A 114,263-nucleotide genomic window follows, 5' to 3' on the forward strand; every position below is an offset into this window, starting at 1 on the left:
TTGCGGGCGGTGGGCAGCAGGTTGTCCTGGCCGAGCAGGCAGGGGGTGCGGCCGCCGACGAGTTCCTTGCGGTAGTCGAAGGGCAGCGGGTCGAGATCGCTGAAGCCGGTGTTGGTACGCCAGTTGGTGACGAAGGACATCGCCTGGTCTATCTCGGACTGCCACTGGGCGGGGGTCCAGTGCGCGACCGAGCCCGAGCCGGTGCCGCAGAAGTGGCCGTTGAAGTGGGTGCCGATCTCGTGGCCCTCCAGCCACGCCGCGCGCACGTTCTTCAGCGTTGCCCTGATGTGGTCGTCGTTGAGGTAGCCGATGTCGGAGGCGCCGACGCGGTTGTTCGGCGGGCGGTACATGCGCTTCTTCTCCTCGGGCAGCAGATACAGCCCGGAGAGGAAGAACGTCATCGCCGCGCCATGGTCCTCGGCGAGCTTGCGGAACCGCGGGAAGAGGCCGTTGCCCACCTCGCCCGCCCCGTCCCAGGAGAAGACGACGAACTGCGGCGGCTTCTGGCCCGGTTCCAGCTTCTGCGGCCTGGGCGGCTGGTTGGGCTGCCTTCCGGTGAACGCGGTCGAGCCGTCGCCGATCGGCTTGCCCGGCGTCTTCGCCCCGGAACTGGCCGCGACCTTGTCGGAGGTCGTCGACCCCCCGGAGAGCGAGCAGCCGGCCACGGAGAGCGCGGCCGCCGCTCCTATCCCGAGTCCGAATACGCCCCGGCGACTGATTTCACGCATAGCTTTTCCCAAGCATTCGATCGAAGTTCTGGTGGGTGGGACGGCCCGGGGTGTCTGTCAAACCCCTGGCCGACTGCGAGGTACCGGATGGCTACGGCCTACGCGCTAACCCCTGGGCCGCGTCCGCAGTCTTCGTCTCCCCTGCGCAACCGTCGCTCACTGAATTCCGCATACCGTGCTCCCCGTGCCGATGGGCGACAGGACCATGAAAGCCCCAGCGGCCCTCGATCAACGCCCTTGGACGCCCATGACTCTGCGGGAGATCGCTACCGCGCCGGTAACGCCTCACTAACGGCCGCCTGGCAGGGCATCCGAGCACCGCCACTCCACCTCAACCCCAGGTGCGGTGGAGTGGCGATTCCCCTCGGTACGAGGAGAAGCCTGGCGCGGGCCGCTCGCCGTCTGTTTGGATGCGCACTGGACGGCGGATACGGAGGGATGGGGCAGACATGGTGTCCACGGAGAGCCTGTTGGCATTCGCGGCGATGTCGCTGCTGGTGATCGCGATTCCGGGGCCGAGCGTGCTGTTCGTCGTCGGCCGGGCCCTGGCACACGGCCGGCGCACGGCGCTGGCGACAGTTCTCGGCAACCTGCTCGGCTCCTACGTCCTGGTGCTGGCCGTGGCATGGGGCCTCGGAGCGCTGGTGGAGACCTCGGCGGCCGTGTTCACAGGCGTGAAACTGGCCGGTGCGGCGTATCTGGTCTACCTGGGCGTGCAGGCGTTCCGGCACCGCAAGGAGATGCGCGCGGCGGACATGGACGCGCCGGCGGGTGAGCGGCGCGGCGATCTGCGCACGATCCTGGACGGGGCCTTCGTGGGCGCCACCAACCCGAAGGGCATCGTCTTCTTCGCGGCGGTGCTCCCCCAGTTCGTGAACCACTCGGCCGGCCAAGTGCCCCTCCAGATGATGGAGTTGGGGCTGATCCCGGTGGCCATCGGTCTGGTCACGGACACCCTCTGGGGCCTGGGCGCCTCGGCGGCCCGTTCCTGGTTCGCCCGCTCGGACCGCCGCCTGTCGAAGGTCGGCGGAGCGGGCGGCCTGGCCATGATCGGCCTGGGCGTGACGGTGGCGGCGACGGGCCGCGCCGATTAGGGCCTTGCCGAGGGCGAGGGTGAGGACAAGAGCGGCCCTGCGGGGCCTTGTGGGCGCCGGTCGACTGCCTGGGACGCCCATTACAGATACCCCTGTTCACCGGATCCACACGCCCCGTTCACGGTGAAATCGATCATGGGCAACTCGCGCCCGGCCTCATACCATTGCCCGCTGCTCCGGACGGGGCGGCACGCAGCTCTCAAGGGAACGGACAGCATGGCAGTACGAGCAAAAGGCAAGCTTGCGATCTTCGGCACCGTGGGGGCGCTGGCCGCCGCGGTCTTCGCGGGCGGTGCCCTGTGGCCGGGCGGCAGCGAGGCCGAAGCCGCCGGGTCGTCGTCGCGGGTCGCGTCGGTGGAACTGAAGCACTGGCCCGAGCCCGTGGCCGAGAAGCTCGGCAAGGTCATCACGGACCACGGCCACCAGGGCGCGTACGCGGTCTTCGACGCGGACAACACCACGTACCGCAATGACTTGGAGGAGGCCCTGCTCCCCTTCCTGGAGCAGAAGGGCGTCCTGACCCGCAAGACCATGAACCCGTCCCTGAAGGTCATCCCCTTCAAGGACACCGCGACCCACAAGGAGAGCCTCTACAGCTACTACAACCGCCTGTGCGAGGTGGACGACCAGGTCTGCTACCCCTGGGCGGCGCAGATCTTCTCGGGCTTCACCCTGAAGCAGCTCAAGGGGTACGTCGACGAGCTGATGGCGTACGGCAAGCCGATACCCGCCGAGTACTACCAGGGCGGGAAGCTGACCAAGACCGAGGTGCAGCCGCCGCGCCCCACTCCGGGCATGCAGGAGCTCTACAAGTCGCTGCGCAGGCACGGCATCGAGGTGTACGTGGTGAGCGCGGCCTCCGAGGACCTGGTGCGGATGGTCCTGAGCGATCCCAAATACGGCTACGACGTGAAGCCGCAGAACGTCCTCGGTGTCTCCATGCTGCTCAAGGACCGCAAGACGGGCGAGGTGACCAGTTCCCGCAAGGAGATCGCGGCCGGCCGCTTCGACCCGGCCAAGCTCGCCGGCCATGAGCTGACGCCGACCCTGTGGGCGCCGCTGACCTGGTACGAAGGCAAGCCGGCGGCGATCAGCACCTACATCGACCAGTGGAAGAAGCCGATCCTCGCGGCGGGCGACACGCCCAAGAGCGACGGCCCGATGCTCTTCCACTCCACCGATGTGGAGCACGGTGGGGTCCGTGTCTGGGTGAACCGCAAGGCCAGCTCCATGAAGGAGCTCGACGAGATGAAGCGTTCCAACGCCGCGCGGCAGAAGGAACTGGGGCAGCAGGTCACCGCCGACAAGCGCTGGCTGACCGTGACTCCGGAGCAGATCAGCTGAGCAGGTCGACCGGGCGGATCGGCTGGGCATCGACTGAGCGGATCTGCTGAACCGCTGCCTTGATGCGGCCGGCGCGGACGGTGCACCGGGACCAGGCTGTCCACCTTGCCTGTTTCCGGTGTCCGGCCGTTGCCCGCCGCCTGGCCGTGGCATCGTAGGCACCATGTGCGGTCGATTCGTGGCCACCCGCAGCCCGCAGGACCTGGCCGGCCTCTTCCACGTCACGCAGTGGGATCCGGCGGACCTCGTCGCGCCGAGTTGGAACGTGGCGCCCACCGACGACGTGTGGACGGTGCTGGAACGCCTGGACCGCGACACCGGAGCCGTGGAACGGCAGCTGCGGTCGCTGCGGTGGGGGCTGGTGCCGTCATGGGCGAAGAGCCTGAGCGTCGGCGCGAAGATGATCAATGCGCGGGTGGAGACGGTGCACGAGAAGCCCGCCTACCGCCGCGCGTTCACCAGGCGACGCTGTCTGCTGCCCGCGGACGGCTTCTACGAGTGGCAGGCACTGCCGCCCGCCGAGGGCTCCAAGGCGAAGCCCCGGAAGCAGCCGTACTTCATCAGTCCCGAGGGCGGGCAGGTCATGGCGCTGGCGGGTCTGTACGAGTTCTGGCGCGATCCTGGCGTGGCAGCGGACGACGACCCGGCGGCGTGGCTGGCCACCTGCACCCTCATCACCACCGAGGCCGCCGACGCCGCCGGCCGCATCCACCCGCGCATGCCGCTGGCCATCGCACCCGATCACTACGACGAGTGGCTGGACCCGGCACATCACGACGGCGACGAGCTGCGGGCCCTGCTGACGACACCCGCCAACGGGAACCTCGACGCCCTGGCCGTCGGCACCGCGGTCAACAGCGTCCGCAACAACGGCCCCCACCTGCTGGACCCGGCCCTCCCCCAGGGCTGAATGCCTGACCGCCCCGGTGCCCCGGGATTCCTTCCTCCAGGCTGCCGGTCGTCAACTCCACCTGGACGTCCGGTAGTTCGTGGCCGCCCTCCGGTGGGCCGTTCAGGAGGGCGCAGCGCTCCGGGGAGAAGAGCTGGTACCAGCACGGGCGGGGCTCGTCGATCGGGACACCGCCGCGGGGCGCCGAGCTGTGCTACGGTTTCAGGGTTGCAGTTGTGGTACCCATGAACCTATGTGCGCCTGACGGGAATGTTTCTCCTTCAGGCGCGCTATTTGTTTCCGGCATCTCCGGATGGGGCCTCTGCCTACAGAAGGAGAAAGTCATGACGCAGGGAACTGTGAAGTGGTTCAACGCCGAAAAGGGTTTCGGCTTCATTCAGCAGGACGGCGGCGGCCCCGACGTCTTCGCCCACTACTCGAACATCGCGACCCAGGGCTTCCGTGAGCTCCAGGAGGGCCAGCGGGTCTCCTTCGACGTGACCCAGGGCCAGAAGGGCCCGCAGGCGGAGAACATCGTCCCCGCCTGATAACCGGCCCGATATCCGGGCTGATATCCGGCCCGACAACCGGTCGCTTATCCGCTCACCGGGGTCTGCACTGTGATGGTGCGGACCCCGGTTTGCGCTGTTCCAGGAAGCCAGGAAGGCAGATCACTGCATGGCCCGTAGGTCCCAGAACCAGAAGTCGAACCGACGCACCGCGTCCGCACCGTCCGCCGCATCGTCTCCGAGGGAATTCCGGCTGCCGGAAAGCACGACGCCCGCACTTCCCGCCGTCGAGGACTTCGCCGGTCTGGACATGCCTCCGGCGCTGCTCAAGACCCTCACCGCACAGGGTGTGACCACCCCGTTCCCCATCCAGGCCGCCACGCTGCCCAACTCGCTCGCCGGCCGTGACCTGCTGGGACGGGGCCGCACCGGTTCCGGCAAGACCCTGGCGTTCGGACTGGCACTGCTGGCCCGCACGGCCGGACTGCGCGCGGAGTCCAAGGCCCCCCTCGCCCTCGTTCTGGTGCCCACCCGTGAGCTCGCCCAGCAGGTGACGGACGCGCTGACCCCCTACGCGACGGCGGTGAACCTCCGGCTGACCACCGTGGTCGGCGGACTGTCGATCACCAAGCAGGCCGCCACGCTCCGCCGCGGCGCCGAGGTGCTCGTGGCGACGCCGGGCAGGCTCAACGACCTGGTGGAACGCGGGGACTGTGAGCTGGACGACGTCCGCATCACGGTGCTGGACGAAGCCGACCAGATGACCGACATGGGCTTCCTGCCGCAGATCACCAAGCTGATCCAGCAGGTACGGGCCGACGGGCAGCGGATGCTGTTCTCCGCCACGCTCGACGGCAACATCGACCGCCTGGTGCAGCGGTTCCTGACCGACCCCGTGGTGCACTCCGTGGACCCGTCGGCGGGAGCGGTGAGCACCATGGAGCACCACGTGTTCCACGTCCTGGACGAGACCGACAAGAAGGCCGTCGTCACGCGCATCGCGGCCCGTGACGGCCGGCTCATCCTCTTCCTCGACACCAAGAGGTCCGCGGACCGGCTCGCCAAGCGGCTGCTGGCCGTCGGTGTCCGAGCGGCGGCGCTGCACGGAGGACGTTCCCAGCCGCAGCGCACCCGCACCCTGGAACAGTTCAAGAACGGCCAGGTCACCGCGCTGGTCGCGACGAACGTCGCGGCCCGGGGCATTCATATCGACGATCTCGACCTCGTCGTGAACGTCGATCCCCCCACCGATCACAAGGACTACCTCCACCGCGGCGGCCGCACGGCCCGGGCCGGCGGTTCCGGCAGCGTGATCACGCTGGTCCTGCCCGAGCAGAAGAGGGACGTCACCCGGCTCATGTCCCATGCGGGCATCCGTCCGCGGACGGCCCGCATCAGGTCGGGCGACGCGGAGCTGGCCACCCTCACCGGTGCGCGCGAGCCGTCCGGCGTGGCCGTCACCATCGAGGTCCCCCAGCAGGCGGCACCGGCGGCGTCCCGTCCGCAGCGGAAGGCCGGCGCCGAGCCCGGTAGGCGGCAGGCCCGCCGACGCCGCAGCGGCGGCGGGGCCGCGGCGGCGACAACCGCCGGCACCGGGCAGGGGCAGGGGGGCCAGCGCTCGGAGCGCCGAGCAGCGGCCGGGACCGCCACCGGCGGCGGCGCTGCCCCGGGCGGGCGCGGAGCCAGCCGCCGGGCGAGGGCCGGCAAGGCCGCGGGCGGAGCCGGCCGCGCGGGCGGCCGCAACCCCGACCGCCGGGGCGGCCGCCGCAGCTCCGCGGCCTAGTACACCGGCCCTGGCACGTCGGCGCTAGTACACCGGCAACGCCAGCAGAGTCGCGTGGTTGAGGACGAAGAGGCGGTTGCCGTCGGCGGCGATGGAGCGGGGCCGGCCGCCGGAGAGGGCGTAGGTCTGGGGCTGGCCCTCTCCGGAGCGGGGGAGGCCGCTGACCCCGGTGTCCTCGCTCTCCACGATCCAGACGCCGTTGCCCTGGACGACCGGCGGCTGCCACGGAGGGGCGACGCCGGCGATCATCATCGCGCCGACGGCCTGGCTGCCGTCGGTGCGCACCCGCCGCAGTGCCTCGCAGTCCAGTGCGTAGACGACTCCGCCGGCCACGGCGGGCGGGCCCCAGCCGGCGGTGCCCCGCTGGGGCGGTCGCATCGGGTTCAGGGCCCACAGTTGGCGGCCGCCGGTGACCTCCACGGCCGCCAGGGTGCGCCCGCCGAGATAGACGGTGCCGCCGTCGACGGCGGGCCGGAGCGCCCCGGCGGCCTGGCCCTTGCGGACCCAGGCACGGGCGCCGTCCTGGGCGCGGACCGCCGCCACGTCGCCGGTCTCGGTGCAGAGCACCAGATGGCCGGCGCCGAGGGCCGCGACGGGGTGGCCGCCGGACAGCGGCAGCGGTGGCTGCCGGGTCCACCGCACCTTCCCGTCGGTCCCCACGCAGCGCAGCCGGCCGTCGGTCGTCAGCAGGTAGACGGCGTGGGCGTCGGCGGCCAGCAGAGCGCCCACCTGCGCGTCCACCGTCCATCGGGGCGATCCGGTGGCGGCGACCCAGGTACGCAGCATGCCCTCGCCGTCGGCAGTGGCCACCAGGCGGTCGCCGATCGAGAGGTAGCCGGCGTCCGCCTTCGCGTCGCCGACCCGCCACCGTTCCCGGCCGTCGGTGACCTCGCGGGCCGCGATGCCGCCGCCGGAGGCCGCGAACACCACCACGTCGCGCACCGGCAGCGGAGCCGGCGATCCGGCGTCGGCGACGTCCTGGACGGGTCCCCACAGCGGCTTCGGGGTGCCGTCGGCGGAGCCGAGGGGCGCCACCCGCACCTGGGCGGCCGGCGGGATGTCGAAGGGGTCGGCCGGGGCGTCACCGCGGCCGAGCCACCAGGCGGTACCGCCGCCCGCCGCGGCCAGCACTGCCCCACCTCCGGCGGCCGCGACCAGCAGCCGCCGCCGGGTGAGGCCGGCGTTGCCGCCGGTCGCTCCGGACCCGTTGGTGGGCACGGAACCGGCCTGACGTTCCGTCAGGCGGCGTGCGGCGGCTTCGCGTTGCCGGATCTCGTCCCCCAACGGGCCGGACTTCCACAGCTTTTCCGGCCGGCGCGGTGCCGCCGCGGCCTCGGCCACCTGGCCGGGCAGCGGGCGGGCCGCCGGGTCCTTGGCGAAGCAGGGCGTGAGGAGGTGGCGCAGGGCCTCGGGCACGGCTCCCAGGTCCGGGTCGCCGTGCACGACCTCGTAGAGGACGGCGGTGATCTCGGCGCCGGTGTATGCTGGCCGGCCGCCCGCGGCGAAGGCGAGGACGGCACCGAGGGAGAAGACGTCGGCCGCCGGTCCGACGCGCCGGCCGAGGACCTGTTCCGGCGCGCCGTAGCCGGGGGTGACCGGGATCTGTCCGGTGCGGGTGAGGGTCAGGCCGTGTTCGGGGCGGGCGATACCGAAGTCGATCAGGCGGGGGCCGCGCGAGGTGAGGACGACGTTGGGCGGCTTCACGTCGCGGTGGACGAGGCCGGTGGTGTGCACATCCTGGAGCGTGCGGGCCAGGGACCGTGCCAGTTCCCGCACGGCGGCGTCGTCGAGCGGGCCGAAGCGCGTGACGGCGTCGTCCAGTGTCGGGCCGGCCAGGAACTCGGTGGCGATCCACGGCCTGCCGCCCGCCAACTCGGCGGCCAGTACGCGTGCCACGCCCTCGCTGGTGACGGCCTGCGCGGTGCGCGCCTCGCGGAGGAAGCGGTCGGCCAGGTGCCCGTCGTGGGCGAGTTCCGGCAGCAGGACCTTCACCGCCGCGGGGCGGCCGGCGGCGTCCGCGCCGAAGTACACCTTGCCCATGCCGCCCTCGCCGAGGACGCCGTGGAGGCGGTAGGGGCCCAGGCGGAGCGGGTCTCCCTGGCCGAGGGGTTTCACGGGCGGTCGTCTCCTGGATGGCTGGTGAAGGGCGGAGTGGTCAGGCGAGCGGGAGGGCGAGGGTGCGCTTCTCCTGGCGGACGTACAGACGGCCTGCCGTGGCGTCGCCGGTGAGGACGAGGGGCGTGGTCTCGTAGGTCCACACAGCCGTGCGGGCCTGGAGGTCGACGGCGCGTACGCCCTTGTCGTCGGCGCAGTAGGCGTACCGCTTGCCGACCGCCGGGGCCACGTCCCGCAGGCTCTTCCTGCCGGACAGTCCCTTCTCCCGCCAGTTCAGGGTGCCGGAGAGGGCGTCGACGGCGATCAGTCCCTGGTCGGCCTCGGTGCAGTAGACGACGCCGTCCTGGACGAGGGGCGTGCCGTACTTCCGCTCCTCCCCCGCACTGTCGCCGACGTCGCGCTGCATGCCGAAGACCCATGCCAGCTGCCCGTCGGACAGCCGCCGGGCGGTGAGGCCGTCCGCGCCCATGTAGACGTTGTGGTCGTCGAGGACCAGGCGGGACGGCGGGGCGCCCGCGAACGTCACGGAGGAGTCCCACAGTTGGCGGCCGCTGGCCTTGTCGTGCACGGACAGGCCGATGAACTTTGAACCCTCCGAGGGACTGCCGCACAGCACCACGCGGGACCCCGCGACGGCGCCGCACAGCGCGGGCGGAGCGCTCGCGGTCTGCGGCCCGTCCACCGGGCTGCGCCAGCGCTCCTTGGCCGTGCCCAGGTCGGCCGCGACGAGGTACCAGTGCCCGCCGGAGGCGGCCTTGGCCACCATGTACGCGACGCCGTCGACGACGCACAGCAGTTGGTTGAGCTGCTCCTTGCCGGCGAACGCGGACAGCTCCACCAGGGGCTTGCCCAGTGAGCCGTCGGTCTGCGCGACCTCGCACACCGCCAGCGACGCCGCGTCCCGGTACCCCCGCAGAGCGTACATCCGCGTACCGTCACCGGCCGACCGCCAGGTCTCCTCGATGCTCGCCTGCCAGGTCGAGCTGCCCGACTCGGCGTTGATGCCGCACAGGACGATTCCCGCGCGCATGGCCAGGTTGCGGCCGACCCGCATCACCTCGCCGCCGGTGGACGGGCACCACAGGGCCGTGGTCCACAGCGCCGTCGGCGGCTTCGGCCGGTCGATGGCGTCCTTCTTGGTGGCGCCGCCCCTGTCGTCGTCGGAGGACGCGAACAGTGCCCAGCCACCGCCGCCGAGGAGCCCGGCGCCCAGGAGGGCGCCCCCGGCCACGGTCAGCAGCCGCCGCCTGGAGACGCCCGCGGCGGCGGCCGGTTCGGTGCGCGGCGGCTCGGCGGGCGCCGGCGGCGGCAGGCGGTGCGGCGGCTCGCGCCACACCTCGTCGCTGCGCCGGGATATCTCCCGCAGCACCGCGTCGGGCAGCAGCTCCGCGAAGCCGCCGCGGTCGGCCGGAGCCTGTCCGGCACCGCCCAGTGCGGTCCGCAGCTCGGTGGTGGACGGGCGCTGCGCGGGATCCTTGGCCAGGCAGCGGACGAGCAGGGGGCGCAGCGCCTCGGGGACCCGGCCCAGTTCCGGCTCGCCGAACCGCACTCGGTACAGCAGGTCGGTGGGGGCCCCGCCGCCGAACGGGCCGACGCCGGTGGCGGCGAACACCAGCACGCCGGCCAGCGCGAACACATCGCCGGCCGCCGCGTGTTCCAGTCCCGCGGCCTGCTCCGGAGACATGAACGCCGGCGTTCCCACGGCGCTGCCCAGGTTCGTGAGGTGCTCGTCGCCGAAGGCGCGGGCGATACCGAAGTCGATGATCCGCGGGCCCCGGGCCGTCACCAGGACGTTGGACGGCTTCAGGTCGCGGTGCACCACCTCGGACCGGTGGAGCTGCGCCAGTCCGGCGGCGAGCGACGCGCCGAGGGCACGCACGGCCGGCTCCGGCAGCGGCCCGCCCGTCTCGACGGCCGTGTCCAGCGGCGGGCCGAGGACGTACTCCGTCGCCAGCCACGGGGTCGGTGCCTGGGGGTCGGCGTCGACGACCGTCGCGCCGTGCTCGGGCCCGATGACGCGGGCCGCGTCCGCCTCCAGCCGGAAACGCGTCCGCAGCGTGGCGTCCCCGGCGAGGCGGGTGTGCAGCGTCTTCACCGCCACCGTGCAGCCGGCCGCCGAACGGGCCAGGTAGACGGTTCCCATACCGCCTCCGCCGAGGCGCGCCAGGATCCGGAACGGGCCGACGGTGTGCGGATCGTCGTGCAGAAGTGGGGAGATCATGGCCTCAGCGCTCGTGGGTGGGGAGTGCGGCGGCGAGGACCTCCGCCGACTGACGGGACAACGCCTCGACGACGCGGCCGGGCAGCGACATCGGCTCGGACGCACCGGCCAGCCCGCCGTACGCCGCGCCGGGCAGCAACTCCGCTAGCACCCTTGCCGGTTCGGGCCGCCCCTGGGGGTCGCGCGAGCGGCAGGCGGTGACGATGTCGCGCAGGCCGGCGGGGATCTCGTCCCGTTCCGGCACGGTGTGACCGGTCGCCGCGTAGGCCAGCACGGCGCCCAGGGCGTAGACGTCGCCGGCCCGGTCCACGGGGCCGCCCGTGGCCAGTTCGGGAGCCAGGCAGCCGGTTTCCAGGCCGGTTGGCTGCGTGGCGGTGGTCTGCGTGGCGGTGGTCTCGTTCAGCGGGTGCGCGCGGGCCGCGCCGAAGCACCCCAGCAGTGGCCCGCAAGCGGTCAGCAGTACGCCCGCCGGGCACACTCCGCCATGCACGATGCCCAGGACGTGGGCCGAGGCCAGCGCTTCGGCCAGCGCGCCGCCGAGCGTGCGGACCAACGCCTCCGGCAGCGGGCCGCCGTACGCGGCGAGGACGGCCGGCAGCGGCAGCGCGGGCCGGTAGGGCGTGGCGTACCAGGGGAAGGCCGGCGTGCCGCCGAGCTGGGCGACCGGCCAGAACCCGGGCTGGGTCAGCCGGGCCGCCTGCTGCGCCTCGGCGGCCCACCGCGCCGGATCGCCGCCGGGCGGCGGCAGACAGGCCACGACGGTGTGCCCGCCGTCGGCGCTGCGCGCCAGATAGCGGCGTTCGGGCACGCCCCGGCCGGCGTCGGCGTCCAGTCGCGCCAACGTCACCAAATCCCCGATCCGCGGTGGATCGTCCTGCCGCAGCTGCTCCACTCTTCTGTTCTCCCCGTCGGTCTCACTTCGGCCGTGAGCCTATATACGACCCACCTGCGGCCAACACGCGGGGCCGCTTCCCGAGGTGACGTCCCGGCTACGCGTTTCTGCGGCGCCTGCGCACCCACCGGCCCGGACATGACCCCCGAACGCTCGGGTACGCGCATTGCCAGCACGCTTTGCCGTCAACCGAGAGAGAGGCAGATGCCATGGGTGTCGGTGGGTGCATCATTCTGCTCGCTGTGGGGGCCGTCCTCACCTTCGCCGTGGACTGGCACATGCCCGGAATCGACATCCACCTGGTGGGTGTCATCCTGATGATCGTCGGCTTCATCGGCATCGCCACCTACGTGAGCATCCTGAAGCGTCGGCGCACTCAACCGCCGTCGCCGGGCGCCCCGGTGGTCGATGTGGAGGAGACCCGGCGCTACCGCTAGTGACGACGCCCGGCGCACCGAGGGCGGCCCCGGTGGGACCCAGGGCCGGCGGTGGCCGTCCGCCGACCCTTCGTGCGGTCGTGCCGTTCGCGCCGTTCGCGCCGTTCGCGCCGTGCCGTCACGTGCCGGCTGTCAGTAGACGGGTGCCTGGCGCCACGAGTCATCCGTCGGGGACCACCGGACGGGTGCCTGGCACCACCACCAGACGGGTGCCTGTGCTCAGAAGACGAAGGGGCCGGGGGACTGCGGCGAGGTGGCCTTGCAGGTCGCGGTGATGCCGAACACCACCACCTGGAGCGAGGAGGCGGCCAGCTGGTCGCCCGTGGCGACGGTGCCGGTGAGCGGTCCGGTGGAGACCGCGCCACCGGCCGGGATCGCCGGGTTGGAGCTGCCGCTGAAAACCGTCGTATCCGAGCCGTTCTTGGTCAGTGTGAGCTTCGACGAGACCGAGTTCGCCCCGATGTCGATGGGCGAAGTGATCGCCGACGTGGACAGGTTGATGGTCGCGTTCGTTCCGCTCTGGGTGGCGGTGAGCGTGGCCGTTCCGGAGCCGTAGCTTCCGCAGTCGAACGAGAGGGTCGCGGTGTCCGGTGTCACCGCGACCGAGGCCGGTGCCATCGCGAGGGTGCCCGCGAGCGCGACGCCGACGCCGACTAACGCACCGGTGCCGAGCCTGCTGTGTCTCATGGGAGACCGCCTTTGTGAGGGGGTGCCAATTGAGGCACGCGCCCCTGAAGAGAACAAGGCAGATGCTTCATGATTTTTGACGTGACTATGCCAAGTCGACCGCAGGGGCCCGGTCCGTGGCTCTGAACGTCGGTTTCACAGCTCGGCTCACTGCTCTCCGGCGAGGCGTCGTTGTTCGAGGTAGATGCCTGTGAAGACGGCGACCTTGGCTCGCAGGACCCATGGATCGAAGGGCTTTCCGATGTAGTCGACCGCGCCGGCGGCATAGCCGCGTGCGGAGTGTTCGGGGTCGGCGCCCATGGCGGTCAGGAAGACGATGGGCACATCGTGGGTGCGCGGGCGCCGCTTGATGTGGGCAGCGGTTTCGTAGCCGTCCATGTCAGGCATCTGGACGTCCATGATGATCACGGCGAAGTCGTCGTGGTCGAGAAGCGCCTTGAGGGCGTCGCGGCCCGAGGAGACCGCGACCAGCTCCTGGTCGAGGGTGGACAGGACGGCGGTCATGGCCAGCAGGTTGTCCGGCTGATCGTCGACGATGAGAATCCTGGGCATGGCCCGCGGCGCCGTGGGTGGCACGGCCACGGCGGCCCGCTGCACCTGCTCGACCGCCTCCAACTGCCGTTCCAGCAGGGCGCATCGCGCCTCGGCCTCGTCACGCCGCACCTGCGCCTCCTGCAACTGGGCCGACAGTCGGGCGACTTCAGCCCGCAGCCGATCCCGTTCGTACAACAACTCCGTGACGTCGGGGTCGGCCGTGGCTGCCAGACGTTCGGCTCGTTCGCGTTCCGCGCCCCATGCGGCTTCCAACTGGTTGAGGCGCACTTCCAAGTCCGCGATGCGGTGCTTGCGGTCCAGCAGGGCGTCCCCCAGTGCGTCCCCGCGGGCGGTCGAGCGACGCGAAACGCGGTCGGCTTCGGCGAGTTGCTGCTCCAGCACCTCGACCGCATGGCGAGGTGAGGCGCTGGTTTCCACCGCTGTCCGGTGCAGTCGCCGTACCAGCTCGATGGCCTCCGGGGTGGCTGCCATGCCACGGTGTTCGGCGACGTCGGTGAAGAGATCCATCACCACTTCCCACGGAGGGACGCGGGTACCGTTGAGGTAGCGGGAGAAGGTGCCGGCGTCTCTCACGCGCCGGGCCGCGTAGCGGCGCACCGACACTTCCAGGCCCTCGAACAACTCCCGCAGTGCCACGGCCAGCGCACGGGACTCCGGTGTCAGGTTCTGCCCCAGGGGGCGCAGTTCACCCACGGATGCTGCCGCCCTTCGCCCGCCCCTTGCGCGCGACGGGCCTCTCGGCGGCCGCTTCCGGGGCGATGACCTGGTTGAACACCGGCACGGCCGCGCCGGCGGCGGCAAGCCCGGAGAGGACACCGGCCACCAGGCCGTTGCCGGTCGCCGCCGACAGCAGCCCGACGCCCACGCCGGTCAGCGCCGCCAGTAACAGCACCAACGCCGCCCGCACCGACACCAGCGAACGATCCACCATTGAACGATCATCCATCGCACCCGCCTCCTTCGCCCCACCGCAGACCGGTCGGGACGGCACGCCCCGGTTGGGCCCGCCCTGCCATGCGCCACACAATGGCGGCAGGCGAACCCGTTGCGCCAGACAACCGGCAAACCGGCAACACCCGCCGGCTGTTGCGATATCGGCCGGCCTCCCGCAACGCGCCAGAGGCGCAGCTCAGCGCCGTGCTGCCGGTGACGGTGTTGCGCCAACACCCCCGCATGCCCACGGGCACGATGTTGACGTTCCGTTCGACCCGAGGAGCAACGGCGGAGAGGGTGGAGAGGGCTGGCCGGCCCCGGACCGCCCACAGCGATGCCGTACATGCGGTGATGCGGCGACAGGCCGTGACGTGACAGCGCGGCGATACCGTACGTGATCACGCCTGCACCCACAGACATCTCCACGACTGGCAGTCGCCATCCGGCCCGAGGATGCTTGAGGTGTGTTACTGCGCGACAGAGCGGGAGCGGGGACGTGAGGACGCGGAGTGCCCGACGCACCAGCGTCGGTCGATGGTGTCTGCGCCACCTCCAGCTCGTCCCCGTCATCCTGCTCGTCGGAGGCGCCCTCCTCGACTACTGCACTCCCCCGCATGTCAGCGCGGAAGCCTTCTACACGGCGGCGCCGATGACGGCGGCCGCGCTGCTGTCGCTCCGCGCGACGATCCTGGCGGGCATCGGTGCCTGTGCCGCCGATGTCGCCCTGCTCACCCACTTCGGCTTGATCGGGGACTTCGGCGGGTGGAGCGAACTGGCGGCGGTGGCGACCGTCTCCGCTCTCGCCATCGTCGTCAACCGCCTCATGTACTACAGCCATGTGCGCCTGCAGTCCGCTCGCAGAGTCGCACTGGCCGCGCAGCGTGCGGTCCTCCCACAACCGCCGGGCTCGATAGGGGCCCTGCAGATCGCGGTGCGCTACCAGGCAGCGGCGAAAGAGGCACAGATCGGGGGCGACCTGTACGGCGCACAAGACACTCCGTACGGCGTGCGCTGTCTGGTCGCCGACGTACGGGGCAAGGGCCTGGACGCGGTCAAGGTGGTGGCTGTGGCCATGGGGGCGTTCCGGGAGGCGGCGGAGGAGGAGCCCTCGCTCGCCGGGGTGGCGGTCAGACTGGAACGGGCGCTGCTACGGGAGAAGGCGCGGCGGACGGGGCCCGAGCGGAGCGAGGGGTTCGTCACCGGCGTTCTCGTGGAGATTCCGTACGGCGGTGACGAGGTGCGGCTGATCAACCGGGGGCACCCGGCGCCGCTGTTGCTGCACACCGGCCAGGTCCACGGCGTGGAACCCGCCGAGCCGGCCCTCCCCCTGGGACTGGCGGAGCTGGGCGGCGACCTGAACCGCATCGACACAGTGCCCTTTCCCACGGGAGCCACGCTGCTGCTCTACACCGACGGCCTCTACGAGGCCCGAAACCGCGCCGGGGACTTCTACGACCCGGCAGCAGGCTTGACCGGCCTGGTCTTCACCGGGCCGGACGCACTGCTCGACATCCTCCTCACCGAGGTGAACCACCACACCGACGGCCGGATCGCCGACGACATGGCACTGCTCGCGGTCACCCGAACACCGTCCGTACCGACGCCGACCGACGAGCCACCTGGCCTTGGGTGAGTGAGGACGATGCGGTGATGGAGACGATGCGGTGATGGAGACGATGCGGCGATGGGGCAGCCGCCGCCGACCGACGTCCAAGGTGGGGAGGTGCTCCCGCTGGATCTGGTCAGCCACGTACATCGACTCAGCCGCATCCGTCGACGTGCTCCGCGACCAAACGCGCGAAAAGCCGCCAAGTCGCCGATGACCTCTTCCCTTCGGTTTCGGGTGCCGGTACAGCCGGTGCAGCTCGTCGTAGAAGGGACGGTCGTGGCGTCGGGTGATGTGGTTGGCTACGGCCCATGGGAAACAGGCGAATGTGCTCCGGGCGGGTGTCTGTGGGTTCGAGGCGGGTCGGAGTCGGGAGCGGCCGGTGTGCTGCCGTAGCGCTGTGGGGTGGGGCATGAGTGACATGAGTGGCGGGCGCGAGTCGTCGGAGGTCGGGTGGATCTCGGCATCGAGGGTGGCGCCGCCCTTTGACCCCGAACTGGGCGTGGTGCTGGCGGCGTTGGAGGAGGAATCCAGGGCGCCGATCACGCCGGAGAATCTGGCGGACCGTCAAGAGCGGGATGCTGCACGCCGGCCCAGACCAACGGCCGAGGAGTTGCGTGCCGACGGCCGTTTCGAGGTGACGGAGTACCACGTGCCGGGGCCGCCGGGCCGCGGGCCGGAGGTCACGCTTGTCAGCGCGCGGCCTGCCGGGCTCGTGGGGCCGCTGCCGCTGCTGTACTACATGCACGGGGGCGCCATGGTCATGGGCAACGCCTGGTCCGTGCTGCCGCGGATCCTTCGCGAGTGGGCCCTTCCGCTGGGACTGGCCGTCATCTCGGTCGAGTACCGGTTGGCGCCGCAGGCGCGGTATCCGGAGCCGCTGGAGGACTGCTACGCCGGGCTCGTCTGGGCGGCCGAGCATGCGGCTGAACTGGGCATCGACGCGGACCGGATCGTCATCGGGGGGAAGAGCGCCGGGGGTGGGCTCGCGGCAGCCCTGGCGCTGCTGGTCCGTGACCGCGGCGGTCCGCGGGCGCTGGGGCAACTGCTGCTGTGCCCGATGCTCGACGATCGCTGCGGCACCTTCTCCAGTCATCAGATGTCCGGGCTCGGCGTGTGGGACCTCACCTCCCACGCGACGGTGTGGCAGGCGCTGTTGGGCGACCGCTACGGCGCCGTGGACCTTCCGCCCTACGCGGCCCCGGCCCGTGCCACGAACCTCTCCGGGCTGCCCCCGGCCTATATCGACGTCGGGTCGGCCGAGATGTTCCGGGACGAGGACGTGGCGTACGCGAACGCGATCTGGCAGGCCGGCGGCCAGGCCGAGCTGCATGTCTGGCCCGGTGGCTATCACGGCTTCGACGGAATGGCGCCGAAGGCGGCCGTCAGCCAGGACGCACGTGACGCCCGTACGCGCTGGCTCCGGCGGCTGCTCGCCCAGTCGGGCGCCAGGCAGGGCCAGGGGCGGGAGTAGGAGCAGGGGCACGTGCCACAGGATCAGCGCGCCCTGCCCCACCGGAGCCGATCCGGCGGGGCAGCGTGCAGTCCGTTGGCTCAGTGACTGAGTGACTCAGCAACCCAGGTCCCTCAACACCGCCTGGGACATGGCGCGTTCACCGGTGGCGTCAGGGTGCAGTGGGGCGGCGGGCGAGGTCGGCAGGAGACCTTCGATCCAGGGGGATGCGGAACAGCTCGCGGTCGGCCCACAGGCATCGCTCGCTTCGGCAACTGTCCGGCCGCCCTGCTGGTGGCCGCGGCCCCGGACGAGGCCGGGCGAATCGCCCGGGTCACCCTCGACGGCGTGCGGCGGCTGCCGGCCGACGAGCGGGACCGTCTGCTGGAGACCCTGGCGTGCTGGTTCGCGGCGGCCGGCTCGACGGCCGAAGCGGCGGAACGCCTGTACTGCCACCGCAACACCGTCCGCTACCGGCTGCGCAGACTGGAGAGTCTGACGGGGCGTTCGCTGCGCGACCCCCGTGCGGTGGCCGACCTGGCCGTGGCGCTGCATGCCTTGCGATTGACGCCCGGGGAGTAGGCGGAACAGCGTGCGGCCAGGCAGGCGTGGGCCGCCGGAACGCCCGGCGGTCCCAGTCGCCTATGCCCGGACGTTCACCAAGGTCAGGACGCCGTACCGATCCGCGCGCGCAGCCCTTCGGCGAAGGTGCACGCCGCCGCCAGGTCGGTGCCGTCGGGCCGCTGGTTGTTGATCCCGCCGACGAGTTTGAACGGAAGCCAGGTGTCCCTCGCCCGGCACGAGAAGATGTCGTCCACCACGAAGCCCTTCTGCCTGAGATCCCGTACCAGGGGGCGGGTGAAGGGCCGGAACGGCAGCTCGGGCAGCCCACTGGTGGCGTAGACGAACGCCCTGCGCCCGTTCCCCGCCGGGAGCGACCGGACGAACTCGCTCAGGCGCGGATGGAACTTCTGCAGGAAGATCCCCGAGCCGAATCCCACCAGGTCGCAGGCGGCCAGTTCCGCCACATCAACCTCTTCCGGCGCGACAACCGGGGCCTCCAGTACCTGGCCCATGGCGTCGGCGATCCTCTTGGTGTTGCCATGGGACACGGACGTGCAGACGAGGATGGTCTTCATGATGCTGCTCCCTTCACTTCCACGATCCATTTGCGCGATCCACTGACTCGATCGATCGAGTCGATCGAGCGACCTGCGCGATGCACTTGGGCGAGATGAGTCCGGTGCCTGTCGGCCGGGTGCGTCGGGTCATGATCTCGCCTTCCCCTTCCCAGCGGAACGCGTTTCGCTCATCGGGGTACGCCCACCCGCTCATCGGGGTACGACCGCGGCCGGAGCCGACATGGACTCCTTCGGCTCTTTCAGCCCCTTCGACTCCTTCGAAGTCGGCCCCGGAAGCCACCGGTAGGCGCGCGGGAACCGCATCGAGCGGACGGTGAAACGGCACACCCGCTCCTTGAGCACCGCCGCCACCCGCCCGGACAGCGCGAAGTCCCGAGGGGTGTCATCCCGGTCCGTGGCCTGGACGAACCCATCGCGCCGCCCCAGGCTGATGCCCTGCCCCACCATGCCGACGGACAGCGGCGACGGTCGCTCGCCCCGTATCAACGCGAGCACCGTATCGGCACCGTGGGCTCCCATGGGCAGCGCTGCCTGGCAACTCATCCGCAGGTGCGCCCCGACCTCCCCGGGCGGCGCAACGGCGTCGCCGACGCCCACGATCCGCCGGTTCCGCACGCACACCAGGGCCTCATCGGTGCACAGGCGCCCGTCGAAGGCCACCGGAAGACCACTGCGCCGCGCCAGGTCCGGCACATCGAACGAGCCGGCCCACACCGTGCAGTCACTCGCCAGCCGGCCCGCGTCCGTCTCGACCGCGTCCACACGGACCGCCACCGCCCGCAGTCCGGTGCGCAGCACCACCCCGGCGGCCACGAGCTTGCGCTCCACCGTCGCGCGGCTGGACGCGGGCAGCCACGCGGCAACCGACGGAGCGATCAACTCGACCTGCAACGCGGGGTATCGATGGGCGATCTCGGCGGACGTTTCGATCCCGGTGAGTCCGCCGCCGATCACCACCACCCGCGCCCCCGCGGACAGATCCCGCAGCCGCGTGCGCAGCGCCTCGGCGCCCTCAAGGTCCGCAACGCCCCAGGCATGCTCGGCTCCAGGCAGGCCGCGGCCGGCCGTACTGCCCACCGCATAGACCAGATAGTCGAATTCGAGCGCAGCACCGTCATCGAGCCGCACCGACCGCTCGGCGATCGAGTCCACCGTGGCCACCCGCAGCCCCACGTCGCGGTGCAGCAGCCCACTCAACGGCCGTACCGCGCTCGACACCCCCGCCGCGTGCTCGTGCAACCGGACGCGTTCCACAAAGTCCGGCCGGGGATTGACCACCGTCACGCGGACCTGCGACCGCCCCACGGCCGCCAGCCGATTCGCGGCCAGCACACCCGCATATCCCGCCCCGACCACCACTACCCGTGCCAACAGGACCGCCTCCCGACGGATCGACGACTTCACGTCCTGTGGACACCGCAGGGGCCCCGACTGTGACAGCGAGGCGGCGTGACGCCAGTCACATCGCGACGTCGACGGGTTCGGCGGGGTCGGTGGGTTCGGCCGGTTCGGTGGGTTCGATGGATGGGGCGGGGTTGGCGGAGTTGGCGGGGCTTTGTCCGCCCTCTGTCAGGAGGCGCCGGCGGAGGCGTGTGAAGGCGTTGGGGTCGGGCCGGTACGGGAGGAACTCCTTGATCTGCTGCGCACATTCACGTGCGCCGAGCGCGCCGGTGTCGCACTCCAGGTCGTAGTCGCCGTGGCGGTGCACCAGGTCGTACTGGTGCTCCGCCAGGCCCGGCGGACGATCGCCCCGGGCCTGCTCACGGCGGGCCAGTTCATCCAACGGGCAGTGCACACCGACGAACAGCACATCCTCCGGCGGCAACACCGTCAGACAGTCGAGCAGCCGCCAGGGCTCGCTCAGCACATGGTCGACGACGATGTCGTTACCCACTTCGGCCATGGCCGCGATCGAGCGGTGGAAGCCCATCCTGGTCCGCCGCAGAGCGGCGTCGAGCTCCGCACCGTCCAGTTCCCGCCGGGTGCGCATCGCGCCGAAGCCGTCGACCGCCATATGGAAGAAGACACCCTCGTCCAGGATGTCCAGAAGCTCCCGGGCGATGCTCGACTTGCCTGAACTGGAAGTGCCATTGAGGAAGATGATCCGGCCAGATGTCATGGCCGCATGATCACATGCCCGCCGGCCCCGCGCGCCCGGCAACCCTCACCGGACCTCGGCGGACCGTCCGCGCACCCGACAGCCCTCGCTCCGCGGCGCCACATCCACCCCACCCACCCCCAAAGACGTGACGCACATCACGTCCGATTTGCCGGATTACCGGGTCTCTCCGCCCCGCCATGATGCCTGCCTGCAGGAAAGCAACTCAGAGACAGGGATGGGCACATAAGTGGATGGCAGGCAAGTGGACGACAGGCAATCCGAAACGCAAGACGACAGACGAGACGACAAGCAGCAAGAGGACGGGCGGAACGTCGGGTCATGGCGGGAGCTCGGAAGCCATGCCGGCACGGCCGTGGTGCTGGCCGGGGGCGTGCTCATCGGCGCGGTCAACATCTACCTGGCCGCAAGTCTGCTGCCGACGGCGGTCGCCGACATCGGCGGTGAACGCCTCTACGCCTGGAACATGACGGTTTTCCTGACCGCGCAGGTCATGGCGACCATGCTGGTGAACCGAACCCTTTCCCGCCACGGCAACATCGGCTCCTACCTGCTCGGCTTCGGCGTCTTCGCCGTCGGCTCGGTGGTCTGCGCGGCCAGTCCGACCATGCCGGTACTGCTGGTCGGCCGCGCCGGGCAGGGACTGGGAGCGGGGTTGCTGACCGGACTGGGGTTCACCCTGATCTACTCGGCACTGCCACGCCATCTATGGGTACGGGGCAGCGCGTTGATCTCCGCCATGTTCGGCCTCGGCAACTTCGTCGGCCCGACGCTGGGCGGCCTCTTCGCCCAGTTCGGCTCCTGGCGCCTGGCTTTCCTCGTACTGGCTCTCGCCTCGGCGCTGATGGCGGCGTTCGTCCCCCGAGTACTTCCGGCCGGCGACAGGACCGATACGGAAACGGAAGCAGGTATCCCGCTGGGTTCCCTGCTGCCGATCATCGGCGCCGCCGGTGCCGTGAGCATTGCGGGAATTCTCTCCGACGTGCTCATGCGGATGGTGCTCATCGGTCTGGCACTGGCGTCGATCCTGGTCTTCGTGGTGACGGAGCAGCGTAGCCGCATCCGAGTCCTGCCGCGCCGGACCTACCAGCCCGGCTCCGCCCTGCGATGGATCTACCTGACCATCGTGTTCCTCGCGGCGGGTGTCGCCGTGGAGACGTTCCTGCCCTTGTTCGGCCAGCGCCTGGGCGGACTGCCGCCGATCGCCGCGGGATTCTTCGGAGCGGCACTGTCGCTCGGCTGGTCGGCAAGCCAGATCGCAAGCTCCTCGGCACGCAGGGAGCGGACGACTCGATGGCTGCGAGTGGCCGGCCCCGGTCTCCTGGCGACCGGGTTGGCCGTGCTCGCCCTGATGCAGCGCCGCGACGCACCACAGCCTCTGGTCCTCGCGTGGTTGCCCGTTCTTCTCCTCGCCGGTGCGGGAATCGGACTGGCCATGCCCCATCTGTCCGTTGCCGCGATGACCGGCGCACCGGACAAGGAGGAAGGAGAGAAGGCTGCCGCGGCAATCGCAACGGTGCTCACGCTGTCGATCGCATGCGGTGCGGCCGTCTCCGGCCTCCTGGTCAACCTCGGCGGCGCATCGATGGTCGCCTCCGCCCGCTACCTTCTGCTCGGCTTCGCCGTCATCTCCGCCCTCGGAACGCTCACCGCCCTCCGCGCCAACCGCCTTGCCCGACCGGCCGAGCTACGACGCAAGCCGGAGCCGGCGTCCAAGTACGAGCCCAAGTCCGAGTCAGGCCCAGGGTCCAGTTCCGGTTCCGGCAAGTCCGCGGGGAATCTGCGGTGAGGGCCTGAGAAGACGGGCCGGCAGAAAAGAAACGGAGGAAGAGAAACGGAGGAAAAGAAGCAGCGGCAAGGAAGGGCCGGCCGACGACACCTGTCGGCCGGCCCGGTCCGGCTCCATGCGTTCCTGGCGCGCACCCACCGGCACATCAGCCGGCGAACACGTCAGCCAAGGCCGCCCAGACCGCCCATCATCGATCCGTGGCCACCCTCGCCGCCCTCGCCGCCCTCGTCGCCGTGGTCGCCGTGGTCGTGGTCGAGGAGCCCTGAGCCCAACCCGTTCATGCCGGAGAGACCCCCGCCCATGGAGTCGTCATCGTGGCCGTCCTTGGGCTGGTGGTGCGCGGGGGTCGGCGCGTCGGCATGGGCGGGAGCGGCCGTTACCGCGAATCCCACAGCGGGAAGCGCGGCGAGCACCGCGGCCGCAGCGATACGAGACGGATGGAAGTTGAACACGTGGTTTTCCCTTCGTCGTCAGCGGTGACAGTGGAAGCCTGTCCACCTGTGACCATGGTTTTCGGTGCCAGGCCGCCAAATCACCTGATAAGCCGTCACCCCACCGCTGCCCCAGGCTCTGGCGACTTCGTCTCGTGGCGGGCACGCGTTCGAGGAAGGCACCAGTGGTGATCGGGGGCGCGTCTCACCTGACAGGGGTGTCGTCGGGTTCCAGCACTGCCTTGGCGGAGTGGCGGATGCGGGAGCGCAGCCACCGGTGGGCCGGGTCCGCGTCGTCGCGTGGGTGCCAGGCCATGGACAGCTGTAGTGGCGGCAGGGGGATGGGCAGTTCTCTGGTGACCAGGCCGAGGGTGCGCACATTGGTGCGGTACTGGCGCCAGGGGAAGAGGCCGACCACATCGTGCCGGTTGGCCAGCATCAGCAGCGTGGCGGCGAACGTCGGGGCGACGACGACGGCGCGGCGGCCGAGTCCCCGTGCGGCCAGGGCGTCGTCCACCGGGCCGCTGAGCCGGCCACGACGGGAGGTGACGATGTGTCTGGCGGCGGCCACCCGTTCGGCGGTGAGTTCGCCCTCGGCCAGGGGGTGGTCGGGGCGCATGACCATGACGGTGTGGTCGGTGGCGAGGAGTTCGGTGTGAACCTCGGGAGCGAGCGGGCCCAGGACTCCCATCTGGAGATCGACGTTGCCGTCGCGCAGTCCGGCGTGGTCGCCGGGCGGTTCGGCCAGGAACCGCAGCGTCACCTTGGGTGCCTGTTGTTCGACGCAGGTGAGCAGGTGGTCGCCGACGGAGGTGACCATGGCGTCGTTGGCGGAGATCGTGAAGGTGCGGGTGAGGGAGACGGGGTCCGGTTCGCCGGCCGGGGCGAGCACCGCGCGGGCGCGTTGCACCAGGGCGCGCACTTCGCTGCGCATGGCCACCGCACGGGGCGTCGGCTGCATGGTGTGACCCGCACGGACCAGGACCGGGTCCTCGACGACCTTGCGTATGCGCCCCAGGGTGCGGCTCATCGCCGGCTCGGACACCGCCAGTCGGTCGGCGGCCGCGGTGACCGAACACTCCTCCAGCAGTACGTCGAGGGCGATGAGCAGGTTGAAATCCAGCTTCGTATGCACGGGACGCATTTTATGCATCACTCCCATGCATTTGAAGTTAACTTGACGCGTTTCTACGGTCGTTGACGCACCTTTCGAGAGCACCATTTGAGAAGGGAAGGATCATGACCGCCAACCGCGCAGCAGCGAGCGCCGCATCCGCCAACAACCTTGCGAGCGAGGGAAGTTCACTCCATCGCCCCGGCCAGTCTCCCCACTCCGCGGGGCACCCCATGGCACACAGGCGCACGGTTCCGCGCCTCATGAACGCCGCCGTCATCGCGATCCAGGCAATGGTCTCCGGCGTCAATCTGGCCATTCCCCAGCTGTCCGGGAGCGCCCTACACCCGTCGGCAACACAGTTGGTGTGGATCGTCGACAGCTATCTTCTGGTCTTCGCCGGACTTCTCATCCCGGCAGGGGCGTTGGGCGACCGCCTGGGCCGAAAGCCGGTCCTCATCGCCGGCCTCGCCCTCTTCGGCCTCGGCTGTCTGGGCTGCGCGCTCTCCCCGAACGTCACCGTGCTGCTCGTCGGGCGGGCCGTCGCAGGACTGGGCGCGGCGCTGGTCATGCCCGCCACCCTCGCCCTCTCGTTGGCGGTGACACCGCACAGCGAGCGCGGCAGGGCAGTGGGAGCCTGGTCCGGCGCGACCGGACTGGGCGGCATGCTCGGCAACCTCCTCGCCGGCACCACCCTGCAGTTCTTCTCCTGGCCGGTGTTCTTCGCGCTCTTCGTCCCGGCCGCCGCCGTGCTCGCGGGGCTGGCCGGCCGCTGGGCCCCGCGCACCGAACGTCACTCGGCCCCCTCCGATGTCCCAGGCACCGTTCTGCTGGTCGCGACCCTCACCGCCCTGCTGTTCGGCCTGATCGAAGGGCGGGAGCTGGGCTGGGGATCGACGTCCGTCCTGGCGGCGTTCGCCGCGGCCGTCGTCTTCGGCGTGCTGTTCGTCCTGCACTCCCTGTCCAGCGACCATCCGCTGGTGGATCTGCGCCTGCTGAGCAAGCCCGCGGTCGGTTCCGGCGCCCTGGGAGTCGCAGCCGCCTTCCTCGGGATGTTCAGCCTCTTCTTCCTCAACGCCCAGTATCTGCACTACGCCAAGGGGTTCAGCGCCGTGGAGACGGGCCTGGCCATCCTGCCGCAGGGCCTGTGCATGAAACTGGTCTCGCCCCGCGCCACCCGGCTCGCCGGTCGGTGGGGCGCGCGTCGGGTGGTGGCCGCCGGCATGGCGCTGATCGTGGCCGGGTTGGCGCTGCTCTCCCTGGCGACCTCCGCGACGCCGTACTGGCTTTACGCGCTCGACCTGCTGATCATGGCAACCGGCATGGGACTGGCCACCCCACCCCTCTCCGGCGGCATCGTCGCCTCCCTGCCCAGGAACCAAAGCGGTCTGGGGTCCGCACTCAACAGCACCGCCCGTGAGATCGGCAGCGCCATCGGTATCGCCGTCGTCGCCACCGTCGTGACCACCCAGTTCCTCGCCCACCTGCCGTCAGCCATCGCCGGCGGCGCGCACTCGACCTCCGACGCAATGACCGTCGCAAGCCACCTGACCCCCGCTCAACACGCCTACGTGATAAGGGCGTTCACCGACGCCCTGGCCACCGGCTACCGCACCATCGCCGTCCTGGTCGCCCTCGCCGCCGTGGCGATACTCGTCTGGCAGCGCCACGCCGGCCGCAGCGAGACCGCCCACCCACAGACACCGTCGTGACCACCTCGGCCGACGGCCTTCCCCCGGTTTCCGACCTGGCGGGTCTGGTCGTGATGGGCGGCCCCGTGAACGCCGACGACCTGGCCGGCCATCCGGCCCCGAAGCTGGAGCGGAACCTCCTGGCCGACGCCCACCGAGGCGGAGGAAGCTCTCGGCTCCCAGGCCATCGACACACTACGAGCCGACGCCCGCGCCGCAGCCCCGGACCTGCGCCCGCTGGCCGAGCAGAGCCTGTCCCCTCTCCGGACCCTCTTCCAGTCACACACTGATCGCTGACCCGGGCGCCCGGGCGCCTGGTCGAGGACTGCATCCGCCATGGCGCGAGCCATGGCGGATGGAATTTCCACCGGAAGGGATCGACTGCCGCGTTGCCTGGAGTTCGGAGCAAGTACCCAGTCACCCGACGCGGTACCGGACCTCCTCGAACGGCCAGTGCGACGACAGCCAGGCAGCCACGGCATCGTGCAGCGGGCCGTCCAGCTCGGCCCGGTCCGCCCGGTCCGCCCGCACCCACGAACGCACCTCCGCAACGCTCTGTTCCGCCTGTCTTTCCAACTGCCCCGAGGGCGGCGGGTAGATGTACACGCAGCCGATCACCCGATCGTCGTGATCGAGAACCGTGTACGTGAAGCCTGCCCGCTGCGCGAAGTCGTCGGCATGGCGCTGCACGTCACAAAGATTGTCCGCAAGGCTCATACCGGCAGGTGGCGGCCAGCCGCGGCCCCGGAAGCCCGGGGTGGCACGGATGTGCTCGATGCTCGACATCCACGCCTCGTGATCGGCTCCGTTGTGCTGCGGCCCCAGGGGCTCCAACCGGAAGCCCTCACCTGTGAGGCCCAGTGGCACTACGAACGTGTCGGGGAGAAAAGCTCGCATGGCCATGCCGGGAGACTACCGGGCCGGTGACGCGGTTCTCTCCTCATGGACAGGTTCTCTTGGCCCCGATCAAGACCCGGCAGGCAAGTCCAGAAGCCCGACGAGTTCGCCCAGAAGCCGGGCCGCAGGCACCGGGTCCATCAGCCACTTCAGGTGACTGCTCCGCAACGTGCGAACGTCGTAGGGGTTGTCCGGCGTCAGTGCGTTGCCCTCGCGGATCAACCGGTCCTGAAGGGCGAGCGGCAGGCTCACGTCGTCGGCCAGGCGGACGAAGGTCTTCGGAATCCGGCCCCAGGTCGCGGCTTGCGCCCGGTCGGCGGAGGTGCCTGCGTCCAGGTTCTCGTCGGGCTGGAAGGTGTTCAGGAACGTCAGGAACTCCTCGTCCGTAGCGTCGGCGAGGAAGGCTGCCTTGAGCGCGGCCAGCGCGTCCGGATCCGCGGTGCGGAAGTTCGTGCGGAGCAGGCCGAGTTCGGCCGGGTTCCCGGCCATCGCCGGAGCCAGGGAGGCGACGTCGACCGTGGCCATCTCCGGCTCGGCGTAGTAGTCGTTGACGTCGAGCTCGACCGGGCACCAGGCCGAGACGTACACGAGGCGGTCGATCAGGTCCGGTCGTGCGTTGGCCGCGGCCGTGGCCGTCATGCCGCCGCGGCTGTGCGAGACGAGGATCACCGGGCCGTTCCGCTTGGCCCGCTCCAGGACCTCGATCAGATACGCGACGTTGTCGGCGAGCGTGACGTCCTTGATCGAGCCTGGCTCGGTGGCAAGCCCCTCAAGATCCTGCGGCGCCTGGTAGGCGCGCGGGAAGGTCGCCGCGAACCCGTGGCCAGGCAGGTCGACGGCGACCGAACGGTGCCCGAGCAGGCCGAGTTCGGCCTGGAGTGGCGCGAAGGAGAAGGAGTTCGCGAAGGCTCCGTGAACGAGAACGAACGTCGGTTGCATCTGTCTACCCACTTTCTGAACCTCGGCGGCGTCGGCAGCACGCGGGGCGCCGATCCCCAGGGCGTCGTGCGGACAGTTGCCGGTGCCCAGTCGCTCACCTTACTCAGTGAAAGATCGTCCGCACCACCCTGACAAGTCCCTTCCACTTCACTGCCGACATGCCATCGCCCCCCGGTGCCGGCCGTAGAGTGAAGCGATGGGTAGTCGCCTGGAAGAGAGTTCGTCGCAGGACTTCGGCGGGGTCGTAGTACGGCCCGTGCCGACCCACGTTGTGGGGGTGTCCCCGGTTTTCACCGACCCGTTGTGGCGGGTGTCCGTCCGCCTGAACCCCGCGGAAGTCGACCTGTTGCGCACCGAACCGCTGCGGCGCCTGCACTTCGTCGCACACGGCGGAGCGTCGACGCTGAGCACCTTGCAGTCGTACTCCAGGCTGGAACACACTCTCGGAGTCTTCGCCCTGGTCGCACACTTCCTGCCGGACGACGAACTCCTGCGGGTCGCGGCGCTGTTGCACGACATCGGCCATCTGCCCATGAGTCACACCCTGGAAGGTGTTTCCGGCCTCGACCATCACGCCATCGGGTTGCAGCTGCTGCGGACCGACCACGTTCTCCCGGTGTTGGAGAAGCACGGGTTCAGCGCCGAAGCCGTCACCGCCGCCCTCGCCCCGCAGCCGCCCTCGCCCCTGACCAACCGCTCCGGCTTGCTCAATCTCGACCATCTGGACTCCTACGTCCGCAGTGGGCGCGCCGCCGGACGTCTCGGCGTCGATCCAGTCGTCATGCTGGGCCGACTCGGCCTCACGGAAGCGGCGGTGTCGGCCGACCGTGAGACCGCCGCCTCGCTCGTCGACTTGATCTGTGCCGAGGCACGGCTGCACACCTCGTGGGACAACGTTGGCCCGGTCTCGGCGGTCCGGCGCCTGGCCTGCCGGCTGCTCGACAACACGAACCTCGCCCCGGAACGGCTCGCCCGGATGGCTGATGCGCAACTGTGGTCCGCATTCGACTCCTGTACCGCCACACGACGCGAGAGCGCCATGATTCGGTACGAGCTGCATCGGTTGCGGGTCGTGACCGGGCATGCCCCGTCTGGGGGTCGTCCAGGCTGGGACTTCTCACTGCGCAAGATCTACAGCTCGGCGCCGCTGGTGGAGGGACGGCGAATCGACCGGTCTGCGCCCGAACTGGCAGCCGAGTTGGGCAGGTTGAAGGCATTGCCCACCGCGTTCCACGTCTGGTGGAGCTGAGCGGGTTGTGAGCCGGGAAACGGAACGTGCGTCAGGAACAGGCAGGGTCGTCCTGGGCGGAAGGGGTGGCGTCCGCGCGGGCCGCGCGGCCACCGGCTGTCCGCAGTGTCACGGCGGCCGCGATGCCTGCCACCAGTCCGCAGGTCAGGGCCGCTGGGGTACCGACGCCCAAGCCGGTGACCAGGCGCAGCGGGTCCCCGCCCAGGCTCTCAGCGTTGATCAGCATTCGCAGCAGCTGGCTGACCAGCAGCCCGAGGACGGTCGCGCAGACCGTGGTCACGGCCATCGCGGGGACAGTGGCGCGGGTGAGCAGGCCAGGCAGTCGCCGCAGTGACCACCACACCACGGCGAGCAGCACCGCATCGATGGCGCGGTAGAGGAGCCATTCGCCGAGCGGTCCGCCCCCCGGCCAGTCCCAGCCGCCGAGCAGCAGCCACTGACGCAGCAGGTCACCTGGTTCGGAGACCAACCCGGTGCGCGGGGAGATGCTCTGGATGACGGCGGCGACCGGCGTGTAGGAGAGGACGAACAGGGACAGCGCGATCACCACGGTCCCAACGGTGGCGGCCAGGCGGGCAGCACGCGCCGGAACAGCCGTCGACGGCAACTGCCCCTGCTCCTCCGCCCACTGCTCCTGTTCCCGCTTGTGCTCCCGCTCCTGACCGTGCCCGCGCCGGCGTACCGGCCCCGCGCCGGCGATCCGGGCCAGCAGTACGGTCGCCACCGCCGCGACCAGTGCGGCCATCAGCACGACTTCGCGTCCGGTGGTGATGATGTTCGACAACTCGGGCAGAAAGCGGAAACTGCCGTGTCCCCCCGAGGCGATCATCCACGGCGCGGAGACGGTCACCGCCAGCATCCCGGCCACCAGACCCCAGGTCCACACCGCGAGAAGGGCGGCCGTCGTCCGGCCCTTGGCCGGCGGCAGCCGGCGGATCAGCAACAGTGCCCCCACCACGAAGAAGACAAAGAGCGCGACATACCGAATCTGCTGCGCGGTGGTGTGCAACTTGACGTAGTTCAAACCGTCGAGGGAGGCAGTGGCCCCGGCTCCGCCGAACGCCTCGTTGCCGAGCTGAGCCGAGACCGGCACGTCGTACGACCAGGGGGTCAGCCACCTCGTAAGCTCACCGACGGCCGGACTGCTGATGACGTTGGTGGTCCCCGGGAGATCCAGCGCAGGTGCGCTCGCCCCCGCCCACCACACAAGCGCCAAGAGCAGCAGTCCCCCGACCAGTACCGGTATCGCCGCGCGCCGGTATGTCATCTACTCCCCCGACTTGTCGTGCATCCAATGAACTTCATGACCAGTTGGACATTACGGGAGCTTGATCACATAAATGTCACAGACGTATGCCGGGTTGACCAGGCGTCAGACTGGCTCACGCTCACGCCGCAGCGCGTCATGCAGCTGCCCCAAGCCTTCGGCGATGGAGATCGGTGGAGAGAAGCCCAGGTTCCTCCTGGCAGCGGTGAGGTTGAACCAGTGGGAGCTGGTGAGTTCGGCGACCAGGAAGTGGCTCAATTCGCGGGTGCCCGAGGTGCCGGTGAGAAGGACGGCGGTTTCGCGGGCCGTGGGCGAGCCGACACGGCGCGGCGGGCCGTGCCCCTCAGAAAACCGCCGTTCAGAAAGCCCCCATGTCGGCGGAGATCCAGTGTTCCGGCCGCATGTAAAAGGCGATGTGCTCACCGAGGTGCGCCTTGTCGTACTCGACGAAGCCGGCGACCTTGTCCTCGGGGAGGTACCGTGCGGCCATCTCCCAGGACAGCTCGTGACTGTCGGGTTCCGTCCTGATCAGCGGCCCTTCCACGGACACGTAGCGCACGGTCGGCTCGGTCCGCTGCACCATCAGGCTGAAGCGCCCCGCCTGCCGAATGGCGCGCGCCTTACGTGAGTCGGGCCCCGTACGCACCCAGAGTTCACCGCCCGGTGTGTAGTGGTACCAGATGGGGACCGTCAGCGGCGCACGGTCCGGCCGCTCGACCACCGACAGCGCACCGACATGAGGTTCGGCCAGAAACAGCTCTCGTTCTTGCTTCGACAGACTCATGCGGCCGACCCTAACGGCGACCGACGGCGTCAGCCATGCCGATGGCCCGAAGGTGTACGGGAGCGGACTCCGGCGCCCGGCCCCACCAGGCAGCTCATCGGCGAGTCATCGTCATTTCATCGGTCGTGGTTACGGTCGAGCACCTCCGACGAGGAGAGCGCTCGGGGGCCCTCGCCCAGGCCGATGGCACCGGGGGCGTCTCCTCGTACGACTGGGCCGGCTCGGAAAGGCATCGACACAATGACACGTCCATCGGACGAGAAGGACGCGACGGCCGGCGGGCACTCCCGCCGCAAGCTCCTCAAGCTGGGGATCGGCGCCGCCGTGGGGGCGGGAGTCATCGGTACGACTGCGGGGATCGCGAGGGCCGGCGGGCCGAACGACCCGTCCAGTCCGACGATTGCGTACAAGGTGAAGAACCTGAGCGGCCCGGCCGAGACCGGCCCGTTCGCCTCGCCCTGGACCGACCTCGGCATCCCCGTGCGGTGCCCCGACGGCACCATGCTGTTCGTCGGCGGCGACACCTTCAACGGCGACCACGTACCGCGGCCCGGCGAGCCCGCCGACGACTGGCGCGCCCCGGTCGGTCTGCGCTCCAACAGCTCGGACCTGAACAATCTGCGCATCGACGGCAGCGTCGGCGGCGGACACGCCAACAGCCTGGTCGACGAACCGCACAACCCGGTCGGCGACAAGGCCACCACGGCGATCCCCTCCGATGTGTTCGTCGTCGACGGTGTGATGTACATGCACCTCATGCGCGGTGTCATCTACGACACCCACCACACGGACTTCTGGCGCTCCACCGACAACGGTGAGACCTGGGAGTACCTGTGCCAGTGGCCGGGGGACCTGCACGGCGGCCAGTTCCAGCAGAAGACCTACGCGGTGGCCGACGACGGCTACTGCTACGTCCTGTCCTCGGTCTTCAACCGCGAGGTGGAATCGGGGATGTTGCTGCACCGGGTGCGGAAGGAGAGCCTCGGCAACCCGGACGCCTACGAGCCGTGGGGCTACGCCGACGGTGGCTGGCGGTGGGGCGCGCCCCCGACGACCGTCTTCGGCACCCGCAAGTGGGGCGAGATCTGCTTCCGCGCCATGGACGGCAAGTACGTCCTCACCTGGCTGAACATGAACCCGCTGTCGATCCGGGCGATGGTCTTCCCCCTGCCGACGTCGGACCTGACCAGGACGCTGGAGCAGACCATGATCGTGCCTGGCGCACCGGGGCAGGAGGTGGGCAACCTCGTCGCCAGTCCGTACGGCGGGTTCGTCGTCCCCGGTTCGACGTTCGGCAACTTCCACATCGTCGTCAGTCAGTGGTACGACCCGTGGAACTACCGGTTCATGCAGTACAAGGTCCATATGCTGTCCTGAGCCGGCTGTCCTGAGCCAGGAGCAAGCGGTGCAGCCCGTGCGGGCGCGGTCCGGGGACTGCGCCCGCACGGTGCGTTCCTGACGTTGCATCAACCTCCAGGGGAGGCGGCATGCTACTGGACGTGGGACCCGGCGTGGGACCGCAGTGCGGCGATCAGCCACTCGAACGCCGGGACGTGCGAGGGGACCGGCGGCCGGCCGTTCAGCACCGCCAGCAGCTGCCAGTACCGCTCCACCCTGCGGTCGGTGAAGGTGGCCAACTGATCGGCCAGCCGGGCTCGTTCGACCGCAGGCAGGTGGGGGTCGACGATCCGGTGCAGGATCTCCGTTCCCGCCGCCGAGGCCGGCGCGATACCGTCGCGTACCGCCTGGCCGGCGTGCTCGGCGACCTTCGCCGGGTCGGGTCCCTCCGGCTGCGGGCCGCCCCGCCCTCCGGCCACCGCCATCTCGCGTACCCGCTTGCGGAACGACTCGTCGCTCACCAGCTCGGCCAACTCCACCCAGGCATCCACCTGTTCGGGAGTCGGGTCGGCGGGCAGGTGGGTCGGCATGGTGCGCATGGCCTGGGCGATATGCGCGCCAGGCGCCTGGGGATCGACACCGTCGAAGGTCTCGCGGACGAAGTCGTCGGTGATCCGCTGCCGCTCGTCGGCAGACATCCGGGCCAGCTCGTGCATCAGTCTCATCTCCTCGGTCGTGCTGTCCTGTCGAGCGACCCGGTCCAGCACCGCGCGCCGCACTCGCAGTGTGCGGATCTCCGCATCCAGTGCCCGCACATGGGCGCTGGCCACATCGCGCACCGTCATCTGCCTGTCCACCACCTGGCGTACCGTGTCCAGGTCCAGTCCCAGCTCGCGCAGGGTGCGGACCAGTTGGACGCGGGCGACGGCACCGGCGTCGTAGAGCCGGAAGCCTCCTGCCGTGCGGTCGCTCGGCGCGATGACGCCGCTGTCGGACCAGAAGCGAATCGTGCGCACGGCGACTCCGGTACGCCGGGCAAGCTCGCCGATGGTCAGCATCTCGGTGGGATCGCTCACGGGAACAACTCTCAACCCTCCAGTAGATGGAGAAGCAAGCCGCTTTTTCCGGAACCCCTTTTCCCGAAGGCTCCTCATGGTGAGTGGCCGGGCGGCCGACCGGCCGTCAGGAGCCCGGTCACCACTTCGGGCTGAGGGCGATCTTCCGTAGCTGCTCGACGGTCAGGGCGGGAGCCGTGCGGGTCGCGGCGCTCTGCTGCGTGGCGGCGTTGAAGGCGCTGATGACGACGCGCCTGCCGTCGGGCCGCAAGGTGTCCACGGTCCACATCACCACGCCGTCGACACCCTTTTCGCCGGGACCCTGGTGGACGGCGAGGCGAGTGCCGTCGGCCAGGGTCTCGTCGCCCGGGTGGAAGAGGTCGTCGGCGACGTCCTGCATGCCTGGCTGGACGTTGACCTCGACGAATCTGCGGCCCCGTCCGTCGTCCACGACGACATAGGCGAATTCATGGCCGCCGTCGCCGCCCTTCCCGACCACCTTCAGGCCCTTGAGGACCAGGCCGGAGAGTGTGTCCACGACCGGGCCGCCGGTACGTTGCCCGGGATCGACCGGCTTCTTCGCCCGCCGCCGGGGGCTCTCCGGGATCGCGTCGACGATCCGCCGCCACTCCCGCGCCGACACCAATTCCTTCAACTGCGGCTGAGAGAGGGGCGGTTGTGGCCGCGTGACCGGTGCGTCCTTCTCTGCGGCAGCGTTCCACTCCCGTACGGAGACGTTCTGGCCGCTGGGTGTGACCAGGTTCGCCGTCCACAGCTTGGTGGCCACCCTGCGGTCGGGGTATTCGTAGCCTTGGAGGACCATGAACGCCGAGCCGTCGGGCAGTCGCTCGGTGGCACAGGCGTCGTACGGAACGAACGCCTTGTCCGGGCATCCGGTCTGCTCCCGCGCCTCAGGGGCGCGGGGAGGTCCCGTTGCTGTCAGGATCACCGCGAAAGGTGGTTTATCGCCTACTTTTCGGCGCCCCGGAAAGCCTGACATGGTTGCCACTCGGCACGTTGCCCACCGCATGGTGCGAAGCAGGTGGCCCGATGTCCGAGAGCCCCCTACTGACTGTGACGAAGCCGAACCGCCCTGCCCCGCAAACAGAGTCCACGAAAGTCCACGACCAAGGACGAGTGATCCGTTGATGTCACGCCTGCCGTTGCACTCCGTGTCGACCCTCGTCGCCGCGGTCGCCCTGCTGTCCAGCGCCGCCGTTCCCTCCTCCGGCGCCCGTGCCGCACCCGACGCCCGACCCGCGGTCGCCCCGTCCCGCGACCGCGCGCACACGGACGTGCTGTTCATCGGTGCGCACCCGGACGACGAGTACCAGTCACTGGCGACGTTCGGACAGTGGCGGCAGCGCCGCGGACTGTCGACCGGCGTGGCCACCATCACCCGCGGCGAAGGCGGCGGGAACGCCGTCGGCCCGGAGGAAGGGGCCGAGCTCGGCCTCATCCGGGAACGCGAGGAACGCAAGGCGGTCGGCCTGGTGGGCATCCGCAACGTCTACTACCTCGACAAGCCGGACTTCTGGTACACACTGTCGGCGCCGCTCACCGACAAGGTCTGGAACCGGCCGCCGCAACGGCGCACCGACACCCTGGAACGCATCGTCCGGCTGATCCGCGCGACCACGCCGAAGACGGTGGTCACGATGGATCCACGGCCCTTCAACCAACACGGCGCACACCAACAGGCCGCACGACTGGCCACCGAGGCGTTCCGACTGGCCGCCGACCCCACGGCCTTCCCGGAACAGATCCGCAAGGAGAAGTACCGCCCCTGGCAGCCGTCGGAACTGCTCACCCAGAGCTGGGGGTTCAAGGGGCCCGTGGGTCCGGGCTGCGCCAGGCACCGGGCCGTCGACCCGCCCACCGGCCTCCCCGTCGTCGGCCACTGGACCGGAGTGCGGGCGCCCAACGGCAAGACGTGGGCCCAGGTCGAACGGGATGCCGCACGGACCTATGTCACCCAGGGCTTCGGCTCACTGCCGCGCAAGGTCACCACCCCACGCAGCCAACTTCCGTGCGAGTGGTTCACCGTCCTGGCCAGGAACGGCGAGATCGTGCGGGCGAAGGTCCGGAATCAGTCCGGTCTGCGGCCTCTTTACGCCGAGTTCCGGGAGTGGGCGGAACGGGCAGGGCTGCCCTGGCTGGCCAACGACGCCCAACCCGACTATCCCGCCAACCCCCGCACCACCGCCCCTGCCGTCGCCAAGGCCCCCGTCGTGGACGGCAAGGCAGGCCCCGGCGAGTACCCCGGCCAGAAGCTGACGTTGCGTCAGTGGGAAGGAAAGCAGTGCACGCCGGCGGACTGCTCGGCAACCGCCCGGATCTCCCGCCACGGCGCGGCCCTCTACGTCCTGGTGCAGGTCCGCGACGACATCAAGGGCACGGCCCTGGACGCCCGGACCGACTGCAAGCGGCACTGGCGCACCGACTCCGTGGAGATCGACCTCGACCCGCGCGGTGACTCCGACGACACCTCGACCACCTTCAAGACCGGCATCCTGCCGTTCACCGCGCACAACGGCGGCCCGTGCGCCGAACGCGACGGCGACAACCACCAGGGGCCGGCGGCAACCACCTCGCCCGGCATGGCCGTCGCGGCCACGGTGACCAAGCCGTACACCGGCTACACCGTCGAGGCGAAGATCCCCTTCAGCGTGCTGCCGGCCGCCGTCGACCCGAACCGCCTCACCGCCAACGTCCTCCTCTACGACTCCGACGCCCAGGACAAGACCGGTAAGAGCCGGCTCGCCTGGTCCCCGTTCGGCAGCGCCCAAGCCGATCCCTATGTCTGGGGCCACTTGCGCCTGCCCGGATACCGCCCGCCGGTCGGGCGTCCGCCGCGCCCTGCCGACATCCCGTTGGAGGCCGCCCGCAGCAAGGACTCGCCCGCCGCCGTCGCCCAGGCGCGCCGCACCGGCGTTCCCCTGGCAGCCGGGCCCCGTCACCGGCACCGGCAGTGACCCCTCTGCTACCGAACCAGGTTACGCAGGTGCATGCGCTCTCCTGATCCAGCCCTGCGCCGACCGGCTACCAGAGGTCGCCCCGGCCGCCGTGGTCGTATGCCCGGCCGTCGGCGCCGACGGCCGGGTCGGCCGCCCGGCCGCCCGGCCGTCCAGGGTCCATCATTGACTTGGACGCCCGAGAGGGCCCCTGCAGCAGGATGAATGGGAGTGGAACGTGACACGCATACTGGTCATCGGTGGCGGGATCGCCGGTACGGCGACGGCGTTGGCCCTGCACAAGGCAGGTCTGGACGTCGCCGTGCACGAGGCGCACCCCGACACCGCCGAGGACATCGGGGCCTTCCTGACCCTGGCGAGCAACGGTATGCGTGCCCTGGCGCAGCTCGACGCCTCGGACGCGGTCACCGCGATCGGCTTTCCGCTGCCCTCGATGCGGGTTCTCGACGACCAGGGCGGCGAGGTGGCCCGTGTTCCGCTCGGCGAGGCCGACGACGCGCGGCTGCGGTACCGGTGCATCCGCCGCGGTGAGTTGAACGCGGCGCTGCAGGCCGAGGCGATCCGCCGCGGCATCCGTATGACGCACGGATCGCGGCTGCTGGCCGTCGAGGACGGCCCGGATCAGGTGACCGCGCGTTTCGCCGACGGCAGCGTCGCGACCGGTGATCTGCTCGTCGGCGCGGACGGCCTGAACTCGACCATCCGGCAGTCGATCGCGCCGGGCACCGAGCCCGTCTACGCGGGACAGTCCGTCTTCTACGGCTACACACGCAGTGCGCCGGTGGCGGAGGACACGGGCCAGATCACCATGGTGCGGGGCAGCACCGTCGCCTTCGGTTACGCGGTCTCGCCGGACCGGGAGACGTACTGGTTCGCCCGCGTCGCGGGTCAGGCGCTCAGCGCCGCGGAACTCGCCGGCCCGGCCCCCGCCCACCGGCGTGCGCAACTGGTCGCGTCGCTGCGCAAGGACGCCACCCCGGCCGCGGACATCGTCGCGGCCTCCACCGACGGCATCATGGCCACCAACGCCACCGAGATTCCTCCGGGCACGCCCTGGCGCGCCGGCCGGATGCTGCTCGTCGGCGACGCCGCACACGCGGCCTCACCGGCGACCGGCCAAGGCGCCTCGATGGCCTTGGAAGACGCCGTCATCCTCGCCAAGTCCCTCCGGGACACGCCCGATCCGCAGAGCGCGCTCGCCCTCTACGAGTCCTGCCGCCGGCCACGCGTGGAGCACAACATCACCGTCAGCGGACAGCTGTCCCGCGGCACCCGCACCCCTCCGGCACGCACCGGCCAGGCGCCCTCCGCCGCGCGCCCCGGCGACGACAAGCTGCTCGCCCAACTGGACTGGGACGTCGATCTGCGCACCGTCTCCGGCAGCGCGGACTGACCTCGGCCGCTCAGCGCGGCCACTTCTCCGGTGTGCTGCTGGTGGTGACCTGACAGACGGCGGGGCGGCCGGGAGCCGGAGACCTGCCCTCGGCGACGACCCGGACGTCGTCGAGAAGGATGCGGCAGGTCGCGACCGTGTGCGCGTCCGGCGCCACCTCGACCCGGGCCACCTCGCCGGTGTTGACCAGCGCATGCGCGCTCCACGGGAGTGGTGTGCGGCCGAGCCGGGCGATGTGGTGGACCGGTTGGAAGCTGTCCGGGTTGAACCGGTAGCGGACGGCGGTGGCCTGGCCCTGTCCGCCGACGGCACCGCCCTGGTAGGTCAGGAACCAGGCGTTTCCGCCCCGCAACCGCTTGAACCAGACGGTGTGGTCCTTGGCCCACAGCCCGCCGCCGAACCCGAGGCAGGCCACGGCGAGCCCGCCCAGCGCGAGATAGAGGGTGCCACGGGAGCGGCGACGGGTCTGCAAGGACATGACTGCCGGGCTTTCTGTCGTGCGGACGGCGAACCACTGCCGTCGGTAGGACGCGGGCGACGGCTGTTTGGTTGACGCGGGTCAGCTCGGCTTGACCGCGGAGACGACCGTGGTCGGCATCCAGGGGCCGCTCCACCACATGCGAGCCCCCGCACCACGGCGGGTGATGTCGCGCATTCCGAGCCGTTGCAGGTCGGCGCCGTACTCACGGGTGTGGCGGATATCGGCGACCACCAGACGGCCGCCCGGCCTGAGCACGCGTACCGCCTCCTCGATGGCCGAGGTGCGCCCGGCGGCGTCGGGGATGTTGTGGATCGCGAGGCTGCTGACGATGACGTCGAACTTGCCGTCTTCGAAGGGCAGTTGGGTCATGTCGGCGGTGTGGAGTTCGATGCGGTCGGCCACGTCCTCTGCCTGTGCGTTGCGTCGGGTGACGGCCGGGTCGTTCCCGCTCTGGTCCTGGCTGCGCCAGAGGTCGACGCCGTGCACCCGGCCTCGGGGCAGGCGCTGGGCCGCCGCCAGCAGCACCGCTCCCCGTCCGCAGCCCAGGTCGAGTACGTGCTCGTCACCGCGTAGCGCCAGTCCGTCGAGAAGCCCCTCCCAGACGACGAACTTGCCGCGGCGGGTGACGTACAGATACAGGCCCGCGGACAGCAGCATCAGACAGCCGAAGACGAGCGCCCCGAGGGCAGAGGTCAGGCCGTGCCCGGTCAGCCACACTATGCCCCACGCCAGCAGCGCGATGCCCATGGCACCGTACAGCGCCGGAATATAGGGTGCGTCCACTCCGTACGTCCCCTGCCGCCGGGCGATCGGGCGTGGTGATAGGCGGTCAGTCAAGGTGATCTCCCCCTGTTCGTAGTTGCTGAGCCGACTGTGCCACGGCCAGGCATCGATACGACGATCGACGTGCCGGAGGCGGCGAATTCCGACACGACAATGGCGTGTTCAGCGAATTTCGGCTCTGGTCCGGTTGCTCCCCCCGGTCGGCTTGATCAGGGTGTTTGCGGGGTGCGGCCGAAGAGTCGGCCGGCGAGGTCGATGCCCACGACGGTGCCGGTGTCGTCGCGGGTGAAGAACCCGCGCTGACCCTTCAGGCCGCCCTCGGTGATGAGGTACTCGTCGCCGTCGCCGGGCAGCAGGCCCATGGCGGCGGCCGGGTGGTCCGGGGGCAGGTCCGTCGGCGATGCCGCGCGGATCTCCGGCTTGAGCCCGACGGCGAGGGTGAGTTGGGAACCGTCGGAGGCGATGTCGAGATCCATCACGTCGATCTCGTAGCGGCCGACGATCTCGTCCGCCCGGGCCGCGTCGTAAGGGACGGGCTCCGGGTCGCGTTCCACCACTCCGAGGTGGTGTTCGAGCGCCCAGCGCAGGACGGCTCGGTTGAACTGGTAGCCGCCCGGGCCCGAGTTGGCCAGGGACACCAGGGCGAAGTCCCGGTCGGGCACGACGAGCAGTTCGGCGAACTGGCCGTTGCCCGAACCGCCGTGGCCGATCGTGCGGACACCGTCCACCTCGCGCAGGAACCAGCCGATGCCGAAGGCGTCGCCCAGGGTGCTGCCGCGCAGCTCGGCGGTCGGCTGCCGCATGCGGTGCAGATCCTCGGCGGGCAGGACGCCGGCGCCGTCGCCGAGGTGGAAACGGGCCCAGCGCAGCAGGTCACTCACCGAGGAGACGGCGCCCCCGCCGGGGTTGTTGCCGCGGGTGCCGGCCCGGAACGCCTTCCATGGCCGGGCCGGCCGCAGCGTCCCGTCCTCCGTGCGGTGGTAGCCCACGGCGAAGCGCCGGGTGATCACGTCGTCCACGTCGAAGAAGGTGTTCGCCAGGCCCACCGGCTCCAGGACGAGGGCGGCCACCGCCTTCTCGAAGGCCAGGCCGGTGACGTTCTCGATGATGCGGCCGGCGAGGTTGTAGCCTGCCTGGCTGTACGAGGCCCGGGTGCCGGGCGGCGCGATGATCGGCAGTTCGGCCATCTTCGCCACGAACGCGGCCAGGGAGACATCGTCCTCGTCGGCGTCGATGAGGTTCCATTCGAGCCCGGACGTGTGGTTGAGCAGGTGCAGCACGGTGATCTGTGCGGCGGCCCGTTCGTCGGCGAGCCGGAGCTCGGGGACGTAGCGGCGCACCGGTGCGGTGAGGTCCACCTTGCCCTCGGCGGCCAGGCGCATCAGGGCGGTCGCCGTGAAGGACTTGGTCACCGACGCGATCGGGAAGAGCGTCCGCTCGTCGATCGGCAGCGGGTTGTCGATGCTGGTCACGCCGTGGGAGGCGTGGATCTCCCGGCCGTCCACCAGCAACCCGACCGAGACACCGGGTACTTCGAACTCCTCGGCCGCCGCCTCGACGAATGCGGACAGCGCCTGTTCCTGCGACATGGGATTCCCCCCTGGAAGTACTTGAACTGACTTGTGATTGACTTGAGACCGACTTGAACTAAGTGCAAGTGGAGCTTAGGAGTACTTCCGATCGCCATGCAAGGGGATTCGTGAACTAAGTTCAAGTAGGGTGGCGGGCATGCCCAGAGAGACGCTGACCGCAGACCAGATCATCCGTGCCGGCATCACGTTGCTCGACGAGGAGGGACTGGACGGCCTCAACATGCGCAGCCTGGGGGCCCGGCTCGGCTCGGCCGCCACCGCGATCTACTGGCACATCAAGACCAAGGACGAACTGGTCCGACTGGCCGGCGACGCGATCTGGGAGGAGGTGGAACTGCCCGACCTGGAAGCCACCGACTGGCGGACCGCCGCCACCGCCATGGCCACCGGACTGCACACGATGCTCGGCCGGCACCCCTGGCTCGGCCAGGCATTTGGCAGCCACCTGCTCTACGGCCCCGGCAAGGCGCGCTACGACGAGCACAGCCTCGCCCTCTACGAGAAGGCCGGGTTCGCCCCGGCCGACGCGGACCGCGCCGCCGCCACCGTGTTGCTCTTCGTGCTCGGCAGCGCCCTCGGGCCCGCCGCGCAGGTGTCACTGACCCGGCGCCTGAGCAAGAACGGCAAGGACGCCGAGCAGCAACTGACCGACACCATGGCCCGTGCCGCCGAGATCGCACAGCCGTACCCCCGGCTGCGGGAGCGCCTGGGCACACCCGCCGCCTCCGACTACTCCGCGGCGCCCGACGGCACCTTCGAGTTCGGCCTCCAGGCCGTTCTGGACGGCTTCCAGGCGCGCCTCGGCCACAGCCACAGTCAAGACGGCCTTCGCGCATAGGCCCTTCGGGGATTCAGCCGACGGTCGGCCAGTCCCAGCCGAGTTGGAGGAAGAGACCCAGGCGGTCGGAGACGCCGCGGATTTCGGTGATCCGGCCGTCGGCGACGGTGAAGACGAAGATGGCCTCGTTCTCGAAGCGGCGGCCGGTGGGTATGGGCATGCGGGGGTGGGCGCCGGAGCTGACGCCGCTCTGGGTGATCCGGGCGACGACCTTGTCGCCCTCGGCGATCAGCTCGTCGATCCGGGCCCGGTAGGGGGCGAGTGCGGTGAGCTGGGTGGCGAGGGCGTCGAAGGCCGCGCCGGGTTCGTCCGGCTCGCCGTGGATGACCTTGTTGTGGTCCACGACATCCGCCGCGAGGTAGCTGCCGAGGTCGCCGATGCGGGCCTCGTTGAGTGCGGTGAAGAAGTCGGTGACGAGCTGCTTGTGCTGATCGATGTCCATTCAGGACCTCCCTTTGACGCCCTTACGCCGTAAGGATCTGCTGGGCAGTACCATGAGCCTTACGGCGTAAGGAAGTCAAGGGAGGCGGGCGTGGGGATGACCGGCAAGCGGGCGGGGCTGAGCCTTGCGAAGGTGTTGGACACGGCCCTGGCAGTGGTCGACCGGGACGGCATCGAGAAGCTGTCCATGCGGCGGCTGGGGGCCGAACTCGGCGTCGAGGCCATGACGCTGTACCACTATCTGCCCAACAAGGCCGCCCTGTTGGACGGTCTGGTCGAGCGGGTGGTCTCGGCCGTCCGACCGTCCTTCGGCGGCACGGCGGAGGACTGGCCGCGAGAGCTGCGGGCCTTCGCGGTCGCCTTCCGGGACGAACTGCTGCGGCACCCCGGCGTGATCGTGCTGATCGCCACTCGGCCCGTCCAGTCGCCCGCCGCCCTCCAGGCAGTCGAGGACACCGCCGCCGCGCTCGGGCGCGCCGGCATCGCACCGGTCGTCGCGATGCGCATCGTCAACTCCGTCAGCACTTTGGTGATCGGGCACTGCCTGGCCGAGGCCGCCACCACCCCCGGTCATCCCGAACCGGACCCGGGCCCGGACCACGCCCTCGATGTCACGGCCTTCCCGACCCTCGCGGCCGCCGTCGAGGGCGGACTGGGTACGCCCGCCGACCACCAGGCACGCTTCGACCTCGCGCTGGACGCCCTGCTGGCCGGGTTGTGTCCCTGAGCGACGGAGCTACAGCGGCGTCCGGGGATTCGGGCGCGCGTCGTGGCCCTGCCCGGTACGGGCGCTGCCGAGAGCGTAGGACGCGCCCACCGGCCGCAACACCGCGAGTTCCGGGGAGCGGAACAGGCCCGCCCGCACCTCTCCCCCGCCGGATCGGGATGGTTCCGCGCAGTGGAACCGGGGTTGCCCCGGCCCCCCTCGCCCGCCGACGCTGCCCCCACCCGGTGTCTGCGGGCGGCACAAGCCGCCTCCGTCCAGGCACGGTTGGGAAGCACCAGACAGAGCAGCCCAAGGCGACGAGAGAAGGGACGTGCCGTGTCCACTCGGTTTGACCTCGACGGCAGGAAGGCCCTGGTGACCGGGGCGTCACGTGGTATCGGACGAGCCGTCGCACGGGCCTTCGCACAGGCCGGCGCCGATGTGGCCGTCGTCGCACGCAGCACCGACGAACTTCAGGAACTGGCCGCCGAGGTCGAGCGGGCCGGCCGCCGGGCCGTGGTCCTGACCTGCGATGTCACCGAGGAAGAACAGATCCGCGACGCGGTGTCCGAAGCGATCGACGCACTCGGCTGCCTGGACGTCCTCGCCAACGTCGCGGGCGGCACCCCCACCGCGGGCCCGTTCGTCGAGCTCCCCATGGTCGCCTGGCAGCGCGACATGCGGCTCAACTTCGAGTCGGTACTGCACTTCTGCCGCGCCGCGGGCCCGCACCTTCTGCAACGGGGCACCGGCTCGGTGATCAGCGTGTCCTCGGTGGCCGGCATGGCCGGGGCCCCCTCCCGGTCCACGATCGCGGTGTCGAAGGCAGCGGTGATCGCCCTGACCCGGACCCTGGGCGCGGAGTGGGCGGCGGCCGGCGTCCGGGTCAACGCGATCCTCCCGGGCTGGACCACCACCGCCGAAACCGCGGTGGTCCGCGCGAACGAACAGGTGTCGGCGGGGCTGATCCACGCCGTGCCGATGCGCCGGTGGGGCACTCCCGAGGAGATCGCGGACTCCGCCGTCTACCTGGCCGGGGACGCCTCGTCGATGGTCACCGGCAGCTGCCTGACCATCGACGCCGGTGTCTCCGCCTACGTCGGCGGCCCCACACTGCTCGACCTCCTCGCCTACGGGCGCCTCGGCTAGGGCGCTTCTGACGGATCTCCGTGGAGGAAGGAGCGGTGCCTGGTGCGTGCTCTCGCAAGGCGCCGGGATGGCTTCATAGCGGAGCTATGGAGGCATTTCGGCAACGCCGCGAGAGTGCGTGCCAGGCACCGCGACGCCGCGGAGATCCGTCAGAAGCGCCCTAAGCGCGGGCACCCCGCCGGCTCCGCGTCACCCGCCTCGGCACCGCGCCGGGCGGAACGCCGTCACCGGATCCAGGGGTTGGCGCTGGCGGCCCGCTTGGGGGTGCGCTTGACGGGCGCGAGGTGGGCGGCCGCCACGGCAGCGGTGAGCCGGGCGGCCCGGGTCGCATGGAACGGCGCCGTGCCCGCCCGTTCCTTCCCTGACGCTCCGTCGGCGTCGTTGTCCTCTGGTGCCGTATCGCGTTCCGCCATGAGCCTCGACCTTTCTGACGACCCGTTGCCGTCAGCGACATGGTGCAGCCCGCGGCAGTACGGTGACCGGGAAATCAGTTAAATTCCCCCGCACGCGCGGGTGTTGGCCAGAGATCCATCTCAGCCCATACCGGGCAGCGGCCCCCAACACCGGCCCTTCGCCTCCTCTTTCGCCCCTTTTTTCCACCCTCTTCTTCGCCCCTTCTTTCGTCTCTTGCTTCACACCTCTTCCGTCCGCGCCTTCCGTGCAGCAAAATCCCGGCGGCGAACACCCACCGAGACCCACCGGCACCGACCGCCGCGGCCAACGGGAGGCCACCATGCGACTGCGCCTCGCCGCCCTCGCCCTCGGCGCGGCCCTGCTCTGTGCCGTCCCGGCCACGAGTCCCGCCGCGCAGGCGGACCCGCGCACACCGACGGCCGCCCGATCCCAGCGGCCGCCCGCCCGGCCCGGACAGGCCACGGCCTGGACCTTCCCCACCGGCACCGTCACCTCGCCCGACGGCCGTACGCTCTTCACCGACCGGTACGGACGCGTCCTGCAACCGCGCGGGCTCAACATCGGCAAGACCGACACGGTGACCGAGGAGCACCTCGCCCAGCTGGCGCGCGACGGCTTCACCCTGATGCGGCTCAACATCCAGTGGGAGAAGGCCGAACCACACCGCGGACGCTACGACGCCGGTTATCTGCGCTATCTCGACCGCGTCCTGGACTGGGCCGACCGCTACCGGATCCTGGTCCTGATCGACTGGCACCAGGACGTCTTCGGCCCGGAGTTCGGCCACAACGGCATCCCCGTCTGGGCCACCCGGACCGACGGCCTGCCGTTTGAACCCAACCCGGACGACTGGTTCGCGGACTACTTCCAGCCCGCCGTACAGGCCGCTTTCGCGCACCTCTACGACGACCCCGATCTGCGGGCCGCCCAGGGGGCCGCGTACGCCAAGGTCGCGTCCGTGCTGCGCGGCCACCGCTCCCTGCTCGGCTACGACCTGTTCAACGAGCCGTTCGGGCCGGTGCCGGGCGATCCGACCGACCCCCAGGACCAGATCGCCGCCTCGGCAAGGCTGGAACGCGGCCGGTTGGCGGCCATGTACCGGCGGCTGATCGGCGCCGTCCGCTCCGCCGACCCCGATGCCTGGCTCTTCGTCGAACCCACCGTCCTGGTCGGCCAGGGCGTCCCCACCAGCCTGCCCGGCTTCGCCGACCCCCGGCCCGGCACCGACCGCATCGGCTACGCCCCGCACTACTACGACACCGCCGTCGAATCGGGCGCCGACTGGAACCCGTCGGACCGCTTCATCGAGCGCTACGAAGCGGCCATCGGCCGCTACCCCGCCGCGCACCGGCTGCCGGTGCTGGTCGGCGAATGGGGCCCGCCCCAGGCCACCACCCCCGGAAACGCAGAACTGATGCGTCGTCAAGTAGGTTCCATGGGAGGCTTCGCCGCCGGCTGGACGGCGTGGTACGACTGCCGCGCGGACCGGGGCAGCGGCTATTGCGTCTACGACCGCGGCGGCAACCCCGCCCCCGGCAAGGAGCCGGCCTTCGCCCCCTACGCGCCGGAGGTCGCCGGCCTCCCCGGCACCGAGTCCTACACCCCGGCCACCCGCACCTACAGCCTCACGCTGAAGGCCAACCGCACCACCCGCCGCGCCTGGACGGTCATCTCCCTCCCCACCACCGCCTTCCCCCACGGCGCCCGGCTGTCCGTCACCGGCGGCGGCCCGGCCTCGAAGGTGGTCCGCCCCGGCCAGGCCGCACTGCTCCTCCCGTCCGCGCGGCCCGGGGCTTCGGTACACGTAACGGTGACCGACGGCCGCTGAGGCAACAGTTCGGCGCGCCCCTGCTCAGCTCAGACCTGGACCACGGCCTTCCCCGTGTTGCGTCCGTCCAGCAGGCCGAGGAAGGCGTCCACCGCACCGGCGATGCCGTGCTCCACGGTCTCCCGGAAACTGATCTTCCCCTGAGCCAGCCAGGTGCCCATGTCCTGGACGAAGCGCGGACGCAGGTCCATATGGTCGCCGACCTCGAAGCCGCGGAGGGTGAGCCGCTTCTTCACCAACTCAATCATGTTGCGCGGACCGGGCGGAGGTTCGCTGAGGTCGTACCCGGAGATGGCACCGCACAGTGCGGCCCGGCCGTCCGGGTTGAGGACATCGATGGCGGCTTCCAGGTGGTCGCCGCCGACGTTGTCGAAGTACACCTCGATACCGTCCGGGGCAGCGTCGGCGAGTTGCCGGTGTACGGTGCCGTCCTTGTAGTTGAAGGCGCTGGTGAAGCCCAGTTCGGCCGTCAGGTACTCCACCTTCTCCGCCGATCCGGCGCTGCCGATGACCGCCTTCGCGCCGCACAGCCGCGCGATCTGCCCCGCCAGACTGCCCACCGCGCCGGCCGCCCCGGAGACGAACACCGTCTCTCCCGGCTGCAGTTGGGCGATCCGGGTCAGTCCGACGTAGGCGCTCAACCCGGTCATTCCCAGCACGCCCAGGAACGCCGAGTCGGGCACGCCCGGCACCCGTTCCAACCTCCTGAAGTGCCGGTGCGGGGCGACCGCCGCGGTGCGCCAGCCCAGGTCGCTGAGCACCAGATCCCCCGGGGTCAGGCCGGCGGCCCGCGACTCCACGACCACACCGACCGCCCCACCCGTCATCGGTCGCCCCAACGGGTAGACGGGAACGCCGGGTTGGGCCGTGCCCATCAGCACCCGCATGTACGGGTCCACGGAGAGAAAGCGATTGCGGACGACCACCTCATCATCCTCCGGTGGCCGCAACTCCCGCTCGACGAGCCGGAAGTCCGCGGGCTTCGGACGCCCCACCGGCCGCGCGACCAGGTGCCATTCCTGTGCGGGAAGTGTCATGCTGCGCCACCGCCCTCTCCGTGCTGCTCGTCGTGTGCCGCGTCCCGGGCCTTCCCCGATCATCGCACCCGCGGGGTGGTCACGGCACCGTGATCACCAACTTGCCCGTGGTGCGGCCGGCTTCTCCGACTTCGTGCGCCTTGGCCGCCTCGGCGAGCGGGAACGTGCCGGCGATGTGCGCCACCAGCCGGCCCGACGCGGCGAGATCGGCAATCGCCTGCATGCCCGCGCGGTCGGCCTCGACCACGAGCGCCTCGACCCGCACGCCGCGCCGCGCCGCCTCGGCACGCAGCTCCTGGGCGTCCTTCCCCCAGAACTTGATGGTGACCAACAGGCCGCCGGGACGGAGGGTGGCCATGGAGCGGGGGCCGTATTCGCCGCCCAGGGCGTCGAGTGCGACGTCGACGTCGCGCACGGCCTCGGCGAAGTCCACCGAGCGGTAGTCGATCAGTTCGTCGGCTCCCAGGCCACGCAGGAAGTCGTGCTTGGCCGCGCTGGCGGTGCCGATGACATACGCGCCCCGGGCCTTCGCGATCTGGACGGCGAGATGGCCGACCCCGCCCGCGGCGGCGTGGATCAGAACCCGTTGCCCGGCCTGGATGTCGGCGGTGTCGACCAGCGCCTGCCACGCGGTGAGCGCGGCCAGCGGGAGGGCCCCGGCCTGGACGTGGTCGATACCGGCCGGCTTGTGGGTGAAGGACCTCGCGGGCCCGGTGACGTAGGTGGCGAGGGAGCCGTGTCCGTGCGGGTAGGGCAGCATGCCGAAGACCTCGTCGCCCGGTTTGAACAGCGTGACGCCCGGGCCGGCTTCCTCGACCACTCCGGAGACGTCCCAGCCCAGGACGAACGGGGGCTCGGGCAGGTGCAGGCCGGGGGTGGCGCGGTGGATCCAGTCGGTCGGATTGATGCCGGCCGCGTGGACGCGGATGAGCAGCTGGCTCGTACCGGGCTCGGGGCGGGGAAGTTCGACCTCCCGCAGGACCTCCGGCCCGCCCAGGACGTCCTGCCTGATCGCACGCATGGTGGAAGCCGTGGCGCCTGTCGTGTCTGTGGTGGCAGTGGTGTCTGCCGTGTCTGTCGTCATACTCCCAGGCTGCCGCCATCGACCCGCGAGCGAAATGGCACGATAGCCAATATCCGATAGAATCATGCCATGCATCGTGTGGTGGTCCTGGCACTGGACGGCGTCTACCCCTTCGAACTCGGCATCCCCAAGCGGATCTTCGACAACGCCGGGAGCCGTTATGAGGTGTTGACGTGCTCGGCGGACGGCGGCCCGGTGCGGACGTGCGCCGACTTCACGATCACGGTCGAGCACGGCCCCGAGGCGTTGCGCACCGCGGACACGGTGGTGATCCCGCCGTACGACCTGGCGCTGACCACGCCGGCGCTCCCCCGGTCGGTCGCCGACGCGCTGGCGCTGATCCGGCCGGGCACCCGGATCGTGTCGATCTGCACGGGTGCGTTCGTGCTGGCCGCGGCCGGTCTGCTGGACGGCCGCCCGGCGACCACCCACTGGCAGCTCGCCGAACAGTTCCGTGCACTGTTCCCCCGGGTGCGGCTCGATCCGGATGTGCTGTTCGTCGACGACGGGGACATCCTGACCTCGGCCGGCGCCGCATCGGGGGTGGACGTCTGCCTGCACGTCGTCCGGACGGATCACGGCAGCGCGGCGGCGAACCACGTGGCCCGGCTCTGCGTGGTGCCGCCGTGGCGCGACGGCGGCCAGGCACAGTACATCGAACAGCCGGTCCCCGACCCGGCGACGACAGGCACCGCCCTCACCAGGCACTGGGCGCTGGAGAACCTCCATCTGCCGCTGACCCTGGACACCCTCGCCGAGCACGCCCGGATGAGTCGCCGCACCTTCGCCCGCAGGTTCGGCAACGAGGTGGGCGTGAGCCCCGGCCGATGGCTCATCGCCCAGCGGGTGGAGCGTGCCAGGCAGTTGCTGGAGTCCAGTGAGCTGTCCGTCGACCACATCGCGGGCCAGGTCGGCTTCGCGACGGGGACGTCCCTTCGGCAGCATTTCCATGCCGCCCTCGGCGTCGCCCCGTTGGCCTATCGGCGCACCTTCCGCATGGGCACGGACGACCGGACGTACGCCTGACGACGAGCCACGTCAGGCGAGGGCACGGCCCCGAACGAGTCACGGGCCCAACTCGCCTTCCCGTGGCTTCGACTGCCGCCCAGGCCGTTTCCTCCCGTCGGCTCGGCCGTTGGTCCTGGTGTCATTCATCACCTCTGCTCATGAAAGGCACATGATGCGTCTGTTCCGCCCGATTACCATCGGTCTCAGCAGTCTTGCGCTGGCCTTGGCGCTGCCCGCCGGCACGGCACTCGCCTCGAACGGGAAGTTCGCGTGGAGGGGACCCAAGGGCCAGTCGTACTTCCTCCAGAACCCGCCGAACAGCAAGTGCCTCAACATGAGCCAGGAGGCACGCGGCCCGCGCAACAACACCAAGCAGCCCCTGGTCGTCTACACCGGCAAGCGCTGCACGGGAAAGGCGACGCGCCTGGCCCCGGGGAAGTCCGCACCGTCCGGCACCCGCTTCGCCAGCGTCGTGTTCAACCCGCACTAGGAAGCCCACCACCTGCGGCGCCGCCCAAGGCATCGCCCGCACCTCTCCGCACGCCCCGTTCAGATCGCCTGGCACGGGACCGGCCTGCCCCAGAGGACCAGCACCGTTCTGCACGACGTGAACGGACCGGTGGGGTAGGCCCAGCAGATCCTCACCGTCCGTCCGCTGCCGCGTGGCGAGGAGTGAACGGCGATGGCCGCCGGGCCACCCCCCGGCCACCCCGCATTCACGTCCGGCCAAAATGATGCGTCCATGAGACGTATCGCAGCTGTCGCCCTGGTCGCTTCATGGTCGCTGTTCGCCGCCGCCATGCCCGCCGCCCATCCCGCGCACGGCGCGGACGACACCCACCACTACAGCTACAGCACCAAGGCGCCGTACGAGCCCGCGCAGCATCCGCGGGACTATCAGCGGGCGCCCAGGGGCTTTGTGCCCGTGTTCACGGAGAACGTCTCCCGGCACGGCTCCCGGACCGCCACCGACGGCGCGGACGGCGATCTCGCCCTGCGGTTGTGGGAGCGGGCGCGTCGGGACGGTCAACTCACTTCGCAGGGGCGGGACTTCGGGCCGGATGTGCGTGCACTGCTCGCCGCCATGGCGAAGGTCGGCTACGGCAAACTGAGCGGGCGCGGTGCGCAGGAGCTGCACGGCACGGCGGTGCGGATGGCGCAGCGGCTGCCGCAGCTGCTCAGGACGATCGTCGACGATGGCGAGTCGATCGACGTCGTCAGCTCCGGACAGGGCCGGGCCGTCGACAGCGGAACGGTCTTCACCAGCGCCCTCACCCAGGCCGACCCGGCACTGAAACCCCGCATCGGGCCGGCCCGGACCGACAAGGACCTGCTCTACTTCCACAAGTCGGCCGGCGGCGCCGCCTACCGGGACTGGCTCGCCCACGACCAGCGCCTGGCGAGCACCCTGAAGAACCTCACCGATCAGCCCGCCACCCACAGTGCCGCCCGCCGGGTGCTGGCGAGGATCTTCCAACCGGCGTTCGTACAGCGCATCGTGGACGGGGAGTTCTCCTCCCTCGCCGACGACGTCACCGCCGCCGGGGCCGTCTACAGCCTGTACAGCATCGCACCGGCCATGAAGGCGGAGAGCCCGCACGGCCGCGGCTGGCACCTCGACCGGTACCTCGCGCCGCGCGACGCCGACTGGTTCGGGTATCTCAACGATGCCGAGGAGTTCTACGAGAAGGGCCCGAGCTTCGCCGGCAGCGACATCACCTACAAGATGGCCGATGTCCTCCTCGACGACTTCTTCAAGCAGGTCGAGGCCAAGCGCAACGGCACCAGCACACTGGGCGCCGAACTGCGCTTCACCCACGCCGAGGAGATCATCCCGCTCGCCGCGCTGATGGGACTGCCCGGCAGCACCCGGGCGGCCGCACCCGGGCATCCCTACACCTACGGCGACAACCCCTGGCGCGGCACGTCCGTGGCTCCCCTGGCCGCGAACATCCAGTGGGACGTGTTCCGCAGGGGCGGCACCTACCTCGTGCGCATGCTCTACAACGAGAAGGAGACCTCGTTCAAGGCAGGCTGCCGGCCCATCGCCGAGGGCAGTCACTTCTACGACCTGGAGGAGTTGGAACGCTGCTTCGGGCGGAGTGACGGCTAGTCAGTGGTGGTGGCCTCGCGGATCGTTCGGGCCGTGGAAGCCGGGTCGTAGTCGGCGGGGACGCCGTCGACCAGGATGATGTCGCCGTCGATGTGCCGCGAGCGCAGCGGGGCGATCTCCTGGTACGCGGGTGAGTCCCACCAGGCACGTGCCTCGGCGATCCCGGGGAAGCCGATCACCACGACGTGTCCGGGCCAGGCTCCCTCCTTCACCTCATGCTGGGTGGCGTGCACCAGGAAGTGGCCGCCGAACGGCTCGAAGGTGTCGGTGATGCGCTCGATGTACTCGGCGATCTCCGGGTGCGGGGCGGCCTCCTGGAGATGGGCGATGGCGTAGGCGGGCATGCGTCGTCCTCCGGGTTCTGCTGCGTGTCGACTGGTTCTCGACTGGTTTTCGGCCTCGCTTGCGTGGCAATGATCCTGACATGCGGAGGCCGGTGGTGGCGATGACTTGCGAGATTACGCGGGACAGGAAATGCGTTTGACGCCCGTGGTGTTGGGCGGTCGGATGGCGCGTATGAGCAGCGGGCAGATGCATCCGGACATGCACCCCATCGACGCCGGTCTCGTACGGCGACTGGTCGGCGGGCGGTTTCCGCAGTGGGCCGGGCTGCCGGTGGTTCGGATTGCGTCCGGCGGCACCGTCAACGCCATGTACCGGTTGGGCGACGAGATGGTGGTGCGGCTGCCGCTGGTGGCGGGCGGCGCCGGGGACGTGCTGAAGGAGCGGGAGTGGCTGCCGCGTCTGGCACCCCTGCTCCCCCAGGCGGTTCCCGAGGTGCTGGGGACCGGGGAGCCGGCGGAGGGGTATCCGTGGCCGTGGTCGGTGTGCCGGTGGTTGCCCGGGGAGAATCCGCGGGCCGGGGCGCTGGACGAACCCATGGCGCTGGCCCGGGACCTGGCCGGCTTCGTGGCCGCGATGCGCAGCGTCACCCTGCCCGGCGCACCGGTGGCGCACCGTGGAGGGGCGCTTGGCACGCTTGATGCGTCGACCCGGACGGCGATCGAGGCGCTGCGCGCCACCCCGGAGGAGGGTGTGGACTGTGCCGCCGTGGCCGCGGTATGGGAGGACGCGCTGCAGGCTCCGGGCTGGGACGGGCCGGCGGTGTGGCTGCATGCCGATCTGATGCCGGGCAATCTGCTGGTGGCGGACGGCAGGCTGACGTCGGTGATCGACTTCGGGTGCCTGGGCGTGGGCGATCCGGCCTGCGATCTGTTCCCGGCGTGGAATCTGCTGCCGGCCGATGCCAGGGAGGTCTTCCGCAGGGCGCTCGGCGTGGACGATGCGACCTGGCGCCGCGGCCGGGCGCGGGCGCTCTCGCAGGCGCTGATCGCACTGCCGTACTACCGGACGACGAACCCGGCGATGGCCGACAACACCCGGCAGGTGATCCGGGCGGTGCTGGCGGACGACTGAGTGACCGGCCGACGGATGCGTGATGAGTGGCCGGTGTCCGGGTGACTGGCAGGTGGACAGGTGACTCGCACGTGACGGGCAGGCGGCCGGGTGCTACCCGGCGAAGGGGCCGTTGGCGGTGAAGGCCGCCTTGGCGAAGCGTTCGCCGATGCGGCGGTGGGTGGCGGTGTCGGGGTGGAGTTCGTCGGGCAGGGGAAGTTCGGCGGCGTCGGCGGCACCGTAGAGGTCACGGCCGTCGAGGTAGTGCAGATGGGGGTCGTCGGCCGCCCGCTGCTGGACGATGCGGTGGAGTTCGTCCCGGATGACGTTGAGGGTCAGTTTGCCGCCGGCACGCTCCGCCGGATCGCCCGCGGCCCGGAACCGCAGCCGGCCGGTGCCGAGGGCGGTGAGGTCGGGGGCACTGGGGCCGGGGGTGTCTTCGTGGATGGGGCACAGGATCGGCGAGACGACCAGCAGCGGTGCGGTGGGGTGGCCTTCCCGGATGGTGTCGAGGAAGCCGTGGACGGCGGGGGTGAAGGCGCGCAGGCGCATCAGGTCGGCGTTGACCAGATTGATGCCGATCTTGATGCTGATCAGGTCGGCCGGGGTATCGCGCAGGGTGCGGGCGGTGAACGGGTCGAGCAGGGCGCTGCCGCCCAGGCCCAGGTTGATCAGTTCCACGCCGCCGAGGGAGGCGGCGAGCGCGGGCCAGGTGGTGGTGGGACCGGCCGCGTCGGTGCCGTGGCTGATCGAACTCCCGTGGTGCAGCCAGACCTTGCGGCCCTGGTTCGGCACGGGCTCGACGGGGGCGTCGGTGCGCAGGGCGACGAGTTCGGTGGTCTCGTTGTGCGGCAGCCAGATCTCGATGTGCTTGAGGCGGTCGGGCAGGTCGGTGAAGCGGAGGATGCCGGTCGGCCCGGGCTGGTGCCGGGCGCTGCCGGTGATCATGTCGAGGGTCAGGGTGTTGCCGCCGGGCACGCTTGCCTGGCCGGCCGGGCGGCCGTCGACGAGCAGGTCGTAGCGGCCGTCCGGGCGGGGTGGGGCGCCGACGTAGACCCGCTTGGTGGGGAGGGTCTCCAGCTCGACGGCGGTGGCGCGGGTGCGGAACACCAGGCGTACGCCGGAGGGTTGGGACTCGGCCATGGCGAGTTGCCCGTCGGTGCACTGGGCGCGGGCCCATGCGGGCAGCCGGTGTGGCAGCAGTCCGTGCTCGGTGCGCTCCAGGTCGAGGGCGCCGCGCAGGATGTCGGCGGTGATGGGAGTGGTGAGAGGGGTGGTGATCCGGTCGTGGTGCTCGGTGTTCATCGCCTCAGCCTGTTGATCGAGGGGTGGGAAGTGCGGGAGGCGTGGGCCAGTTCCGCAGGAGGGCGTCCAGGGCGTCCACGATGCGCGACCACGTCTCCTGGCTGTCGGGGGCACTGTGGCTGAACCCGCCGCCCATCTCCAGGCTCACGTAACCGTGGAAGACGCTGCCCAGCAGCCGGACCGCATGGGTCTGGTCCGGTTCGGTCAGGTCGTAGCCGCGCAGGATCGCCCGCGTCATCTGGGCGTGCCGGCCGCCGGCGCTGGCGGCCGCGGTCTCCGGGTCGAGCCGGAACTGCGCGGCGGCGTAGCGGCCCGGGTGCTCGCGGGCGTAGTCGCGGTAGACGTTCGCGAAGGCGGCGAGGGCGTCCTTGCCGGCCCGGCCGGCCAGGGCGTCCGCCGCCCGGTCGGCCAGCTCCTCCAGGGCCAGCAGGGCGATCCGGGTCTTGAGGTCATGGGAGTTCTTCAGGTGCGAGTAGAGGCTCGCGACCTTGACGTCGAACCGCCTGGCCAGCGCCGAGACGGTCACCTGCTCGAAGCCCACCTCGTCGGCCAGCTCCGCCGCCGCCCGGGTCAGGCGCTCGACGGTCAGCCCTACACGCGCTGCCATAACTTTCCCTCCACTTACCTGAAACGATTATGCACTTGCCTAAAGCCTTTAGGCAATCCCAAGCCGCTCCCGCATCCGCAATCAGGCGTAACGAACCAGGCCGGATGAGCCCACAGGATGACGTCGGACGCGACCACGGTCTGACGACTGGCGTCAACTCCCGCACTACGTTCGGTGGTTGAGAAGAGACCGGTGGCCGGATGCGGTCGATCCGATACATCCGGTCGATCTGGTCGATCCGGCATACGAGAGGTACGGGAGCGGAATGAGTAGCGGAGCAGCGCGTGCAGAGGGCGCGGCGGGACGGCGGCGGAGGGCCAGACATGGCCGTCGGGCGCGGGCGGGAGTGGCGGTCGGTGCCGCCGTGGTGAGCGTGGCGACGGCGCTGGGCGCGGCCGGTCCGGCCCAGGCGATGTCGGGTGGGACACAGCTGCCGCAGCGCGGCGCGGCACCGTGGCTGGCCACGCTGGCCGTCAAGGGGGACGGCCCGTTGCCGAACCGTGCCTCGTGCGGCGGGGCGCTCATCGCCCCGGACCGGGTGCTCACGGCCGCCCACTGCCTGGACGGCGCGGACTTCCACAAGGCCGAGGTGCACATCGGCTCCTCGGTGCTCTCGAAGGACCCGGGCACCGTACGCGAGATCCGTGCAGTCAGCCTGCACCCGCGGTACAAGCTGCTGCCCTCCCCCGTGGACCCGCACGCCCCCGAGCTGTCCTCGGCGGCCTACGACCTCGCGGAGATCCGCCTCGCCGCGCCCGTGCGCGGCGTCCGGCCGCTGCCCCTCGCCAACCACCGGCCGGCCCCGGGGACCCATGTCTCCCTCTTCAGTCACGGCACCACGGCCGCACCGGACCCGTCCCACCCCGGGCGGGACATCCGCGGCGATGTGCTGCGCCGCGGTGACCTCACCGTCCGGACCCACGCCCAGTGCGCGGCGCAGACACCCGCGGTCGTGGACGACGCGTCGGTCTTCTGCGCCCGCGACGTACCCAGCGGCCGCACCACCATGTGCTTCGGGGACAGCGGCAGCCCGCTGGTCGTCTGGGGGCGTCGCGGCCCGGAGCTGGCCGGCGTGTTCAGCTTCGCCGGTGAGACGGCGGGCAAGGTCTGCGGCCGGCCGGCCGATGCCGCGTTCGCCGATGTCCCGGCCTTGGTAGGGGCGTTGACGTAGCAGAGAGCGACCGGGCACGGCGAAGGGCGGGGGCCGCGACGATGCGTCGCGGCCCCCGCCGCCTTCTCCGCTGTCCTGCGGTGGTCCGGTGGCGCGTCAGGCCGTTGGCTTACGGCGGTCGATGACCGTACGGAGTTTGCCGCTGGTCGGGGTGCGTTCGAAGCCGGCACCGGGGACCGTTTCGACGGTGCAGGTCAGGAGGGCTTCCGGGCCCACGGCCGAGCCGAGTTCGGGGATGTGGGCCAGCAGCGCCGTGCGGGCCGTGTCCGGATCGGGTGCGTAGTGCTCGTCGAGGCGGACGGTGAGGTGTTCGCGGTCGGCGGAGCTGGTCAGGACGAGTTGCAACTCGCCGCGGTAGTCGAGGTGTTCCTCAGCGATCCCGGTGAAGCGGCGGTAGTTGAAGTGGTAGGTGCCCATGCGGAACACGTCGCCGTAGCGTCCGAGGAGTTCGATGCGCGGGGTGTGGCTGCCACAGGGGCACACCCCGTCCACGGCCCGGCCCAGGTCGCCGATCTCGTAGCGCTCCAGGTGCTGACCGGTCCGGGTGCGGGTGGTGAAGACCAGCCTGCCGGGCTGCCCCGGGGCTACCGGTCGGTCTTCCCGGGGGTCGAGGATCTCCAGGGTGTGCAGGTCGGTCAGGACGTGGTGCACCGTGCCCTGGGCCTGGGCGCACTGGTAGCCCAGCGGGCCGAGGTCGGTGCTGCCGTAGGCGGCGGAGCGGATGACCTCCACACCGAAGGTGTCGGTGAGGATGCGGCGCTGTTCGGCGGTGAAGTGCTCGCCACCGTAGTAGATCTTGCGGATGCCGCCGTAGGCGCGCAGCCGCTCGGACTGGCTGTGGAGCAGTTGCCACAGGTAGGACGGCATCCCGAAGAGGGTGTCCACACGGTCGGTGACCAGGGCCTCGGCTATCGCCTCGTGGTCGGGCCCGGCGGCCATCGGGATCTGGGTGGCGCCCAGGCGTTCGAGGATGGAGAAGAAACTGATGAAGCTGCCGTACATCTCCCCGCAGAAGAAGAGGTTGGCGGCACGGTCGTGGGCCGGGTCGAAGCCGGCCGCCAGCAGGCCGTGTGCCGCGGCGCGCATCTGGGTGTCGTAGTCGTCGCAGGTGAAGACGGACAGGGCGGGGGTGCCGGTGGTTCCTCCGCTGCGGAAGTACAGCTGGGCGTGTTCGGGGGCGAGGGAACGCAGTTGGGCCTGGGCCGCCGCCTTGTCCATCAGCGGGCCGGTCGGGGTGGCCGGTGGTGCGGCCGGGGCGATCAGGTCGTCCAGGCACGGGACGGTGGTGAACGCGGTGCCGGTGGTCTGGACGTCGACCCGACGGCTGTAGCGCTGGAGGGCGTAGACGCCGTCGTGCGGCTCGCCGTGGTAGCTGTCGAGCATGGCGCCGAGCGGGGTGATCCGCTGGACGCCCGCGGTGATCAGCGTGCGGGAGAGCTGGGCGAGGTCGGCGCGGCTGCCGCCCACCGCGGCCGTCTGGAGGTAGCGGCGCATGGGCCGCAGGGTCGCGACGATCTCCTGGCGGGGCAGCGGTTTGATCCAGATGGTGCGGTGGAGGGGGGAGGCGGTGAGGGCGGGGCGGGTGTCGGCGAAGACCCGCCAGCTGCCGTCGGCCGCGGCGATGACCTTGGTCAGGCCGAGGTGCTGCTCGGCTCGGGCGACCAGTTCGGTGGTGGTGAGTTCGGCCTGTTCGGCCGCGGCGGTGAGGTCGGTCCCGCCGGTCCCGTCGCTCTCCTCCGTCCCGTCGTCGGTCGCGCTCCACGGGCCGGGGGTCTTCGCGGAGACCTCGTCCAGGACAGCGGCGAACTGCTCGGCGAAGGCGAAGAGTTCGCCCCGAGCATCGGCACCGTCATCGGCGTCGCTGTGGGTTTCGACGTCGAGGTCGAGGTAGACGACCTGCGGGCTGGAGCACGCCTGTTGCTCGACTCGGCAGACATCGGTGGCGAGCGCGGTGAGGGCGGTGCGGTCCGTCCAGGTCTCGCGGGTCAGATAGGCGAACGAGATCTTGTGGCCCCATTCGACGAGCCGGCACCCGGGCGGGAGGAGGGCGGCGACACCTTCCACCGCGGCCTCGCCGCCCCATACGGCCACGGCGTCGGCCGGTGCGCACATCGCCCGCATCAGGTCCTGGCGGCTGGACGGGAAGCGCAGGGCGACGATCCGGCGGCCGAGGGCGCCCGTCGGGTCGGCGGCGGCGAGTTCGGCGAGCAGGTGCTGGGGCAGTGCGGTGTCGCCGCTGCTGGTCTTGAGCACGTTGACGTTGCCCGCGAGCAGGCCCTCGACCACGCTCAGGGGGGCGACGCCGGCGGCGTTGCCGGGGGCGATGTGGACGAGCAGGCCGACCGGGGCCCATGCCTCGTAGATCGTCTCGCGTGCGTCGGGGCGGGTGAACCGTTCCGGGCGCGGTCCGCCGAGTTCGCGGCGGAGTTTGCGTTCCAGGGCCGGCCGGGCCAGGGCGTCGGCGAGTTCGGCGAGCAGGGCGGTGGCTTCGGCGCGTTCGGGTCCGTCCGCGGTGCCGGTCAGGTGGTCCATGAGGCGGGCGTGGACCTCGCCGTGCGGCTGGTGCAGGGCACGGCTGAGGGTGTCGCAGGCGACCAGGACCGTTTCGGTGGAGAGCGGCTCGGCCAGGGTGCGTGCGACGAGGTCCGGCAGCTGGGCGAGGCGTTCGGCCGCTTCGGCGTCGTCGATGAACTCGCCCTGCCAGAAGTGGAGTTGAGTGGACATCAGATTCCCTTCAGGAGTTCGGCGGCGGCCACCGCGCAGCTGCGGTTGCGGCTCACCCCGGCGCGGCCGTGGAGGGTGAACCACGGTGTGGACAGGGCGCAGGCACACGCGTCCCCGGGGTGCAGGGAGGCGAGGTCGCCCATGACGACGCTGTGGGCCGGGACGGAGGTGATGTACGGGGAGACGAGGTGGAGGTAGCCGGGTCGGCCGTACGGCAGGGGCCGCAGGGTGCGGGTGTCCCGTACGGCGGCGCGGGACCAGACCGGGAGGTGCAGTCGGTGGTGGGTGCACTCGACGTACGGCACGCAGTGTTCGACGGAGCCGTAGGTGTCGCGGATGCGGTCCGAGGGGATGCCGAGCTGTTGGGTGACCTCGTCGTAGAAGTCCTCCTTGGCGATCTGCCGGTCGGCGTGGCCCTTCCAGCCGCCGCCGAGGACGACCAGGGAGCCCGGCGGGAGTTGGAGGGGCGGGACGCCGGTGGCGCGCATGCGCTCCAGGGTGAAGTGGAGGAACGCCGGGAAGCCGAGGATGCGGACCGGGCGGTCGTCCTCGGCGTAGCGGCGCAGGGCGTCGATGCAGCCGTGCACGTCGAAGGCGTGGCCGGTTCCGGTGTGCCGCAGGGCGTGGGTGGTGTGGTGGGCCGGTGCGAAGTCGCACAGGTAGTTGTCGGTGAACGAGGTGCCCAGGCGGAGCTGCGGGGCGGGCTCGTAGCTGTAGAGGAGGTAGTTGACGGGCTGGTCGGGGGTGATCCAGCCGTAGTGGTCGAAGATGCGGGCGACCATGCGCTGTGCGGAGCGGATGGTCCACCGGTCGAAGAACATCTGCGACTTCTGGCCGGTGGTGCCGGAGGAGGTCAGGTGCAGGAAGACCTCGTCGCGGGGGATGGAGAGCACCTCGTGGCGCTTGAAGAAGTTGGCGTGAAGGAGCGGGGTGCGGGTGTGCGGGCCGACGGTGGGGGCCGGGGCCTCCGGAGGGTCGGCGAGGAGGGCGCGGAAGAGCGGGGAGCGCTCGGCGTGCCAGGCATTGGCCTCGGCCATCGCGGCCTCGAACAGGGCGTCGGCGTCGGCGCCTGTGGTGTAGGGCGACGGGAGATCGCAGAGGCGCTGGACGTGGGCCAGCGCGGTCGGGGCGGGGACCTCGACGGGGGCGAGATGCGGGTTCATCGGACAACCTCGTGCGGGGGCAGGTAGATCGACGACCAGGCGGTCAGGTAGGCGCTCAGGTACGGCCGGACCAGTGGGCCGACGGCCGTGCTGCGGAAGTCGATCTGGCGGTCGGTGCGGGAGAGGACGACGTAGTCGTGGAAGCGGTCGCCGACCCGGCGCATGGCCGGGTAGCCGGCGCTGGGGACGAAACCGGAGGACAGGAAGGCGTACAGCCCGGCGGTGTCGGAGAGCGGCAGCAGCGTCTCGACGTAGTCGGCGCCGGCCCGGCCGAGCACGGTCATCAGCGAGTCGAGTGCGCCGGTGGCGGCCCACGGGTGCGGGTGCACCGCGACCAGGGCGCAGCTGCCGGCCGCCGGGTCGAGGTCCGCGTAGATCTCGAACTCGCCGTCCGGCGACGCCAGCACCGTGTTCGGGGTGCGCAGCGGCGAGTAGGCGCCCGCGGGGTCCGGGAAGAGTTCACGGAACCGCCGGCGGACGAAGCCGGGGGCGGTGATGACTTCCATGGGGGTCTGCGTACGCGGGCGGGTGCGGGTCCCGGCGTGGGTGACCGCGGGTGCGGTCAGCAGCGTGCCCGGGGGTGCCTCGGCCACCGCGGTGCCGCCGGTACCGCCGGTACCGCCCAGGTGGGACAGCGGGTGGTCGGTGTCGGGGACGGGAGCGGGGAGGGCGAGCGTCCCGGTGCACGGGATGCCGATGCTCTCCTCGGCCGCTCCCAGCAGCGGCAGCAGTGCCTGGGGCACGGCGGTGACCTGTTCACGGCGTTCGAGGACGCCCTCGGCGTAGCAGGCGAACAGGGCCAGCGTCTCGCAGCCGGAGACGTCGGCCGCGTTGGGCAGCAGACCGAGCGGCCGGTAGCCGTTGCGGGCGACGACGCGTTGCGGGGCCTGGGTGACCAGGCGGACGGTGGTGTGGATGGAGTCCAGGGCGCCGGTGGCGAAGGCGTCCGCGGTGACCGCGCCGGTCAGCCGGCCGGCCAGGCCGCCGCCCCGGTGGTCCGGGTGGACGGCCAGGCCGACGAGTTTGCCCAGGCGATTGCCCGGATCGGTCTGGACGACCACGGAACCGGCCAGTTCACCGGTGTCCGCGCGGTGCGCGACGAGCCAGTGACTGTGCGGGTCGGTGATCAGCCGGTGCATCTCGGTGGGGTCGCTGCCCAGGGCGACCGGATAGCCGTGGCCGTACACCTCGAAGTACAACTGCCGGAGTTCGGCGATGTCCTGGGGCGCGGCGGGGCGGAGGGTGGTGGTCATCGGGCCTTCTCCAGGGGCGGGTTGCCGGCGGTCGACGCCCTGGCCGGGGCGGCGTCGGAGGTGGCCGGACCGGTCTCGTCGGCGGCGCCGGTCGGTGCGTCCGGGTGGCGTCCGGCCCACCACAGCGCCACGGCGAGCGGTGCCAGTCCGACGGCCTGGAGGACGCACAGGACGCGCGGTGACAGGTGGTCGCCGAGCGCGCCGAAGAGCAGCGAGGACAGCGGGAAGGTGGCGCCGAGCAGTGCCTGCATCATGGCGAAGAAGCCGGGCTTGTCCGCGGCCGGGACCAGTCGTTGGAAGAGTGCGACGAACCGCACCCCGATGGTGCCCACGCACCAGCCCGCGACGATCAGCGCGCCGACGATCGCGGCCCGGTCCGCGAGCAGACCCGGCATCGCGAGGGCCGCGGCCATCACTGCCAGGCAGGCGCCGCCGACGGCCGTGGGCGAGCCCGGCACCCGGGCGCCGGTGAAGGACCCGAGGAGGGTGCCGATGCCCAGGGCCGTCTCCAGCGCGGCCGCCGTGGAGCCGTTCGCGTGCAGCACCGACCGTGTGTAGAGGGGCATGACGACATAGAGCGCGGTGCTGAAGAGGTTCACCGCGGCGAAGCAGAGCAGTACCCGCCGGATGAAGGGGTGGTCGGCGAGGATCTGACGCAGCGTCCGCCGGGGCGGGGCGTCACCGGACGCTGCCGCGGCCTCGTCCCCCGCCGCCGCGCCGCCACGGGGGAAGCGGGTGACGGACACCAGCAGGGCGGCGACGAGGTACGCGCCGGCGCATCCGGCGACGATGCCCGTCAGATCCCAGGCATCCACCACCAGCGGTCCGAGCAGTCCGCCGGCCAGGCCGGCGAGGGACTGGGTGGCGAGTTCGAAGCCGGTCGCGGCCTCGATGTCGGCGTCGTCGACGAGTTCGGGGACGGAGGTGGTCAGGCAGGGGTCGAACAGCGCCTGGCAGCCCGCCAGCAGCAGCGCGGCCGCGTAGGCCACGACGGTGGGCGGCGAGGCGAGCGAAGTCCATCCGGCGGTGACGGCGGCGACCAGGCCCGCCACGGCGGCGGTGGACGCCAGCACCGTACGGTGCGAGCAGCGGGCGATGACGGTGGCCACCAGCGGGGCGAGCGCCACCGCGGGCAGCGTGCTGACCGCGAGGAACACGCCCGAGGCGAGGCCGCGGTCGCCGTCGCCCTCGCCGCCGAGGGCGTGGCCGATCAGCCACCACACCACGCCCACCTGGAACATCCGGCCCGCTGCCTGGGTGAGCACCTGGGCGGCCCAGACGGCGCCGAAGGCCGGGTTGCGCAGGACGACGGGGAGGCGGCGCGGGGCCGAGGTCGCGGTCATGAGTGCGGCCGTTCGTCGATGACCCGCAGCAGCTTGCCGGTGCGCGGGTTGACGGTCAGTTCGCCGTGCCGGACCCACTCCACGCGGAGCGGGTGGATGCGTGCGGCCCCGACCTCCGCGGCGTACATCGGCCGGGCCGCGTCGATCTCCTTGGCGATGGCGGACGCGAGGTGCCCGAGCCCGCTCGTATCCACCTCGTCGGCGTCGACGCTGCGCGGGTCCCGGCCGGGGGACGGCTGCCCGTCCGCCGGGTCCCCGGCCACGGCCAGTCGCAGTACCAGTCCGTCCCGGCCGTCCCAGCGGCGGACGACGAGCTGCACTCCGATCACCCGGTCGGTCGGGTCGGCGGCCCGCACCAGATCGTGCACGTCCTGGGTGTAGAGCGACACCGCGCCTATCCGCACGCCTTCTTCGGCCCGGCCGAGGATGCGGAAGTGCCCCTGTGCCACATCGGTCCACTCGGCCCGGTCGCCCACGGGGTAGCGGATGATCGGCATCAACCGCCGGCGCAGGTCCGTGACGACGACCCGGCCCGCGACGCCCTCGCGGGTCAGCGGCTCACCGGTGTGCTCGTCGAGGATCTCGACGACGGTGTACGGGGTGAACGCGCGGTGGACGCGGGGGTCGGCGCCCGGTACGGCCTCGCCGAGGAGCCCGGAGTCGACACCGGCGTAGCCGATGGAGCGGACCTCTGCCTGCGGGAACGCCTTGCGCAACAGCGGCCGCTGGTCCTCGAACAGTCCCTCGCCGCCGAAGAACAGGATCTGCACGCCGGGGAGTTGACGGCCCTCCCGCACGAGGTGGTCCGCGAGGCCGCAGAGCGTCGTGGTGGTGCCGGCGACCACGTCGACGTCGAATTCCTCCAGGGTGTGCACGGTCGACGCGAGCGGCGCGCCGCCGCCGATCGGCAGCCGGACGTTGCCGACGGGTGCCCGGTGGAGGGAGTCCAGGACGAAGGTGAAGCTGGCATAGAGTTCGCCGGCGTAGAAGAGGTCCGCGACCCGGTGTCCGGGGCGGAGTCCGGCGGCGACGAGTCCACTGCCGAACGCGGAGGTGAATTCCCGCCATTCCTCACGGGTATAGACGGAGAACTTCGGTGCGCCGGTCGTGCCGCCGCTCTTGAAAACCACCGCCTCGTCGAGCGGTCCGGTCAAAAGGCTGTTCCGGCGGGGAGTGTTGGCGCGCCAGAATGCGTCGTGCGGGACGACCGGCAAGGCCGTCAGCTCGTCCACCTGATCGGGAAGACCGGCGTAGAGGTCCCGATAGAAGGGTGAGTTGTGACGCACGAAGCGTATGAGATCCGTCAATAGTTGAACGGGCATTGTTTTCCTGTTTTTTGGCACTCTGAAGGACCGGTACCGCGGGGTGTGCGGCACCAGTTCTCGATGTAGGGGTCAGCGGCTGTCGACTCGGGAAAGCCCGATCAGGGTCTTTCCCGAGGACGTCACCGCGCTGGGCACTTCGATCGGTGATGGTATGTCATGGACGAAGCGCCGGGTTACCAGCATAGCGTCCGCAAAAACCTTTTTCGGCCATCACCGGCACAGTAGATGGCCTACGCATCCACTCAGTTCCTTTTGTTAGTGGTGACTTGGCTCACCACTCGGTTTTCCGGCACGGAACACGACACGATTACGCGGCCCCGCCGGCCTCTTCGAGACCTTCGCGCTGCGCCGGTAATGGGCGGACCGGGCGGCGCTCCCATGGCCGGATACCCTCGCCCCATGACGATGCACAAGCCCCCCTGCCCGACCGTCGAAGCGATGCTCGACGACCTCAGGACGCTCGTGGAAGTCGAGTCCCCCTCGCGCGATGTGGCCGCCCTGACGGCCTCGGCCGAGGCCGTCGCCGGTGTCATCGAGAACCGCCTCGGTGGGCGGGCCGAGTTGGTCGAGAGCGAGGCCGGGCCGCATGTCCGCTGGTCCGGCGGCGGCACTCCCCGGGTGCTGATCCTCGGTCACCATGACACGGTGTTCCCGCTCGGTACGCTTGCCCGCCGTCCGTTCAGGGTGGCGGACGGCCGGGCGACCGGCCCCGGGGTCTTCGACATGCTCGGCGGACTGGTTCAGGCCATTCACGGTCTGGCGTCGCTTCCGGACCGCTCGGGCGTCGAGCTCCTGGTGACCGCCGACGAGGAGGTGGGCTCCGGCTCCTCCCGGACCCTCATCGAGGAACGTGCCCGTGCGTGCGGTGCGGTGCTGGTGTTCGAGGGCGCCGCGGACGGCGGAGGGCTCAAGACCGGCCGCAAGGGCTGCGGTACGTTCGTGGTCTCCGTCGCGGGCCGGGCCTCGCACGCCGGCCTGGAGCCCGCGGCTGGCATCAACGCGCTGGTCGAGGCGGCACACCAGGTGCTGGCCATCGCCGCGCTGGGACGGCCGGAGATCGGCACGACGGTCACGCCGACCGTCGCGTCCGCGGGCACCCTGGACAATGTCGTGCCGGCCGAGGCCACCGTCGTCGTCGACGTCCGGGTCGAGTCGGCCGACGAGAAGGCACGCATCGAGTCCGCCTTCGCGGCGCTGACTCCGCATCTCGACGGGGCGCGGATCACGGTGCAGGGCGCCGTCGGCCGCCCGCCGATGCCCGAGTCGGCGTCCGGCGAACTGTTCGCCATGGCGCAGCGGCTGCTGCCCGGCGTCGAGGGCAAGGCGGTCGGCGGCGGCAGCGACGGCAACTTCACGGCCGCACTGGGCGTGCCCACGCTCGACGGCCTGGGTGCGGTCGGCGGCGGCGCCCACGCCGACCACGAGTACCTGCTCGTCGACACCATGGCCGAACGGGCGGCCCTGGTCGCCGGACTGGTGGACGCGATCCGCAAGGCAGGGAACGCGTAAGGGGGGGCCGGGCCGGCCGGGGCGGGAGTGCCCCGGCCGGCGCGCCCGTCCGCCGGCCGACGCACGGGTCCGGTCAGATGTCGCCCTGTACGAGCGCGTGCAGATGCTCGTCGTGCCAGCCGTCCGCGTGCAACAGGGCGCTGCGCATGGTGCCTTCGAGGGAGAAGCCGGCCTTGGCCGCGACCCGGCAGGACGCCGGATTGGCCACCGAGTGGCACAGTCGCAGCCGATGCAGCCCCAGGTCGTCCAGGGCCCACCGGCTCACGCGCCGGATGGCCTCGACGGCGACCCCACCGCCGCGGGCCGCGGGCAGAACCCAGTAGAGGATCTCGGCGCTGCCGCCGCCGAGATCGATGTCGCCCCAGCCGATGAGTCCCACGGCCTCGCCGCCCGGCCGGGCGATCGCCCAGAGCGCGCTCCGTTCGTCCTGCCACCGGCGGTGCATGCGCTCGATGCGCTGGTGGGCCTCTTCGGTCGTCGCCACCAGCAGGCGGTTCCAGTGGCGAATCGCCGGATCCTGGGCGGCAGTCAGCAGCACCTCGGCGTCGGAGCGGCGCCAGGGGCGCAGTTCCCCTCCGCCAGGCAGGTCGAGCACCGGCTGGGCGCTCCGGGCCATCCGGCCTGCGGTCACGACGGCCGGTACGACGCCTGGCACGGTGACCGGCTCGGCTGCCGCCGCAGTGACTGGCTCAGTGACTGACGCAGCGACTGACGCGGCGGCTGGTTGGGACGAGTGGGATGTCATCGCGGCATCGTGCCACAGCCCTGCTGCGACGCATCGTGTCATTTCCCGGTCAGGCGCGCCCGGTTGGCGTGATGCGCCACCGGCTCGCGGCCTCGTCTGGACATCGTCTGGCCGACCGGCTAAATTTTTGGCCATGCGGTCAGAAAATGGGTCAGGCGGCCGGCACGGCAGCACCGGCGGCGAACAGAAGGCATCGGAGCCCGGACGCTCGCTCATCGAGAAGGTGCGCCGGGCCCAGATCATCGAAGCCGCCATCGAGGTCATTGCGGAACGGGGGTTCGCGAAGGCTTCGATGGCCCAGATCGCCGAACGGGCGGGCATCAGCAAGGGCGTGATCTCGTATCACTTCGCCGGCAAGAACGAGTTGATCGAGCGGACCGTCGAGCAGGTCTACGACGCGCTCGGCACCTTCATCGCGTCCCGCCTCGCAGGACAGGCCGGCACGGACGTCTGGTTGCGAGTCTACATCGGGTCGCTCGCGGAGTACATGGCCGACCACCGGACCCAACTCGCCGCGCTCGGCGAGATCTTCACGCACTTCCGCACCGAGGACGGCGACCTCCGCTACGGCATCGCCTCCAGCGAGCCGATCTACGCCCACGTGGAGGGCGTCTTCCGCGCGGGCCAGGAGAGCGGCGAACTCCGTCCGTTCGACGTGCGGGTGATGGCCGTCAGCCTCCAGGCCGCGATCGACAACATGTTCGCGTACTGGAGCGTCCACCCCGAGCACGACCTCATGGCACACGCCCGGGAGATCACCGCTCTCTTCTGGCAAGCCACCCGGGCCGACCAGCGCGCCGATTCCTGAACCACACCGAAGACGGGGGAACTTCATGGCACACGACACCGGGCGCACGACGGCGCCCGCCGGCACCGACGGACCCGGGCGCCCACGCCTGCACTACGTCGACAACCTGCGCATCACCCTGACGGTACTGGTGGTGCTGCACCACACGGCCGTCACCTACGGCGACATCCCGCTCTGGTACTACACCGAGCCCGCCAAGGACGGCAGCGGGCTGCTCCTGGACGCCTTCGTCATGCTCAACCAGGCGTTCTTCATGGGCTTCTTCTTCATGATCGCCGGCTACTTCACACCGCCGTCCTACGACCGCAAGGGGCCGGGACCGTTCCTCCGGGACCGCCTGAGGCGACTGGGCATCCCCCTGCTCGCCTTCCTGCTCGTGCTGCGACCCCTCGCCGGCATCGACGGCTTCCTCCAGCTCAAGTCGACCATGGCGGCTCACGGCCAGGCGCTCCCCTACTGGATCTACTACCTGATGAGCTGGGACCCGGGCCCGCTGTGGTTCGTGGAAGTGCTGCTGGCGTTCGCCCTGGTCTATGCCCTCGTCCGGCGTCGTGCCGCGCGCCGCGCGACGGCCGCGGCCGGTGCGGCGGTGCCTGTCCGGCCGACGCCGCGGCCGCTGCGACCGCGCACCCTCGTCGTCTTCACCGTCTGCCTGGCCCTCGCCACCTACGCATGGCGCATCGTCGTCCCGGGCACCGTGTACGTTCCGGTGCTCGGGCTGCCCACCCCCAACTTCCTGCCGCAGTACGCGAGTTTCTTCGTGCTGGGCGTCCTCGCGCACCGCCGCGGCTGGGCACAGTCCCTCACCCGCCGGATGGGGCGGCTGGGCTTCGTGGTCGCAGGCGTCGCGACGCTGACCTATCTGCCGATCCTGACCACGGCGGCGAGCGGGACGATCGACGGAAACGGCACCTGGCAGTCCCTGGCCGCGGCCCTCTGGGAGTCGACGTTCGCGGTGAGCATCGTCGTGGGCCTGACCGTGCTCTTCCGTGAGCGCTTCAACCACCAGGGCAGGAAGGCCGCGTTCCTCTCCCGGCACGCCTTCGCGGTCTACCTCCTGCACGCGCCGGTGCTGGTCGGGCTGGGTCTGGCCTTCCATTGGCTGCACGCCCCGGCCGTCGCCAAGTTCGCCCTCGTCGGCGCGCTGGCGCTGCCGCTGTGCTGGGCCGTGGCCTACGCCGTACGCCGCCTGCCGCGCGCCGACCGGGTGCTGTAGGGACGACGACGATGACGGGAGGCGGCTGCGGGACGGGCTTGGCTGGTCCAACTCGCGCCGCCTCGCTTCATGATGACGTCTCGTCAGGCGCATCCCCACGAATCCGGCACAGGCGAGCGCGGCCGCCGCGAGCACTGGGCCGCCGGTGGTGACCGCGCGCCGGAGCACCGGCGCGGCGGCGTATCCGGTGCCGGCCTCGGCGGCGGCCCACAGCGGAGCGGCCAGGGCGCTGTAGGGGGCGATGCGGCGATAGGGCAGGCCGGTGGCACCGGCCAGGTGCGGCGTCAGGGTGCGGACCACGGGGGCGAAGCGGGCCAGGAAGACGGCCGGTCCGCCGCGGCGGGCCATCAGTGCCTGGGCGCGCTGCCATGCGGCGGCGGGAAGGCGGCGGCCGGCGCGTCCGGCACGTCCGGCGCGCAGACGGTCGGCCAGCAGGCGTCCGGTGCGGTGGGCCAGGAAGTCGCCCGCCACCACGGCACAGGCCGCGGTCGCGATGACGAGCGGGAGGCTCAACTGCCCGGCGCGGGCCAGTGCGCCGGCGCCGAGGAGCAGTGTGAAGGTGGGGACGAAAGCGCCGACGAGCAGCACCGACTCGGCCAGGACTGCCGCGGCCAGCACGGCGTAGGCGGCCGCGCTGGGGAGAGGACCGAAGGAGGCGGGCCAGACGCTCACCGGGCCGCTCCGGTCGCGGCGGGCCGCGGTGCGGGGAGGACGGACAGGGGGCGTCGGAGCTGCCAGACATGGGCCGGGGGAAGGTTGCGCCAGACCGTGTGACGGTCCGTGGCGCAGCGACGCCGGTAGCCGGCCATGATCTCGTCGACGGCCCGGTGCCGGCGGGCTTCGGCCGGTGCGGCCAGCAGGGCGCGGGCCGTGCGGGTGCCCCGGTAGGCGAAGTAGGTGAGGGTGCCGCCGGGGCGGAGCAGCTCCAGAAACCGGCTCATGATCGTCTCCACCTCTCGGGGGGTGAAGTTGGTCAGGGGCAGGCCGGAGACGATGACGTCGTAGCGCCGGTCGGTGTCCAGGTGCTCGACGCGGGTGTGGTGGACGTCGATGCGGACGCGGGGATGGGTGCCGGTGCCGGCGGCCGGGTGTGGCGCGGTGGCGACGAGGTGCCGCAGGCGGGCGGCGAACCGGGGGTTGGCGTCGATGACGTCGAGGCTGCTGCCCGGCGGGAGTTGGGGAATCAGGGCACGGGTGACCGCTCCGGTGCCGGCGCCCGCCTCCAGCACGGTCAGCGGTCGCGGTGCCCGGCTGCGTACCGGGGCGGTCAGTGTGTGGGCCAGGGCCCTGCCGCTGGGGGCGACCGCGCCTGTGGTGCGCATGTCGCGGACGGCTTCGGCCAGGAACGTCCAGCCGTCGGCGGAGCGCCGCGGACGGGCCGGGCCGGGCGAGGTGGCCGGAGAGACGGCGGGGGCAGGGGCGGGCGAGGTGGTACGGGATGTCATGACGGTGACGCTAGGAATTCGTCCGGGCCGGCGGATCCGCCGTTGTGCGAGCCGCCGCACCGACGAAAGTAGGGGGCCGCGGTCGCAGTTCGTCGTAAGTGCCGCCGCGGGTGGGCCACTTAGGATGCCGGAATGAGCCGGAGAGAGCACCCGCGGTGGGGCGGAAGCCCGCGCTGGGCCGCCTACGGGCGGTGCGCTCTGGTGGTGCTGGTGACCCTCAACTCCGTGCAGTACGGCGCGCTGGCCTCCGACGGGCGGTATCTGGCCCTGTGCCCGGCCGCCGGGTTGCTGTGCGGACTGGCCCTGCTGGTGCGACGGTTGCCGTGGCCGACCGCGCCGCTCCTGACCACCGCGGCGACCGCATGGTGGGGGTCACCGACGATGCCGCTGCTGCTGGTGGCCCTGTTCGACCTGGCGGCACAGCGTCGGGCCCGGGTCGCGGTGGGCTGCGCCGTCCTCGTCCTCGGGGTCAACTTCCTCACCGTCCCGCAGTTCTCGCTGTGGAATCCGCAGCAGTACGGCTCCAGTCTGTTTCTGCTGCTGCCGGTGGTCGGCGGGCTGTGGGTGGGCAACCGGCGCCGCCTGGTGGAGGCGCTCAACGCGCAGGTCGAACACCTGTGGACCGAGCGGGAGTTGCGCGAGGAGGCGGCCCGCGCGGCCGAACGTTCCCGGATCGCGGCCGAGATGCACGACGTGCTGGCCCACCGCCTGAGCCTGATCGCCCTGCACACCGGGGTCCTGGCCACCAGGACGGATGCCCTGCCCGCACCGGTCGGCCAGCGCCTCGACCTGCTGCGCACCGCGTCCACCGAGGCGCTGGCCGACCTGCGCGACGTCCTCGGCGTCCTGCGCGACCGGGCCGCCGCCCCTGCCGCCGCGCCGATGCCCGTCCTGCGCGAGGTGGACGAGCTGGTCGAGCAGGCCCGCGCCGCCGGGCAGCAGGTCGAGGTGCACCTCGACGGCCGCCCCGAGCAGGCACCGGCCACCCACCGGCTGGCCGTCCACCGCCTGATCCAGGAGGCGCTGACCAACGCCCGCAAGCACGCCGGCGGTTCCCCGGTGGTTCTCCGCATCGCCTACCGGCCGCCGGCCACCACCGTCGACGTCACCAACGCCCCCGGCTCCCGCAGTCCGGACGCCGTCGCCTCCGGGTTCGGTCTGATCGGTCTGCGCGAGCGCGTCACCGCACTCGGCGGCGACCTGCGCGCCGGACCGGACGGGGACGGCGCCTGGCGACTGGCCGCCCGTATTCCCCATCCGCCCGGCAGCGAGCAGAACGGCACCCGCACATGATCCGCGTCATGATCGTCGACGACGACCCCCTGGTCCGCCTGGGCCTGGCCGACCTCCTGGACGGCGACGCCGGCATCGGGGTCGTCGCCCAGGCATCCGACGGCCTGCACGCCGTCGAACAGGCCACCGTCCATCGCGTCGACGTCGCCCTGGTGGACGTCCGTATGCCCCGCATGGACGGCATCACCGCCACCGCCCGGCTGCGCGCCCTCCCCCACCCGCCGAAAGTGATCACCCTGACCACCTTCGACCTCGACGACTACGTCTACAACGCGCTCGCGGCCGGGGCCGACGGCTTTCTGCTCAAGGACACCGAACCGGCCGAGATCCTGCGCGCCGTGCACCTCGTCGCCGCCGGCTCCGCGATGCTCCATCCCGCCGCGGCCCGTCGTGTGATCGACCGCTACCACGCCACCAGCGGGCCCCGGGCGAGCAGCGCCCGATCCCGCGTCGGACGGCTCACCCCACGCGAGCACGACGTGCTGACCCTGCTCGCCCAGGGCGGGACCAACGCCGACATCGCGGCCCGCCTCGGCATGCGCGAAAGCACCGTCAAGGCCCATGTCAGCCGCATCCTGACCGCGTTGGACGTCACCAACCGCGTCCAGGCCGCCCTGCTGGCCCGCGACGCCGGCCTCGCGCCGTAGGGCCTCGGGCCGTTCGGGTCGTGCGGCGCGCTCGCCGGGCCCGGCGTGACGGCGGCGGGCGGGGTACGTCATGCTGGGCGCGTCAGGTGCAGGGCATGGGGTGAAGGCGCCAGGGCGGGGGTTCGATGGTTCCGGGAACGGTGGCACAACTGACGATCCTGCTGGTGCTCGTCCTGCCCGGCGTGTTCTACCAGGCCGTGCGGGAGCGCTTGCGGGGCAGCCTGGCCGCCGAACAGGAGCCGCAGAACCGGCTGGTGCGTGCCATCGCCGCGGGTGCGCTGCTGGACGCCGGGTACGCCGTGGTGGCCGGGCCGTGGCTGGTCGACCTGCTGACCGGGGGCGGGCAGGGGCCGCTCGCCGGGGTCCTGCGACATCCCCAACGAGCCGGCGCGGCCGCGCTGTTGCTGGTCGTCGTGGTGCCGTCCGCCGCTGCCTGGGCGGGGCACGCCTGGCGCCGGCGGCGCGCGTCCGCACGGTACGAGCCCACGCCGACGGCCTGGGACGCCCTCTTCCGCAACCGCGGGTCCTGCTTCGTGCGGGTGCGGCTCAAGAGCGGGCTGTGGGTGGGCGGTTGGCTCGGCTCACGGTCGGCGGTCTCGGCGTATCCGCAGCCGGCCGACCTCTATCTCCAGGCGCAGTACCGCATGGGGCCGGACGGCAGGTTCCTGGGGCGGGTCCCCGGCACGGCGGGGGTGTATGTGCGGGCGGCCGAGGTGGACGTCCTGGAGGTCCTGCTGCCACCAGCGGCGGGCGCGACGGAAGGAGAGGGCGATGACGGACCGGAGCGGCGCGGAGGAGGAGTTGGAGAGCCTGGTCGCGGAGTTCTCGACCCGCAGGGGGACCTACCGGCCCACGGACGACCTGACGGAGCCCGACGAGGTGCCGCCGGGGCCGTCGGGGACGGCGACGGCGACGGGTGAGGCCGCGCCGGGCGCGAGCCCGGGCGACCCGGGGCCGGCGGCGTCCTAGCGACTGCCCTGAAGCCTGTCCTCGGGCCTGTCCTGGGACCTGTCCGGTGGGGTGGCGTGGGGCCCGTCCGAGGGGATGGCGTGGGTCCGGGCTGCCTGGCTTCGGGTGAGGCGCCAGATCTGGTCCTCGCCGGTTTCGGCCGGCGCGAGGCGTTCAGCGGGGCGGCGGCAGCGGACGGTGAAGCCGAGGCGGGCCGGGATGGCGCCGCTGGCGTGGTTGGCCGGGTCGTGGACGATCTCGACCCACTCGACGCCGGGCAGGCGGAACGCCTCCGCGGCCAGGGCGCGGGCCGCCCGGGTCGCCACCCCGCGGCCGCTGGCGGCGGGGTGCAGCCAGTAGCCGATCTCACAGCCGTCGGGCGGGGTGTCGTCGTGCCGGTACAGTCCGCAGGAGCCGACGATCGCGCCGTTCAGCACGATCGCGTAGGTGAAGTCCTTGCCGTCGTCCCAGAGTTGGGCGCGGCTGCCGAGGAACTCGATGGTTCTGGACGGGCTCCGGCCCGAGGCCCAGGGCGCCCAGGGGCGCAGGTGCTCCCGCGACTCCTCGACGACCCGGAGGAACTCCGGCAGGTCCGTGTCGGCGTCGAAGCGCCGCAGGGTCAGGTCGCCCAGGTCGATCACGGGTGGGGGAAGAGGTGTCTTCGCGTCCATGTCCGGAGGATGGTCCGCGGCCGCCTTCGTCGCAACGGGATTTCGCACGGCCGCTCGCCCTCTCCCCCTCACCGCCCGTCGTTCAGGCGCCGGTATGGATGTGGGCCGCCCACAGGTGTGGTGCCTGGGCGTAGCGGTTGCGGAGCGCGCGCAGGGGGTGGTGCAGGGCCAGGGCCGGGTCCAGGGGGCGGTGGTGGGCGAGGTCGTCGGCGAGGGCGGTGTAGAACTCCCCCATGAGGCGGGTCGTCAGCTTGTCGGAGACGGTCCACAGGGTGCCGATCACATGCGGGTAGCCGGCGAGTTGGAAGGAGGACGCCAGTTGGACCGCCTCGTCGGGCAGGGTGATGCCGCCCTGGGAGGTGGAGCAGGCGGACAGCACGGCCAGCTCCGGGCCGATCGGGCGCTGGGCGGCGGCGTGCAGGGCGGTGAGCCGACCGTCGTGGAGGATCAGCCCGCTGTCCGAGGGGTTGAGCAGATCGCTGACGCCGTGGCAGCTGAAGTGCACCCAGGGGTGTTCGGCCAGGGCCCGGCCCACGGCTGCGACGGTGGCGGCGTCACCGGTCAGGAACCGCCCGTCGGGGAAGAGTTCGGCCAGCAGCGCCGCCTCGTCGGAGGCGCCGGGCAACGGCGGGCCGCCGGGGGTTTCGGGGAGTGCGACGACCAGCGGGGCCGGGTGCGCGCCGGGGTCGCGGGCCAGGCGGGCGCGGGCCTGGAGCAGGGCGCGCACGGTGGGCGTGTAGGAGGAGACGGCTCGGTCGAGGACCCAGGTGCCGGAGCCCGGGTCGCCGCGCCCGGCGGCGTGCAGCGGCAGGAAGGACAGCCAGCCGGTGGGGCACCACCACACCCGGGGCCAGGGTTCGCCGTCGTACGGGATCGTCCGCAGGCCGAGCCGGTCGAGGACGGGGGCGGCGACGGTGTCCCACAGCCACCGCAGGATGTCGCCGAGGGTGCGCATCGCGGCGAGGGCACGCGGTACGCCGTGCTCGCCGTATGCCTCGTCGACGCTCTCGACGAACGCCGCTGCCCGCGCCACCACGGCGGCCGGGGTGAGGTCGGGCAGCGGGAGCACCTCGATGCCCGCGTCGGTCAGCAGCAGGGCGTCGGAGCGGTAGGTACTGACGTTGAGGACGACGACGGGTCCCTCGACGGCGGCAGTGTGCAGGTGCGACAGCGCGGGTGGACGGAGGAAGTCCGCAAAGCCGGGTACCTCCCGTATTTCCGCGAGGAGTTCGTCCCAGCGACGGGCCATGGCATGCCGGGCCTGGGCGTCGAGTCCGGCGCGCTGCCCGATGTGCTGCGGGGCGGCGCCGCCGGAGTGGAGCATCGTCGGCGGGCGGGTGGGCGCGGCGCTCAGCCGCTCGCGGAGTTCTTCGAACTCGGCTGCCAGGGCGGGGGCGACGGCACGCAGCCGTGAGGCGTCGGCGCGGTTCTCCAGGCCCTGGGCGAGCAGCACGCCGCGCCCCTGTTCCAGCAGTGTCAGGGCCCGGCCGGGGTCGCCGGCGCGCAGGGCGAACGCCGCGGCGTCGCCGGCCAGTCCGTTGCTCGCGCGCAGCCGTTCCTCCTGGTCGATGCGGGCGAGGCTGCGCGGGGCGAGGTGCGGCAGCAGCTCGACGGCGTAGGCGTAGCCCTCCAGGGCGCCGGCGTCCCAGCCCGCGTGTGCGGCGGCCTCGCCCCAGGCGCGGGCGGCCAGCAGGCGGGTGGGGAGGGGGGAGGCCGGGTTCTGGGCGGAACGGCGGGCCAGGCGGGCCGCCGCCACCAGGTCGACGGGTTCGCCGAGGAGGGCCCGGCGTACCTGGGCGGCGGCCAGGATCCACTCGGCGCGGGCCTGCTCGGGGTGGCCGTCGGTGGTGCCGGCGAGGGCTTCCCGGGCGGCGGCGACCGCGCGGTGGAGTTGGTGTGCCACCGCGGGGCCGGTGGCGTCGTCGGCGAGTTGTGCGGCGGTGAGGCAGGCGCCGGCCAGGTTGGTCAGGGCGAAGGGGCGCCAGGGGTCGTTCTCGCCGAAGCCGGCCACCGCGTCTTCGAGGGCGCGCCGGGCCTCGGCGGCCAGCGGGCCGCTGGTCTCCTCCTCGGCGAAGGCGCGGCTCTGGAGCAGCAGGCCGAGGTTGAGCGCGGCGAACTGGGGGCCGAGCCGTTCGCCGTGCTCGTGTGCCAGCGCGGTGCGCAGCAGCGCGGCCGCCTCGTCGGCGGCGGCCGGGTCGCCGGTGATCTCGTACCAGCCGCGCAGCGCCTCGGCGAGGTTGTTCAGGAGCCTGGCCCGGTCGAAGGCGTCCGGCGGGCCCTCGTCGACGGAGCGGCGCAGCACGGCCACGCCCTCGGCGTGCCAGGTGCGGTCGCCGGTGACGCCGGCGCGTTGGAGCAGGGCGACGCCGAGGTTGGTCAGGACGTTGCCGTGGTGGTCGTGGCCGGCGGGCACGGTGGCGGCGGCTTCGCGGAGCAGGTCGACGGCGGTGTCCATGAGCGTCTCGTCGCCGGTGTCGCCGGCGCGGTCCCCGGCGGCGTAGCCGAAGCTGGAGAGGACCTCGAAGCGTTCGTCGGACGATGCCGGCGTGGCGGCGAGGGCGGCGGCGTAGTGCTCCAGCGCCTCTTCGCGGACCTGCTCGTCGCGGCTGTGGTGGTACTGGTCCATCAGGCCGTTGGCGAGGCCGAGGAGGGCGCGCGCGGCGGGCGGTCCGGGCGCTGCGGCACAGGCTTCGCGGTGCCGCCGGACGGCTTCTTGGAGTGGTTCGGGGTCGCCGGTGAAACGGGTGAGGGAGCGGAGGGCGTGGCCGAGGCGGGTGAGCGCGTCGGCCCTGCTGGGGGTGTCCGGACCGGCGCCGGTCACCGCGTCGCGCAGCACCTCGACGGCCTCCGCCAGCAGGGTCCGGTCCGAGCGGATTTCCGCGAGGTGCTGCAGGGCGTCGCCGAGGTTGCCGAGGCGGTGGACGCGGAAGTGGTCGTCCGGCGGGGTGAGGGCGACGGCGGTGCGGTGGGCGCGGACCGCCTCGGTCAGCAGGTCGAGGTCGCCGGTGCGCCGGCCGAACGTCGCCAGGGCGGCGCCGAGGTTGGAGTGGCGCACCGCCCTTTCGGCGCTGTCGGTGCGCGGCGCGCAGGTCAGGGCCTCGCGCAGCAGGCGCACCCCGTCCTCGTAGAGGCGGGTGGTGCCGGTGACGACGGCTCGTTGGAGGTGGATGCTGCCCAAGTCGGACAGGTACTCGGAGCGGCGCAGGTCGCGCGGGGGAAGCAGGGCGATGCCGCGGCGCATCTCCTCGACCGCCTCCTGCCAGGCGGCCGCGTCGTCGGGGGCGGCGCGGCCGGCGAGGGCGGCGCCGAGGGCGAACCGCACGGTGGCCTCGAAGGTCGCGGTGGGGTGCGGCAGCGTCAGGCAGGCGCGGAAGCAGTCGATCGCCTCGTCCGCGTCGGCGGAGCCGGCGGCGCTGCCTGTCGCGTGTGCCGCGGGTTCGATGACGCCGCCGTTGCCGCCGGCGGCCGTCAGGCAGCGGGCGAGCTTGAGCAGGACCTCGGCCCGCTCCGCGGAGCGCTCCGGGACGTCCCCGGCGAGGCCGCGCAGCAGGGCGATCGGCTCGGCGAGGGCGTCCGGGTTGCCGGCCGCGAGCGCGCGCAGCCGCAGCAGATCGGCGAACTCCGCGCCGCGGGAGGTGCGTTGGCGGCGCTCCTCGGCGGGTGTGGCCTCGAACGCCTGCCGGGCGAGGGCGACGGCCTCGTCCAGGTCGGCGAGCCGACCGGTGGTCACGTTGCGGGAGCGCAGCACTCCGGCGAGGACCAGGCATGCCTGGGCGTGCACCGGGTGGCCGGGCGGTGCGCTCTCGACGGCGTCGCGGGCGGCGGCGTGGGCGTCGGCCAGGGCGTCGGTGCGGTCGGTGCGCAGGGCGCGGCCTTGGAGGAACAGGCCGAGGTTGGTGAGATAGACGGTGCGCTCGACGAGGTTGGGTGCGGTGTCGGCGGCGCGGCGGCAGAGCGCGATGCCCTCGTCGTAGAGCGCGGGGTCGTCGCCGTCCTCCGCGGCGCGCATGACCAGCGCCATGCCCAGGTCGGACTGGACGGCGGCGGGCTGCGGGGACGGGTTCGGCCCGGAGACTGCCTGGCGCAGCAGGCCGATCGCCTCGGACAGCAGGGCGGGGTCGTCGAGGGCGGCTGCGGCGATGGTCAGTGCGGAGCCGAGCGAGGCGCTGAACAGCGGGCGGTTCGGGTCGTCCGGCGAGCAGAGCCGCACGGCCGTCCGGAGCACCGTCACGCTCTCCCGGGCGGCGGCCGGGTCCTTGTCCGCGGCGGCCCTGATGCGCAGGGCGAAGCCCAAGTTGCCGTGTCTGCGGGCCTGTTCGCCCTGGTCGGCGGGGGCCGCGGCGACGGCGGCGCGGTGGACGTCGATGCCTTCGGCCAGCGCCGCCGGTCCCGCGCCGTCGCGGAAGGCGTTGACGAGGACCAGTCCGAGGTCGGACAGACAGGTGCCCTGTTCGACGCCGCCGGCGGGGAAACCGGCGGCGGCGTGCCGCAGCAGGTGCTCGGCGGCGCTCAGTGCGGCGGGGTGCCGTCCCTGTTGGTACACCATCGACGCGCCGACGCCGGCCTCGTAGGCCAGGACGGGGTCGGTGGCGGCTCCGGCGGGCCGGCCGGCGAGAGTGTCGAGCAGCGGGTGCAGGACGGGTGGCACACGGTCGGGGTCGCCCAGTGCGGCGAAGGACAGCACGGCGGAACCCAGCGCCGCCCGGTCCTGGCCGTCGCCGGCGAGGTAGCGGCACCAGTCGGCGAAGGCGAGGGTGTGCACGGCCAAGGTGCGGACGCGGCCGTCGGGCAGTACGGCCTCGGCGCGGACCGCGTCGACGGCCTGGGCGGCCTCCGGGCCGAGGAACCACTGCAGGGTGGCGGGGTCGGCGTCCACCCGCTCGACCTGGGCCAGGATGCGGCGGGCCGCTTCTTCGGCGGTCATGGGGTCGTCCTTCCCCCGGGGCCGGCCGCTCCGGTGTCGGACACGTCCTGTGGCAGCAGCACGCGGAGTTCGTCCCGGGTGGGTGCCGTGCGGTGGGCGAGGCGGGCGGCCTGCCGCTCGACCATGCCTTCCAGGAGCGTGCGGGCGTCCCGCGCGTTGGCGGCGTCGCCCCGCAGGCGCCGGCGTTCGAAGCGCTCGGTGAGCAGCGGGCCGACGTCGGGGTCCAGCAGGTAGGCGTGCCGGACGGCCTGCAGCTGGACGATCTCGGTGAGTTCGGCGGGCTCGTAGGCGCCGAACTCCAGCACCCGCGAGAAGCGGGAGCGCAGACCGGGGTTGGATTCCAGGAAGGTCCGCATCTCGTCGGTGTAGCCGGCGGCGATCACCACGACGTCGTCGCGGTGGTCCTCCATCAGTTTGGTGAGGACGTCGATGGCCTCCTGTCCGAGGTCGGTCCCGGCGCCGAACCGGCGGGCCAGGCTGTATGCCTCGTCGATGAAGAGCACGCCGCCGCGGGCCCGGTCGAAGACCCGCTGGGTCTTCTGGGCAGTGTGTCCGAGGTACTCGCCGACGAGGTCACCGCGGGCGACCTCGATCAGATGCCCCTTCTTCAGGGCGCCCAGGGCGGCGAGGATCTGCCCGTAGAGCCGGGCGACGCTGGTCTTCCCGGTGCCGGGCGGGCCGGAGAAGACCAGGTGGTGGGCCATGGGCGGGGCGGGGAGTCCGGCCTCCGCGCGCCAGCGTGCCAGTCGGATCAGGTCGGTCTGCACGGTGACCTGCTGTTTGACGGCGGCGAGGCCGATCATGCTCTGGAGTTCGGCGAGCGGCCCGGCCTCGGGCTGCCGGGCGTCCTCGGCGGTGGCTCCGGTGCGGACGTCGATCAGCACCGCGCGGTCGTTGCCGGCGACGGCCTCGCCCCTGTACCCGGTGATCTCGCAGTCCTCGAAGCGCCCGACCACCTGCGGGTCGAGGCGGATGCCGTCGCTCTCGCCGTCCCGGACCCGGGCGTGGGTGACGGTCAGCCGGCTGTTGTCGCGGGCGAGGATGCCGCAGCCGGCCGAGCGGACGATGGTGAGCAGGTCGGCGACGACGGTGGCGCCGCCGACGGTGAGGACGCCGGCCTCGCCGGGTTCGGTGACCGTGCAGTCGCGGGCCACGAGGTGGCTGTCGTCGCGGCAGTTGAAGCCGAACAGGCGGGTCCGCTCGACGGTGACCCGCTCGACGGTGACCCGGGCGCTGTCCTGGAGGGCGATGCCGGAGCTGGACAGGTCGGTCACCGTGGCGTCGGCGACGTCGACGGTGACGCCGTTGCCCCGGGCGAACAGTCCGCTGTCGCAGTGCTCCAGGCGCGCCCCGCGCAGCTGCACGGACGCCCCGTCCCGCACCACCATGGCGTTGGCGGTCTGGCCGCTGACCGTCAGGTCGGTGAAGGTGCCGCGGGAGTCGTTGACCACGACGCCGTTGCGGCCCTGGGTGATCCGGCAGGCGTGCAGCTGGGGCGCCCCGCCGGTCAGGATGCTGACGCCGATGTCCTCCGCGGCCTCGACGTGGCAGTCCTCCAGCCGGCCGAGCCCTTGTTCCTGGATGTTGATGCCGGTGTTGCGGCAGTGTTCGAACCGGCAGCCGCGGACGACGGGGTCGGCGCCGCGCGCGATGTAGAGGCCGTCCCGGGCGCCGTGGACGGTGCTGTCGCGTACGGTGCCGCGGGCCTGGTCGTGGTACGAGATGCCGGTCCGGTGGGCCTCGTGCACCCGGCAGCGGACGAGGTGGACCTCGGCGTGGTCGCCGGCGGCGAGGGAGGCGCTGCCGATCCGGCGCAGTTCGCAGTCCTCTATACGGGCCGTGGCGCCGGAGACCCGGATGCCGTGGCCGCGGCTCTCGGTGACCGTGCAGTCGGTGATGTCGGCCTCGGCGCCGTCCGTGACCACGATCGCGTCGCCCTTGGCGGCGACGAACCGGCTGCCGCGCAGCGTGCCGCGCGCGCCGGCCAGCTCGGTGCGCCCCACCCGCACCTCGCAGTCGTCCACCGTCACCTCGGTGTCCCGCACCGCCCGGACGGCGAACTCCCCCAGGCCCTCGACCACACACCGCCGCAGGGTGACGCGGCCGCGGCCGGTGGTCTGCACGGCGGCCGCGGAGCGGTTGACGAGCCGCAGTCCGACGAGCGTGACCCCGCCGGTGCATGCGGCGGTCACCTCGCCCGGGCCCTCGATCACCACCGTGTCCGGACCCTGCGCCGCGCACAGCTCGACCGTCCCGGACAGCGTGAGCGTCTCGTCGTAGCGGCCGGGCTCGATCAGCACCCGCAACGGCCGCCCCTGCGGTGCCGCCGCCAACGCCGAGGCGACGGTGCGGTGCTCCGCCCCGTCCTCCGCGGAGACGCGCAGCGTCACGGTCTCCCCCGCCGTCGGCACCTCCGCCTCGGGAGGCGGCTCGGCGTACCCGAGGCGGTCCAGCGCATCGGTCAACTGCTCGGGAAAGACGGCGAGTCCATGGCGGTATCCGCGGTATGCCGAGCGGACGGGCAGCAGCTCGGCCGTGCGCTCCGCCGCCCGGTACGGGACGGGCCGGCGCGGCAACGGCACGGGCGGCTCGGCACCGCCCGCGAGCCGTAAGAGAACCACCTCCCCCTTGCCCGCGCCCGCCCCCTTGCCGACCTCCGCGGTCCGCACCGCGGCCCGCGGCAGCGCCCGCTCGGCACCGGCCACGCCCAGCCGCAGGCCACGCCGTTCCACCCGGAGCCGGCAATCCCACGACAGCAGCCCGGCCAGCCGCGACCCGCCCACCACGACGAGCACGATCCACCCGCCCAGGGTGCCCACGACCGGCAGAAAGCCCAGCCCGCGACCGGCCGTCTGCGCCACGAGGGCGGCGGCCCCCGCCACGGCGAGCACCGGCCGCAGGCGCAGCAGGACGAGCCCGGGCCAGGTCAGCAGACGGCCCGGTACCGTCACACCGCCCCCGGGGTCGAGGGGCAGCCGGACCGCGCCGTGCCACCGCTCCCGCGCATACGGCGCGATCAGCTCATCCAGGCGCTCATGCCTGACGCCCAGCCGCCGCACGTCGAGCACGACACCCCGCCAGGCCACCGACCACCGCAGCGAACCCCACCCCGCCATGCCCCGTGGGCACCCCGCAGGCATCCGGACGAGCAGCAGCCCCTGGAAGCCGGTCGCCGCCTCCCCGGGCGGTGTGCCCGGGACAGGCACCAGGCACAGTCCGTCGATCCCCTGCCAGGGAACGGACAACCGCCGCCCGCCACCCCGGAGTTCGAGCCCCTCCCCCGACACCGCCAAGGCCACCGGCTCCCACAGCCGCCACCCCCACCACAGGACGACCACCGCCCAGACCACCACGGCACCCAGGCCGTACACCCGCCACGCCAACTCATCGGCACCAAAGGCCAGTTGACCGCAGGCAACCCCCGCCCCCACCGAAGGCAGCAGCACCATCACCTCAACGACACGCTCGGCGCTCGCCTTCCCCACCCGCACCCGGCCGGCCTCCGCGCCGACCGCTCCCCCGGTCCCCACACCCGCCGTCCGTGCCATCACGCCCCCGTCGAATCGAACCTGCCGACGACTTCCGCTGCCCGGTCGTGCGGTAAAGTCCCCAACCGGTGATCACCTTGCGCCCTACTGATCTCGCCCGCGAACACGGCATCTCTACCCAGGCGGTCCGCAACTACGAGCGGGACGGGTTCCTCCCGCCCGCCGAGCGTACGCCCAGCGGCTATCGGATCTACACCGAGGCACACGCGGCCGCGCTCCGCGCCTTCCTTGCACTCGTCCCGGCCCACGGGCACGCGGCCGCCGGCCAGATCATGCAGGCCCTGCACCGGGACGCCCTCGACCACGCCCTGGTGATCATCGATCGCGGCCACCACCAGCTGCTCCGCGACCGCGACACCCTCGACGCGGTACGCAAGGCCGTCGACCACCTGACGGCCTTCCGCACCACCCAGCCCGAAACCGCTCCCGAGCCCCCCGCAGACACCGGGATCCGCACCATCGGCGACGTCGCGCGCAGGCTCCACCTCACCCCGGCGACCCTGCGCAAATGGGAAGCCGCCGGCATCCTGGCCCCGGAACGCGAACCGGTCACCGGATACCGGGTCTTCCGCCCGAACGACGTCCGCGACGCCGAGCTGGCCCACCTCCTCCGCCGCGGGGGCTACCCGCTGGCCCACATCGCCACCGTGGTCCACCAGGTCCGCTCGGCGGGTGGCACCGGCACCCTGTCCGACGCACTGGACGACTGGCAGCGCAGGCTCACCGCGCGCGGCGTGGCCATGCTCGACGCCGCCAGTCGTCTCAGCGCGTACCTGGCCCTGCGCGAAGACCGCAGCACACGGCCGCGCTAGCGTCTGACCGATGGGTCAGGGGCGGACAGCCCCGGAACCCCGGTCCTCCGTCAACTCCCCCTGCGCCGTGGCCAATGTCCGGTCGTAGCAGACGCCCGGGCCGGCGAGGCGGTAGCGCTCGCGGGAGGTACCGGTGGCGTGCCGCTGCTCGCGGGGCACGTTCTGGTTGTAGGCGGCGTCGCCGGTGTAGGTGTCGTCCAGCCGCGCCCAGTCGATGCGCCGGCCGGCCCGCAGGGTGGCGCTGTCCGCGCGGTCGCCCATGGTCATCGTCGTACGCAGGCGGTTGCCCGCGCCCACGGTGGTCGCACCGTCCATGGTGTACGCGCGGTGCGCCCGGGTGGCGGTCGCCGGTCCCCGGCCGTGCACAGCCACCGTCTCGTCGTCGTCCCAACGTGCCTGAAGGGCGTCCGTCGACTCGTCCGCGTTCCAGCGGTGCGCGAAGTCCGCGGCGAGCGTGCGGCGGACGGTCGTGGTGACCCGGCCGTGCGAGGTGTCGAGGTAGCCGGCGGTCGTCAGCGAGTGCCTGCCCTCGGCCGTCAGACGCCGTTCGTCACCCGGCTCGTACGTGGTCCGGTCCACCGGGTCGCTCGCCCGGCTCGTGAGCAGCCCGCCAGTCACCCGGGCCGCCTCGGCGTCCTGCCAGACCAGGATGTTGGTGGGGGTGCTCCAGCCGTCCTGCCCCGCCGGCAGGCCGGCGACCGACACCGCGACCCGGTGCGGACGCCCGTCGTTCAGCAGCCCGGCGAAGGGGGTCAGGTCGTACTCCACCGGACGGACGTCGAAGGCCCGCGGACCGGGGATGACGTACCAGAGGAAGGGGTTGGACCAGCCGCCCGTCCACACCGTGGGGTAGTGAGCCGCGATACCGGCGAGCTTGCCGTCCACCGTCACCTGCACCTCACGGTACGGACCGGCCTTGGCCTTGCAGGAGTAGGGCACGGAGTCCGGCACCGTCAGATACCAGAACTCCTCGCAACCGCCGCCGGAGCCGGTGGCGTACACCTCGGCGACGATGCGTTCGCTGTTGCGGGGCGTGGTCAGCTGCCCCGCGTACACCCCGCCTTCGGTGCGGGCGCCCTCCAGCGTGAGGACCTTGTCGGGGGTGGCGGCCTCCTTCACCGGGCCGCGCGCCGTGTAGAAGGTCAGTGTCGCCCTGACCTTGATGACGCCGGTGTAGGTGCTGTCCACGGTGTTGCCGATCAGCATCTCGACGGGCTGCCGTGAGCGCAGCGTGGACGCGTACCGTGTGACGTCCTTCTCCACCTTCCAGGTGATGCCCTGGGGCGAAGGCTCGGGAGTCGAGGTGCGCAGCACCTCCACACCTCCGATGTGCAGATAGCCCAGCCGGTCGAACTGCCGCCCGGCCACGGCCCCTTCGAGCCGCAGGACGACCTTGTTCCAACGGTGGCCGCACTTGGCGGGTGGTATGTAGGTGCCCTTGTACGGCGTGTAGTCCCGGAACTCGGTGTCGGCGACCGTCACTTGGCAGGAGGGGGTGTCCGGAACGGACACCGGGGGTCCCGCGGTGACCGGGTCGTGCCAGTGGGTGCCGAACTCAACGGGCGGCTCCGCGGCCGCCACCGGGCCCACACCCAGTACCAGACCGGTGACGGCGGCGCACACCGCGACCGGCAGTCGTCTCAGCAGTCGTCTCATGGGACAGGAGTGAAGCGCCTCGCACTGCCGCGCACCAGTGCCCCGTTGGCCGATCCACGACGCGGCACGCAACAGCTGGCGCTGGACCCGGGACCTGAGCACCGAGGCCGCCGAACAGCTGGGCCAGCCACCTCCCGATCGCCCTGCACGACGAGACCAGCGCCTGCTCAACGGGCCTGCCTAGGTTCGGTCGTTACCGTCCCCCAGTTCGCCCTGTTCGGGGTCCCGATCCGGGAGCAGCGGAAACAGACGGCTGATCAGCGCCACCGGCCGGGCGCCGTCGGGACGGGCCAACGGCCGCTGTTCGCGGTCGCGGTAGGGCGCGAGCGCCTGGCGGATCGCGGCGGCGACCCGGCTCATTTCGTCCGGCGTCAGATAGGCGACGGCGCTGAAGGCTTCGTCGCGGCGCCAGGCGGCGGGTGCCTGGCCCCGCTGTTCGAGCCACCGCTGCCAACTCGCGTCCTCCAGACCGCGGGCGAGGTCGCCGAAGTCCTCCGTCGGCGCGCCGGCGACCGGAGCCGACTGCCGCAGGCGCCAGGGACGCGCCCGGCCACCGCCCTGGCGCGGGGCCTCTTCGATATGGCCGTGGCGGGCGAGCTGCCGCAGATGGAACGAGCAGAGCCCGGAACTGTAGCCCAGCCGGGCGGCGGCCTCGGTCGCCGTGAGCGTGCCGACGTCGGCGAGCAGTTCCAGCAGGGCCGTGCGGACCTCGTGCTCGCGCAGTTCCTCACCGGGGCGGGAGGACTGGCCGGTTGGGGTGTTGAGGTCTTCTTCGGTCACTTTGCAAAGTCTGCTACTTTGCAAAGCGCCATGCAAGTCCCATGCCCAAGTCCCATGCCCCCGGGGGGAGACACCACATGTCACGTCGGAACGATCGGCCACATCACCACGAGCAACCGCATCACAACGGCCGGCCGCAGCCCGGCCCCGACGACCGGCGAGTCCGCGTCCAGGGTGAGCCGGTCGACTCCTTTCCCGCGCTGCCGCCGGAGGCCCGACGCGGGTCGGTGCGCCGGATCACCGAGGTGGGCGAGGAGGTTTTGAGCCGTCCGTGCCGCGAGGTGACCGAGTTCGGCACCCCCGAACTGGCCACGCTGATCGACGACTTGTTCCTCACCATGCACATCGCCGACGGCGCCGGCCTCGCCGCGAACCAGGTCGGCATCGACCTCCGGCTGTTCGTCTACGACTGCCCGGACGACCACGGAATCAGGCATGTCGGCCACATCGCCAACCCCGTGGTCACGCTCCCCGATCCGGCGCACCGCCGGTTGATCGACGACTTCGAGGGATGCCTGTCGGTCCCCGGTGCGACCATGGAGGTCCCGCGCACCGACCGGGCCGTCGTGCGCGGCGTCGACAAGGACGGCAGGCCCCTGGTGATCGAGGGGACGGGCTACTTCGCCCGATGTCTGCAGCACGAGACCGACCACCTCGACGGCCGGCTCTACCTCGACCGGCTCGCCAAGCGCGACCGCAAGGAGGCACTCCGGCAGATGGACGCCCACCGCGAGGACGTCTTCGCACGACGGGAGAGTAAGGCGGCGCGCGTGAGCCGATGACGTGTTTGAGTAGATGACGTGTTTGAGCAGACGTTGGCTCAACATTACGGCTGCCGTCGTAGATGAGCACCTGTGTGACGGTATTCGTCACCCACGCCGCCGTGGCTGTTCCGCCGTGGGGCTCGCAGCGGAGGGTGGGGAACGCGCCCGGCACACCGGAGGGTCCGGTGGCACGGGACGCGGGAACCGAGGTCTTCGATGGGTGCGGTGCGCAGGATTCTCGTCACGGGGGCGACGGGCAACGTAGGACGGTGGGTGACGGCGGAGCTGGTGGCGGCGGAGGCGTACGAGGTCCACGCCATGACCCGTCGTCCGGATACGGCCGATCTACCGCCGGGAGTGGAGGTGGTGCGCGGCGACCTGGCCGACGCGGCCGGGCTGGAGGTGGCGTTGGAGGGAGTGGACGCGGTCTTCCTGATGTGGCCGTTCCACAGTTCCGAACCGGCCGCGGCGGTCGTGGACGCCATCGGCCGGCACGCCCGCCGGGTGGTCTTCCTCTCGTCCGTCTCCGTGCGGGACGACGCCGATCCCGATGCCCAGTCGCATGCCGTCGGACGGTGGCACCGGGCCGTCGAGCAGCGGATCGAGCGGTCCGGGCTGGAGTGGACCCATGTGCGGCCCAGCACCTTCGCCGCCAACACCCTGTGGTGGGCCGACCAGATCCGGTCCGGTGACACGGTGCGCGGAGCCTACGGTGCGCTGCCGATGGCCCTGCTGCACGAGGCGGACATCGCGGCCGTCGCCGCTCGGGCGCTGACCGAGGACGGCCATGCCAAGGCCGCGTACACGCCGACCGGGCCGGAGGTGCTGACCCAGGCAGAGCAAGTACGCACCATCGGTGAGGTGTTGGGCCGTCCTCTCCATTGGGAGGAGTTGTCCCGGGATGCCGCGCGCCGACGGCTGCTCGCCGACGACGGCTTCCCGGACTCGTTCGTGGACCCGCTGCTCGACGGCTACGCACAGATGCTGACGGCACCGCGCCCCGTGGTCACCGACACCGTCGAGGCCGTAACGGGCGCACCGGCGCGCACCTACCGGGACTGGGTGGCCGACCACGCCGCAGACTTCCGCTGAGTTTCTCTTCTCTCATCTCCTCTTCTCTGACTTCCGCCGGCTTCCGGGGACTTCTGCCGGCTTCCGCCCCGTTTCGTCCGCGCCGCTTCACCATCGGCTGCTGACAGTCCCAGTCAATAGCCCCTCGTACGCCTCGCGCGGCAACGCGGCCCGGGGACGCGGCCCGGGCGTCCGAATCAAGGCGTAGGTTCGCCCCAATCCTCGGGTGCACAGCTGTTCAAGCCGAGATCCCCGTGCTGGCATGCGCTCGTCACCCACCCCTGAAGTGCCCGCACCCGCGGGTCCAGGACGACCGGAAGGACGAGCCCATGCTCAGCACGCTCAGTGCTGGTGCCGCAGTGGCATCCTTGCTCCTCGGCTCGGCATCCCCCACCACGTCGGCCCGGTACGGCGACGACCCGCCGACCGGACGGATCACCATAACCGTCGCCACGGTCAACGGTTCGGGCTGCAGACCCGGCAGCGCCGCCGTGGCCGTCGCCCCCGACAACACCGCCTTCACCGTCACGTACAGCGAGTACCTCGCCCAGGCCGGCGGCAACAGCAAGCCGACCGACGCCCGCAAGAACTGCCAGATCGCCCTCAACGTGCACGTCCCGCAGGGCTTCACCTACGCCATCGCGCGGGCCGACTACCGCGGTTACGCCTCCCTGGCGCCCGGCGCCAAGGGCCTGGAGCAGGCGAACTACTACTTCCAGGGCCAGCCGCAGACGGCCCGCAAGAGCCACAACTTCGCCGGGCCCTACGACGACAACTGGCAGAGCTCGGACGAGACCGATGTCGACCAGCTGGTCTACGCGCCGTGCGGCGAGGAGCGCTACTTCAACATCAACACCGAACTGAGGGTGGACGGCGGCACGGTGGCTCCCCAGGCCACCAGCTACATGGCCATGGACTCCACCGACGGCAGCATCAACACCCTGTACCACTTCGCGTGGAAGGAGTGCCCCGCGCCTAAGTAGCCGTAAGCGAGAACCAGCCGACCGGCCCGGGCCCGTACGCGGCGGCGTACGGGCCCTGCGTAGACCGAGCCGCACTGGCCATACCGGGCCGTACCACCCCACACCGGACCGCCACCGGTTGGCGTCCGTCCGTCCCGTCCTCCGCCCCCAGCCCCTCACAAGGCGGGCTCGGTGAGGAGTTCCCGCAGCGAGGCAGCACTCTCGGCGACTCCCATGGCCGTGGCGTCGGGCGCGTCGGAGGGCGGGGGAAACATGCGCCCCCAGGAATGGGCGCGGCCGAGCGCACCGAGCCGCCAGGCCAGGCGTATCGCACGCCGCAGATCCGCCGTCGTCCGGCCGTCGGCCGTCCAGGGTTCGAGGTACGCATCGCGCAGCCGCGGGAGGGCGTCCGCGCCGAAGCGTTCGCGGACCGCTGCGGCCGGGACCCGGAAGCTGAAGAACGGATGGGAGACGGTGGCGTCGCCCCAGTCGAAGAAGGTGAAGCGCCCCGCGCGCGGGGCGAACAGCTGGCCTTCGTGCAGGTCGGCATGGTCGAGGGAGTCCGCGATCCCCAGGCCGGCCAGCTCCCTGCACCAGTCCGCCAGGCGCGGCCGCAGCGCACCCAGTCTGCTGCGGTCGTCCGGGGACAGTGCGGCGTTGTCGGCCACGATCTGGTCGAAGATGTCCGGCAGTTGAGCCGTACGGGCGCTGGGGACGCCCAGGCGTTCCAGGTGCGCCGTGTGCGGGACGAGTGCGCGTTGCAGGTCGGCGTACTGGGCGAGCGGCTGCTCCCAGGCGCGCGGGTCGGCGGGGCCGCGGTCGAGGACGTCCCGGAACAGCTCCCCGCCGTCGGGCAGCAGCGCCCAGCCCCGCCCGGCATCGACGGCGAGGGGCTCCAGCACCTGACCGGGCACCCAGCGGGCCAGCGCCGCGGTCAGCCCCGCCTCGAAGGCGCTGGCCGGCGGGTTGGCCTTGAACCAGACATCATCGCCCCGACCCACGACCGCCAACCGCATCAGAACCGACCACGGCCGCAGCCGCACCCGCACAGCCCCCTCAGCCGCAGTCCGCAGGCCATGGGCAGCGAGCTCCTGCCGCACCCATCCCAGGGCGGCATCCCGCCACTCACCGCTCTCCCACGGCGTGACCGCCGCCGGATAGCGGCCCCGATCCACCACCATCGCCCCGGCCGCTGCCTCGTCGGCTGCCCGGCCGGCTGTCATCTCGGCTGTCTTCTCGGCTGTCTCGTCACCCTGCACACCGCCATCGCAGCACGCCCACCCCGCCCGTGACCACCGCATTTCGCCGTCACACAGGGTGCGGCCCGAGCGGCCCACACGGACCGCGCCCGCGCCAGGACCAGGGCAACACTGACCCACCCACCCGGATCAGCTTTGCAACAGGCGCGGTGTGCGGAAACCGGTGCCAAGGACTACAGGGGCCGGCTCAGGGAGCGGTGCCTGTCGCCCCCTCCACGGCCCCCTTCACACCCTGCGCCGTACCCGCCAGTCGCCGCTCCGCCAGTTCCGTCAGCAGCGCCGCCTGCCGGTACAGCACCCCGTCGTCGAAGACGGCGCGCGGCGAGTGGATCATCGGAGCGTGCTGCCAGTCGCTTCCCTCCGGGGCCGCGCCCACCAGCAGCATCGCACCGGGGACACGGTTGAGGACGTAGGCGAAGTCCTCGGAGCCGTTGGTGGGTATCGGGGACTCCCACACCTCGCTGGGGGCGAAGAGGTCGCGGGCGGTGGCCACGGCGAAGGCGGTCTCGTCCGCGTTGTTGACGGTCACCGGGTAGTGCCTGCCGTAGTCGGCCTCCGCGTCCAGGCCGTGCGCGGCCGCGATGGAACGCACCAGACGCGGCAGCCCCTCGGCGAGCCGGTCCCGGGCGGACTCGGAGTAACTGCGCACGGTGGCCTGGAACTCGGCGGTGTCGGGGATGACACTGGCCTTGGTGCCCGCGTGGAAGGTGCCGACGGTGACGACGACCGGGTCGAAGATGTCGAAGGTGCGGGTCACCCAGTTCTGCACGGCGGTGACCATCTCGCAGGCCACCGGGACGGGGTCCTTGGCGGCGGCCGGCGTCGAGCCGTGGCCGCCCTCGCCGTGCACCGTCACGGTCAGCAGGTCGGAGGCGGAGGTGATGGTGCCGGAGCGGGTGATGACGACGCCACCGGGCACCTGGTTGGAGGCCACATGCAGGGCGTAGGCGGCGTCGAGCGGTTTGCCGGCCGCGTCCAGCACGCCCTCCTCGATCATCGCACTGGCCCCGTTGTGGCCCTCCTCGCCCGGCTGGAACATGAACACCACGTCGCCGTGCAGGTGTTCCCGGCGTTCGGCCAGCAGCCTGGCCGCGCCGACGAGTCCGGCGGTGTGCAGATCGTGCCCACAGGCATGCATCCGGCCGGGGATCTGGGAGGCGTAGGCCACACCGGTCTCCTCGGTGACCGGCAGGGCGTCCATGTCGCCGCGCAACAGCACCGCTCCGCCGGGCCTGCCGCCGCGCAGCACGGCGGTCACCGAGGTCAGGCCGGTGCCGAGGGTGATCTCCAACGGCAGCCCGTCGAGCGCCGTGAGCACCTTTTCCTGGGTACGCGGCAGTGCCAGGCCCAGCTCCGGCTCCCGGTGCAGCGACCGGCGCAGCCGCTCCAGTTCGGGTTGCAGTTCCTTGGCGCGTTCCACTGCCGACATCTCGGGTCCCGTTCCTGTTGCTCTGGGGGTGACTGGTACGGTCCGTCCGTACCGAGTCCAGGCTGAAGGTCGAGCCGACCGGCGACGCGAATCCGCCGGAAAAACGCAAGGAGGCGCCCGTGACGCAGGATTCCGGACGCGCCCCCGGGTCTCTGGACCATGTGGACCAGGCCCTGGTGCATGCCTTGCAGATCGCGCCGCGGGCCAGCTGGACCCGGATCGGCGCCGTCCTCGGCCTGGACGCCGTGACGGTCGCCAGGCGCTGGAACCGGCTGACCGGGACCGGCGCCGCGTGGATCAGCTGCCACCCGGCCCCGGTGCTGGCCGCGTCGGGCCAGGGGTGCCTGGCGTTCGTGGAGATCGACTGTGCTCCCGGCCGACTGCTGGCGGTGGCGCGGGCACTGGCCGACGCACCGCATGTCGTGGCGCTCTCGCACGTCACCGGGGACCGCGACCTCCAACTCAACGTCATGGCCCGCGATCCGGCGATGCTCTCCCGCTGGGTGACCCATGACCTCGCCGCGCTGGACGGCGTGGTGGCCGCCCGTACGCATCTGGCCGGTCCGGTGCACACCGAGGGCAGCCGGTGGCGCCTGCGGGCCCTCGGCCGGCAGCAGGTCGCACGGCTCGCCGCCGACGCGCCCCGCCGCGGGCCGGCCGCCCCGGCCTTCGTCCTCGACGACCTCGACCAACGGCTGGTCACCGCGCTGTCCGTGGACGGCCGGGCCACCTACCGCGCGCTCGCCGAACAGTGCGACGCGAGCCCCGACACGGTGCGCCGGCACGTCCAGCGCCTGTTCGCCGCGGACATGCTGCACGCCCGGTGCGAGGTCGCCCGACCCCTGTCGGAGTGGCCGGTGACCGTGACGTTCTGGGGCCAGGTCCCGGCAGCCCGGCTGCGCGAGGTGACCCGCCGGGTCACCGGGATGCGCGAGGTCCGTCTGTGCGCGAGCGTCATCAGCCGGCACAACCTGCATCTCGTCGCCTGGGTGCGCTCCCTCGACGACGCCCAGCGGTTCGAGGTCCGCCTCGCCGAGCGGACCCCGGACCTGACCGTCGCCGAACGCGCGGTCGCGCTCTGGCACATGAAGCACGGCGGCCATCTCCTCGACGAGGAGGGCTACCGGGTCGGCGCAACGCCGCTGGCCCTCTGGCGGGAACCGGCCGCGGCCCGGCACGCCTGACGCGGCCGACGGCGCCCCTCCTGCCGTTCCGGTCCGGTGCCGTCCGGCTGAGCAGGGGTGAACCACAGCCACGTACGGTCAACTCACCATCCCCACGGACCACGTTCGGATGAACCCTGCCCGCTTCTCCTTACGCCACGGGTCGAAATAGGTCATACAGAACTGTGCATATCCACGAGGAACATGTCAGCGAGCCCGGCATGGTCGTCATCGACGTCACCGCGGCCGACGAAGCCACCGCCACCCTTGCCGCGGCCGAGCTGGGGCGCCTGTGGCGATCCAGCGGCCCCTCCGCGCCCTGGCACACCCCCGGCCGGCCCGGCGTCTCCGTCCGCGCCTATCTGGACCTGCGCCATCGGCCCTCGCCGGCCCCCGAAGAGGTGCACCCGCTGCCCGCGCGGCGGCGGAAGGACCGGACTCACGGCAAGTAGGCCGCGCCCACCACGACGGTCAGGACGAGGAGGACCGCCACCACCGCGACGGCGGCGGCGATCACCCCGCGGTTCACGCACGGCACCGTCGGCACCTCCCGTGGCACGCACCACGAACAACAGCGGTCCGCTCTGACGCGCCGCTGCTCCAGCCAGTAGGCCCCGCGCAGCCGTGGCGTACCGGCGCTTTCCGGCTCGGAGACGGAAGACTCCATGCCCGGCCAAACGAGGACGCGCCGCGGAGGACACCGCCACCGTCGCCCATCGCAACCGTATCGTCACCCCGCGGACGACTGTTGCCCGACGGCGCCCCCGTTCCACGTCGCTTCGCATCGCGGCACCGTACTTGCCAGCGATCCCCCATCCCTCGAACAAAGGTAAGGCGCCTGACTGCCCGGCTCGGCGTCGACCGGCATACAGTGCACCTGACCACTGCGCCTCTTTCCAACCTCTTCCAACCTCTTCCAACCTCCTTCCAGACTCCTTCCTTTCTGCCTCCTTCAGGCTCCTTCAGGCTGCTGCCAGATTCCGTCCAACTTCCCTCTCCTCTAGGGGCGTTATATGTCGATCGCGCGCAGATCGCTGCTGACCGGTTCGACGGCGGCCGCGGCCGCCACCGCACTCGGCGCCGTGGGGAACGCCGAGGCCGCCGCTCCCAACCCGCTGCTCCAGCGCACGCCCAGCCGTCTCGGGGTGCCCGGAGTGACCGGGCTGCACCTCCAGTTCGGCGCCGACCCCGCCACCGAGATGACGGTGTCCTGGATCAGTCCCCGGTCCGTTCGCCGTCCGCAGGTGCGCCTGGGATCGCCGGACGGCGGCACCGGGCAGGTCGTCGAGGCCGAGACCCGCACATATCGGGACGGGTTGTCCGGCGAGGAGGTGTATGTGCACCATGCCCGGCTCAGCGGGCTGCGGCCCGACACCACCTATCTCTACGCGGCCGGGCATGACGGTGCGGCGGCGGAGAGCGGTTCGTTCACCACAGCGCCGCGCGGGCGTACCGCGTTCACCTTCACCAGCTTCGGCGACCAGGGTGCACCCAACCTCCGACGCATCGTCAAGTGGCCTACGGGCAGCATGCCTTCGCCCTCGGGGCGGTTTCCGCTCTACACCAGCAGCCAGGCCGGTACACCGGCCTCCGCCGACATCGTGGCCGCGGTGGAACGGGTCGGGCCGCTGTTCAACCTGGTCAACGGCGACCTGTGCTACGCCTCCGCGGCCGGCGTCTTCGGGCAGAACCGCGTCGCGACCTGGGCCGACTGGTTCATCAGCAACAGCCGTTCGACGCGGTTGCGCCCATGGATGCCCTGCCTGGGAAACGGCGAGAACGAGAAGGGCAACGGGCCGTTGGGGCTGACCGGTTACCAGGCGTACTACACACTGCCCGACTCGACGACCGATGCCGATCCCGAGACGCGCGGGCTGTGGTACGCGTTCACCGTCGGCGCCGTCCGCTTCATCAGCCTGGCCAACGACGACGTGGCGATCCAGGACACCGGCGACACGTATGTGCACGGTTTCTCCGGTGGCGCGCAACGTCGTTGGCTGGAGCGGGAGTTGAGGGCGGCGCGGGCGCACGAAGGCATCGACTGGATCGTGGTCTTCATGCACCACCCGATGATCTCCAGCAGCCGCAGTGGCAGCGGCAGCGACCTCGGCATCCGCACGGCGTGGGGCCCGCTGTTCGATGCGTACGGGGTGGACTTGGTGCTGTGCGGGCACGAGCACTACTACGAGCGGTCGCTGCCGGTCCGCGGTGCCCTGCCGAACGAGGCGCGTACTCCGATCCCGGTCTCGACCAGGACCGATGTCGCAGACACCGGCAAGGGCACGGTCCACATGATCATCGGTGGCGGGGGCAACTTCGCGACCACTCAGGACGATCTGTTCGACGAGCCCAAGGGGCGCGTAGTCGTCGATCTGAGCAAGGAGACCGAGGGCCGCCACCGCAAGGCCGTCTTCGTCACCGAGGACGCCCCCTGGCGCGCCGTCCAGGACCGGGTCCACACACACGGCTTCGCCGCGTTCGACGTGGATCCGGGCGACCCCCGTACCGGCCGCACCCGCATCCACGTCACGTACTACACCTTCGACGGCCCCTACGGCGAGCTGACTCCGGTGGACACCTTCATCCTGGAACGGCCACGCAAGGCCGGTCGACGCTGAGGACCGGTGACTCAGCGGAACGACCTACCGTCAATTTCCTCCCGGCGCGGTGCTGTTGGTCGGGTCGGGCTGTTCGAGCAGGCGCTTGCGGAAGAGGTCGAGTACGTCGTCCAGCGCCTCGCGGGTCGGCTGGCCGGGCTCGTCGACGAGGTGCTCGGTGAGCACGGAGTGCGGCGCCAGCGCGGACTGCGGGTTCGCGGCGGACGCCGGGAGTTCGACGGCGGTGAACGCGTCGCCCAGTTCGCGGCGCAGGAACGCGAAGCGGTCGCGCGGCACCAGCCGGTCGCCGTGGAACCGCAGCCCCATCACCTGAAGGCCCTCGCGTTCGCAGCGGCCGCGTACGGTGGCGAGGTCCTCGGCGGAGATGTCGATACCGCCGGCCCGGCTGCGAGTGACGGCCAGTGGCAGCGACGGCTGGGACAGCACGGGGGCGAGCAGCCGGTCGTCGACGGCCATGGCCAGGGCGAACCCGCCGGTCAGGCACATGCCGACGGCCCCGACACCGGGCCCTCCGCAGCGCTCGTGCTCATGGGCGGCCAGGGCCCGCAGCCAGGTCACCACGGGAGAGGACTTTCCGGTGGCCAGGACGGTGAACTCCCGGCTGACGCAGACCTTTCGCACCGTCGAGGCGGTATAGAGGGTGGACTTGAGCCAACCGACCTCGTTCGGGTCCACTTCACGGCCGGGGGTGCCGAAGAGGACCGGGAGCACGGCGGTACAGCCGATGGCGGCGACTCGTTCCGCGAACTTCAGCACCTTCGGCGTGATGCCTGGGACCTCCGCGATCACGATCACCGCGGGCCCGGTGCCGCGCCGGAGTATGCGGCGGGTGACGCCGCCGTGGGTGAAGGTTGCGCGGTCGAATCCGGTCAGGTCATGGTCTGCCATGGAATACCACCGTTGCGATCGATGCCCGGTCGGGGACTGGTCGAGGACTGGTCGGGATCTGGTCAGGGGCTGGTCGGGGGCTGGTCGGGAAAGCGGTCGGGGACTGGTCAGGAGAGTGGTCGGTCGGATGGTGGCCGGGTGATGCCCGGGTGGTGCCTGTCGGGTCGGGCGGGGCGGCTCAGACGGTCAACTCACCTGTCTTTGTCCCGGTATCGCTATCGCCCAGCTCCCAGCCTCGGAAGGAGCAGAACACGATCAGGACACCGCCGCAGACGATCGCCCAGTCGGCGAGGTTCATCACGCTGAAGCCGCGGACGGCGATGAAGTCGACGACCGCGCCTTGGAGGCCCCCGGGGGCACGGAAGAGACGGTCCGTGAGGTTGCCGAGGGCACCGCCCAGCAGGAGGCCCAGTGCTATCGCCCACGGGACGCTGTAGAGCTTGCGCGCCAGGCGGACGATCGCGACGACGACGGCCACCGCGATGAGCGTGAACAGGATGGTCATCGCCCCGCCCATACCGAAGGCCGCACCGGAGTTGCGCGTCACCCGGAGTTCCAGCCAGGTGCCGAGCACCGGGACCGACGGCCGGTACTCCAGCTTCTCCACCACCGCCAGTTTGCTGCACAGGTCGATCAGATAGGCGCAGCCCGTCACTGCCAGCAGAAGGGCGACGCGCCGCCGTCCGCCGCGCCGTACCGCTCCCCCGCCCGTGGTGTCCGCCTCGCTGTCCTGCCCTGGATTCGCCACGTTCCGCCCCCTCGACATCCGTTGTCCGGCCCACCTTAATCCCGTCGAACTCCCGCAGCGCGCTTGGCTGTCGCGTGCTGCGGCGCCAGAGCGGCTGCGTTCGGTGAGCGCCTGGGCCGGGCGAGGTCGGGCCGGGCCGGGCCCGGCGAAGCGAAACCCGGGTGCGCCGGCGAACGCGTGTCTGGGATCATGCGGGAATGGGAAACGGCCTTGCTTCACTGGTCATCCGCCACACCCACCGCCTTCCCGCCCCCACGGGGCCGGCCGGGGACGGTGACGTCGCGGCGCGGCAGTTCGACGCCGCGCTGATGTCGGTGGGCTTCAAACTCTCCGGGGAGCTGCTGGCGCACCTGTCGGGGCTGTCCACGGACACAGTCGTCGACACCGCCGTAGACACCCTGCGCACGGTCCGCACGATGGTCGGCGACCATGTCGAGCACAACGTGTACTTTCGCGACTTCCCGGCCCATGTGCCCGCGACCTTCGACTTCTGGATGCACTGCATCGGCCAGGCACTTGCCGACGACAGCGCCCGCGACCACACTCTCGAACAGCTCCGCAGCGGCGTACTGGACCTGCTCACCCTGCCGACCTACGGCGCGTACCAACACACCTACACCGAGATGCTCGCCGCTCACGACGAGTTGATCGCGGCGGCCGGCGACCGTCTGACTGTGCTGCATCTGGGCGGCAGCCCGGCGGACGAGACCACCGCCGCGTACCTCGCGCTGGCCGGCAGCAGCACCCCTCTCGGTGACGACGTCCGCGACGATCTGCGGCTGCTCGCCGAGCACTGCGCCACCGGCCCCCAGCCCGAGTCCATCCCTGTCCGCGAGAACCGCGCGCTGGTCAACCAGGCCCGCCTGGCCATCGGCGCCGAACTCCTCCTGGACACGGTCACGGACGTGCTCCGCTTGGCCTGTGCGCTGTCGGACGGTGATGTGACGCTCCAGGAGCCGACCCGCTTCCGTGCTCTGTCCCGGCCGGTCCGGCGCGCCCTTCTCGCGGGGCTCGACCACGTGATCGCCGCCTCCCCGGCCAAGCTCGCGGACGTAACGGCCCACCGCGAGCCGTGGAAGCGCCTGGGCGAGCGCCTCCATCCGCACGAGTACCCGCGCTGGCCGCACGCCGCCTCGGTGTTCGCCGTCGCCCGCGGCGATGCACCGGCCCGCTCCCTGGACAGCCGCGTTGGAGAGTGTCTGGACAGGCAGGACCTCACCGGCGCACTGGAGCTGCTGACCGCCGCGCCGGGCAAGCTGTTCCGCGCCCTGGACCGGCTGCTGCGCAGTGCGCGCACCCAAGAGGAACGCGACGCCATCGCGGCCGCCGCCGAACGGGTCGCGCGCCAGGTCTCCGGCCGCGTCCTGCTCTCCGTCCGCGAACACCTCCACAACCGCGCCGAGGAGACCGACGAACGCCGGGTCTTCGTCAACGGCCGGGGCCGTGCCTGGGTCACCTTCGACACCCGCCTGCCCGTGCCGCCGACCGAACGCAAGCGGCTGGCGGCCACGTTGGACGCCGAGATCCGCCGCCGCCTGCCGGCCCCGGGCCGACTGCTCATCGACCCGGCCGTGCTGGATGTCGCGCTTCCGCTCAGCGGCAAGGCGACCACCTCCGGCCTCGGTGTGCTCCCGCGCGGTTCGGTCTCGTCCGTCGACGGCGAACTGCTGCGCTTCTTCGTCTACTGGAAGCAGACCTCCCGCAACACCGACTACGACCTGTCGGCACTGATGCTCAACGCCGACTACTCCACACACTCCTGGCTGTCCTACACCGCCCTGACCGCCGTCGGCGGCAAGCACTCCGGCGATATCACCCAAGCACCCGACGGCGCCTCGGAGTTCATCGATCTGCGCCTGGACGTGGTGCCCGGCACCTTCATCGTCCCGCAGGTCAACATCTACTCCGGCGAGGGCTTCGACGAGGTCGAGGAGTCGTTCTTCGGCTTCATGCTGCGCGACGCCGAACAGCGCGGCCGCCCGTTCGAACCACGCACCGTGCGCATGAAGTCGGAACTCCGCGGCCCCGGCCGGGTCGCCCTGCCGCTGGCGTTCCAACGCGGCAACGACGGCCACTGGCGCGCCAAGTGGCTGCACCTGTACCTGACGGGCACACCGACGTCCAACCAGGTCGAGGGGAACCGCGTCTCGGTCGCCACCCTGCTGCGCGGCATCGTCGAACGCGACTACCTCACGGTCCGGTACCTCGCCGACCTGATGGCCGAATCCGCCACGTCCGTCACCCTGTGGGAAGGCCAGGCGCCCCCCGACGAGCCGGTCACCTACCTCGGTCTGGCGCGCCCCGACGGCCTGCACCCGGACTCCCGGGTCATCACCCCCGGAAATCTCCGCGACCTGATCCCCGCCTGACTGTTATCGTTGGCCATGGCGAGGCCATGAGGGGACTTCCTTCTCAACTTCCTTGAATCTAGTCCCCTCGCTTTCCTCGCCCTCGACTTCGTACGAGCCGCACACGGGCCGGCCAGGCAGGGGGATTTCCCTCTGCACAGGCCGGCCCGCACAGCGCCATCATCCAGGCGTCAGGCCCTCATCAGGCCAGGCAGGCCGTCAGCCCAGGCAGTGCGTCACTGCGGGCGGAAGGAACGGATCTGGTAGTCGCCCTGCAGGTTGCCGCCGGCTCCGGCATGGGTGGAGCCGACCCGACCGTGGTAGTTGGTCTGGGTGTAGTACTGCACCCGGTGGCCGGTGCCGTTCCACAGGGAGCGGACTTTCAGGCCCCTCCGGATGAAGGAACAGTCGTCCGCGGTGTTCGCCTTGCTCCGCTGCGACCACTGGCAGCGGGTCCCGCCGCCGTTCCAGCCGCTGTAGATGCAGAAGTAGCCGGGAGTACAACGGTAGGACGCGTGGTGAGCGGGCGCCGCGGAGGCGGCGGTTGCGGTGGGTGCGAGGCCGAACACGACCGCCAGGGCGGCCGAAGCGACGGCGAACGAACGCATGCGACGCATGGCAATGCTCCTCGATGTAGGCGGGAATACCACTGCCGCCGGCGAAGCCAACGGCCAGTCGTGGAACCCCGCCAGTATCAGCCGACGCCCAGGCCGCGATGGGGCGGTTTTCCGGACTCTTCGACCCGTCGTGGATGCACGGCGGCGTGCGCGCCGGGTGCACCCCGGCGCCTGCGCCCCGATGCACCCCCGCACGCCCTTCCGTGGCGTCCGCGACCGCCGCCCGTGCCTGGGCAACACACAGTCGTCCCAGGCACGGCGCGTGGCCTATTCCGCGGGTACCGCGACGCTGGCCAGGGAGCCCGTCTCCAAGGCACACCAGACCGCACCGCGGTACTGGACGATGCCGTGCGGTTCACAGGCAGGGCGGGGCAGGTCGTATCCGGTGATCCTGCCGTCGGTGTCGATCCGCCCGACCCGGTTGCCGCCCCACTCGGTAAACCACACGGCGCCGTCGGGCCCGGTGGTGAGGGCGTGCGGACGTGCCTGGCGATCGGGCAGCGGGTACTCGGTGATGGTGCCGTCCACCGTGATGCGGCCGATCTGCCCCGCACCGATCTCGGTGAACCACAGCGCACCGTCCGGGCCCGCCGCGATGCCCACCGGGGCGGCGGACGGCGTCGGCAGCGGGTACGCGGTGGCCTCGCCGTCGACGGTGATCCGGCCGATGGCGTTGCCCTGGTTGAGGGTGAACCACAGGGCCCCGTCGGGCCCGGCGGTGAGGGCGGACGGGAAGGCACCGGGTGACGGGTACTCGGTGATCTCGCCGTCCATGGTGATCCGGCCGATGCGGTCGGCTGCGGACAGCGTGAACCACATCGCGCCGTCCGGACCCGCGGCGATCCCGAACGGCCCGCCGTCCGCGGTCGGCGGCGCGAAGGAGGTGGCCCGGCCGTCGACGGTGATCCGGCCGATGCGGTGGGTGCCGTACTCGCTGAACCACAGGGCGCCGTCGGGTCCTTGGGCGATCACGGTGGGGCGCGCACCGACCGGATGGACGGTGACCTGGCCGTCCTCGTCCCGGCGGCCGATCGCCCCCTGGTGGACCAGCGTGAACCACAGGGCCCCGTCGGGTCCCTCCGCAAGGGCGTAGGGGCCCGCCTCCGGGCCGCTGACGGCGACCTCGCGGACCGGATCGGCGAGCCAGCGGCCGAGCCGGTCGAGCAACCCCTCGCCCGCCTCGGAGAGATGGAAGGCGTGCGGCAGGTCCGTGTACTCGTCCAGGCACACGCTCACTCCGGCGGCGTCCGCGGCCTCGGCGAAGCGGCGGGCGTCGTCCCGCAGGACCTCGTCGGTGCCGACGGCGACGAGCAGCGGCGGCAGTCCGCGCGGATCGCCGTACAGCGGTGACTGGGGCGCCTCTTTCGGATCGGCGCCGGCCAGGTACGCGCCGGCGACGGCGGCGAGGACGTCCTGGCTGAGCACGTCCTTCCCGTCGTTGGCGGCCAGCGACGCACCGGTCAGGGCAAAGTCGGTGATCGGAGAGATCGCGACGGCGGCGCCGGGCAGCGGGCCGCCGGTGCGCTTGAGCTCCAGCAAGGCGGAGAGCACCAGGGTGGCGCCGGCCGACTCACCGACGAAGACCACGTCCGAGGCGGCGATGCCCTCGTCCAACACGGCCTGCCAGGCGGCGAGGACGTCCTCCAGCGCCGCGGGGTAGGGGTCGGCGGGCAACAGACGGTAGCCCACGCGCAGAGCCGGTCGTGCGGTTGCCTGGGACAGGCGGTAGGCCATGACGCGCTCGGCCTCGGGCATGGTGTGGGCGAACCCACCACCGTGCACATAGAGCACCGCGCCGCCCCCGGCCCCGGGCGCGCGTACCCAGTCGCCGCGCACCTCGGCATCGGCCGGGAGCGGGACGGCGACCAGCGCGTCGGCGTGCTCACGGACAGCCTGCGCCTGCCCGGGTGCCGGGGGTACAGCAATGACGTTCAGCAACGATCCTCCGTGTGCGGGGTTGGGGTGGTGGTGGGGGTGGGTGACGGCCGGGGTGACCCCTGAGGCCGAGAGCGAAGAGAGCCACGGCCACCCGGACACCCAACACCCCTACTGCCCATGGGAGTTCATCTGCGACCGGCTCCGCGAGTCGCCCCATCCCATAGCCCATCCCACAGAAGTATGGAAGTTACGACGGCGGTAAATTTATTCGCCGTACAAACCAGGCGTCAACATCAATTGTTGCAGGTGAGACTCGACGAGTGCGGCGGCTGCCTGGAAGACCTCGACGGGTGCGTTCGCTGGGGTCGCGTGGCCGGGGGCGCGTCATGGATCGGTACCGCTTCGAAGTGCAACGGTGACGCCACGGCACCATCGTCAACGCCGACTTGTCGGCGCAGTGACCACGCAGCGACCACGTGCTAGGCACCCCCGGTCGGCTGCTGGTGCAGATACTGGAGACGGCTCTGTGCCGTGGACACATGGCGGGGGTCGAGCGCGGGCAGCTGACGCAGCAGATTGATCAGCTCGGGGCCGTTCTCAATGGCCTGGTCCGGGTCGGTGATCTGGTTCCAGCAATAGTGGGCGCCGCGGGCCGCGTTGAGGACTTCGGCGGAGTCGGGTGGCTGATGGGCCAGCCGCGTACGGGCGGCCGCCACCCACAGTTGCGTGGCGAGCGGCCAACGGCCGGCGATACGGGCCAGATCGGCACGGATTTCGGCCCATTCAGTGGCTTGCGGCGAATCGTACCCATAGCGCTGCAATGCCTGCTGTTCCCAGGCCGCCGCCATCTCCGCGGCCTGGTCGTGCCGACCCGCCTGCGCCGCCTGCCAGATGAGGGGCTTTGGGTCCGGCGCGGGGGTTGGCGACGGGGGTGCGGGGGTGGCAGGGGAAGCGGGTGGGGGTGGGGATAGGGGTGGGGACGCTGGGGCCGGTGTCGGAGTCGAGGTGGACTGTTGTGGGAGTGCAGGTTGCGGTGGCGGGGTGGGTTGTGCCGCGGGTGTTTCCGGGAGAAGTGGGTCAGGGACGGGCTGACGCTGTGGCGACGCCAGGGGTGGGGACGCGGGGGCTGGCGACGTTGACGGCGCTGGAGAACCGGCAGGCGGCGGGGATAGAGGGGCAGGGGCGGGCGCAGGGGCAGGCGCGGAAGCGGGCGGAAGGGCCGCCGGCTGCTGCGGGGCCGGTACGGGGAACGGGCTCGGCGCGGCGGGTTGCCGCTCCTGGTACCAGGGGTGGTCGCCGACGTGGGGCTGGGCCTCGTTGGACGTCGCGGCCGGCGGGAACGGCGGGTAGGCGTCGAACTCCGCCGGGGCCGAGGCCGGTGCGGGCGCGGACGCGGATTCCCGGCGGCGGAGCGTGGGGAGGAAGGCACGATCGCCGGACAGCAGTCGCTTGATCGGGGCTTTTGGCTGGGTTTCGGCGGTGTCGGGAGGGCAAGGGCCTTCGGCCCGTGGCGTGTTCGGCAGAACGAGCGTGCCGGGCGGTATGGCGGCGGCAGCCACCGTCAGCGTGTGCAGTCGGGCGTTCTCAGGCCGCTCCGGCCGGGAACGCAACACGTCGATCAGATGCTGGGTGTAGACGCTGATGCCGTCGGCCGTCCCGGAGAGGCCGGGCGGTGTGATGACCCCGTACACCTCGGCGTTCACTTCCGGCAGGCCGCCGCGTTCGTGGAGTACGGACCAGGCGGCCTTGTCGGCGGCCATGTCGACCAGCACGGTCGTGGGTCCGGGCCGTCGGCGCAGCTCGTTCTGCACCCATTCCCAGGGCAGTGCGGTGTAGCGGGTGGTGCCGGCGGTCGAGCCTGGGGAAGCGAGGTGGAGCCGGTGGTTCTTGCGGTCCACGGTCAGCAGTCCGGCGAGGTAGACGAGCAGCGGCCCGGAGGCCGCGGCGGCCGTGCGCAACCTGATGAGCATGGTGTTCTGGTCACGTGCGCCATCGAGGTGAACGAAGTCGGCAGGCAGGGTGCTGCCGAGCAGCACGGGGACGGGAACGGCGGTCAGGGCGGCCAAATTGGCGCTGGGTATCACCTGGACGGTGCGTCGGTGCGTGGCCCTGGCCCCCGCGATCAGCAGCACGTGTCCGCGCTGTTCCTCCCCGCTGGTCTGCATAGATGCACCCTACTCATGCGGCGGCCCGGACGACGGCCCGGCTGTCGGATATTTGCCGGTCCGGGCCGGGTGCACCGCCGTGTCCCGTAACGGCGTTCAGCCCTTGCGGGCCTCCGGTGTCCCCGGCTCGGCGACGCGGCCACGGTCGGTGCCCTGCAGCAGCTCGACATAGGCGCGGACGACCTCGGCAACGGGGGTGCCCGCCGCCGTATCGCGCCCGATGGCCCGCAGGGTCTCCGAAATCCACCCGGGGCTCACGGCGTTGAGGCGGATGTCGCGCGGCATCTCTTGCGCCGCAGTCCGAACGAATCCGGCGAGACCGGCATTGACCAGGGCGGTGAACGACATACCGGGCTCGCCGAACTCGAAGATGCCGCTGGTGAGGATGACGGATCCGCCGTCGGTGAGGTACCGGGCGGCACGGCGGGCCAGCTGGACCTGGCCGAGCAGCTTGGCGTCGAGGCCGGTGAAGTAGTCGGCGTCGGACGGGGCGTCGATCCGGGAGATCGTGCCGCTCGCCGCAACCGCGACCACGGCGTCGACGGGGCCGAGCGCGGCGAACAGGGCATCGATGGAGGCGGGGTCCGCCAGATCGACCTTGACGGAGCCGCTCCGGGAGGCACGGATCACCTCGTACCCGGGATGCGCTTCCAGGGCGTCGGCGAGGGCGGAACCGATGGTGCCGGTGGCGCCGATGATGACGATCTTCATGGACGGTCTCGCGATCAGTCGGGTGGTGAGTTGAATGGGGGTTGAGGTGGGTTGAGTTGGTTGAGTTGCGTGGGGGATTTGAACGGGTGGTTTGAGTGGTCGTGAGGTGGTTCGTCACGGAGGTTCATCTCGGGGTTCATCTCGGGACCCCAATTCCCGGGGTGGCGGCGGGCGTTGCGGGGCCATTGTCAGTGGTCTCCGTTACGTTGGCCACATGACGGAATTCGTGCTGGTTGCCGGTGCGTGGCTGGGGTCGTCGGCGTGGGAGGAGGTGGTGCCGCAGCTGCGGGCGGCCGGGCACGGCGCGCGCCCGGTGACGCTGTCCGGTCTGGCGGAGAAGCGGCGTGTGCCGGCCGGCCAGCAGACTCATGTGCAGGACATCGTGGACGCGGTGGAACGCCAGGCGCTGCGGGATGTCGTCCTGGTGGGGCACAGCTACTCCGGCATACCCGTCGGGCAGGCCGCCGAGCGGATCGGCGACCGGCTGGCGCGGGTGGTGTTCGTCGATGCCGGCGTCCCGCACGACGGGGAGTCGTTCGTGTCCGGCTGGCCCGAAGGGCGGGCCATGGTGGAGGCGTCGATAGCCGCGAACGGAGGGTTCTGGCCACCGTTGGGCCCTGACGACTTCGAGGGTCAGGGGCTCACCGGCGAGCAGGTGGCCCGGCTGGTGGCCGGCGCCACGCCTCATCCCGGTGCCACGCTCACCGAGCCCGCCGTGCTGTCGCGTCCGCTCGGCGAGCTGCCCGCGACGTACGTCAAGTGCCTGCTCGACGGCCCCGAGCCGACGCCTGACGTGGCCGCGCTGCTGACCGGCGAGCGGTGGCAGCTGGTCGAGATGGACACCGGCCACTGGCCCATGTTCTCCCAGCCGCAGGAGCTCGCCCGCGTCCTCCTCGACGCGGCCGAGCGCCCGGGCGTGTAGCACCCCACCGCGTGAGGGCGAGCACGGGGGCTCGGCGCATCCTGTCCGGTGCATGGCGGAAAATGGTTGCATAGCGAAGGCGCATCCGAGAGGTCCCCCATGCCCCACATCACCGTCGACTACTCCGCACAGCTGGCCGGCGTCTTCGACCGGCAGGCATTTGTGCGGGAGCTGCATCCCATGGTGCTCGAAGGGAGCGGCTCGGCGGGTGTGTGCAAGACCTTCTTCCGTCCGGCGGCGAACACCTACGTCGGCGACCGGGAGGGCGAGCGGGTGGCCTTTGTGCATGTGACCGTCGGGCTGCTGCCGGGGCGCCCGGACGAGCTGAAGGGCCGGTTGTCGGAGGACGTACTGGCCCTGCTCGGCAAGCATCTGTCCGGGGACGAGGTGCATGAGGTGGTGTCCTCGGTGGAGGTACGGGACCTGTCCGGGTCCTACCGGCTGCACCACTCCTCACGGTGAGGAGCGCCCGCCCGTGACTGCCTCCCCGCCCGCCTCTCACGCAGCGGTGGCGGCCTGGACCGGGCCGTCCACGCGTAGGGCGGCGAGTGCGGCCTCCGGGACGGGGGCCAGCGGGCTGCCTGCGTGGGCGTGCGGCACGGTGCATGTGCGGAGCCAGGCGCGGAGGAGCGTGCGCAGAAGAGCGCCTGGCCAGGCGGATCCAGTGGATCCAGGGTGCGGGTTCATCGGGTTCGGGCGTGGTGGACGGCGGCGGTGGCCAGGCCGGTGATCAGGGGGTGGGCGCGGGTGCCGTCACCGTCCAGTTCGGGCTGGAAGAGGGTGGCGAGGAAGAACGGGTGGCCGGGCAGTTCGGCGATGCGGACCTCGCCGGCGGCGTCGGTCCCGGTGAAGGCCAGTCCGTGGGCGCGCAGCAGGTCCAGGTGACGGGGGTTGGGGGCGTAGCTGCAGTGGTAGCGGGCCTGGGCGCGCTCGGTGCCGAGCAGACCGGCCGCGCGGGAGCCGGGGGTGACGTCGACGGTTCCCTCATGGCCGGCCAGTGAACAGGCGAGCGGGATGAGCACCGCGTCCTCCTCGGCGAGGTGCGGGTCGTTCTCGGCGTGGCCGGCGCGGGTCAGGCCGCAGACGTTGCGGGCGAACTCCACCAGTGCGTGCTGGAAGCCGGCGCAGGTGCCCAGGAAGGGGATGCCGGATTCGCGGGCCGTGCGGATCGCGGCCAGGACGCCTGCCTCGCTGCGGTAGGGGCTGCCCGGCAGGACCCAGATCGCGTCGAAGCCGGTCAGGTCCTCGTCCGCGTCGTCGGAAGGGATCCAGTAGGCGTCCAGGTCGAGTCCGTCGCGTGTGCTGAGCGCGTCGAGGAGGCCGGGGATGCGGTTGTGCGAGCGGACGGCTTCGGAGCGGTCGCCGACGAGGGCGAGGCGGGCCAGGGGTGCGGGGTGTGCGGTGGATGTCCTGTCGTTCAGATCGTTCATGTTGTTCATGTCGTTCAGGGCGTTCATGGCAGTCATCCTGCTGCGCATCGCAGCATCAGGTCCAACGATGATTCGTGCACTACGGATAAGTGTTTCTGATGCAGATGCGATACTGCGCTGCATGGATCCGCATCTGCTGCGCACCTTTGTTGCGGTTGTCGACCAGCGCTCCTTCTCCGGTGCCGCGGCGGCGCTCGGCTACACCCAGTCCGCGGTCTCCCAGCACATCGCCGCCCTGGAAACCGACTTGGGCACCCGGCTGGTCGAGCGCCGGCCGGTGGCGCCCACACCGTCCGGAGCGCGCTTGATGGAGCACGCCCCGGCGCTGCTGCTGCGGTTGGACGCCGCCCGTGCGGATATCGCCCGGCTGCACCAGGCCCGGCCCACCCGGCTGACCCTGGCCTGCTCGCCGGCGGCCCTCGCCCCCACCGTGGCGCAGGCCCTCGCCGAACTGCGCGCCGCCACCCACGCGCTGGAGCTGGAGGTGCGGGTCATGGGCCGGGAAGCGGTGCTGGCGGAGGTGGTCACCGGAGATGCCGACGCCGGATTCGTCGACGGTGCCGCCGCCCCCAGCGATCCGCTTCCGATGCCCGATCTCGGTCCCACCGCCAACCTCGCGGTGGCCGAGGAGGCGCTGGCGGTGCTGTTCCCGCACGGCCATCCCCTGGCCCGGCGCCGTGCAGTGCGGCTGACCGATCTGTCCCAGGCACAGTGGATCGACGCCCCCGACACCGCCGTCCCCCTGGACCGGCTGCGGGCCGTCTGCCGCACCGAGGGATTCGGGCCGCGGATCCGTCACCGCGGCACCGATCTGCACGGCCTGGCGGCCCTGGTCGCCGCCGGGCACGGTCTGGCCGCACTCCCGCTGTCGGTGGCGACCACCCTCCCGGGCGTCGCCGCCGTCCGCGTTTCCGCACCCCGCCTGGTTTACCGCACGGAACTCGTCCATCCCGTCAACCCCACCGCTCCGGCACGGAAGTTGGCCGAACTGATCACCGAACGGACTGCGGCTGACGCCTGACGCCCGACACCCGACACCCGAGGGTCCCAAACCCTCACCGGGCCCGCGCCACCGGTCGAGAATTACGGCGCCCCCTCGCGGTCGTCCCACTAGCCTGACCGCTCATGGAACCCATCGATACGATCAAGAATCCGCTGATCGTCACGGCGAGATCGCTGGCCACCCGTGGCGGCCGGGACGCCGCCGGTCTCTGCCTGGTCGAGGGAGCGGGCCTGATCCGCCAGGCCCGGGCCGCCGGCGCACGCCTGGCGTATGTCTTGACGTCGGTGGACGCCGCGACCGGCGAGCCGTGCGAACCATGCCTGTACGACGAGCTCAACGACGCCCGGGTGCCCGTCCACACCGTGCGCGAGGGGCTGTTGCGCAAGATCACCGGAGGCGCGAAGCCGGTGGACTGGCTGGCGGTCGCCCATCTGCCGGCGCCGGTCCAGGCGTCCGAACCCTACGGTGACTTCGCCGTGGTGTGCGAGCGGATCGCCGACCCGGGGAACCTGGGCACCATCGTGCGGACCGCACGCGCCCTGGGCGTACGGGACGTCGTGCTCACGGACGAGGCGACCGATCTGTCCTCCCGCCGGGTCGTCGACGCATCCCGCGGCAGCGTGCTCGACTGCCGCGCCCGCCGGTTCGCCGACCCGGCGACCGCGGTGGCGGCGCTGCGCGCGGCGGGTTTCCAGATCGTGGTGACCAGTCCCCGCGGGACGCATCTCCAGGCGATGGCGCCGCTGCGCGGGCAGCGGCTCGCGCTCGTGGTCGGCAACGAGACCGAGGGTGTCAGCGAGGCCGTCCAGGCACAGGCGGACCTGGTCGTGCAGATCCCGATGGCCGGCGCCGTGGAGTCGCTCAACGTCGGAGTGGCCACCGGCATCAGCATCTACGAACTACGGATGAGGATGATCCTGACCATGTTGACCGACCGCATCCGCGACACCCTCGGCCGGAATCTCGGGGTGTCCGCAACCCTCGTCCGACAGGTATTCGACGCCGAACTGCGCCGGATCGGCGACCTGGACAGCTCCCAGGCGGTGCTGTTGATGGTGCTCGCCTGCGAACAGCGCACGCCGCTTGATCAACTGGGCCGCGATATCGGTGCCGGGTCGACGGAAGTGCGGGACGTGGTAGCGCCGTTGCTCGACCGCGGGTATGTCGAAACCGTCGCGGACAACCCTGCCGACCTCACCCTCACTACCGAGGGCAAGCAGGCCATCGCCGCGCTGTGGGCCGTCCAGGAACGGGTCGAAGACGCCCTCTACGCGGGCTTCAGCGCAGCCGAACGCGACCAGTTGCAGGGCCTGTTGCGCCGGGTTCAGGACAACGCGCTCCGCTTGGCGCAGACCCCGGACGACTGAAACGGCACCGCTCCGCACACGCGGGACGTACGGGTCGCACGCCTGAACGCCTGGGGAGCCCAGGCCACCTGATGTCTGCCCGGAGCACCCGCCGGGAATCGGTGGCGCGTTGCCCCGGCTTTCGCCAAGGCACCAGCCGCCGCACGGCTTCCGCGGGCATCCGCGCCGGTTCGGGCACTTCCAGTCAGCCGACGGTCCTATGCCCGAAGCATCTCCCACAGTCAGGGATCGGCCTTCGATACCAGGTCACGAGTCGGTCAGTTCGTCACGGCAAGGCCGTCCCCTCTCCCGCCTCACGGTCGTTGGGCGTATGGTGACTGGAATCTCATTCCCCCGTGAGGTTAGGAAACACATGACTGAGTCCGTTCTCCATCAGACCATCCAGAATCTCGAAGGCGTGCTGCCCGAGCTCGAAGAGCAGGAGCGGCACCTTCGCAACCAACTCGACGCCGTGGTGAAGCAGGCGAATTCCGCCCGCAGCGCCCTGGAAAACCTTCGCGTGCTGACCGGCACCGACCACTCCGACAGGCAGCCCGTGGCCGCCGGATCGGCCTCCGCCGAAGTGTCGGTCGATGCGACTGTCGCCGAGGCGGCTCCGGCGCAGGTTGCGGCCGAGCCCGAGGCGGCGGCCGGTGCGGAGTCCGCCGCCGACGCGTCCGTCGTTCCGCAGCCGCGAGCTGCGACGTCGCCGCGTACCAAGCGCCGCCCGGCGAAGAAGGCGGCCGACAAGAAGCCCGCGGCGGCGAAGCCCCGGGCGAAGAAGGCGGCCACCAAGCGTGCCGTCGCGGCCAAGCAGCCGGCCGCGGCGGAACAGGAGTCCGGCAGCCTGTTGGACGCCGCGCTGGAGGTGCTGAAGAAGGCCGGCGAGCCGATGCGGCCGCGGGACATCAACACGGCACTGGGCCGGGAGGCCACCCCGGGTCAGATCGAGTCCGTGCGCAACACTCTCGACCGGGCCGTGAAGAAGACCGACCTGGTCACGCGCCCGGGTCGGGGCACCTACGCGGCGGCCTGACGCCGCCGGACACGGCGTGGGTGCGGGCCTGCCGCGTGGATCACCCCACCGGCGGGCCCGCACGCCCAGCAGCCGCTTCCCAGTCCGGTACTCGGCGCGCCGGCCCACGCGCCCTCAACGTGCCGCCAACCCACAACTCCCCTACGAGACAGCCCAGTTGGACATCCCCGAGGGTTGAGTTCCCGCACGGGCCGGCGCACAACCCGGCGCATTCCCGGCACGCCCCGCCCGCCTCTCCTCACCCGGACGGCGGGCGTTCCGACGGCACGCCTCGGCCTCAAGCACGCCGTAAGAACGCCGTCACGACGGCGCGGTGCGCGATCCTGTGGGCATGCTGTTGCCGCTCTTCGAGATGGTCTCCGGTTTCCGCAGGCACGGTGCCGGCCTGGAACTTCCCCGTCGGTTTCGAGGCGCTGATGCCCTCGCCCCCGGGCGGGCGGCGGATGCGGCCGGACAACAGCAGCGTACGGAGGTGCGGTCGTGACGGTGTCGTCCTCGGGTGCCACTTCCGGCGCGGAGGTGCTGGAGGTGCGGCGGGTGCGCCTGGTCGAAGTCCCCGCGCCGGGGTTGTCGTCCGACGAACGGCTGGTCATGGACCGTGCCTGGGACGCGGCGGTGCGGGCCAATCCGAGCCTGTTCGACGGGCCGGTGGTGGCATGTGCGGAGCTGGCACGGGAGGGAGCCGACGGAGTGGTCGTCTCCTGGGTGCGGACGACCTACCGGCACTACGCCCTGCGCCGGGTCCCGGGCGCCACGGCATGGCTGGCGGGCCTGTTCGTCGCCGTGGTGCAGCCCACGGACGACGGGCGGGTGGTGGTGGGTCGGCAGTCCTCGTGGACGGCCGCGCCGGGGCGCTGGCAGCTGCCCGGTGGGTCCCTTGAGCCGCCCGCTCCCCATGTGGCGCTCGATATCGACACGCTCCGTTGGTACGCCGCCCGGGAACTGGCCGAGGAAACCGGGCATGAGGCGGCGCCCGAAGATCTCAGCCTGTGGCTGGTCACGCGCGGGGTCCGCAGAAGTGTCGGGGTGCTGTTCCGCGCGCCCGTCCGGCCGGCGTCATGGCTGCTCGAACGGCATGCGGCACTGGCCTCGTCGGAGACGGCACAGGGCCGCGCCCCGGAACTGGACCGGATCGGCCTGGTACGCACGCCGGAGGAGCTGGCGGACCTGGGCGGGCCGTGCGTGGACTATCTGGCGCCGGTGGTCTGCCGGTACGCGGAGACGGTGTGGGGAGCGGGTGCCTGACGGGTCCCGACAGCGCCGTTGCTTCCCGATGGCGGTGGCGTTCCGTCACCTGACGCTACGTCAGCCCGGCTTCGCCCGGGCAAGGGCGGCGAGAACTACCCGGCCTCCCTGGGCGGAAGTTGTCCGAGGCAAGGGGATACCGTGTGGAGGTCCGTCGGCCGTGAAGGCGGCCGGCGGGTGGGCGGCCGCTCGTGGAGCGTCGCCCGGATGCCTGAGGAAAGGTGTGAAGATGACCAACGTGCATGGTGAATCGATCGACCTCCCCACACCGGACGGGACCGCCGACGCCTATCTCGCCCATCCCGACGACGGCGCTCCGCACCCCGGAGTCCTGCTGTACATGGACGCCTTCGGGGTGCGCCCCACGTTGCAGGAGATGGCCCGGCGCCTGGCCGGACACGGTTACACGGTCCTGGTGCCCAATGTCGTCCACCGCGCCGGGCGCGCACCGGTGGTGGAGCTGCCGGAACACATCGACGTGGCCGAGCGGCCCGAGATCTTCGCCAAGCTCAGCCCGATCCTGCAGGCCCTCACCCCGGACATGGCGATGCGGGACGCCGGTGCCTACCTCGACTGGCTGGCCGCGTCTCCCCTGGTCACGGACGGTCCGGTGGGCACCACCGGTTACTGCATGGGTGGTGTGCTCGCCATCCGTACCGCCGCGGCGTACCCGGACCGGATCGCGGCCGCGGCCGCCTTCCACGCCGGCCGGGTGGTCACCGATGCCGAGGACAGTCCGCACCGGCTCGCCGACCGCATCACGGCGGAGCTGTACTTCGGTCACGCCGACGAGGACGCGTCGATGACGGCCGAGCAGATCAAGACACTGGAGCAGACACTGGACGCCGCCGGGGTGCGGTACCGCAGCGAGCTGTACGAGGGCGCCCACCACGGGTACACGCAGGTGGACACCGCCGCGTACCACGCCGAGGCGGCCGAGCGGCACTGGCGGGCATTGCTGGAGCTCTTCGGCCGGACGCTCGGAGGCACCCAGGACTGAGGCGCCCAGAACCGAGACGCCGAGAACGAGGCAGGCGGCCGTCCGAAGCGAACGGCCGCCTGCTTCAGCGACCGGTCCCGGTCGTCCGCGGCGCGGGCGGCGATGACGTTGAGGTAGGGGCGGGTCTCGGGGCTGTGTGGATCGTCCTTGAACAGGGCGGTCTCCGCGCCGATGCCGGAGAGGGCGGCGACGCCGTCGTTGATGACCGCGGCGTCCACGTCGGCGAGCAGCCGGGGCGTCTGCTGGGCGTTGACGGGGGGCGAAACACAGGTGGTGGGGGTTGGCGCTGATGTCGTCGGCGGTGGCGTAGAGGCCGGTGCCCGGCTTCAGTTCGCTCCGCTTGGCGCGGGCCGGCAGTCGCAGGGCACGGCCTTCGTCGGCGGGGTCGTTGGGGTGGGCGATGCGTGCGCCGTCCGGGAGGTCGGCGAGCCGCTTGGCCTTGTTGGCGTACAGGCCCATGGGGACGACGGTGGTGGGGGCGAGCTACACGATGTCGGTGTTCGCCACCTACGGTGCGACCGGCCTCGGGAGCGAACAGCCCTACGAGGCGGGCCGGTTGAAGTGAACCACCCCCGTGGCACGCGTAGTACCGGCGCTGCCGCCGTCAGCTCCAGAGCTGTGTGGTGACGACGCGGGGCGTGCCGGCCGGCCGGTCGGCGGGGTAGGTCAACGTCACCCGGGTGTAGTGCCGCTGCCCGGAGTGCCCGGGCCGGACCTGCGGGTTGTCGAGACGCACCCGGACCGGGTAGCCGTGGAAGTGGCCTGCCGCGCAGTACGGCAGGCAGTCGTTGACCATGTCCGTGCCGACCGCCACTGCGGACTCGGACGTCCAGTGCGACCAACGCAGGGACTTCAGGACGTTGTTGCCGTCGCCGCAGGCGAGGATGAAGGTGCCGGGGCGCTCCTGGGCCTGCCCGGCACAGTCGACGACCGCCACGCGGCCGGTGGTGGGCGGCGTGGCGGCCGCGGAGACGGAGGCCGGTGCGGTGGCCGCCGCCAGCGCCGCCCCGGCACAGACCATGAGTGCTGCCGTTGCCCTGTGAACTCGCATAACCGCTCCTCAGCCGCTTCGCACGGGTGGACCTAGGACACCGGCTGCGACGCAGGGTGCGGTCGCCGTCACGGCCCGAACACGTCCCCGCGGGGCTGTCGCTGCCTCTCTCTGCGGAGCAGGCTACGACCGCCGGACCCGGCGGCGCCACCCGGACCGGCCGGACCTGGCGCCCTTCCGCAGCGTGCGCCGCCAACCACCCAGCGTGCCCGGTCACATAGTGCCCACGCCGTCACCCTCTCGGGCACGGCCGGCTTCCTCCCGATCGTCCCGGGGCGACGCACCGCCGCGGAAGCCGACCGCAGCCCCGGCCGCTCAGGCCGGCATGTCGGGGGACGCCAACAGCCGCTCCACCGCGGCGAGTTCGACGCACAGGGCCAGGCCCTCCAGCGCGTCGAGCAGTTCGTCGGGGCCGGGGTAGCTGGGCGCGAGGCGGATGTTGCGGTCCCGGGGGTCCCTGCCGCGCGGGAAGGTGGCTCCGGCGGGCGTCAGCGCGATGCCCGCGTCGCCGGCCAGCTCCACCACGCGCGCCGCGCAGCCGTCCGGAACGTCCAGGCTCACGAAGTAGCCGCCCCGGGGCCGGGTCCAGGAGGCGATCCCGGTGCCGCCGAGCCGCTTCTCCAGCACGGTGTCGACCAGCTCGAACTTGGGCCGCAGCACGGCGGCGTGCCGGTCCATATGGGCGTCCACGGCGGACGCGTCGGGCAGGAAGCGGGCGTACCGCAGCTGGTTGACCTTGTCGGGTCCGATGGTCCGCTTCGAGAGGTGGCCGAGCAGCCAGGAGACGTTGGCGGGCGAGGATCCGAAGAAGGCGACGCCGCTGCCGGCCATGGTGATCTTCGATGTCGAGCCGAAGACGAACGCCCGGTCGGGGTGGCCGTGCTCGGCGCACAGGCCGAGGATGTCGGCGAGGGGCTCGTCCTCGCCCGTCACGCGGTGCACGGCGTAGGCGTTGTCCCAGAATATGCGGAAGTCGGGGGCGGCGGTCTCCATCGCGGCCAGGCGCCGCACCGTCTCGGCGGAGTAGGTGACCGCCGTGGGGTTGCTGTACTTCGGCACGCACCAGATGCCCTTGACCCGCTCGTCGGCGACGAGGCGTTCGACCTCGTCCAGGTCCGGGCCGGTCCCGGTCATCGGCACCGGGATCATGTCGATGCCGAGCTTCTCGCAGAGCGCGAAGTGCCGGTCGTAGCCGGGCACCGGGCACAGTACGGCCGTGCGGCCCTCCCTCGGCCAGGGCGCGGTGGACCCCGGTACGCCGAACAGCACGGCGTCCACCATGCACTCGTACATCAGCTCAAGGCTGGAGTTGCCGAAGGCCACCAGCTGCTCGGCCGGCACCTGGAGCGGCCCGGAGAAGGTGGCCCGCAGTTCCGGCAGACCGTGCAGACCACCGTAGTTGCGACAGTCCGTACCGTCCTGGGCAGTGTGGTTGTCTTCACCGGGCAGCCCCAACAGGGGCTTCGACAGGTCCAGTTGCTCGGCGGACGGCTTGCCGCGGGTCAGGTCCAGGCGCAGGCCCCGGTCCTTGAGGCGCCGGTGCTCGTCGCGGAGCGCGGTGCGCCGCTCGGACAGCTCGGCGTGCGTGAGTGCGGTCAGTTCCATTCCTCGTCCTTCCTCGTCCCTTTTCGTCCGTCCTCGGTCCGCCGTCGGCCGCGGCGGGCGCGGGGCAGCGCCCACCGTAGCCGAGCGGATCCTGACCACCTGCCCATTTCCGCACGTCCGATGCGGACCGGATGCCTGGCGCGGTGTGGCGGGGCAGACACCCGGCCCGCTGCAATCACACCGCGACGGTCAGGCCCGCGCGGCCCGAGTCCATGATGTGGACGTCAAGGCGTCACGCAGGGCGGCCCGCCAGTGTGCGGTGGTGCGGCGGGCCAGTCCTGTATGCGGTGCGTTGGCGAGGTTGCCGCCCGCCAGGCCGCACGGCACCGGAAATGGCTCCCGCACCACACCTCGCTGCGCGCGGAACTCGCCCCCGCAAAGGAATCACGGGAGCGGTCCCGAGCCCGATTGCTGCGCCTCGGCATACTGCACGAATGCGCCCATGCCGAGTTCTGGTGATCGATCGCCCGCCGATCCGGACCGACTGGACGATCCCCTTTCCTGAACCGCCACCGCACGAAATTCGCGAGCCGGTCGTACCACCATTGCCGACCGCTATCACCATTTACGGGAAATCGAGACACGGCGATGCGATTAACAACACTCCCCCGAATTCGCCGCGGAGCGTCGCCATTGCCTTCCCCACCAGGCAGCAACTACCCCGCGTGACACCGCAGTCGCCGCCAGAGAGGGCGGAAGAGTCCGGTCCGGGCGGGGCGAACAGCGGTAGCATCTCCTGTAGAGGGTGACTCAATTCTGTCGCCACACTCCGGGAGTTGGCGCAGGGCGAGCGGCTCGGCGATCCGCTTCCCC

95 protein-coding genes and 5 pseudogenes are annotated in these 114,263 nt (G+C 71.5%); 45 read left to right on the top strand and 55 right to left on the bottom strand.

Features of this window, described 5'->3' with window-relative positions; translation table 11 throughout:
* Positions 1–728 (bottom strand): annotated as a pseudogene (locus B073_RS0115350) (hypothetical protein); the annotation flags it as partial.
* A 449-nt stretch (positions 729–1,177) separates the two neighbouring features.
* On the opposite strand from B073_RS0115350, the gene B073_RS0115355 reads away from it, so the two are divergent.
* The 5 genes from B073_RS0115355 to B073_RS0115375 all read left to right on the top strand — a co-directional run bounded on the left by B073_RS0115355 (position 1,178) and on the right by B073_RS0115375 (position 6,347).
* Positions 1,178–1,822 carry a LysE family translocator gene (locus B073_RS0115355; protein WP_018538968.1) on the top strand — a complete coding sequence of 215 codons (645 nt, stop codon included), beginning with the start codon at positions 1,178–1,180 and terminating at the stop codon, positions 1,820–1,822.
* Positions 1,823–2,038: 216 nt separating this feature from the next.
* Complete coding sequence (locus B073_RS0115360; RefSeq protein ID WP_018538969.1) at positions 2,039–3,166, top strand: HAD family hydrolase; 1,128 nt, start codon at positions 2,039–2,041, stop codon at positions 3,164–3,166.
* Positions 3,167–3,329: 163 nt separating this feature from the next.
* Positions 3,330–4,076: an SOS response-associated peptidase gene (locus B073_RS0115365; protein WP_026247407.1), complete on the top strand. Its 747-nt coding sequence runs from the start codon at positions 3,330–3,332 to the stop codon at positions 4,074–4,076.
* A gap of 323 nt (positions 4,077–4,399) precedes the next feature.
* Complete coding sequence (locus tag B073_RS0115370; protein ID WP_018538971.1) at positions 4,400–4,603, top strand: cold-shock protein; 204 nt, start codon at positions 4,400–4,402, stop codon at positions 4,601–4,603.
* Between the two features lie 130 nt (positions 4,604–4,733).
* On the top strand, positions 4,734–6,347 hold the full coding sequence (locus tag B073_RS0115375; RefSeq protein WP_018538972.1) for a DEAD/DEAH box helicase: 1,614 nt from the start codon (positions 4,734–4,736) through the stop codon (positions 6,345–6,347).
* A gap of 24 nt (positions 6,348–6,371) precedes the next feature.
* Here B073_RS0115375 and B073_RS0115380 read toward each other — a convergent pair whose 3' ends face one another.
* The 3 genes from B073_RS0115380 to B073_RS0115390 are packed head-to-tail and all read right to left on the bottom strand — an operon-like array spanning position 6,372 to position 11,575.
* Positions 6,372–8,462 carry a serine/threonine-protein kinase gene (locus B073_RS0115380; RefSeq protein WP_018538973.1) on the bottom strand — a complete coding sequence of 697 codons (2,091 nt, stop codon included), beginning with the start codon at positions 8,460–8,462 and terminating at the stop codon, positions 6,372–6,374.
* A gap of 40 nt (positions 8,463–8,502) precedes the next feature.
* Positions 8,503–10,683, bottom strand: coding sequence for a protein kinase domain-containing protein (locus tag B073_RS0115385; RefSeq protein WP_018538974.1), 2,181 nt, complete (start codon positions 10,681–10,683; stop codon positions 8,503–8,505).
* A gap of 4 nt (positions 10,684–10,687) precedes the next feature.
* Positions 10,688–11,575 (bottom strand): hypothetical protein, encoded by an 888-nt coding sequence (locus B073_RS0115390; RefSeq protein ID WP_018538975.1) that lies wholly within the window; start codon positions 11,573–11,575, stop codon positions 10,688–10,690.
* A gap of 209 nt (positions 11,576–11,784) precedes the next feature.
* On the opposite strand from B073_RS0115390, the gene B073_RS0115395 reads away from it, so the two are divergent.
* Entirely contained in the window at positions 11,785–12,012 is a 228-nt protein-coding gene (locus B073_RS0115395; protein WP_018538976.1) for a DUF6458 family protein, read from the top strand.
* A gap of 219 nt (positions 12,013–12,231) precedes the next feature.
* Here B073_RS0115395 and B073_RS0115400 read toward each other — a convergent pair whose 3' ends face one another.
* The 3 genes from B073_RS0115400 to B073_RS0115410 all read right to left on the bottom strand — a co-directional run bounded on the left by B073_RS0115400 (position 12,232) and on the right by B073_RS0115410 (position 14,200).
* Positions 12,232–12,699, bottom strand: coding sequence for a hypothetical protein (locus B073_RS0115400; RefSeq protein WP_018538977.1), 468 nt, complete (start codon positions 12,697–12,699; stop codon positions 12,232–12,234).
* Positions 12,700–12,846: 147 nt separating this feature from the next.
* Entirely contained in the window at positions 12,847–13,947 is a 1,101-nt protein-coding gene (locus B073_RS0115405) for a response regulator (RefSeq protein ID WP_018538978.1), read from the bottom strand.
* Positions 13,940–14,200, bottom strand: coding sequence for a hypothetical protein (locus B073_RS0115410; protein WP_234025089.1), 261 nt, complete (start codon positions 14,198–14,200; stop codon positions 13,940–13,942). Before B073_RS0115410 ends, B073_RS0115405 begins: the two co-directional genes overlap by 8 nt.
* A 483-nt stretch (positions 14,201–14,683) precedes the next feature.
* Between B073_RS0115410 and B073_RS0115415 the strand changes: the two genes are divergently transcribed.
* From B073_RS0115415 to B073_RS48770, 3 genes are all read left to right on the top strand, one after another.
* On the top strand, positions 14,684–15,820 hold the full coding sequence (locus B073_RS0115415) for a PP2C family protein-serine/threonine phosphatase (RefSeq protein WP_018538980.1): 1,137 nt from the start codon (positions 14,684–14,686) through the stop codon (positions 15,818–15,820).
* A gap of 394 nt (positions 15,821–16,214) precedes the next feature.
* Positions 16,215–17,267: an alpha/beta hydrolase gene (locus tag B073_RS40030; protein ID WP_051094014.1), complete on the top strand. Its 1,053-nt coding sequence runs from the start codon at positions 16,215–16,217 to the stop codon at positions 17,265–17,267.
* 273 nt (positions 17,268–17,540) lie between these two features.
* A complete protein-coding gene (locus B073_RS48770; protein ID WP_018538982.1) occupies positions 17,541–17,828 on the top strand; it encodes a helix-turn-helix domain-containing protein in 288 nt (95 codons plus the stop codon).
* An 83-nt stretch (positions 17,829–17,911) separates the two neighbouring features.
* Here B073_RS48770 and B073_RS0115430 read toward each other — a convergent pair whose 3' ends face one another.
* From B073_RS0115430 to B073_RS0115440, 3 genes are all read right to left on the bottom strand, one after another.
* Positions 17,912–18,385 (bottom strand): flavodoxin family protein, encoded by a 474-nt coding sequence (locus tag B073_RS0115430; protein WP_018538983.1) that lies wholly within the window; start codon positions 18,383–18,385, stop codon positions 17,912–17,914.
* Between the two features lie 192 nt (positions 18,386–18,577).
* A complete protein-coding gene (locus B073_RS0115435; RefSeq protein ID WP_106731861.1) occupies positions 18,578–19,759 on the bottom strand; it encodes an NAD(P)/FAD-dependent oxidoreductase in 1,182 nt (393 codons plus the stop codon).
* An 88-nt stretch (positions 19,760–19,847) separates the two neighbouring features.
* A complete protein-coding gene (locus B073_RS0115440; RefSeq protein ID WP_018538985.1) occupies positions 19,848–20,507 on the bottom strand; it encodes a chloramphenicol phosphotransferase CPT family protein in 660 nt (219 codons plus the stop codon).
* A gap of 244 nt (positions 20,508–20,751) precedes the next feature.
* Between B073_RS0115440 and B073_RS40040 the strand changes: the two genes are divergently transcribed.
* Complete coding sequence (locus B073_RS40040; RefSeq protein ID WP_199788148.1) at positions 20,752–22,296, top strand: MFS transporter; 1,545 nt, start codon at positions 20,752–20,754, stop codon at positions 22,294–22,296.
* 161 nt (positions 22,297–22,457) lie between these two features.
* On the opposite strand, the gene B073_RS0115450 is transcribed toward B073_RS40040, so the two are convergent.
* Together B073_RS0115450 and B073_RS0115455 are read right to left on the bottom strand one after the other, a co-directional pair.
* A complete protein-coding gene (locus tag B073_RS0115450; RefSeq protein ID WP_018538987.1) occupies positions 22,458–22,748 on the bottom strand; it encodes a hypothetical protein in 291 nt (96 codons plus the stop codon).
* Between the two features lie 184 nt (positions 22,749–22,932).
* Positions 22,933–23,871: a LysR family transcriptional regulator gene (locus B073_RS0115455; RefSeq protein ID WP_018538988.1), complete on the bottom strand. Its 939-nt coding sequence runs from the start codon at positions 23,869–23,871 to the stop codon at positions 22,933–22,935.
* A gap of 233 nt (positions 23,872–24,104) precedes the next feature.
* On the opposite strand from B073_RS0115455, the gene B073_RS40045 reads away from it, so the two are divergent.
* Complete coding sequence (locus tag B073_RS40045) at positions 24,105–25,553, top strand: MFS transporter (protein ID WP_018538989.1); 1,449 nt, start codon at positions 24,105–24,107, stop codon at positions 25,551–25,553.
* A 396-nt stretch (positions 25,554–25,949) separates the two neighbouring features.
* Here the strand turns inward: B073_RS40045 and B073_RS0115465 are convergent, their stop codons facing one another.
* Positions 25,950–26,435, bottom strand: a complete 486-nt coding sequence (locus tag B073_RS0115465) for a hypothetical protein (RefSeq protein ID WP_018538990.1) — start codon at positions 26,433–26,435, stop codon at positions 25,950–25,952.
* Positions 26,436–26,498: 63 nt separating this feature from the next.
* Positions 26,499–27,368, bottom strand: coding sequence for an alpha/beta fold hydrolase (locus B073_RS0115470; protein ID WP_018538991.1), 870 nt, complete (start codon positions 27,366–27,368; stop codon positions 26,499–26,501).
* Positions 27,369–27,645: 277 nt separating this feature from the next.
* Here B073_RS0115470 and B073_RS0115475 point away from each other — a divergent pair, with 277 nt between their 5' ends.
* Positions 27,646–28,617 (top strand): HD domain-containing protein, encoded by a 972-nt coding sequence (locus B073_RS0115475; RefSeq protein WP_018538992.1) that lies wholly within the window; start codon positions 27,646–27,648, stop codon positions 28,615–28,617.
* Positions 28,618–28,648: 31 nt separating this feature from the next.
* On the opposite strand, the gene B073_RS0115480 is transcribed toward B073_RS0115475, so the two are convergent.
* Both B073_RS0115480 and B073_RS0115485 read right to left on the bottom strand, forming a co-directional pair.
* Positions 28,649–29,884, bottom strand: a complete 1,236-nt coding sequence (locus B073_RS0115480; protein ID WP_018538993.1) for a hypothetical protein — start codon at positions 29,882–29,884, stop codon at positions 28,649–28,651.
* Positions 29,885–30,242: 358 nt separating this feature from the next.
* The gene (locus B073_RS0115485; RefSeq protein ID WP_018538994.1) at positions 30,243–30,668 is read right to left on the bottom strand and encodes a pyridoxamine 5'-phosphate oxidase family protein; all 426 of its coding nucleotides are present in this window, start codon (positions 30,666–30,668) and stop codon (positions 30,243–30,245) included.
* A 240-nt stretch (positions 30,669–30,908) separates the two neighbouring features.
* Between B073_RS0115485 and B073_RS0115490 the strand changes: the two genes are divergently transcribed.
* Positions 30,909–32,045: a DUF4185 domain-containing protein gene (locus B073_RS0115490; RefSeq protein ID WP_018538995.1), complete on the top strand. Its 1,137-nt coding sequence runs from the start codon at positions 30,909–30,911 to the stop codon at positions 32,043–32,045.
* Positions 32,046–32,158: 113 nt separating this feature from the next.
* Here B073_RS0115490 and B073_RS0115495 read toward each other — a convergent pair whose 3' ends face one another.
* The gene (locus B073_RS0115495) at positions 32,159–33,082 is read right to left on the bottom strand and encodes a MerR family transcriptional regulator (RefSeq protein WP_018538996.1); all 924 of its coding nucleotides are present in this window, start codon (positions 33,080–33,082) and stop codon (positions 32,159–32,161) included.
* Between the two features lie 118 nt (positions 33,083–33,200).
* The gene (locus B073_RS40050; RefSeq protein ID WP_051094015.1) at positions 33,201–34,010 is read right to left on the bottom strand and encodes a hypothetical protein; all 810 of its coding nucleotides are present in this window, start codon (positions 34,008–34,010) and stop codon (positions 33,201–33,203) included.
* A 199-nt stretch (positions 34,011–34,209) separates the two neighbouring features.
* Here B073_RS40050 and B073_RS0115505 point away from each other — a divergent pair, with 199 nt between their 5' ends.
* Both B073_RS0115505 and B073_RS0115510 read left to right on the top strand, forming a co-directional pair.
* Positions 34,210–36,036: a sugar-binding protein gene (locus B073_RS0115505; RefSeq protein ID WP_018538998.1), complete on the top strand. Its 1,827-nt coding sequence runs from the start codon at positions 34,210–34,212 to the stop codon at positions 36,034–36,036.
* 217 nt (positions 36,037–36,253) lie between these two features.
* On the top strand, positions 36,254–37,429 hold the full coding sequence (locus tag B073_RS0115510) for an FAD-dependent oxidoreductase (protein WP_018539000.1): 1,176 nt from the start codon (positions 36,254–36,256) through the stop codon (positions 37,427–37,429).
* A gap of 10 nt (positions 37,430–37,439) precedes the next feature.
* Here B073_RS0115510 and B073_RS0115515 read toward each other — a convergent pair whose 3' ends face one another.
* The 3 genes from B073_RS0115515 to B073_RS0115525 form a co-directional block, all read right to left on the bottom strand.
* Positions 37,440–37,907 (bottom strand): hypothetical protein, encoded by a 468-nt coding sequence (locus B073_RS0115515; protein ID WP_018539001.1) that lies wholly within the window; start codon positions 37,905–37,907, stop codon positions 37,440–37,442.
* An 81-nt stretch (positions 37,908–37,988) separates the two neighbouring features.
* Positions 37,989–38,747 carry a class I SAM-dependent methyltransferase gene (locus tag B073_RS0115520; protein WP_234025090.1) on the bottom strand — a complete coding sequence of 253 codons (759 nt, stop codon included), beginning with the start codon at positions 38,745–38,747 and terminating at the stop codon, positions 37,989–37,991.
* 155 nt (positions 38,748–38,902) lie between these two features.
* Positions 38,903–40,282 carry a serine hydrolase domain-containing protein gene (locus tag B073_RS0115525; RefSeq protein ID WP_018539003.1) on the bottom strand — a complete coding sequence of 460 codons (1,380 nt, stop codon included), beginning with the start codon at positions 40,280–40,282 and terminating at the stop codon, positions 38,903–38,905.
* Between the two features lie 139 nt (positions 40,283–40,421).
* Here B073_RS0115525 and B073_RS0115530 point away from each other — a divergent pair, with 139 nt between their 5' ends.
* Entirely contained in the window at positions 40,422–41,123 is a 702-nt protein-coding gene (locus B073_RS0115530; protein ID WP_018539004.1) for a TetR/AcrR family transcriptional regulator, read from the top strand.
* A 13-nt stretch (positions 41,124–41,136) separates the two neighbouring features.
* Here B073_RS0115530 and B073_RS0115535 read toward each other — a convergent pair whose 3' ends face one another.
* Complete coding sequence (locus B073_RS0115535; protein ID WP_018539005.1) at positions 41,137–41,565, bottom strand: ester cyclase; 429 nt, start codon at positions 41,563–41,565, stop codon at positions 41,137–41,139.
* 96 nt (positions 41,566–41,661) lie between these two features.
* Between B073_RS0115535 and B073_RS0115540 the strand changes: the two genes are divergently transcribed.
* Together B073_RS0115540 and B073_RS40055 are read left to right on the top strand one after the other, a co-directional pair.
* On the top strand, positions 41,662–42,291 hold the full coding sequence (locus B073_RS0115540; protein ID WP_018539006.1) for a TetR/AcrR family transcriptional regulator C-terminal domain-containing protein: 630 nt from the start codon (positions 41,662–41,664) through the stop codon (positions 42,289–42,291).
* A 315-nt stretch (positions 42,292–42,606) separates the two neighbouring features.
* Complete coding sequence (locus B073_RS40055) at positions 42,607–43,419, top strand: SDR family NAD(P)-dependent oxidoreductase (protein ID WP_037811769.1); 813 nt, start codon at positions 42,607–42,609, stop codon at positions 43,417–43,419.
* 224 nt (positions 43,420–43,643) lie between these two features.
* Here the strand turns inward: B073_RS40055 and B073_RS46395 are convergent, their stop codons facing one another.
* The gene (locus B073_RS46395; RefSeq protein WP_018539009.1) at positions 43,644–43,832 is read right to left on the bottom strand and encodes a hypothetical protein; all 189 of its coding nucleotides are present in this window, start codon (positions 43,830–43,832) and stop codon (positions 43,644–43,646) included.
* A 320-nt stretch (positions 43,833–44,152) separates the two neighbouring features.
* Between B073_RS46395 and B073_RS0115560 the strand changes: the two genes are divergently transcribed.
* Positions 44,153–45,661 carry a cellulase family glycosylhydrolase gene (locus tag B073_RS0115560; protein ID WP_018539010.1) on the top strand — a complete coding sequence of 503 codons (1,509 nt, stop codon included), beginning with the start codon at positions 44,153–44,155 and terminating at the stop codon, positions 45,659–45,661.
* A gap of 29 nt (positions 45,662–45,690) precedes the next feature.
* On the opposite strand, the gene B073_RS0115565 is transcribed toward B073_RS0115560, so the two are convergent.
* Together B073_RS0115565 and B073_RS0115570 are read right to left on the bottom strand one after the other, a co-directional pair.
* Positions 45,691–46,698, bottom strand: coding sequence for an NADP-dependent oxidoreductase (locus B073_RS0115565; protein ID WP_018539011.1), 1,008 nt, complete (start codon positions 46,696–46,698; stop codon positions 45,691–45,693).
* Positions 46,699–46,777: 79 nt separating this feature from the next.
* Positions 46,778–47,719 (bottom strand): NADP-dependent oxidoreductase, encoded by a 942-nt coding sequence (locus B073_RS0115570; RefSeq protein WP_018539012.1) that lies wholly within the window; start codon positions 47,717–47,719, stop codon positions 46,778–46,780.
* 132 nt (positions 47,720–47,851) lie between these two features.
* Between B073_RS0115570 and B073_RS0115575 the strand changes: the two genes are divergently transcribed.
* From B073_RS0115575 to B073_RS0115585, 3 genes are all read left to right on the top strand, one after another.
* On the top strand, positions 47,852–48,808 hold the full coding sequence (locus B073_RS0115575) for a GlxA family transcriptional regulator (RefSeq protein WP_018539013.1): 957 nt from the start codon (positions 47,852–47,854) through the stop codon (positions 48,806–48,808).
* Positions 48,809–48,959: 151 nt separating this feature from the next.
* Entirely contained in the window at positions 48,960–49,280 is a 321-nt protein-coding gene (locus tag B073_RS0115580; protein WP_018539014.1) for a hypothetical protein, read from the top strand.
* A gap of 252 nt (positions 49,281–49,532) precedes the next feature.
* Complete coding sequence (locus B073_RS0115585; protein ID WP_018539015.1) at positions 49,533–50,903, top strand: histidine-type phosphatase; 1,371 nt, start codon at positions 49,533–49,535, stop codon at positions 50,901–50,903.
* Here the strand turns inward: B073_RS0115585 and B073_RS0115590 are convergent.
* On the bottom strand, positions 50,900–51,247 hold the full coding sequence (locus B073_RS0115590) for a DUF1330 domain-containing protein (RefSeq protein ID WP_018539016.1): 348 nt from the start codon (positions 51,245–51,247) through the stop codon (positions 50,900–50,902). The two genes, B073_RS0115585 and B073_RS0115590, sit on opposite strands and share 4 nt — an antisense overlap.
* Before the next feature lie 172 nt (positions 51,248–51,419).
* Here B073_RS0115590 and B073_RS0115595 point away from each other — a divergent pair, with 172 nt between their 5' ends.
* On the top strand, positions 51,420–52,319 hold the full coding sequence (locus tag B073_RS0115595; protein ID WP_026247411.1) for an aminoglycoside phosphotransferase family protein: 900 nt from the start codon (positions 51,420–51,422) through the stop codon (positions 52,317–52,319).
* Positions 52,320–52,412: 93 nt separating this feature from the next.
* Here the strand turns inward: B073_RS0115595 and B073_RS0115600 are convergent, their stop codons facing one another.
* Complete coding sequence (locus B073_RS0115600; RefSeq protein ID WP_018539018.1) at positions 52,413–53,603, bottom strand: GDSL-type esterase/lipase family protein; 1,191 nt, start codon at positions 53,601–53,603, stop codon at positions 52,413–52,415.
* A gap of 4 nt (positions 53,604–53,607) precedes the next feature.
* Entirely contained in the window at positions 53,608–54,210 is a 603-nt protein-coding gene (locus B073_RS0115605) for a TetR/AcrR family transcriptional regulator (protein WP_018539019.1), read from the bottom strand.
* A gap of 367 nt (positions 54,211–54,577) precedes the next feature.
* Between B073_RS0115605 and B073_RS0115610 the strand changes: the two genes are divergently transcribed.
* On the top strand, positions 54,578–55,381 hold the full coding sequence (locus B073_RS0115610; RefSeq protein WP_234025091.1) for a S1 family peptidase: 804 nt from the start codon (positions 54,578–54,580) through the stop codon (positions 55,379–55,381).
* Positions 55,382–55,477: 96 nt separating this feature from the next.
* Here B073_RS0115610 and B073_RS0115615 read toward each other — a convergent pair whose 3' ends face one another.
* The 5 genes from B073_RS0115615 to B073_RS0115635 are packed head-to-tail and all read right to left on the bottom strand — an operon-like array spanning position 55,478 to position 63,186.
* Positions 55,478–58,105 (bottom strand): acyl-CoA reductase, encoded by a 2,628-nt coding sequence (locus tag B073_RS0115615; protein WP_018539021.1) that lies wholly within the window; start codon positions 58,103–58,105, stop codon positions 55,478–55,480.
* Positions 58,105–59,268: an acyl-protein synthase gene (locus tag B073_RS0115620; RefSeq protein ID WP_018539022.1), complete on the bottom strand. Its 1,164-nt coding sequence runs from the start codon at positions 59,266–59,268 to the stop codon at positions 58,105–58,107. Before B073_RS0115620 ends, B073_RS0115615 begins: the two co-directional genes overlap by 1 nt.
* Positions 59,265–60,521, bottom strand: a complete 1,257-nt coding sequence (locus B073_RS47855; RefSeq protein ID WP_018539023.1) for a GNAT family N-acetyltransferase — start codon at positions 60,519–60,521, stop codon at positions 59,265–59,267. Before B073_RS47855 ends, B073_RS0115620 begins: the two co-directional genes overlap by 4 nt.
* Positions 60,518–61,864 (bottom strand): MFS transporter, encoded by a 1,347-nt coding sequence (locus B073_RS0115630; protein WP_018539024.1) that lies wholly within the window; start codon positions 61,862–61,864, stop codon positions 60,518–60,520. Before B073_RS0115630 ends, B073_RS47855 begins: the two co-directional genes overlap by 4 nt.
* Entirely contained in the window at positions 61,861–63,186 is a 1,326-nt protein-coding gene (locus B073_RS0115635) for a phenylacetate--CoA ligase family protein (RefSeq protein WP_026247412.1), read from the bottom strand. Before B073_RS0115635 ends, B073_RS0115630 begins: the two co-directional genes overlap by 4 nt.
* 402 nt (positions 63,187–63,588) lie before the next feature.
* On the opposite strand from B073_RS0115635, the gene B073_RS0115640 reads away from it, so the two are divergent.
* A complete protein-coding gene (locus B073_RS0115640; RefSeq protein WP_018539026.1) occupies positions 63,589–64,698 on the top strand; it encodes a M20 family metallopeptidase in 1,110 nt (369 codons plus the stop codon).
* A 73-nt stretch (positions 64,699–64,771) separates the two neighbouring features.
* Here B073_RS0115640 and B073_RS0115645 read toward each other — a convergent pair whose 3' ends face one another.
* A complete protein-coding gene (locus tag B073_RS0115645) occupies positions 64,772–65,353 on the bottom strand; it encodes a GNAT family N-acetyltransferase (RefSeq protein ID WP_018539027.1) in 582 nt (193 codons plus the stop codon).
* A gap of 223 nt (positions 65,354–65,576) precedes the next feature.
* On the opposite strand from B073_RS0115645, the gene B073_RS0115650 reads away from it, so the two are divergent.
* Entirely contained in the window at positions 65,577–66,251 is a 675-nt protein-coding gene (locus B073_RS0115650) for a TetR family transcriptional regulator (protein WP_018539028.1), read from the top strand.
* 25 nt (positions 66,252–66,276) lie between these two features.
* Positions 66,277–67,467 (top strand): acyltransferase family protein, encoded by a 1,191-nt coding sequence (locus B073_RS0115655; protein ID WP_018539029.1) that lies wholly within the window; start codon positions 66,277–66,279, stop codon positions 67,465–67,467.
* A 192-nt stretch (positions 67,468–67,659) separates the two neighbouring features.
* Here B073_RS0115655 and B073_RS47860 read toward each other — a convergent pair.
* Together B073_RS47860 and B073_RS0115660 are read right to left on the bottom strand one after the other, a co-directional pair.
* Positions 67,660–68,139: pseudogene (locus B073_RS47860) on the bottom strand (DedA family protein); the annotation flags it as partial.
* Entirely contained in the window at positions 68,136–68,912 is a 777-nt protein-coding gene (locus B073_RS0115660) for a methyltransferase domain-containing protein (RefSeq protein WP_018539030.1), read from the bottom strand. The pseudogene B073_RS47860 and the gene B073_RS0115660, both read right to left, overlap by 4 nt.
* Before the next feature lie 132 nt (positions 68,913–69,044).
* Here B073_RS0115660 and B073_RS0115665 point away from each other — a divergent pair, with 132 nt between their 5' ends.
* From B073_RS0115665 to B073_RS45210, 3 genes are all read left to right on the top strand, one after another.
* Positions 69,045–70,205, top strand: a complete 1,161-nt coding sequence (locus tag B073_RS0115665) for a sensor histidine kinase (protein ID WP_051094016.1) — start codon at positions 69,045–69,047, stop codon at positions 70,203–70,205.
* Positions 70,202–70,852 (top strand): response regulator, encoded by a 651-nt coding sequence (locus tag B073_RS0115670; RefSeq protein ID WP_018539032.1) that lies wholly within the window; start codon positions 70,202–70,204, stop codon positions 70,850–70,852. Before B073_RS0115665 ends, B073_RS0115670 begins: the two co-directional genes overlap by 4 nt.
* Before the next feature lie 140 nt (positions 70,853–70,992).
* Complete coding sequence (locus tag B073_RS45210) at positions 70,993–71,772, top strand: DUF6338 family protein (RefSeq protein WP_018539033.1); 780 nt, start codon at positions 70,993–70,995, stop codon at positions 71,770–71,772.
* Between the two features lie 45 nt (positions 71,773–71,817).
* On the opposite strand, the gene B073_RS40065 is transcribed toward B073_RS45210, so the two are convergent.
* The 3 genes from B073_RS40065 to B073_RS0115690 form a co-directional block, all read right to left on the bottom strand.
* The gene (locus B073_RS40065; RefSeq protein ID WP_051094017.1) at positions 71,818–72,471 is read right to left on the bottom strand and encodes a GNAT family N-acetyltransferase; all 654 of its coding nucleotides are present in this window, start codon (positions 72,469–72,471) and stop codon (positions 71,818–71,820) included.
* 82 nt (positions 72,472–72,553) lie between these two features.
* Positions 72,554–77,395, bottom strand: a complete 4,842-nt coding sequence (locus tag B073_RS0115685; RefSeq protein ID WP_018539035.1) for a CHAT domain-containing protein — start codon at positions 77,393–77,395, stop codon at positions 72,554–72,556.
* Positions 77,392–80,943 carry a right-handed parallel beta-helix repeat-containing protein gene (locus B073_RS0115690; RefSeq protein ID WP_158690135.1) on the bottom strand — a complete coding sequence of 1,184 codons (3,552 nt, stop codon included), beginning with the start codon at positions 80,941–80,943 and terminating at the stop codon, positions 77,392–77,394. Before B073_RS0115690 ends, B073_RS0115685 begins: the two co-directional genes overlap by 4 nt.
* A gap of 68 nt (positions 80,944–81,011) precedes the next feature.
* Between B073_RS0115690 and B073_RS0115695 the strand changes: the two genes are divergently transcribed.
* On the top strand, positions 81,012–81,755 hold the full coding sequence (locus tag B073_RS0115695) for a TioE family transcriptional regulator (RefSeq protein ID WP_018539037.1): 744 nt from the start codon (positions 81,012–81,014) through the stop codon (positions 81,753–81,755).
* A 15-nt stretch (positions 81,756–81,770) separates the two neighbouring features.
* Here the strand turns inward: B073_RS0115695 and B073_RS0115700 are convergent, their stop codons facing one another.
* Positions 81,771–83,411, bottom strand: a complete 1,641-nt coding sequence (locus tag B073_RS0115700; RefSeq protein WP_051094018.1) for a peptide-N4-asparagine amidase — start codon at positions 83,409–83,411, stop codon at positions 81,771–81,773.
* Between the two features lie 180 nt (positions 83,412–83,591).
* Complete coding sequence (locus B073_RS0115705; RefSeq protein ID WP_018539039.1) at positions 83,592–84,191, bottom strand: winged helix-turn-helix domain-containing protein; 600 nt, start codon at positions 84,189–84,191, stop codon at positions 83,592–83,594.
* Positions 84,192–84,268: 77 nt separating this feature from the next.
* On the opposite strand from B073_RS0115705, the gene def reads away from it, so the two are divergent.
* The 3 genes from def to B073_RS0115720 all read left to right on the top strand — a co-directional run bounded on the left by def (position 84,269) and on the right by B073_RS0115720 (position 87,009).
* On the top strand, positions 84,269–84,973 hold the full coding sequence (def, locus tag B073_RS0115710) for a peptide deformylase (RefSeq protein ID WP_018539040.1): 705 nt from the start codon (positions 84,269–84,271) through the stop codon (positions 84,971–84,973).
* Between the two features lie 207 nt (positions 84,974–85,180).
* Positions 85,181–86,047 (top strand): NAD(P)H-binding protein, encoded by an 867-nt coding sequence (locus B073_RS0115715; RefSeq protein ID WP_234025092.1) that lies wholly within the window; start codon positions 85,181–85,183, stop codon positions 86,045–86,047.
* A gap of 308 nt (positions 86,048–86,355) precedes the next feature.
* Positions 86,356–87,009, top strand: coding sequence for a DUF4360 domain-containing protein (locus B073_RS0115720; RefSeq protein ID WP_018539042.1), 654 nt, complete (start codon positions 86,356–86,358; stop codon positions 87,007–87,009).
* 155 nt (positions 87,010–87,164) lie between these two features.
* On the opposite strand, the gene B073_RS0115725 is transcribed toward B073_RS0115720, so the two are convergent.
* Together B073_RS0115725 and B073_RS0115730 are read right to left on the bottom strand one after the other, a co-directional pair.
* A complete protein-coding gene (locus B073_RS0115725) occupies positions 87,165–88,211 on the bottom strand; it encodes a phosphotransferase (RefSeq protein WP_234025093.1) in 1,047 nt (348 codons plus the stop codon).
* Between the two features lie 223 nt (positions 88,212–88,434).
* Positions 88,435–89,676 (bottom strand): M20 metallopeptidase family protein, encoded by a 1,242-nt coding sequence (locus tag B073_RS0115730; protein ID WP_018539044.1) that lies wholly within the window; start codon positions 89,674–89,676, stop codon positions 88,435–88,437.
* Between the two features lie 119 nt (positions 89,677–89,795).
* Here B073_RS0115730 and B073_RS0115735 point away from each other — a divergent pair, with 119 nt between their 5' ends.
* The 3 genes from B073_RS0115735 to B073_RS0115750 all read left to right on the top strand — a co-directional run bounded on the left by B073_RS0115735 (position 89,796) and on the right by B073_RS0115750 (position 93,457).
* Positions 89,796–90,860, top strand: a complete 1,065-nt coding sequence (locus tag B073_RS0115735; protein WP_018539045.1) for an Lrp/AsnC family transcriptional regulator — start codon at positions 89,796–89,798, stop codon at positions 90,858–90,860.
* Positions 90,861–91,024: 164 nt separating this feature from the next.
* Positions 91,025–91,291, top strand: coding sequence for a DUF6207 family protein (locus B073_RS40070; RefSeq protein ID WP_234025094.1), 267 nt, complete (start codon positions 91,025–91,027; stop codon positions 91,289–91,291).
* A gap of 561 nt (positions 91,292–91,852) precedes the next feature.
* Positions 91,853–93,457: a purple acid phosphatase family protein gene (locus tag B073_RS0115750; protein WP_018539048.1), complete on the top strand. Its 1,605-nt coding sequence runs from the start codon at positions 91,853–91,855 to the stop codon at positions 93,455–93,457.
* Between the two features lie 30 nt (positions 93,458–93,487).
* Here B073_RS0115750 and B073_RS0115755 read toward each other — a convergent pair whose 3' ends face one another.
* Both B073_RS0115755 and lspA read right to left on the bottom strand, forming a co-directional pair.
* A complete protein-coding gene (locus tag B073_RS0115755) occupies positions 93,488–94,345 on the bottom strand; it encodes a dienelactone hydrolase family protein (RefSeq protein ID WP_018539049.1) in 858 nt (285 codons plus the stop codon).
* A gap of 178 nt (positions 94,346–94,523) precedes the next feature.
* Positions 94,524–95,093, bottom strand: coding sequence for a signal peptidase II (lspA, locus tag B073_RS0115760; RefSeq protein WP_018539050.1), 570 nt, complete (start codon positions 95,091–95,093; stop codon positions 94,524–94,526).
* A gap of 197 nt (positions 95,094–95,290) precedes the next feature.
* Here lspA and B073_RS0115765 point away from each other — a divergent pair, with 197 nt between their 5' ends.
* The gene (locus B073_RS0115765) at positions 95,291–97,462 is read left to right on the top strand and encodes a TerD family protein (protein ID WP_018539051.1); all 2,172 of its coding nucleotides are present in this window, start codon (positions 95,291–95,293) and stop codon (positions 97,460–97,462) included.
* 215 nt (positions 97,463–97,677) lie between these two features.
* On the opposite strand, the gene B073_RS0115770 is transcribed toward B073_RS0115765, so the two are convergent.
* The 5 genes and pseudogenes from B073_RS0115770 to B073_RS0115785 all read right to left on the bottom strand — a co-directional run bounded on the left by B073_RS0115770 (position 97,678) and on the right by B073_RS0115785 (position 102,812).
* A complete protein-coding gene (locus B073_RS0115770; RefSeq protein ID WP_026247415.1) occupies positions 97,678–98,058 on the bottom strand; it encodes a peptidase inhibitor family I36 protein in 381 nt (126 codons plus the stop codon).
* A 267-nt stretch (positions 98,059–98,325) separates the two neighbouring features.
* Positions 98,326–99,225: a virginiamycin B lyase gene (locus tag B073_RS47865; protein WP_037811805.1), complete on the bottom strand. Its 900-nt coding sequence runs from the start codon at positions 99,223–99,225 to the stop codon at positions 98,326–98,328.
* A gap of 33 nt (positions 99,226–99,258) precedes the next feature.
* Positions 99,259–100,095 (bottom strand): annotated as a pseudogene (locus B073_RS47870) (alpha/beta hydrolase fold domain-containing protein); the annotation flags it as partial.
* A 320-nt stretch (positions 100,096–100,415) separates the two neighbouring features.
* A complete protein-coding gene (locus B073_RS0115780; protein ID WP_018539054.1) occupies positions 100,416–102,101 on the bottom strand; it encodes a hypothetical protein in 1,686 nt (561 codons plus the stop codon).
* Between the two features lie 96 nt (positions 102,102–102,197).
* Entirely contained in the window at positions 102,198–102,812 is a 615-nt protein-coding gene (locus B073_RS0115785) for a short chain dehydrogenase (RefSeq protein WP_018539055.1), read from the bottom strand.
* Positions 102,813–103,026: 214 nt separating this feature from the next.
* On the opposite strand from B073_RS0115785, the gene B073_RS0115790 reads away from it, so the two are divergent.
* Positions 103,027–103,734 (top strand): alpha/beta fold hydrolase, encoded by a 708-nt coding sequence (locus B073_RS0115790; RefSeq protein ID WP_026247416.1) that lies wholly within the window; start codon positions 103,027–103,029, stop codon positions 103,732–103,734.
* Between the two features lie 99 nt (positions 103,735–103,833).
* Entirely contained in the window at positions 103,834–104,196 is a 363-nt protein-coding gene (locus B073_RS0115795) for a 5-carboxymethyl-2-hydroxymuconate Delta-isomerase (protein ID WP_018539057.1), read from the top strand.
* 221 nt (positions 104,197–104,417) lie between these two features.
* On the opposite strand, the gene B073_RS0115800 is transcribed toward B073_RS0115795, so the two are convergent.
* Positions 104,418–105,173 (bottom strand): glutamine amidotransferase-related protein, encoded by a 756-nt coding sequence (locus B073_RS0115800; RefSeq protein WP_051094021.1) that lies wholly within the window; start codon positions 105,171–105,173, stop codon positions 104,418–104,420.
* A gap of 112 nt (positions 105,174–105,285) precedes the next feature.
* Here B073_RS0115800 and B073_RS0115805 point away from each other — a divergent pair, with 112 nt between their 5' ends.
* The 5 genes from B073_RS0115805 (at position 105,286) to B073_RS0115825 (ending at position 110,794) form a co-directional block, all read left to right on the top strand.
* Positions 105,286–106,185: a LysR family transcriptional regulator gene (locus tag B073_RS0115805; RefSeq protein ID WP_018539059.1), complete on the top strand. Its 900-nt coding sequence runs from the start codon at positions 105,286–105,288 to the stop codon at positions 106,183–106,185.
* A 104-nt stretch (positions 106,186–106,289) separates the two neighbouring features.
* Complete coding sequence (locus tag B073_RS42785) at positions 106,290–107,534, top strand: TrmH family RNA methyltransferase (protein WP_018539060.1); 1,245 nt, start codon at positions 106,290–106,292, stop codon at positions 107,532–107,534.
* Positions 107,535–107,886: 352 nt separating this feature from the next.
* Positions 107,887–108,549 (top strand): hypothetical protein, encoded by a 663-nt coding sequence (locus B073_RS0115815; RefSeq protein ID WP_018539061.1) that lies wholly within the window; start codon positions 107,887–107,889, stop codon positions 108,547–108,549.
* 480 nt (positions 108,550–109,029) lie between these two features.
* Entirely contained in the window at positions 109,030–109,794 is a 765-nt protein-coding gene (locus B073_RS0115820; protein ID WP_018539062.1) for an NUDIX hydrolase, read from the top strand.
* Between the two features lie 229 nt (positions 109,795–110,023).
* Entirely contained in the window at positions 110,024–110,794 is a 771-nt protein-coding gene (locus tag B073_RS0115825) for a dienelactone hydrolase family protein (protein ID WP_026247419.1), read from the top strand.
* Positions 110,795–110,865: 71 nt separating this feature from the next.
* On the opposite strand, the pseudogene B073_RS49280 reads toward B073_RS0115825, so the two are convergent.
* The 4 genes and pseudogenes from B073_RS49280 to B073_RS0115840 form a co-directional block, all read right to left on the bottom strand.
* Positions 110,866–111,039, bottom strand: a pseudogene (locus B073_RS49280) (MetQ/NlpA family ABC transporter substrate-binding protein); the annotation flags it as partial.
* A 73-nt stretch (positions 111,040–111,112) separates the two neighbouring features.
* Positions 111,113–111,253 (bottom strand): annotated as a pseudogene (locus B073_RS49285) (MetQ/NlpA family ABC transporter substrate-binding protein); the annotation flags it as partial.
* 145 nt (positions 111,254–111,398) lie between these two features.
* On the bottom strand, positions 111,399–111,845 hold the full coding sequence (locus tag B073_RS0115835) for a hypothetical protein (protein ID WP_026247420.1): 447 nt from the start codon (positions 111,843–111,845) through the stop codon (positions 111,399–111,401).
* 315 nt (positions 111,846–112,160) lie between these two features.
* Positions 112,161–113,450: an aminotransferase class I/II-fold pyridoxal phosphate-dependent enzyme gene (locus B073_RS0115840; protein WP_018539066.1), complete on the bottom strand. Its 1,290-nt coding sequence runs from the start codon at positions 113,448–113,450 to the stop codon at positions 112,161–112,163.
* Between the last annotated feature and the right edge of the window lie 813 nt (positions 113,451–114,263).

The organism is Streptomyces sp. MspMP-M5 (assembly GCF_000373585.1).
Taxonomy (GTDB): domain Bacteria; phylum Actinomycetota; class Actinomycetes; order Streptomycetales; family Streptomycetaceae; genus Streptomyces.

What these genes read in the sequence shown, in the direction of transcription:
- B073_RS0115600 (WP_018539018.1), bottom strand. Translation starts at nt 53,603, where the DNA reads ATGAACACCGAGCACCACGACCGGATCACCACCCCTCTCACCACTCCC.
- def (WP_018539040.1), top strand. Translation starts at nt 84,269, where the DNA reads ATGTCACGTCGGAACGATCGGCCACATCACCACGAGCAACCGCATCAC.
- B073_RS0115655 (WP_018539029.1), top strand. Translation starts at nt 66,277, where the DNA reads ATGGCACACGACACCGGGCGCACGACGGCGCCCGCCGGCACCGACGGA.
- B073_RS0115400 (WP_018538977.1), bottom strand. Translation starts at nt 12,699, where the DNA reads ATGAGACACAGCAGGCTCGGCACCGGTGCGTTAGTCGGCGTCGGCGTC.
- B073_RS46395 (WP_018539009.1), bottom strand. Translation starts at nt 43,832, where the DNA reads ATGGCGGAACGCGATACGGCACCAGAGGACAACGACGCCGACGGAGCG.
- B073_RS0115780 (WP_018539054.1), bottom strand. Translation starts at nt 102,101, where the DNA reads ATGCAGACCAGCGGGGAGGAACAGCGCGGACACGTGCTGCTGATCGCG.
- B073_RS0115650 (WP_018539028.1), top strand. Translation starts at nt 65,577, where the DNA reads ATGCGGTCAGAAAATGGGTCAGGCGGCCGGCACGGCAGCACCGGCGGC.
- B073_RS0115505 (WP_018538998.1), top strand. Translation starts at nt 34,210, where the DNA reads ATGTCACGCCTGCCGTTGCACTCCGTGTCGACCCTCGTCGCCGCGGTC.
- B073_RS0115470 (WP_018538991.1), bottom strand. Translation starts at nt 27,368, where the DNA reads ATGCAACCGACGTTCGTTCTCGTTCACGGAGCCTTCGCGAACTCCTTC.
- B073_RS0115615 (WP_018539021.1), bottom strand. Translation starts at nt 58,105, where the DNA reads ATGTCCACTCAACTCCACTTCTGGCAGGGCGAGTTCATCGACGACGCC.
- B073_RS0115835 (WP_026247420.1), bottom strand. Translation starts at nt 111,845, where the DNA reads ATGCGAGTTCACAGGGCAACGGCAGCACTCATGGTCTGTGCCGGGGCG.
- B073_RS0115620 (WP_018539022.1), bottom strand. Translation starts at nt 59,268, where the DNA reads ATGAACCCGCATCTCGCCCCCGTCGAGGTCCCCGCCCCGACCGCGCTG.
- B073_RS0115355 (WP_018538968.1), top strand. Translation starts at nt 1,178, where the DNA reads ATGGTGTCCACGGAGAGCCTGTTGGCATTCGCGGCGATGTCGCTGCTG.
- B073_RS0115575 (WP_018539013.1), top strand. Translation starts at nt 47,852, where the DNA reads ATGCATCGTGTGGTGGTCCTGGCACTGGACGGCGTCTACCCCTTCGAA.
- B073_RS0115725 (WP_234025093.1), bottom strand. Translation starts at nt 88,211, where the DNA reads ATGACAGCCGGCCGGGCAGCCGACGAGGCAGCGGCCGGGGCGATGGTG.
- B073_RS0115540 (WP_018539006.1), top strand. Translation starts at nt 41,662, where the DNA reads ATGACCGGCAAGCGGGCGGGGCTGAGCCTTGCGAAGGTGTTGGACACG.
- B073_RS0115665 (WP_051094016.1), top strand. Translation starts at nt 69,045, where the DNA reads ATGAGCCGGAGAGAGCACCCGCGGTGGGGCGGAAGCCCGCGCTGGGCC.
- B073_RS0115490 (WP_018538995.1), top strand. Translation starts at nt 30,909, where the DNA reads ATGACACGTCCATCGGACGAGAAGGACGCGACGGCCGGCGGGCACTCC.
- B073_RS0115800 (WP_051094021.1), bottom strand. Translation starts at nt 105,173, where the DNA reads ATGAACAACATGAACGATCTGAACGACAGGACATCCACCGCACACCCC.
- B073_RS0115840 (WP_018539066.1), bottom strand. Translation starts at nt 113,450, where the DNA reads ATGGAACTGACCGCACTCACGCACGCCGAGCTGTCCGAGCGGCGCACC.
- B073_RS0115580 (WP_018539014.1), top strand. Translation starts at nt 48,960, where the DNA reads ATGATGCGTCTGTTCCGCCCGATTACCATCGGTCTCAGCAGTCTTGCG.
- B073_RS0115530 (WP_018539004.1), top strand. Translation starts at nt 40,422, where the DNA reads ATGCCCAGAGAGACGCTGACCGCAGACCAGATCATCCGTGCCGGCATC.
- B073_RS0115480 (WP_018538993.1), bottom strand. Translation starts at nt 29,884, where the DNA reads ATGACATACCGGCGCGCGGCGATACCGGTACTGGTCGGGGGACTGCTG.
- B073_RS0115630 (WP_018539024.1), bottom strand. Translation starts at nt 61,864, where the DNA reads ATGACCGCGACCTCGGCCCCGCGCCGCCTCCCCGTCGTCCTGCGCAAC.
- B073_RS0115515 (WP_018539001.1), bottom strand. Translation starts at nt 37,907, where the DNA reads ATGTCCTTGCAGACCCGTCGCCGCTCCCGTGGCACCCTCTATCTCGCG.
- B073_RS0115755 (WP_018539049.1), bottom strand. Translation starts at nt 94,345, where the DNA reads ATGGCAGACCATGACCTGACCGGATTCGACCGCGCAACCTTCACCCAC.
- B073_RS40045 (WP_018538989.1), top strand. Translation starts at nt 24,105, where the DNA reads ATGAACGCCGCCGTCATCGCGATCCAGGCAATGGTCTCCGGCGTCAAT.
- B073_RS0115790 (WP_026247416.1), top strand. Translation starts at nt 103,027, where the DNA reads ATGACGGAATTCGTGCTGGTTGCCGGTGCGTGGCTGGGGTCGTCGGCG.
- B073_RS40065 (WP_051094017.1), bottom strand. Translation starts at nt 72,471, where the DNA reads ATGGACGCGAAGACACCTCTTCCCCCACCCGTGATCGACCTGGGCGAC.
- B073_RS0115690 (WP_158690135.1), bottom strand. Translation starts at nt 80,943, where the DNA reads ATGGCACGGACGGCGGGTGTGGGGACCGGGGGAGCGGTCGGCGCGGAG.
- B073_RS40030 (WP_051094014.1), top strand. Translation starts at nt 16,215, where the DNA reads ATGAGTGGCGGGCGCGAGTCGTCGGAGGTCGGGTGGATCTCGGCATCG.
- B073_RS0115765 (WP_018539051.1), top strand. Translation starts at nt 95,291, where the DNA reads ATGGGAAACGGCCTTGCTTCACTGGTCATCCGCCACACCCACCGCCTT.
- B073_RS0115595 (WP_026247411.1), top strand. Translation starts at nt 51,420, where the DNA reads ATGAGCAGCGGGCAGATGCATCCGGACATGCACCCCATCGACGCCGGT.
- B073_RS0115635 (WP_026247412.1), bottom strand. Translation starts at nt 63,186, where the DNA reads ATGCCCGTTCAACTATTGACGGATCTCATACGCTTCGTGCGTCACAAC.
- B073_RS0115455 (WP_018538988.1), bottom strand. Translation starts at nt 23,871, where the DNA reads ATGCGTCCCGTGCATACGAAGCTGGATTTCAACCTGCTCATCGCCCTC.
- B073_RS0115640 (WP_018539026.1), top strand. Translation starts at nt 63,589, where the DNA reads ATGACGATGCACAAGCCCCCCTGCCCGACCGTCGAAGCGATGCTCGAC.
- B073_RS0115430 (WP_018538983.1), bottom strand. Translation starts at nt 18,385, where the DNA reads ATGAAGACCATCCTCGTCTGCACGTCCGTGTCCCATGGCAACACCAAG.
- B073_RS0115560 (WP_018539010.1), top strand. Translation starts at nt 44,153, where the DNA reads ATGCGACTGCGCCTCGCCGCCCTCGCCCTCGGCGCGGCCCTGCTCTGT.
- B073_RS0115360 (WP_018538969.1), top strand. Translation starts at nt 2,039, where the DNA reads ATGGCAGTACGAGCAAAAGGCAAGCTTGCGATCTTCGGCACCGTGGGG.
- B073_RS0115570 (WP_018539012.1), bottom strand. Translation starts at nt 47,719, where the DNA reads ATGCGTGCGATCAGGCAGGACGTCCTGGGCGGGCCGGAGGTCCTGCGG.
- B073_RS0115770 (WP_026247415.1), bottom strand. Translation starts at nt 98,058, where the DNA reads ATGCGTCGCATGCGTTCGTTCGCCGTCGCTTCGGCCGCCCTGGCGGTC.
- B073_RS0115565 (WP_018539011.1), bottom strand. Translation starts at nt 46,698, where the DNA reads ATGACACTTCCCGCACAGGAATGGCACCTGGTCGCGCGGCCGGTGGGG.
- B073_RS0115750 (WP_018539048.1), top strand. Translation starts at nt 91,853, where the DNA reads ATGTCGATCGCGCGCAGATCGCTGCTGACCGGTTCGACGGCGGCCGCG.
- B073_RS0115465 (WP_018538990.1), bottom strand. Translation starts at nt 26,435, where the DNA reads ATGGCCATGCGAGCTTTTCTCCCCGACACGTTCGTAGTGCCACTGGGC.
- B073_RS0115385 (WP_018538974.1), bottom strand. Translation starts at nt 10,683, where the DNA reads ATGATCTCCCCACTTCTGCACGACGATCCGCACACCGTCGGCCCGTTC.
- B073_RS0115815 (WP_018539061.1), top strand. Translation starts at nt 107,887, where the DNA reads ATGACTGAGTCCGTTCTCCATCAGACCATCCAGAATCTCGAAGGCGTG.
- B073_RS0115485 (WP_018538994.1), bottom strand. Translation starts at nt 30,668, where the DNA reads ATGAGTCTGTCGAAGCAAGAACGAGAGCTGTTTCTGGCCGAACCTCAT.
- B073_RS0115660 (WP_018539030.1), bottom strand. Translation starts at nt 68,912, where the DNA reads ATGACATCCCGTACCACCTCGCCCGCCCCTGCCCCCGCCGTCTCTCCG.
- B073_RS0115685 (WP_018539035.1), bottom strand. Translation starts at nt 77,395, where the DNA reads ATGACCGCCGAAGAAGCGGCCCGCCGCATCCTGGCCCAGGTCGAGCGG.
- B073_RS0115395 (WP_018538976.1), top strand. Translation starts at nt 11,785, where the DNA reads ATGGGTGTCGGTGGGTGCATCATTCTGCTCGCTGTGGGGGCCGTCCTC.
- B073_RS0115795 (WP_018539057.1), top strand. Translation starts at nt 103,834, where the DNA reads ATGCCCCACATCACCGTCGACTACTCCGCACAGCTGGCCGGCGTCTTC.
- B073_RS0115805 (WP_018539059.1), top strand. Translation starts at nt 105,286, where the DNA reads ATGGATCCGCATCTGCTGCGCACCTTTGTTGCGGTTGTCGACCAGCGC.
- B073_RS0115535 (WP_018539005.1), bottom strand. Translation starts at nt 41,565, where the DNA reads ATGGACATCGATCAGCACAAGCAGCTCGTCACCGACTTCTTCACCGCA.
- B073_RS0115720 (WP_018539042.1), top strand. Translation starts at nt 86,356, where the DNA reads ATGCTCAGCACGCTCAGTGCTGGTGCCGCAGTGGCATCCTTGCTCCTC.
- B073_RS0115585 (WP_018539015.1), top strand. Translation starts at nt 49,533, where the DNA reads ATGAGACGTATCGCAGCTGTCGCCCTGGTCGCTTCATGGTCGCTGTTC.
- B073_RS0115365 (WP_026247407.1), top strand. Translation starts at nt 3,330, where the DNA reads ATGTGCGGTCGATTCGTGGCCACCCGCAGCCCGCAGGACCTGGCCGGC.
- B073_RS0115605 (WP_018539019.1), bottom strand. Translation starts at nt 54,210, where the DNA reads ATGGCAGCGCGTGTAGGGCTGACCGTCGAGCGCCTGACCCGGGCGGCG.
- B073_RS0115700 (WP_051094018.1), bottom strand. Translation starts at nt 83,411, where the DNA reads ATGAGACGACTGCTGAGACGACTGCCGGTCGCGGTGTGCGCCGCCGTC.
- B073_RS0115375 (WP_018538972.1), top strand. Translation starts at nt 4,734, where the DNA reads ATGGCCCGTAGGTCCCAGAACCAGAAGTCGAACCGACGCACCGCGTCC.
- B073_RS47855 (WP_018539023.1), bottom strand. Translation starts at nt 60,521, where the DNA reads ATGACCACCACCCTCCGCCCCGCCGCGCCCCAGGACATCGCCGAACTC.
- B073_RS42785 (WP_018539060.1), top strand. Translation starts at nt 106,290, where the DNA reads ATGGAACCCATCGATACGATCAAGAATCCGCTGATCGTCACGGCGAGA.
- B073_RS0115670 (WP_018539032.1), top strand. Translation starts at nt 70,202, where the DNA reads ATGATCCGCGTCATGATCGTCGACGACGACCCCCTGGTCCGCCTGGGC.
- B073_RS0115825 (WP_026247419.1), top strand. Translation starts at nt 110,024, where the DNA reads ATGACCAACGTGCATGGTGAATCGATCGACCTCCCCACACCGGACGGG.
- B073_RS0115410 (WP_234025089.1), bottom strand. Translation starts at nt 14,200, where the DNA reads ATGGATGATCGTTCAATGGTGGATCGTTCGCTGGTGTCGGTGCGGGCG.
- B073_RS0115590 (WP_018539016.1), bottom strand. Translation starts at nt 51,247, where the DNA reads ATGCCCGCCTACGCCATCGCCCATCTCCAGGAGGCCGCCCCGCACCCG.
- B073_RS0115370 (WP_018538971.1), top strand. Translation starts at nt 4,400, where the DNA reads ATGACGCAGGGAACTGTGAAGTGGTTCAACGCCGAAAAGGGTTTCGGC.
- B073_RS0115440 (WP_018538985.1), bottom strand. Translation starts at nt 20,507, where the DNA reads ATGACATCTGGCCGGATCATCTTCCTCAATGGCACTTCCAGTTCAGGC.
- B073_RS0115525 (WP_018539003.1), bottom strand. Translation starts at nt 40,282, where the DNA reads ATGTCGCAGGAACAGGCGCTGTCCGCATTCGTCGAGGCGGCGGCCGAG.
- B073_RS0115730 (WP_018539044.1), bottom strand. Translation starts at nt 89,676, where the DNA reads ATGTCGGCAGTGGAACGCGCCAAGGAACTGCAACCCGAACTGGAGCGG.
- B073_RS0115785 (WP_018539055.1), bottom strand. Translation starts at nt 102,812, where the DNA reads ATGAAGATCGTCATCATCGGCGCCACCGGCACCATCGGTTCCGCCCTC.